At 72.3% G+C, this 112,447-nt stretch carries 110 protein-coding genes and 5 pseudogenes (1 of these 115 cut by a window edge); 64 read left to right on the forward strand and 51 right to left on the reverse strand.

The genetic code is table 11. The features are described from left to right. The first annotated feature begins 99 nt into the window (after positions 1-99). From R6Y94_RS33330 to R6Y94_RS33340, 3 genes are read left to right on the forward strand one after another with little or no spacing between them, the layout of a single operon-like run. A complete protein-coding gene (locus R6Y94_RS33330) occupies positions 100-1,623 on the forward strand; it encodes a hypothetical protein (protein ID WP_318400122.1) in 1,524 nt (507 codons plus the stop codon). A gap of 47 nt (positions 1,624-1,670) precedes the next feature. Beyond that, a complete protein-coding gene (locus R6Y94_RS33335; protein WP_412102944.1) occupies positions 1,671-2,987 on the forward strand; it encodes an AAA domain-containing protein in 1,317 nt (438 codons plus the stop codon). A gap of 1 nt (position 2,988) precedes the next feature. Then, positions 2,989-3,858 (forward strand): GIY-YIG nuclease family protein, encoded by an 870-nt coding sequence (locus R6Y94_RS33340; RefSeq protein ID WP_318400124.1) that lies wholly within the window; start codon positions 2,989-2,991, stop codon positions 3,856-3,858. 2 nt (positions 3,859-3,860) lie between these two features. Here the strand turns inward: R6Y94_RS33340 and R6Y94_RS33345 are convergent, their stop codons facing one another. The 4 genes from R6Y94_RS33345 to R6Y94_RS33360 form a co-directional block, all read right to left on the reverse strand. Then, on the reverse strand, positions 3,861-4,580 hold the full coding sequence (locus R6Y94_RS33345) for a very short patch repair endonuclease (RefSeq protein ID WP_318400126.1): 720 nt from the start codon (positions 4,578-4,580) through the stop codon (positions 3,861-3,863). A gap of 65 nt (positions 4,581-4,645) precedes the next feature. Next, the gene (locus R6Y94_RS33350) at positions 4,646-5,932 is read right to left on the reverse strand and encodes a DNA (cytosine-5-)-methyltransferase (protein ID WP_318400128.1); all 1,287 of its coding nucleotides are present in this window, start codon (positions 5,930-5,932) and stop codon (positions 4,646-4,648) included. A 101-nt stretch (positions 5,933-6,033) separates the two neighbouring features. Beyond that, positions 6,034-6,822 (reverse strand): alpha/beta hydrolase, encoded by a 789-nt coding sequence (locus R6Y94_RS33355; RefSeq protein WP_318400129.1) that lies wholly within the window; start codon positions 6,820-6,822, stop codon positions 6,034-6,036. A gap of 104 nt (positions 6,823-6,926) precedes the next feature. Next, a complete protein-coding gene (locus R6Y94_RS33360) occupies positions 6,927-7,172 on the reverse strand; it encodes a GntR family transcriptional regulator (protein ID WP_318400131.1) in 246 nt (81 codons plus the stop codon). Between the two features lie 321 nt (positions 7,173-7,493). On the opposite strand from R6Y94_RS33360, the gene R6Y94_RS33365 reads away from it, so the two are divergent. From R6Y94_RS33365 to R6Y94_RS33395, 7 genes are all read left to right on the forward strand, one after another. After that, on the forward strand, positions 7,494-7,754 hold the full coding sequence (locus R6Y94_RS33365) for a hypothetical protein (protein ID WP_318400133.1): 261 nt from the start codon (positions 7,494-7,496) through the stop codon (positions 7,752-7,754). Beyond that, positions 7,751-8,104, forward strand: coding sequence for a DivIVA domain-containing protein (locus R6Y94_RS33370; RefSeq protein ID WP_318400135.1), 354 nt, complete (start codon positions 7,751-7,753; stop codon positions 8,102-8,104). The genes R6Y94_RS33365 and R6Y94_RS33370 overlap by 4 nt, the downstream gene beginning before the upstream one ends. Beyond that, positions 8,101-8,361, forward strand: a complete 261-nt coding sequence (locus R6Y94_RS33375; RefSeq protein ID WP_318400137.1) for a hypothetical protein — start codon at positions 8,101-8,103, stop codon at positions 8,359-8,361. The genes R6Y94_RS33370 and R6Y94_RS33375 overlap by 4 nt, the downstream gene beginning before the upstream one ends. Before the next feature lie 219 nt (positions 8,362-8,580). Beyond that, positions 8,581-9,306 (forward strand): hypothetical protein, encoded by a 726-nt coding sequence (locus R6Y94_RS33380; protein ID WP_318400138.1) that lies wholly within the window; start codon positions 8,581-8,583, stop codon positions 9,304-9,306. 268 nt (positions 9,307-9,574) lie between these two features. Then, positions 9,575-10,780 carry a DUF418 domain-containing protein gene (locus R6Y94_RS33385; protein ID WP_318400140.1) on the forward strand — a complete coding sequence of 402 codons (1,206 nt, stop codon included), beginning with the start codon at positions 9,575-9,577 and terminating at the stop codon, positions 10,778-10,780. Between the two features lie 284 nt (positions 10,781-11,064). Beyond that, positions 11,065-11,691, forward strand: coding sequence for a hypothetical protein (locus tag R6Y94_RS33390; RefSeq protein WP_318400141.1), 627 nt, complete (start codon positions 11,065-11,067; stop codon positions 11,689-11,691). Positions 11,692-11,889: 198 nt separating this feature from the next. Beyond that, positions 11,890-13,749, forward strand: coding sequence for a LamG-like jellyroll fold domain-containing protein (locus R6Y94_RS33395; protein ID WP_318400143.1), 1,860 nt, complete (start codon positions 11,890-11,892; stop codon positions 13,747-13,749). A 107-nt stretch (positions 13,750-13,856) separates the two neighbouring features. Here the strand turns inward: R6Y94_RS33395 and R6Y94_RS33400 are convergent, their stop codons facing one another. Then, the gene (locus R6Y94_RS33400) at positions 13,857-14,735 is read right to left on the reverse strand and encodes a serine hydrolase (RefSeq protein WP_318400145.1); all 879 of its coding nucleotides are present in this window, start codon (positions 14,733-14,735) and stop codon (positions 13,857-13,859) included. Positions 14,736-14,794: 59 nt separating this feature from the next. Between R6Y94_RS33400 and R6Y94_RS33405 the strand changes: the two genes are divergently transcribed. Next, positions 14,795-15,769, forward strand: coding sequence for a LysR family transcriptional regulator (locus R6Y94_RS33405; protein ID WP_318400147.1), 975 nt, complete (start codon positions 14,795-14,797; stop codon positions 15,767-15,769). Between the two features lie 33 nt (positions 15,770-15,802). On the opposite strand, the gene R6Y94_RS33410 is transcribed toward R6Y94_RS33405, so the two are convergent. Beyond that, entirely contained in the window at positions 15,803-16,045 is a 243-nt protein-coding gene (locus R6Y94_RS33410; protein ID WP_318400148.1) for a hypothetical protein, read from the reverse strand. A gap of 65 nt (positions 16,046-16,110) precedes the next feature. Beyond that, on the reverse strand, positions 16,111-16,239 hold the full coding sequence (locus R6Y94_RS33415) for a hypothetical protein (protein ID WP_318400150.1): 129 nt from the start codon (positions 16,237-16,239) through the stop codon (positions 16,111-16,113). Between the two features lie 90 nt (positions 16,240-16,329). Here R6Y94_RS33415 and R6Y94_RS33420 point away from each other — a divergent pair, with 90 nt between their 5' ends. Next, positions 16,330-16,857: a GNAT family N-acetyltransferase gene (locus R6Y94_RS33420; RefSeq protein ID WP_318400152.1), complete on the forward strand. Its 528-nt coding sequence runs from the start codon at positions 16,330-16,332 to the stop codon at positions 16,855-16,857. 129 nt (positions 16,858-16,986) lie between these two features. Here the strand turns inward: R6Y94_RS33420 and R6Y94_RS33425 are convergent, their stop codons facing one another. Then, complete coding sequence (locus R6Y94_RS33425) at positions 16,987-18,264, reverse strand: CobW family GTP-binding protein (RefSeq protein ID WP_318400153.1); 1,278 nt, start codon at positions 18,262-18,264, stop codon at positions 16,987-16,989. Between the two features lie 247 nt (positions 18,265-18,511). Between R6Y94_RS33425 and rpmG the strand changes: the two genes are divergently transcribed. Next, positions 18,512-18,679 carry a 50S ribosomal protein L33 gene (gene rpmG, locus R6Y94_RS33430; protein WP_318400155.1) on the forward strand — a complete coding sequence of 56 codons (168 nt, stop codon included), beginning with the start codon at positions 18,512-18,514 and terminating at the stop codon, positions 18,677-18,679. 62 nt (positions 18,680-18,741) lie between these two features. Here rpmG and R6Y94_RS33435 read toward each other — a convergent pair whose 3' ends face one another. The 3 genes from R6Y94_RS33435 to R6Y94_RS33445 are packed head-to-tail and all read right to left on the reverse strand — an operon-like array spanning position 18,742 to position 20,834. Continuing rightward, positions 18,742-19,323, reverse strand: coding sequence for a CGNR zinc finger domain-containing protein (locus R6Y94_RS33435; RefSeq protein WP_318400157.1), 582 nt, complete (start codon positions 19,321-19,323; stop codon positions 18,742-18,744). Between the two features lie 18 nt (positions 19,324-19,341). Continuing rightward, positions 19,342-20,523, reverse strand: a complete 1,182-nt coding sequence (locus R6Y94_RS33440) for a glutathionylspermidine synthase family protein (RefSeq protein WP_318400158.1) — start codon at positions 20,521-20,523, stop codon at positions 19,342-19,344. 2 nt (positions 20,524-20,525) lie between these two features. After that, positions 20,526-20,834 carry a hypothetical protein gene (locus R6Y94_RS33445; protein WP_318400160.1) on the reverse strand — a complete coding sequence of 103 codons (309 nt, stop codon included), beginning with the start codon at positions 20,832-20,834 and terminating at the stop codon, positions 20,526-20,528. 117 nt (positions 20,835-20,951) lie between these two features. Here R6Y94_RS33445 and R6Y94_RS33450 point away from each other — a divergent pair, with 117 nt between their 5' ends. Together R6Y94_RS33450 and R6Y94_RS33455 are read left to right on the forward strand one after the other, a co-directional pair. Further along, complete coding sequence (locus R6Y94_RS33450) at positions 20,952-21,872, forward strand: proline dehydrogenase family protein (protein ID WP_318400162.1); 921 nt, start codon at positions 20,952-20,954, stop codon at positions 21,870-21,872. Between the two features lie 129 nt (positions 21,873-22,001). After that, a complete protein-coding gene (locus R6Y94_RS33455) occupies positions 22,002-22,772 on the forward strand; it encodes a DUF1963 domain-containing protein (RefSeq protein ID WP_318400164.1) in 771 nt (256 codons plus the stop codon). A gap of 165 nt (positions 22,773-22,937) precedes the next feature. Here R6Y94_RS33455 and R6Y94_RS33460 read toward each other — a convergent pair whose 3' ends face one another. Then, positions 22,938-25,418: a hypothetical protein gene (locus R6Y94_RS33460; RefSeq protein ID WP_318400166.1), complete on the reverse strand. Its 2,481-nt coding sequence runs from the start codon at positions 25,416-25,418 to the stop codon at positions 22,938-22,940. A gap of 329 nt (positions 25,419-25,747) precedes the next feature. Here R6Y94_RS33460 and R6Y94_RS33465 point away from each other — a divergent pair, with 329 nt between their 5' ends. The 9 genes from R6Y94_RS33465 to R6Y94_RS33505 all read left to right on the forward strand — a co-directional run bounded on the left by R6Y94_RS33465 (position 25,748) and on the right by R6Y94_RS33505 (position 35,114). Continuing rightward, the gene (locus R6Y94_RS33465; RefSeq protein ID WP_318400168.1) at positions 25,748-26,485 is read left to right on the forward strand and encodes a permease prefix domain 1-containing protein; all 738 of its coding nucleotides are present in this window, start codon (positions 25,748-25,750) and stop codon (positions 26,483-26,485) included. Positions 26,486-26,528: 43 nt separating this feature from the next. Then, complete coding sequence (locus R6Y94_RS33470; RefSeq protein WP_318400170.1) at positions 26,529-28,295, forward strand: hypothetical protein; 1,767 nt, start codon at positions 26,529-26,531, stop codon at positions 28,293-28,295. 36 nt (positions 28,296-28,331) lie between these two features. Then, positions 28,332-29,789: an efflux RND transporter periplasmic adaptor subunit gene (locus R6Y94_RS33475; protein ID WP_412102945.1), complete on the forward strand. Its 1,458-nt coding sequence runs from the start codon at positions 28,332-28,334 to the stop codon at positions 29,787-29,789. A gap of 62 nt (positions 29,790-29,851) precedes the next feature. Then, complete coding sequence (locus tag R6Y94_RS33480; RefSeq protein ID WP_318400173.1) at positions 29,852-30,874, forward strand: ABC transporter ATP-binding protein; 1,023 nt, start codon at positions 29,852-29,854, stop codon at positions 30,872-30,874. Continuing rightward, positions 30,871-32,055 carry an ABC transporter permease gene (locus tag R6Y94_RS33485; RefSeq protein ID WP_318400175.1) on the forward strand — a complete coding sequence of 395 codons (1,185 nt, stop codon included), beginning with the start codon at positions 30,871-30,873 and terminating at the stop codon, positions 32,053-32,055. The genes R6Y94_RS33480 and R6Y94_RS33485 overlap by 4 nt, the downstream gene beginning before the upstream one ends. 244 nt (positions 32,056-32,299) lie before the next feature. Then, entirely contained in the window at positions 32,300-32,512 is a 213-nt protein-coding gene (locus R6Y94_RS33490; protein WP_101369425.1) for a helix-turn-helix domain-containing protein, read from the forward strand. Positions 32,513-32,739: 227 nt separating this feature from the next. Further along, entirely contained in the window at positions 32,740-32,841 is a 102-nt protein-coding gene (locus R6Y94_RS33495; protein ID WP_007465623.1) for a 30S ribosomal protein bS22, read from the forward strand. Between the two features lie 120 nt (positions 32,842-32,961). Continuing rightward, the gene (locus R6Y94_RS33500) at positions 32,962-34,086 is read left to right on the forward strand and encodes an NAD-dependent epimerase/dehydratase family protein (protein WP_318400177.1); all 1,125 of its coding nucleotides are present in this window, start codon (positions 32,962-32,964) and stop codon (positions 34,084-34,086) included. Further along, a complete protein-coding gene (locus tag R6Y94_RS33505; protein WP_318400179.1) occupies positions 34,083-35,114 on the forward strand; it encodes a lysophospholipid acyltransferase family protein in 1,032 nt (343 codons plus the stop codon). Before R6Y94_RS33500 ends, R6Y94_RS33505 begins: the two co-directional genes overlap by 4 nt. A 22-nt stretch (positions 35,115-35,136) precedes the next feature. Here the strand turns inward: R6Y94_RS33505 and R6Y94_RS33510 are convergent, their stop codons facing one another. From R6Y94_RS33510 to R6Y94_RS33520, 3 genes and pseudogenes are all read right to left on the reverse strand, one after another. Further along, positions 35,137-36,015 (reverse strand): HAD-IB family hydrolase, encoded by an 879-nt coding sequence (locus R6Y94_RS33510; protein ID WP_318400181.1) that lies wholly within the window; start codon positions 36,013-36,015, stop codon positions 35,137-35,139. A 293-nt stretch (positions 36,016-36,308) separates the two neighbouring features. Beyond that, positions 36,309-37,199 (reverse strand): annotated as a pseudogene (locus R6Y94_RS33515) (DUF5667 domain-containing protein); the annotation flags it as partial. 254 nt (positions 37,200-37,453) lie between these two features. Then, positions 37,454-38,320, reverse strand: a complete 867-nt coding sequence (locus R6Y94_RS33520; protein WP_318400342.1) for an ECF subfamily RNA polymerase sigma factor, BldN family — start codon at positions 38,318-38,320, stop codon at positions 37,454-37,456. Between the two features lie 757 nt (positions 38,321-39,077). Here R6Y94_RS33520 and R6Y94_RS33525 point away from each other — a divergent pair. The 3 genes from R6Y94_RS33525 (at position 39,078) to R6Y94_RS33535 (ending at position 41,759) form a co-directional block, all read left to right on the forward strand. Continuing rightward, the gene (locus R6Y94_RS33525; RefSeq protein WP_318400183.1) at positions 39,078-40,745 is read left to right on the forward strand and encodes an AMP-binding protein; all 1,668 of its coding nucleotides are present in this window, start codon (positions 39,078-39,080) and stop codon (positions 40,743-40,745) included. Continuing rightward, on the forward strand, positions 40,732-40,989 hold the full coding sequence (locus R6Y94_RS33530) for a glutaredoxin family protein (protein WP_318400184.1): 258 nt from the start codon (positions 40,732-40,734) through the stop codon (positions 40,987-40,989). Before R6Y94_RS33525 ends, R6Y94_RS33530 begins: the two co-directional genes overlap by 14 nt. Positions 40,990-41,117: 128 nt before the next feature. Next, entirely contained in the window at positions 41,118-41,759 is a 642-nt protein-coding gene (locus R6Y94_RS33535) for an HAD family hydrolase (protein WP_318400187.1), read from the forward strand. A 130-nt stretch (positions 41,760-41,889) separates the two neighbouring features. On the opposite strand, the gene R6Y94_RS33540 is transcribed toward R6Y94_RS33535, so the two are convergent. Together R6Y94_RS33540 and R6Y94_RS33545 are read right to left on the reverse strand one after the other, a co-directional pair. Further along, on the reverse strand, positions 41,890-42,552 hold the full coding sequence (locus tag R6Y94_RS33540) for a response regulator transcription factor (RefSeq protein WP_318400344.1): 663 nt from the start codon (positions 42,550-42,552) through the stop codon (positions 41,890-41,892). Between the two features lie 104 nt (positions 42,553-42,656). Continuing rightward, positions 42,657-43,967: a sensor histidine kinase gene (locus R6Y94_RS33545; RefSeq protein ID WP_318400189.1), complete on the reverse strand. Its 1,311-nt coding sequence runs from the start codon at positions 43,965-43,967 to the stop codon at positions 42,657-42,659. Positions 43,968-44,571: 604 nt separating this feature from the next. Here R6Y94_RS33545 and R6Y94_RS33550 point away from each other — a divergent pair. The 5 genes and pseudogenes from R6Y94_RS33550 (at position 44,572) to hemB (ending at position 50,663) form a co-directional block, all read left to right on the forward strand. Next, the gene (locus R6Y94_RS33550; protein ID WP_318400191.1) at positions 44,572-45,435 is read left to right on the forward strand and encodes a redox-sensing transcriptional repressor Rex; all 864 of its coding nucleotides are present in this window, start codon (positions 44,572-44,574) and stop codon (positions 45,433-45,435) included. Then, a pseudogene (locus R6Y94_RS33555) lies at positions 45,432-46,757 on the forward strand (glutamyl-tRNA reductase); the annotation flags it as partial. The gene R6Y94_RS33550 and the pseudogene R6Y94_RS33555, both read left to right, overlap by 4 nt. 220 nt (positions 46,758-46,977) lie before the next feature. Beyond that, positions 46,978-47,943 carry a hydroxymethylbilane synthase gene (gene hemC / locus R6Y94_RS33560; RefSeq protein WP_318400193.1) on the forward strand — a complete coding sequence of 322 codons (966 nt, stop codon included), beginning with the start codon at positions 46,978-46,980 and terminating at the stop codon, positions 47,941-47,943. Then, positions 47,940-49,520 (forward strand): uroporphyrinogen-III synthase, encoded by a 1,581-nt coding sequence (locus R6Y94_RS33565; RefSeq protein WP_318400195.1) that lies wholly within the window; start codon positions 47,940-47,942, stop codon positions 49,518-49,520. Before hemC ends, R6Y94_RS33565 begins: the two co-directional genes overlap by 4 nt. Positions 49,521-49,679: 159 nt before the next feature. Then, positions 49,680-50,663 (forward strand): porphobilinogen synthase, encoded by a 984-nt coding sequence (gene hemB / locus R6Y94_RS33570; protein ID WP_318400197.1) that lies wholly within the window; start codon positions 49,680-49,682, stop codon positions 50,661-50,663. Positions 50,664-50,681: 18 nt separating this feature from the next. Here hemB and R6Y94_RS33575 read toward each other — a convergent pair whose 3' ends face one another. The 4 genes and pseudogenes from R6Y94_RS33575 to R6Y94_RS33590 form a co-directional block, all read right to left on the reverse strand. Continuing rightward, the gene (locus R6Y94_RS33575; RefSeq protein WP_318400199.1) at positions 50,682-51,770 is read right to left on the reverse strand and encodes a hypothetical protein; all 1,089 of its coding nucleotides are present in this window, start codon (positions 51,768-51,770) and stop codon (positions 50,682-50,684) included. Continuing rightward, entirely contained in the window at positions 51,767-52,285 is a 519-nt protein-coding gene (locus R6Y94_RS33580) for a sigma-70 family RNA polymerase sigma factor (protein ID WP_318400200.1), read from the reverse strand. Before R6Y94_RS33580 ends, R6Y94_RS33575 begins: the two co-directional genes overlap by 4 nt. A gap of 61 nt (positions 52,286-52,346) precedes the next feature. Then, positions 52,347-53,369: a GNAT family N-acetyltransferase gene (locus R6Y94_RS33585; protein ID WP_318400346.1), complete on the reverse strand. Its 1,023-nt coding sequence runs from the start codon at positions 53,367-53,369 to the stop codon at positions 52,347-52,349. 72 nt (positions 53,370-53,441) lie between these two features. Further along, positions 53,442-54,709: pseudogene (locus R6Y94_RS33590) on the reverse strand (lytic murein transglycosylase). Positions 54,710-55,144: 435 nt separating this feature from the next. Here R6Y94_RS33590 and R6Y94_RS33595 point away from each other — a divergent pair. Next, positions 55,145-55,363, forward strand: a complete 219-nt coding sequence (locus tag R6Y94_RS33595; protein WP_318400204.1) for a zinc ribbon domain-containing protein — start codon at positions 55,145-55,147, stop codon at positions 55,361-55,363. A gap of 289 nt (positions 55,364-55,652) precedes the next feature. Then, on the forward strand, positions 55,653-58,487 hold the full coding sequence (locus R6Y94_RS33600) for an ATP-binding protein (RefSeq protein ID WP_412102937.1): 2,835 nt from the start codon (positions 55,653-55,655) through the stop codon (positions 58,485-58,487). A 160-nt stretch (positions 58,488-58,647) separates the two neighbouring features. On the opposite strand, the gene R6Y94_RS33605 is transcribed toward R6Y94_RS33600, so the two are convergent. From R6Y94_RS33605 to R6Y94_RS33625, 5 genes are all read right to left on the reverse strand, one after another. Next, positions 58,648-58,836, reverse strand: a complete 189-nt coding sequence (locus R6Y94_RS33605; RefSeq protein ID WP_318400206.1) for a DUF397 domain-containing protein — start codon at positions 58,834-58,836, stop codon at positions 58,648-58,650. After that, positions 58,827-59,624 (reverse strand): helix-turn-helix transcriptional regulator, encoded by a 798-nt coding sequence (locus tag R6Y94_RS33610; protein WP_318400208.1) that lies wholly within the window; start codon positions 59,622-59,624, stop codon positions 58,827-58,829. Before R6Y94_RS33610 ends, R6Y94_RS33605 begins: the two co-directional genes overlap by 10 nt. A gap of 1,015 nt (positions 59,625-60,639) precedes the next feature. Beyond that, a complete protein-coding gene (locus R6Y94_RS33615; protein WP_318400210.1) occupies positions 60,640-61,191 on the reverse strand; it encodes a phospholipase in 552 nt (183 codons plus the stop codon). A gap of 245 nt (positions 61,192-61,436) precedes the next feature. Beyond that, positions 61,437-63,098 (reverse strand): glycoside hydrolase family 10 protein, encoded by a 1,662-nt coding sequence (locus R6Y94_RS33620; protein WP_318400212.1) that lies wholly within the window; start codon positions 63,096-63,098, stop codon positions 61,437-61,439. Positions 63,099-63,313: 215 nt separating this feature from the next. Further along, complete coding sequence (locus R6Y94_RS33625) at positions 63,314-63,571, reverse strand: hypothetical protein (RefSeq protein WP_318400213.1); 258 nt, start codon at positions 63,569-63,571, stop codon at positions 63,314-63,316. A gap of 252 nt (positions 63,572-63,823) precedes the next feature. Between R6Y94_RS33625 and R6Y94_RS33630 the strand changes: the two genes are divergently transcribed. Beyond that, on the forward strand, positions 63,824-64,852 hold the full coding sequence (locus R6Y94_RS33630) for a potassium channel family protein (RefSeq protein WP_318400215.1): 1,029 nt from the start codon (positions 63,824-63,826) through the stop codon (positions 64,850-64,852). A 73-nt stretch (positions 64,853-64,925) separates the two neighbouring features. On the opposite strand, the gene R6Y94_RS33635 is transcribed toward R6Y94_RS33630, so the two are convergent. Together R6Y94_RS33635 and R6Y94_RS33640 are read right to left on the reverse strand one after the other, a co-directional pair. Continuing rightward, positions 64,926-65,960 (reverse strand): 2-oxoacid:ferredoxin oxidoreductase subunit beta, encoded by a 1,035-nt coding sequence (locus tag R6Y94_RS33635; RefSeq protein WP_318400217.1) that lies wholly within the window; start codon positions 65,958-65,960, stop codon positions 64,926-64,928. Beyond that, complete coding sequence (locus R6Y94_RS33640) at positions 65,953-67,734, reverse strand: 2-oxoacid:acceptor oxidoreductase subunit alpha (RefSeq protein WP_412102946.1); 1,782 nt, start codon at positions 67,732-67,734, stop codon at positions 65,953-65,955. Before R6Y94_RS33640 ends, R6Y94_RS33635 begins: the two co-directional genes overlap by 8 nt. Positions 67,735-68,118: 384 nt before the next feature. Between R6Y94_RS33640 and ndhC the strand changes: the two genes are divergently transcribed. Next, on the forward strand, positions 68,119-68,499 hold the full coding sequence (ndhC, locus tag R6Y94_RS33645) for an NADH-quinone oxidoreductase subunit A (RefSeq protein ID WP_318400221.1): 381 nt from the start codon (positions 68,119-68,121) through the stop codon (positions 68,497-68,499). Positions 68,500-68,597: 98 nt separating this feature from the next. Here the strand turns inward: ndhC and folP are convergent, their stop codons facing one another. Further along, a complete protein-coding gene (folP, locus tag R6Y94_RS33650) occupies positions 68,598-69,467 on the reverse strand; it encodes a dihydropteroate synthase (RefSeq protein WP_318400348.1) in 870 nt (289 codons plus the stop codon). Positions 69,468-69,751: 284 nt separating this feature from the next. On the opposite strand from folP, the gene R6Y94_RS45400 reads away from it, so the two are divergent. From R6Y94_RS45400 to R6Y94_RS33670, 5 genes and pseudogenes are all read left to right on the forward strand, one after another. Beyond that, positions 69,752-70,036 carry a zinc ribbon domain-containing protein gene (locus R6Y94_RS45400; RefSeq protein ID WP_412102938.1) on the forward strand — a complete coding sequence of 95 codons (285 nt, stop codon included), beginning with the start codon at positions 69,752-69,754 and terminating at the stop codon, positions 70,034-70,036. 49 nt (positions 70,037-70,085) lie between these two features. Continuing rightward, positions 70,086-70,634, forward strand: a pseudogene (locus tag R6Y94_RS45405) (DivIVA domain-containing protein); the annotation flags it as partial. A gap of 458 nt (positions 70,635-71,092) precedes the next feature. Beyond that, positions 71,093-71,611, forward strand: a complete 519-nt coding sequence (locus R6Y94_RS33660) for an SRPBCC family protein (RefSeq protein WP_318400223.1) — start codon at positions 71,093-71,095, stop codon at positions 71,609-71,611. Positions 71,612-71,698: 87 nt separating this feature from the next. Continuing rightward, positions 71,699-72,289 (forward strand): DNA-3-methyladenine glycosylase I, encoded by a 591-nt coding sequence (locus R6Y94_RS33665; protein WP_318400225.1) that lies wholly within the window; start codon positions 71,699-71,701, stop codon positions 72,287-72,289. Between the two features lie 4 nt (positions 72,290-72,293). Beyond that, entirely contained in the window at positions 72,294-72,893 is a 600-nt protein-coding gene (locus R6Y94_RS33670) for a hypothetical protein (protein ID WP_318400226.1), read from the forward strand. A 23-nt stretch (positions 72,894-72,916) separates the two neighbouring features. Here the strand turns inward: R6Y94_RS33670 and R6Y94_RS33675 are convergent, their stop codons facing one another. From R6Y94_RS33675 to R6Y94_RS33690, 4 genes are all read right to left on the reverse strand, one after another. After that, a complete protein-coding gene (locus R6Y94_RS33675) occupies positions 72,917-74,167 on the reverse strand; it encodes a DUF1501 domain-containing protein (RefSeq protein WP_318400228.1) in 1,251 nt (416 codons plus the stop codon). Positions 74,168-74,185: 18 nt separating this feature from the next. Continuing rightward, entirely contained in the window at positions 74,186-75,490 is a 1,305-nt protein-coding gene (locus R6Y94_RS33680; RefSeq protein WP_318400230.1) for a DUF1800 domain-containing protein, read from the reverse strand. Positions 75,491-75,591: 101 nt separating this feature from the next. Continuing rightward, the gene (locus R6Y94_RS33685) at positions 75,592-76,380 is read right to left on the reverse strand and encodes an enoyl-CoA hydratase-related protein (RefSeq protein WP_318400232.1); all 789 of its coding nucleotides are present in this window, start codon (positions 76,378-76,380) and stop codon (positions 75,592-75,594) included. Further along, positions 76,377-77,201 carry a PaaX family transcriptional regulator C-terminal domain-containing protein gene (locus tag R6Y94_RS33690; RefSeq protein ID WP_318400234.1) on the reverse strand — a complete coding sequence of 275 codons (825 nt, stop codon included), beginning with the start codon at positions 77,199-77,201 and terminating at the stop codon, positions 76,377-76,379. The genes R6Y94_RS33685 and R6Y94_RS33690 overlap by 4 nt, the downstream gene beginning before the upstream one ends. A 187-nt stretch (positions 77,202-77,388) precedes the next feature. On the opposite strand from R6Y94_RS33690, the gene R6Y94_RS33695 reads away from it, so the two are divergent. Continuing rightward, a complete protein-coding gene (locus R6Y94_RS33695; protein ID WP_007455245.1) occupies positions 77,389-77,556 on the forward strand; it encodes a DUF3117 domain-containing protein in 168 nt (55 codons plus the stop codon). A 150-nt stretch (positions 77,557-77,706) separates the two neighbouring features. Further along, the gene (locus tag R6Y94_RS33700; RefSeq protein WP_318400236.1) at positions 77,707-79,215 is read left to right on the forward strand and encodes a leucyl aminopeptidase; all 1,509 of its coding nucleotides are present in this window, start codon (positions 77,707-77,709) and stop codon (positions 79,213-79,215) included. A gap of 45 nt (positions 79,216-79,260) precedes the next feature. Here R6Y94_RS33700 and R6Y94_RS33705 read toward each other — a convergent pair whose 3' ends face one another. Then, a complete protein-coding gene (locus R6Y94_RS33705; protein ID WP_239312401.1) occupies positions 79,261-79,836 on the reverse strand; it encodes an O-methyltransferase in 576 nt (191 codons plus the stop codon). Between the two features lie 431 nt (positions 79,837-80,267). Here R6Y94_RS33705 and R6Y94_RS33710 point away from each other — a divergent pair, with 431 nt between their 5' ends. Next, the gene (locus R6Y94_RS33710) at positions 80,268-81,596 is read left to right on the forward strand and encodes a S1C family serine protease (RefSeq protein WP_318400238.1); all 1,329 of its coding nucleotides are present in this window, start codon (positions 80,268-80,270) and stop codon (positions 81,594-81,596) included. A gap of 72 nt (positions 81,597-81,668) precedes the next feature. Continuing rightward, positions 81,669-82,100, forward strand: a complete 432-nt coding sequence (locus R6Y94_RS33715) for a preprotein translocase subunit TatB (protein WP_318400240.1) — start codon at positions 81,669-81,671, stop codon at positions 82,098-82,100. A gap of 89 nt (positions 82,101-82,189) precedes the next feature. Here the strand turns inward: R6Y94_RS33715 and R6Y94_RS33720 are convergent, their stop codons facing one another. The 3 genes from R6Y94_RS33720 to R6Y94_RS33730 form a co-directional block, all read right to left on the reverse strand. Beyond that, entirely contained in the window at positions 82,190-83,392 is a 1,203-nt protein-coding gene (locus tag R6Y94_RS33720; protein WP_318400242.1) for an Mrp/NBP35 family ATP-binding protein, read from the reverse strand. Positions 83,393-83,664: 272 nt separating this feature from the next. Continuing rightward, a complete protein-coding gene (locus R6Y94_RS33725) occupies positions 83,665-84,186 on the reverse strand; it encodes a hypothetical protein (protein ID WP_318400244.1) in 522 nt (173 codons plus the stop codon). Further along, positions 84,174-84,908 (reverse strand): HAD family hydrolase, encoded by a 735-nt coding sequence (locus R6Y94_RS33730; protein ID WP_318400246.1) that lies wholly within the window; start codon positions 84,906-84,908, stop codon positions 84,174-84,176. Before R6Y94_RS33730 ends, R6Y94_RS33725 begins: the two co-directional genes overlap by 13 nt. Positions 84,909-85,125: 217 nt before the next feature. Between R6Y94_RS33730 and R6Y94_RS33735 the strand changes: the two genes are divergently transcribed. After that, positions 85,126-86,142: a DMT family transporter gene (locus R6Y94_RS33735; protein WP_318400248.1), complete on the forward strand. Its 1,017-nt coding sequence runs from the start codon at positions 85,126-85,128 to the stop codon at positions 86,140-86,142. Between the two features lie 134 nt (positions 86,143-86,276). On the opposite strand, the gene R6Y94_RS33740 is transcribed toward R6Y94_RS33735, so the two are convergent. Both R6Y94_RS33740 and R6Y94_RS33745 read right to left on the reverse strand, forming a co-directional pair. Then, positions 86,277-86,717: a DUF4190 domain-containing protein gene (locus R6Y94_RS33740; protein ID WP_318400250.1), complete on the reverse strand. Its 441-nt coding sequence runs from the start codon at positions 86,715-86,717 to the stop codon at positions 86,277-86,279. A 44-nt stretch (positions 86,718-86,761) separates the two neighbouring features. Then, on the reverse strand, positions 86,762-87,325 hold the full coding sequence (locus R6Y94_RS33745; protein ID WP_318400252.1) for a DUF4190 domain-containing protein: 564 nt from the start codon (positions 87,323-87,325) through the stop codon (positions 86,762-86,764). A gap of 336 nt (positions 87,326-87,661) precedes the next feature. Here R6Y94_RS33745 and R6Y94_RS33750 point away from each other — a divergent pair, with 336 nt between their 5' ends. Then, a complete protein-coding gene (locus R6Y94_RS33750) occupies positions 87,662-88,516 on the forward strand; it encodes an SDR family NAD(P)-dependent oxidoreductase (RefSeq protein WP_412102947.1) in 855 nt (284 codons plus the stop codon). Between the two features lie 70 nt (positions 88,517-88,586). Here R6Y94_RS33750 and R6Y94_RS33755 read toward each other — a convergent pair whose 3' ends face one another. The 4 genes from R6Y94_RS33755 to R6Y94_RS33770 all read right to left on the reverse strand — a co-directional run bounded on the left by R6Y94_RS33755 (position 88,587) and on the right by R6Y94_RS33770 (position 92,503). After that, positions 88,587-89,138 (reverse strand): DUF4190 domain-containing protein, encoded by a 552-nt coding sequence (locus tag R6Y94_RS33755; protein WP_318400256.1) that lies wholly within the window; start codon positions 89,136-89,138, stop codon positions 88,587-88,589. 198 nt (positions 89,139-89,336) lie between these two features. Then, positions 89,337-89,744 (reverse strand): CoA-binding protein, encoded by a 408-nt coding sequence (locus R6Y94_RS33760; RefSeq protein WP_318400258.1) that lies wholly within the window; start codon positions 89,742-89,744, stop codon positions 89,337-89,339. A 98-nt stretch (positions 89,745-89,842) separates the two neighbouring features. Further along, a complete protein-coding gene (locus tag R6Y94_RS33765; protein WP_318400260.1) occupies positions 89,843-91,381 on the reverse strand; it encodes an Rv2578c family radical SAM protein in 1,539 nt (512 codons plus the stop codon). Between the two features lie 93 nt (positions 91,382-91,474). Continuing rightward, positions 91,475-92,503 (reverse strand): LacI family DNA-binding transcriptional regulator, encoded by a 1,029-nt coding sequence (locus tag R6Y94_RS33770; protein WP_318400262.1) that lies wholly within the window; start codon positions 92,501-92,503, stop codon positions 91,475-91,477. Positions 92,504-92,805: 302 nt separating this feature from the next. On the opposite strand from R6Y94_RS33770, the gene R6Y94_RS33775 reads away from it, so the two are divergent. The 3 genes from R6Y94_RS33775 to R6Y94_RS33785 all read left to right on the forward strand — a co-directional run bounded on the left by R6Y94_RS33775 (position 92,806) and on the right by R6Y94_RS33785 (position 95,396). Beyond that, on the forward strand, positions 92,806-93,984 hold the full coding sequence (locus R6Y94_RS33775; RefSeq protein WP_318400264.1) for a Gfo/Idh/MocA family oxidoreductase: 1,179 nt from the start codon (positions 92,806-92,808) through the stop codon (positions 93,982-93,984). 119 nt (positions 93,985-94,103) lie between these two features. Next, complete coding sequence (locus tag R6Y94_RS33780; RefSeq protein ID WP_318400266.1) at positions 94,104-94,919, forward strand: sugar phosphate isomerase/epimerase family protein; 816 nt, start codon at positions 94,104-94,106, stop codon at positions 94,917-94,919. A 33-nt stretch (positions 94,920-94,952) separates the two neighbouring features. Then, positions 94,953-95,396: a DUF393 domain-containing protein gene (locus R6Y94_RS33785; RefSeq protein ID WP_318400268.1), complete on the forward strand. Its 444-nt coding sequence runs from the start codon at positions 94,953-94,955 to the stop codon at positions 95,394-95,396. Here the strand turns inward: R6Y94_RS33785 and R6Y94_RS33790 are convergent. The 3 genes from R6Y94_RS33790 to trxA form a co-directional block, all read right to left on the reverse strand. Beyond that, on the reverse strand, positions 95,336-96,253 hold the full coding sequence (locus tag R6Y94_RS33790) for an MFS transporter permease (RefSeq protein ID WP_318400269.1): 918 nt from the start codon (positions 96,251-96,253) through the stop codon (positions 95,336-95,338). The genes R6Y94_RS33785 and R6Y94_RS33790 overlap by 61 nt on opposite strands. Next, positions 96,250-96,687 (reverse strand): hypothetical protein, encoded by a 438-nt coding sequence (locus R6Y94_RS33795; protein ID WP_318400271.1) that lies wholly within the window; start codon positions 96,685-96,687, stop codon positions 96,250-96,252. Before R6Y94_RS33795 ends, R6Y94_RS33790 begins: the two co-directional genes overlap by 4 nt. Positions 96,688-96,821: 134 nt before the next feature. Beyond that, positions 96,822-97,184, reverse strand: coding sequence for a thioredoxin (gene trxA, locus R6Y94_RS33800; protein ID WP_318400272.1), 363 nt, complete (start codon positions 97,182-97,184; stop codon positions 96,822-96,824). A 631-nt stretch (positions 97,185-97,815) separates the two neighbouring features. On the opposite strand from trxA, the gene R6Y94_RS33805 reads away from it, so the two are divergent. The 10 genes from R6Y94_RS33805 (at position 97,816) to R6Y94_RS33850 (ending at position 105,811) form a co-directional block, all read left to right on the forward strand. Continuing rightward, the gene (locus R6Y94_RS33805; RefSeq protein WP_318400274.1) at positions 97,816-98,355 is read left to right on the forward strand and encodes a hypothetical protein; all 540 of its coding nucleotides are present in this window, start codon (positions 97,816-97,818) and stop codon (positions 98,353-98,355) included. Between the two features lie 26 nt (positions 98,356-98,381). Next, a complete protein-coding gene (locus tag R6Y94_RS33810; protein ID WP_318400276.1) occupies positions 98,382-99,020 on the forward strand; it encodes an RNA methyltransferase in 639 nt (212 codons plus the stop codon). A gap of 147 nt (positions 99,021-99,167) precedes the next feature. Next, entirely contained in the window at positions 99,168-99,839 is a 672-nt protein-coding gene (locus R6Y94_RS33815; protein WP_412102939.1) for a DUF6758 family protein, read from the forward strand. Between the two features lie 119 nt (positions 99,840-99,958). Next, the gene (locus R6Y94_RS33820; protein ID WP_165436875.1) at positions 99,959-100,117 is read left to right on the forward strand and encodes a hypothetical protein; all 159 of its coding nucleotides are present in this window, start codon (positions 99,959-99,961) and stop codon (positions 100,115-100,117) included. Between the two features lie 6 nt (positions 100,118-100,123). Continuing rightward, entirely contained in the window at positions 100,124-100,999 is an 876-nt protein-coding gene (locus tag R6Y94_RS33825) for a PH domain-containing protein (RefSeq protein WP_318400279.1), read from the forward strand. Positions 101,000-101,175: 176 nt separating this feature from the next. After that, complete coding sequence (locus R6Y94_RS33830; protein ID WP_318400281.1) at positions 101,176-101,886, forward strand: SigE family RNA polymerase sigma factor; 711 nt, start codon at positions 101,176-101,178, stop codon at positions 101,884-101,886. Further along, entirely contained in the window at positions 101,883-103,058 is a 1,176-nt protein-coding gene (locus tag R6Y94_RS33835; RefSeq protein WP_318400284.1) for a hypothetical protein, read from the forward strand. Before R6Y94_RS33830 ends, R6Y94_RS33835 begins: the two co-directional genes overlap by 4 nt. Before the next feature lie 59 nt (positions 103,059-103,117). Further along, a complete protein-coding gene (locus R6Y94_RS33840) occupies positions 103,118-104,017 on the forward strand; it encodes a PHP domain-containing protein (protein WP_318400286.1) in 900 nt (299 codons plus the stop codon). A gap of 40 nt (positions 104,018-104,057) precedes the next feature. Then, positions 104,058-104,672 (forward strand): MarC family protein, encoded by a 615-nt coding sequence (locus R6Y94_RS33845; RefSeq protein WP_318400288.1) that lies wholly within the window; start codon positions 104,058-104,060, stop codon positions 104,670-104,672. Between the two features lie 197 nt (positions 104,673-104,869). Then, a complete protein-coding gene (locus R6Y94_RS33850) occupies positions 104,870-105,811 on the forward strand; it encodes a RecB family exonuclease (RefSeq protein ID WP_412102940.1) in 942 nt (313 codons plus the stop codon). 129 nt (positions 105,812-105,940) lie between these two features. On the opposite strand, the gene R6Y94_RS33855 is transcribed toward R6Y94_RS33850, so the two are convergent. Further along, positions 105,941-106,366 carry a Fur family transcriptional regulator gene (locus R6Y94_RS33855; protein WP_318400290.1) on the reverse strand — a complete coding sequence of 142 codons (426 nt, stop codon included), beginning with the start codon at positions 106,364-106,366 and terminating at the stop codon, positions 105,941-105,943. A gap of 214 nt (positions 106,367-106,580) precedes the next feature. Here R6Y94_RS33855 and R6Y94_RS33860 point away from each other — a divergent pair, with 214 nt between their 5' ends. Further along, the gene (locus R6Y94_RS33860; RefSeq protein ID WP_318400291.1) at positions 106,581-107,072 is read left to right on the forward strand and encodes a DUF2231 domain-containing protein; all 492 of its coding nucleotides are present in this window, start codon (positions 106,581-106,583) and stop codon (positions 107,070-107,072) included. Between the two features lie 45 nt (positions 107,073-107,117). Here R6Y94_RS33860 and R6Y94_RS33865 read toward each other — a convergent pair whose 3' ends face one another. Further along, positions 107,118-107,459, reverse strand: coding sequence for a hypothetical protein (locus tag R6Y94_RS33865; RefSeq protein WP_318400293.1), 342 nt, complete (start codon positions 107,457-107,459; stop codon positions 107,118-107,120). Positions 107,460-107,551: 92 nt separating this feature from the next. Here R6Y94_RS33865 and R6Y94_RS33870 point away from each other — a divergent pair, with 92 nt between their 5' ends. Continuing rightward, the gene (locus R6Y94_RS33870) at positions 107,552-107,737 is read left to right on the forward strand and encodes a hypothetical protein (RefSeq protein WP_318400295.1); all 186 of its coding nucleotides are present in this window, start codon (positions 107,552-107,554) and stop codon (positions 107,735-107,737) included. A gap of 202 nt (positions 107,738-107,939) precedes the next feature. Here R6Y94_RS33870 and R6Y94_RS33875 read toward each other — a convergent pair whose 3' ends face one another. Continuing rightward, a complete protein-coding gene (locus R6Y94_RS33875) occupies positions 107,940-108,578 on the reverse strand; it encodes a flagellar biosynthesis protein FlgA (protein ID WP_318400296.1) in 639 nt (212 codons plus the stop codon). A 323-nt stretch (positions 108,579-108,901) separates the two neighbouring features. On the opposite strand from R6Y94_RS33875, the gene R6Y94_RS33880 reads away from it, so the two are divergent. Continuing rightward, positions 108,902-109,162: a hypothetical protein gene (locus R6Y94_RS33880; RefSeq protein ID WP_318400355.1), complete on the forward strand. Its 261-nt coding sequence runs from the start codon at positions 108,902-108,904 to the stop codon at positions 109,160-109,162. Between the two features lie 62 nt (positions 109,163-109,224). On the opposite strand, the pseudogene R6Y94_RS33885 reads toward R6Y94_RS33880, so the two are convergent. Beyond that, positions 109,225-109,473 (reverse strand): annotated as a pseudogene (locus R6Y94_RS33885) (FmdB family zinc ribbon protein); the annotation flags it as partial. Further along, entirely contained in the window at positions 109,445-110,059 is a 615-nt protein-coding gene (locus tag R6Y94_RS33890; protein ID WP_412102941.1) for a 5-formyltetrahydrofolate cyclo-ligase, read from the reverse strand. The pseudogene R6Y94_RS33885 and the gene R6Y94_RS33890, both read right to left, overlap by 29 nt. Before the next feature lie 101 nt (positions 110,060-110,160). On the opposite strand from R6Y94_RS33890, the gene R6Y94_RS33895 reads away from it, so the two are divergent. Then, positions 110,161-112,447 carry the 5' portion of a diguanylate cyclase gene (locus R6Y94_RS33895; RefSeq protein WP_412102942.1) on the forward strand. It continues 476 nt past the right edge of the window, so the window shows 2,287 of its 2,763 coding nt (coding positions 1-2,287); it begins with the start codon at positions 110,161-110,163; its stop codon lies off the right edge, out of view.

Below are 112,447 nucleotides of genomic sequence, written 5' to 3' on the forward strand. Positions count from 1 at the left end.
CCTGGTCGCGGGCGCTCGGGCGGCGGCGGGCGCTCGGGCGGCGGCGGGCGCTCGGGTGACAGCGGTTGCCGGGCCGGTGACGGGTGCCGGGGCCGTGGCGTGAGCACGTTGACCGCGCTGGCTCGGGCCGAGGCGGTGGCGGCCGGGCACGCGCAGCGGATCACGACGGTACGTCACCTGCACGTCGCGGACCGGCCGCTGGTCTTCATCCCGCTGAGCATGGCTGGCGAGGCGAACGCGCCACTGGGTGCGCTGGTCGGCACCGACCCGGCCGTGCCGAGGCTGCTGGTGGTGCCGCAGCCGCGCAACCGGGACCAGCGGTTCGGCTTCGCCGCCGACCTGGCCGAGGTGCTGTTGCCCTATCTGGACAGCTTCCGGGGTGTCGCGGAGCCGGTCCCGGTGAATCGGGGCAAGGAGATCCGCTACCGGTTCGTGGACGCGCCGCAGGTGCTGGTGCCGAACTCGGCGGGGATCGGGTTCGTTCGGTTGTTCGGGCGGTCGACGCGGTTCCGGCGTACCGACGGGGACTATCCGGTGCACCCGTCGGTACCGCTACTCGGGCAGTGGCTGACCTTCCTGGCGGACCGGGCCGAACATCCGGGCTCGGGGATGCTGCTGGCGATGACCGAGGCGCTCGGGCTGCACTGGGCGACCGGGCAGTCCGCGTTGGAGGATGCGCATCTGGCGGCGCTACTGGCCTGGATCGACCCCGAGGATGGGCGCAGCGGGGCGGAAGCGGCGGTGGTGGCCGAGGATCCGTTGCACTGGCCGCCGGCCGGGCCGGCCACGGATCCGACCTTCGACAACGAGATCCTGGCGCCGGCGATGGCCGCGTACGAGGAGGCGGCGGCGAGTGGTGACGAGGTGCGGCGGTCGCGGGCTCGGGGCGTACTCGAAGAAGCTTTGCGGTCCCAGCTCACGCCGACCTGGGAGCTGATGTGGCGGGGCGTCTCGCTGCTCCGGGGACTGCCGGTCGGGTCGCGGGTGGCCGCGCGCTGGGCCGAGGACCGGGACGTGTTCAGCAACTTCGCGCTCTACGTCGACGGGGGCGGCTATCCGCAGCCGCGCCGGGACGGGGCGGTGAACGCGGCGCAACGGCTGCACCGGCTGGAACGGGCGTTGCAGTCGTACGCGGTCCAGCGCGCCTACGACGACCCGCTGGTGATGGCCGACTACCGGCTGACCGGGGAGGCGTTCGTGGGTGAGGTGACGCTGACGGACCCGCACCGGATCGACGACAGCGGGAAGCGGCGGGTGCTGCGACCCCGGATCCAGGTGACGACCGCCGATCCGGTGCAGGTGACGGTGGGGGCGGTGCTGCACTCGCCGAGCCGGCCGGGGCAGAAGGCCCGGGTGGTGTTCGTGACCCCGGACCCGTCGACTGGCCGGACGGACGTGGTGTTGGAGCTGTCGGGCGGGTTGGGGCGATCGCTGACCCCGGCGCCGGGGAGCGTGCCGGAGCTGGGGGACCGGCTCTGCTACACCTCGCTGTCGGACTCGTTCATGCCGCCGGGCGAGTTCCCGAGCCGGGAGGAGACGCCGTGGACGCACGGCGGGCCGCCGCAGGCGTACGAGGAGCCGGTCGAGCCGAGTGTTGACGACGCGCGGGAGGAGTGGTCGTGAGTTCTTCCCCTGGCCTGTTCGTGCCCGGTGGTGGACCTGGACAGTTGGTGTTGCCGCCGGGTGAGGCGGCGCGGCGGGTGATCGGGGAGGTGCTGGCCGACCTGCACAGCGGCGATCATCGCGGGGTGGTGGTCGACTCGCCGCCCGGGGCGGGAAAGTCGACGCTGGTGGTGCGGGCGGCGGGGGAGCTGGCCGAGGCGGGCGAGCCGTTGATCGTGATCGCGCAGACGAATGAGCAGGTCGACGACCTGATCGACCGGTTGGCGCAGGCCAAGCCGGAGCTGCCGATCGGGCGGTTGTCGGCGAACGACTACACGGCGACGGACCGGATCAAGAACTATTCGACGGTCCGGGTCGCGGCGAAGGTCGCGGACCTGGGCGGGTCGTCCGTCATCATCGGTACGGCCGCCAAGTGGGCCCTGGTGCCGGAGGGGCGCTGGCCGTGGGCGATCGTGGACGAGGCGTACCAGATGCGCTCGGATGCGCTGCTGCGGGTGGCGGGGCGGTTCGACCGGGCATTGTTCGTGGGTGATCCGGGGCAGTTGGATCCGTTCTCGACGGTGGAGACGGAGCGGTGGACCGGGCTGACCTGGGATCCGATGCAGTCGGCGGTGGCGGCGCTGCTACGGCACAACCCGGATCTGCCGGTACACCGGTTGCCGGTGTCGTGGCGGCTGCCGGCGTCGGCGGCCCCGGTGGTGGCGGAGGCGTTCTATCCGTTCACGGGCTTCTCGGCGGGGACGACGGCTGGTGAGCGGTCGCTGTCCTTTGCGACCGCTGGTTTTGGTGGCGGGGCGGTGGACGAGGCGTTGGAGATGGCGGCGTCGACCGGGTGGGCGTTGTACGAGCTGCCGGCGCGGCACACGTTGCGGACCGACGGGGAGGCGGCGGCGGCTTGTGCGCGGCTGGCGTTGCGGGTGTTGGAGCGGGGAGCGGTGGCGGTGTCGGAGCGTTCTCCCGGGGGCGCTCCCGTGACCGCCGATCGGATCGCGGTGGGGGCGGCGCATCGGGACCAGGTGGCGGCGATCCGGGCGCAGTTGGGGGCGGCCGGGGCCGGCATCACGGTGGACACGGCCAACCGGTTGCAGGGGCGCGAGTACGACGTGGTGATCGTGCTGCATCCGCTGTCGGGTCGGCGGGACGCGACCGCGTTCCACCTGGAGGCGGGGCGGTTGTGTGTGCTGGTGTCGCGGCACCGGCACGCTTGTGTGGTGGTGGCTCGGGCGGGGATCGGGGAGTTGCTGGACGCCCATCCGTCGACCGAGCCGGTGCACCTGAACGTACCGGTCAAGTTCCCGGACGGCTGGGAAGCCAACCAGTCGGTGCTATCGCGGTTACAGGGTGTTCGAGGCTACGCTCGCTGACGTGCCTGACGCGAAGCATCACGATGAATTCAAGCTGTCTATCACCAAGGCCCTGGCGGACCAACTCTCGGCCGCCCTTCAAAAGCTGACTCCGAAGTCTTTGACAGGTGAGGCGCTTGACGCGCTTCCCAAGGGGCCGGGTATATATCAGTTGTATGTGGATGATCAACGCGTGTACGTCGGCAAGGCGAGCAAGTCGCTTCCCGCGAGGCTCCGCAAGCACCATAAGAAGCTGTCGGGACGCCCTATCGCTGGTGGCGTGTCCTTCGTCTGTCTCTACCTAGACGAAGATCTGGAGGCGTCAGCCCCAGAAAAGATGTTGCTCGGTAAGTATGAGGGCAAATATGAGCGGACCGCTGGTGAGCAACCAGAGAAACTTCAATGGAACAACAATGGCTTCGGCAACAACGATCCAGGCCGAAGGCGGGATGGTAGTGCCGTCGAGGCGAATCACTTCGACGCTCTCTACCCGGTCAATCTTGATCTGCTGGTCAATTGGCTCACGCCCGGCCCGAGGACCGTTGCCAAGGTTCTGGCCGAACTGAAGAGGGGGCTGCCCTATAACCTCCGCTTTGAGAAGGACACCCCTCGGGCGCGACAGGATTACAATCAGGTTGTCCAAATACCTGATCAAGGTATCTCTGTGCGCACGGCTCTTAAACTAATCGTCGGCACACTAACAGAGGGTTGGCAAGCGACCGCGCTCCCCGGTTACCTGATCCTCTACTACGAGAGCACTAGCTACGATAGTGCCCAGTGTTGGTGGTCTCGTGCCGGCGCCAGCGTTGTCGAGACCCCAGGACCTGGCAAGTTCGCTCCAGCCACGGAAATCGCCGAGAAGTCAGAGGACGGGGAGAATGAAGAGGACTAACCCTAAGTTCGGCCAGCCTGCAAAGCGCTGAGAACGCGGCGAGTGGCGTCCTCGATCGGCTCATGCTCCCAGACACGGATAACGATCCATCCTGCCCTGGTCAACAGCTCCGTTGTTTCGGCGTCCCGGGCGCGGTTACCGTCGATTTTGGTCTTCCAGAACTCTTTGTTCTTCGTGGCCGGCCTGTGATGGTCCGGGCAGCCGTGCCAGTAACAGCCGTCAACAAAGACGGCGACCTTGGCGCGCGAGAAGACGATATCTGCGGTACGCCGTAACCCGGGCAGAGGAGGGTGGGAAGTTCGGTACCGCAGTCCCATCGCGTGCAGTCGCGCTCTCAAGAGGATCTCAGGTTTGGTGTCGCGGCCTCGGTTCGCTCGCATGATGTTCCGCGTTGCCTCGGATGAAGCCCACGAGCCATAGCCCCTTTGGTCGGTGCCCTTTCGCGCGGCAGGAGCTTCGCTGATACCACCAGGAGGTCGAGCCATGGCCCAAGCCGCGCGAAGGTTCTCGGCTCGTGTGGGCTGGCCCACCTCGCCAATGTATTTTTCTCTAGTAACCCCACCCTCAGACCAGCGAAGGTAGGCCCTGATCCGACGAGTCCGACGGTAAAGACGCAGCGCCATGGATGCCCGAGCGATCCGTCCATCTGGAAGGGTTAGTTCGCGTACTCTCCGTCCGCCCGCCGCCGCGTCCTGCTCGTCCGTCCTCGCAGCCGGCGTCATACCGGGGGCGCAACGCCAGGCGGTCTCGGGTGGCAGCGTCTCGTTCCAGGGGGAAGGCACTGGTCTCAGTACCCCGACTTCCGGCCCTTGTCCTGATGAAGCGCTCGCGCGATCCCATCGGCGAATACCCGCCCGAGGGTGACCGGCACGGCGTTACCGAGCTGCCTCATCTGTTCGCCTCGTGGCCCAGAAATCTGCCAATCGTCGGGAAAGGTCATGACACGGGCAGTCTCGCGTACGGTCATATAGCGATGTTCGCCGTTGTCAAGGAGCATGACCGATTCGCCTCCCGGAACGCCATGTACGCCGGCTTTGACTGTCTTCGCGGGCTTATCTAGCAAATTGGGAGTGTGCCCAGGGTAGATACGGGCTCCCGGCCAACCCTTGTGGTGGAACCACCCGGGGTAATCCTCCCCATCTACCAAGTCCTGCGGCAGTGGCAGCTCGTGCGGGCGATCTGGGTTGCCGTACAGTGCGTCGCGGAGGGTTCTCCAGGGCTTGATTCTTTCGTCTTCGATCGGCAATTGCTGAGGCAGCGCCTTCGTCACCGTGTCACGCACGCCCGAAGGGACGCCAACGTGGCGCTTCCAGTAGGAGCCATCGAGTTGCCCCCTAATCAGAGCAGTTTGTGAGTGACTCTGAGGGGGCTTGAAGTGCTCTTCCCAGTCTTTCCTTGTTATGCCGAGATCTGCGCGGAAGGCCACAATTATGATCCGCTTTCGGATTTGCGGCACCCCGTAGTCCGCCGCGTTAACCTCCATTGGGATGACCACGTAACGACGCTTCGATTTGCGCGAGATCTTCGCGTCTCGATCAAGCAGCTGTGCGTAATGCTCTTCCCAGGTGGCGTTCTTTCTGCGTTTCTCGAACGGTAGTTCCAGTTCGCTAAGGATGTAATCGAAATATGGCTTGAAGGAAGGTCGTAATAAGCCTCGGACGTTCTCGCATATCACCGCCTTCGGTTCAGTCTCCCGCACTACCCGGAAAAGCTCGGGAAACATGTTCCGTTGATCCTCGTATCCCTTGTGTGCTCCTCCAAGGCTAAAGGGCTGGCATGGCGGGCCACCTGCCACTACGTCTACTCCGTGTTCGCGGAGGTAGTCAAAGTGGAAGTCCCTTACGTCGCCCCTCAGTAGGGGCCACTTGTCGTCAATCCCGATGGGTATATGGTCCTCGTTCTTGCGCTCCTCGGCCTTGTTCATGAGGAGCGTGTCGCAGGCGTGTCGGACGAACTCGTTCATGACCAGGTGGCGGAACCCGGCCTGATGCATCGCCATTGCGAGACCGCCGCCGCCGGAGAACAACTCGATGCTCGTCCCTACCTCGGTCAACGGTTCGTCCTGGTTCTCCACCCCAAAACCATACCGCGGCCGGTGCGATCTTGAAAGTCCCTGTGACGACTGCTGTACCTGTCGTAGCTCGTGGTACCGCGAGGCGCCCCGGTGTCGTCAGGCTAGGACCGCTTGGCGTGGAGCCGAGTGAGCCACTCAACTGTCGCGTCTAGCGCTTCGTCTTCGTGGCGTCTGGCGTCAAAGCCGTGGTCGGCTCCTCGTACTGAGTGCAACTGGCAATCTTGGCGAGCCGTTGCGGCCGCGACGGAGGTCCCGTGGGAAACGTGCGTGTCGCTGTCGCCATGAACGATCAGCGTCGGCACACGGCTCGCGGCGAGTGACCTCCCGGGCTCGTGGCGATCCATCTCATTAAGTAGAGCCCAACCGAGTTCGAACTCGCCATCGACGAGCAGGTAATCGTCTCGGTCTGGCGTGGACCGCGCCGTGGGTCCAAAGTTAGCTTGGCCCCACGGGAGCGTGGGCTCCAGGAAGGTTTCACGGAGATCGAGTACCGGTTGCCACAGGACGAGACCGCAGAGCCGATCTTCGAGGCTTGGTAGTGAGAGGAGGGTAGGTACGGCGCCGAACCCTGTGGCCACCAGGTACAAGCTGCCCGGGCAGTCGGACTCGGCCGCTTCGATGGCAGCGGCCAGGTCGAGTACCTGATCGGCGATCGTGACACTCCGCTGGGTGCCCTCGCTGCCGCCATGGCCCCGGAAGGAGAAGCGCAACGTTGTTATCCCGGCATGCGGTAGTCGTTCGGCCAAACGCAGGTACATGCCCCCTTCGTCCATGTCCATCCCTAGGCCGTGGACGGCTACCAAGGTGCCTGGATTGTCAGAGCGGCGGGCGGGATGGAGGGCTGCTTCTAGGCGCGTTCCATCCACTGACTCCAGATCGAGCGTGTGCATCCACCCTCCTTCTGCCGCTTCATCACCGCGATCATCGAAATCTGGCCGCACTCCGTCAGCCGGCGTCTCTGCTCGACGGCGCGGCCCCTGCCGACTCGACTCGGCTAACTCGTCTCGGCTCGGTCCGCTACGAAGACACCCAACCCCTGGTGTCCGTAGAGTTCGCCGGTCTCAATCAAGATCGTAATCGCGGAGCGCACGGTGGACTGGCTGCGGACGTCATAAATCTCGGCGAGAGTCTTGGTCGACGGCAGCTTGTGGCCAGAGGGCCATTCACCGGATGCGATGCGCCGCCGGATGTCGGCGATTATCCGGCGGTAGTGCGGCTCGAACGGTCGTGATGCGGGCATGCGAAGGACTCCCAGCTAGGCCCCCACATCTGATCACGGCTGCTGGGAGTACTTCAAGAGCAACGTTGACTTTACCAACAATGACGGTAAAGTGCCGAGACGAGGATACGCCCAGCTAGGCACTGCGGTGACTCCTCGGGTCGGGGCGGTGCAAGCGCCAACCCATCGAATAACTCGGGCTGGCACGAGCGCTGCTCCGGCAACTAACGGGACTGGCCCGGGGCGGGTGCTGGGCTCCGGTCGGTACGTCTCGCGCGGTCGTACCGGTCGTCCCCGCCCGCCTCGGCGCCAACCCAGCAACCGGTCAACCGAGGGAGGGTCATGAGTCAGGCCGGTGAACTGTTGGACGAGCTGCCGTTGCCGCCGTACGTGACGGTCGAGGATGTCGACTTCGCGGTGCGGACGATCACGGTCCACGCCCCCGAGCAGTGGCCCCGCGGGCTGCGCTGCCGCAACGACCACCACCCGCACCCGTGCCGGCTGCACCGCTGGGGCCAACGGGTCCTCGCCCGACGCGGCCTCACCACCACCGAGATAACCGCCCTGGTCACCCACTACCAGGCATCGGCGGTACGGCGATGATCTACCGACGAACCGGTGAACGCCTTCGCCCCGCCGTCATCCGCGTCGCGTCCAGCGTGATGCGCCGCCGCTGGCGCGGTCTCGACCCCGACGAGGTCTACGAATTCCTCCGCCTGGTCGCCAAGGAGGTCGAACGCCTCGAACGCGAGGCCACCACCGCCCGCACCCAGGCGGAACGCGTGCGCCAGGGTCTACGCCAGTGGCAGGCCCGACACATCGGCTGCACGTTCGCCGATCCATCCGCCGCCGACTTTCAACCCTCATCACACCCTCGGCCCGGCACCGGCCGGCGACTCGCCGACAGCGGCGAGCAGGACCAGCGGCAGCCCCGCAACGGCGGCCACTGGTGAGCGCCCCACACTGGGTGATCCACCTACCCACCACTCTCACCAGCCACCAGGCGGCCGTCGACCTGCTCGCCGCCCTGCGCGCGTCCCTCGCACACATCCCCGTACTCGACTTCGGCGAGGCGACCATCTCGGCGGAGGACGAGCAGTCGACGCGTACCCGGATCTGGTGTGACGCCCCGATCGGCGAACCCCGCGCCGGCCCCGGCAGCCGGCGCTGCCACCGGTTCGTCAACCACCCCGGAGCCTGCGCCAACTGACCAGCCCGACCCGGACGACGGCCCTACGACTGCACCGGGCCACGATGGTCAAGGTTCCGTCCGCCCGTTGATCCGGCCGGGCACGGTCACCCGGCATCACTGCCCCCGTCGCGTCCGCTGCCTGCACTAGGGTGCCCCTTCGGAGGATCCAGTCGAGGCGTGCACCGCCGGCCACCACGAGGGCCGACGTCACCGAGCGGACGGGGCAAGGGAAGCACGATGTCGTACGTGCCCAGCGGTACCTGGCACCCACCGGCACAGCCGGCACCGCCCTTCTCACCTCCCGGGCCGAGCCTGTGGTGGCGGATCGGCCACAGTTGGTGGCTGCTGCTGCCGGTACTCGGCTTCAGTTGCCTGGCCGGCTTCGGTTTTCTCTACATCGGACTGCGCGCCCAGCGGCCGGCCTGGTGGCTGCCCGGCGTCGGCTACCTGGTGGTCTCCTGGACCTGCTTCATGCTGGTCGGCGGCACGGACCAGGGCACCGCCATCTCCGACTGGGCCGCCGGCATCTTCCTGCTGAGCTGGATGGCCAGCATCACCCACGCCGGCATCCTCAACGTCTCCTGGCTGCGCTGGCGGGCCGGCCACCGCCCCTGGTACGCCGCACCGCCGCACGCGCCGGTCTGGTCCACGCCGGGAGCGGGGCAGCCGACCGGCCACTTTCCCGGGGCGCCACCCGTCTCGCCCGGCTACCCGCCGGTCGCACCCGCCTCCCCGGCCTACGGTCCGGGTAGCCCCGCCGTGCTCAGTCCGGCGCCGGTGTCCTACCAGCCGACCTCCGGCCCACCCACCGGCTACCACCCGAACACCCCCACCCACCCGTACCTGCCTCCGCCGGTCGACCCGTACGCCAGCCTGCCGCTCGACCCGGACCTGCCGACGCCGGTCGATCCGTACTCCGGGCCGCTCCCCGGTCAGGAGTCGTCGTCTCCGCCTCACGGCTGAGCTAAAACCTGGCGGTCGCACATGATCTTGATGTCGGATTCTTGCTGACCGGGCACGCCGCCGTCGCCGCCGGTCGAGTACAGCCCTGCGAATGAGATTGGCGCAGCCGCGCACCCGGTTCGGCGGGGCCGATCGCAGGGTGTCGTACGTCGGTGGGGCTTGCCCTACCGACGACCTTCCCGCTCACCGGCTGTCATCCGGACAGGCCGCTTCATAGGGTCGCAGGACAGTCATCGAACACTATTTCTGTCCGTTCGGAGGAAGTCACGTGAACCGCTCCACCCAGGCCCCGCTTGCCGGGGATCGCGCGTCGTCCGGGACGGTGCCCCGGATCGTCGACGTCGACGCGTTGCGTTCCGTGGCGCTGCTCCTCATCCTGGTCGTCAACATCGCCTTCTTCGCCTCCGGCTATTCCTTCCACCTGGTTCCGGATCCCGCGCACGACTCGTGGGGCGACCAGGTGGTCCTGTGGCTGGTCGAGCTGCTCTTCGCGATGAAGGCGTACCTGCTCTTCTCCTTTCTGTTCGGCTACAGCTTCACGCTCCAGCTCGATTCCGCCGCGCGGCGCGGCGTCGACGTCGCCCCACGGTTCCGGCGACGGCTGGCCGGACTCTTCGTGCTCGGCATCCTGCACGCGGTGCTGCTGTTCCAGGGTGACATCCTGACCACGTACGCGTTGCTCGGCCTGGTCCTGCTCGCCATGCGGAAAGTCGGCGTCGGGACCGCGCTGCGGGTCGCCGTACTGCTGACCGCCGGGATCGGCTTCGTCCTCGCGCTCGCCGCCACGGGCGGGACCCAACTGGTCACCGATCCGGCGACGGCACTGGCGGCGGGGCAGCGGTCCACCGAGGCACTACAGGGCGGGCTCGGCTCGGTGATCAGCGAGCACGTACGCCAGCTGCCGGGAATGTTCGGCGCACTCCTCGTGCAGGGGCCGCTCGCCCTCTCGGCCTTCCTCTTCGGGTACGCGGCCGGGCGGCGCCGGCTGCTCACCGACGTCGTCGGGAACCGGCAGCTCCTGCGCCGGGTGCAGCGGGTGGGCTATCCGGTCGGCCTGGCCGGTGGGGTGATCTTCGCATCGGGCGGGGGCACCGCCAACCTGACCGGGCTGACGGCGGGCGTGCTCACCGCGCCGCTGCTCGCGGCCGCGTACGCCGCCACCCTGCTCCAGTTCTTCCAGACCGACCGGGGACGGCGGGTCGTCGCCGTACTCGCGCCGGCCGGCCGGATGTCCCTGACGAACTACCTGGGTCAGTCGCTGCTCTGCGTGCTGGTCTTCACCGGCGTCGGGCTGGGCCTCGCCGGTGCCGTCGCACCCCCGGTCGTCGTGCTCATCGCGGTCGCGATCTACTGTGTGCAGCTCGCCGCCAGCGCGGCGTGGATGGCCCGGTTCCGGTACGGGCCGATGGAGTGGCTGTTGCGGGCCTGGACCGAGCAACGGTGGCCACGGCTGCGGGCCGCGGACCTGGCATGACGGGGCCGGGTGCGGCGTCAACCGGATTGCCGCCCCACCTCCGGTGCCGGCTCCGCCCGGTATCCGCTGGCCTGCTCCATGCTCGGCCCCGGCCCGTGCGTCAACTCGCTGAGACAGCCGCGCCACCATCCCGGCGAGAACGGGCAGCCGCCCGCAGGTCAACGCGCTGACCGCCGGCAACTCGGCTGAGAAGCCACAGAACCGACCCGAGCCGTGTGGATCCCGTCGAGTTACGCATCCCAGGTCATCGATGGCGAAATGTGCCAGGATAGCCGTACATCTGGATGGCGGAGCTGCGGGAGGCATCGGTGGCGTTCTGGGTCGTCCGGGATCGGGTACGCCTCGAAGCCGGGCACCTCCTCGACCGGTCGTCCGCGCCCGGCACCCACACCATCGAGTACTGCGAGACGGCCCGTACCGCCACCCGCCCGGCACACGGCAAGACCGAGCAGGTCATCCACTGCGGGCACTGTGGGCACCCGGTTCCGTTCACCGTCTTCTCGGTCGCGCTGACCCGCCGTCGTCGCCTCTACGCGTACGGCCTCGGGGCGATCCTGCTGGTTGCCGCGGCCATGCTCTACGGCGTCGGCATCGATGTCGTGGTGGCGGCCGACAGTGCACTGTGGCCACTGCTCCTCGCCGGGGCGGAGATCGTGCTGATCGCGCTGGCCGTCATGATCCTGAGCTGCGCCGCGGCGTTCGAGCACGGCGTCCGGTCACCCGCGCTCTGGCGAGGCGGGCAGGTGCCGTACGGCGGACACCTCGCGATGATCGACCCGCATCTCGGCCGCAAGCCGCTGGCCCGCAACGCCAGCCGCGTGATCTCCTCGGTCCACCACCACCCCCCGGACGACAACCCTTCGGATGGTGAGCCTTCGGGCGGCGAGCCCACCGGATCCGGCCCGGTCTGACCCACGTCCGACCCCAGCGGCCCGGCTGTTCCGCCTTCGGCAGGCTCGCTCTGCCCGGCGGCGCTCGGCGATCCAGCACGCCGTCGACGACAGCAGCCGGTCACGGTGCACGCCGCCGGGCCGGCCGGCCTCACCGCTATGCGCCCGGCCGGCACGTACTGTCGGGCGGACCGTCCGCGATCCGGGGAGGGACGATCCATGGCAGAGGGTCCGAGTCGGCGCGGCTTCCTGCGGGGCGCCGGACTTGTCGGGGCCGGACTCGTCGGCACCGGCGCCGCCGCCGGGGTGCTGCTGCCGGCCGCCACGCGCGCTTGGCAACGGGTCGGCGACGACCGCTACCGTCCCGACTCCGCGTCGCCCCGGTTCACCCTCGCCGTCATCCCGGACACCCAGTACCTCTTCGACGGCGACCGGGGCGACAGCGGGCCGCTGGCCGCGACGCTGCGCTGGATCGTGGCGCACCAGGCGGAGCGGAACATCGTGCTCACCGCCCACCTCGGCGACATCGTCGAGAACGGGGCCGCCGCCGAGCTGGCCGAGGCCGGCCGGATCTTCGAGATCCTCGACCGGCGCGGGGTGCCGTACAGCGTGCTGGCCGGCAACCACGACATCGACCAGTCCACCACCGACCAGCGTGGACCGAGCCACTACCTGGAGGTCTTCGGGCCGCACCGGGTACGCGGGCTGCCGACGTACGGCGGCGCCACGCCGGACGGCTACAACACGTACCACGTCTTCCCCGCCGCCGGGCGCGAGTGGCTGCTGCTGGCGCTGGACTGGCGGCCGTCGGACGGCACGCTCGACTGGGCCCGGTCGGTGCTGGCGGCGCATCCGACCAGCCCGGTCATCCTGACCACCCACGACCTGGCCGACGCAGACCACACCGGGGCGACCTGGCTCTCCGAGCACGGCCAGCGGCTCTGGGACCGGCTGGTCAGCGGCAGCGACCAGATCTTCCTCACCCTCAACGGGCACTACTGGCCGCCCGGCCGGCTGGTGCTGCGCAACGCCGCCGGCCGGGACGTGCACGTGCACATCACCAACTACCAGAACCGCTACTACGGCGGCGGCGGGATGGTCCGGCTGTACTCGTTCGACCTGGCCCGGAACACAATCGACGTCGAGACGCTGTCGCCGTGGATCCTCGGTCAGCCCGCGGAGCGGCGCAACGCGCTGGCCCGACGGGAGGTCGAGCTGACCGACCCGGCCAACCGGTTCAGCCTGGCGGTCGACTTCGCCGACCGGTTCGCCGGCTTCGCCCCGGCCACCGGCCGCCCGCCGCGCGGCCCGGCCGCCGTGGTCGGCGACGGCACCGTCGCGTATTGGCGGTTCGACCAGGGGCGCCCGGACGGCACGGCGATGCCGGACGGGTTCCGGGTCGAGGATCTCTCCGGCCGGGGCAACCACCTGACCCGGCTCAGCCTGCCGGGCAGCCCGCCGGAGGCGCTGCGCTGGTCGGCCGAACACCACGACGACCAGCCGGCCCGCGCGAGCCTCTTCTTCTCCGGCGGCCGGCGACCGGCCCGGGGCGGCTACCTGCGTACCGTCGACGGCGCGCCGTTGAACGCGGCGACGTTCGCGCACGGTTACACGCTCGAGGCGTTCGTGAAGTTGCCGGCCGACGTCCGGGAGACCGGCTCGGACGGGATGGGCATCCTGAGCCGGTACGGCACCGGGCGGGATGCCGGCAAGACCGGTGCAGACCCGGCGCAGCCGATCGCGTTGCTGGGGCTCTCCGCCGGGATGATGCTGAAGTGGGCCGTCTTCCCGGTCGAGCTGGACGGCATCGTCGCCAACTGGGGCCACGAACTGCCGGCCGGGGAGTGGTGCCACGTCGCGGTGGTCAACGACGGCCGGCTCAGCACGCTCTACGTCGAGGGCGCGCGGCTGCTCCGCAACCCTTCCGTCGCGGCGTCCGGGCTGGCCACCTCCGGCGAGCCGTGGCTGGTCGGGGCGTACCACCACGACCGGATCGTCCAACCCGGCTTCTACGGGTGGATCGGCGACATCCGGATCACCGACCGGCCGCTGCCGGTGGACCGCTTCCTCCTCGCCTGATCCTCTCCGCACCGCGCCCGGTCCGAGCCGGCGGGGCGGCCGATATCCGTTCGGATATCAGCCCAGCTCGAAGCGGTCGGCCGGGGGCCGTCACGGCGGCGGAGGGGTCAGCGGGCGCGCAGGGCATCCACGGCGGTCCGGGCCGCCTCGCCGATCGCCAGGTCGACGTCGATCCGCCGGGTGGCCAGCCGCCGGGTTCGGGCGAAGACCGCGATCGCGTACCGGCCGCCGTCCGGATACTCGGCGACCCCGGCCTCGGCGTGGAGGCCGGGCAGCGTGCCGGTCTTCGCCGCCACCCGTACGCCGGGCGGGAAGCCGGAGGCGATCCGGGTCCAGAAGAGTTGCCGACCCATCAGTTCCCGCAGCAGCGCACCCGCCGGGGCGGGCCCCGCCTCGTCCCGCCAGATCAGTCCGAGCAGCCGGGTGACGTCCCGGGCCGTGCTGGAGGTGGTCCGCTCCGGATCCTGTACCCGCATCGCCCGGATCCGCTCCTCCGGCAGCAGCGGGAAGATCTGTGCGAACTCGGCGTCGTCCCGCGCGCCGACGTCGGCGTACATGGACTCCAGCAGTTGCCGGGGCCCGCCGAGGATCCGGGTACGGGTCAGCCCCAGCTCGGCGGCGAGCAGCGGCAGCACGTCCGGACCGACCCGGCGCAGCAGCAGGTCGGCGGCGCTGTTGTCGGTGACCGTGATGGCGAAGTACGCCAGGTCCCGCAGCGACACCTCGACGTCGTCGGCGCAGCCCGCCGTACCCCAGCCACCCAACCGGTCCTCGGCGCGCACGACCACCCGCTCGGTCGGGTCGAGCTGCCCGGCGGCGGCCTGCCGGGCGAACTCCAGGACCAGCAGGATCTTGAAGATCGAGGCGAGCACCACCTGGTCGTCGGCGCCGATGCCCAGCTCGGCCCCGCTGTCGATGTCGGTGACGTGCAGCCGGGCGTCGACCCCTACATCGTCGAATATCCGGGTGATACGTCCGGTTGGCACCTGGCGACGATAGCCGGCCGGCGGGCGGCTCCGATATGCGAACTCATATCATCGGCCGGGTGGACCTGGCCCGGCACCTGCGGCAGTTCGTGGTGGTGGCCGAGGAGCTGCACTTCGGCCGGGCCGCCGAGATCCTCGGCATCGCCCAGCCGCCGCTGAGCCAGTCGATCCAGCGGCTGGAACGGGACCTCGGTGTCCAGCTCTTCGACCGCTCCCGGCGCCAGATCAGCCTGACCACCGCCGGGCAGCTCCTGCTGGCCGAGGCCCCGACCCTGCTCGCCGCCGAGGAACGCATCCGGATCGTGATGCGCAAGGCCCGGGATGGCGAGATCGGGACGTTGCGGGCAGGCGTACCGCCGGAGACCCCGGCCGTCACACTCCAGGCGCTGCTGCACGGGATGGCGGCGCGGGCGCCCGGCCTGGACGTCGACCTCCAGGAGCTGACCAGCGCGGAGCAGCTCCGGATGCTCGCCGAGGCCCGGCTCGACGTCGGGCTGGTGCACCACCCGGTCCGGGCCGAGGCGCTGCGGGCCGGGCCGGCCGTCGAGGTCCGGTTGGGGGTACTGCTGCCGCGCGCCTCGCCGCTGGCCCAGTTGCCGGAGGTCGCGCTCGCCGACCTCGCCGGGCACGATCTGGCGATCTTTCCTCGGGCCACCGCGCCGGACTGGCACGACCGGGTCCTCGACGTGTGCCGCCGGCACGGTTTCACACCCCGGCGGGTCCGGCACGCCGGCAACCCGGAGTTCCTGCTCGGTCTGGTGCTCGCCCGCGGGTGCGTGGCGTTCGAGCCGGAGTCGGCGGCCCGCCGGGAGCCCCGGGTCGCCTGGCGGCCGCTGACCGAGCCGGTGCTGCGCCGCCGCACCTCGGCGGTCTGGCCGGACCGGTCGGCGCATCCGGCCGCGTCGACCTTCGCCCAGGTTGCCGCCGAGATCCTGGCGGGCCCGGCCCCGGCCGCCCCGATCGTGCTGGGTACGGGCCAGCCGCGCCCGTGGTCGGTGGTCTATCCGCCGGACGACTTCCCCGGACCCGGCTGAGCCCGAGCATCCGCGGAGTTGACCGCCGGGCGTTCAGCTCCGGTCGGCCGACGGCAGGGTCGACAACCCGGCGACCGTTACGAGCAACTCGATCGGGTACTCGTTGTCGGCCTGGCCGATCGCGAGTCCCACCCACCGGTCGACCTCCGGCCGCCGCCGGACGTGGACCTCGCCGGTCAGCATGCCGAGCCGGGAGACCGGTTCCGGCGCCGACCCGTCGTCCCAGTCGATCCGGACGGGGAGCGCCGAGGAGGACCGCCTCGGGACTTCGCTCAAACCCCGCCCCGGCGCCGCAGGTACTGGTATCAGCTACCGGCTGGCGAGTGGTCAACGGCACGGCGTCACCGGTCGAGCCCGCGGAGCAGTTCGCCGAGCTGTGCCGGGAACAGGCCGGTACGGCTTCCGGCCGGGGCGCCCGGCAGTTGCCGGAACGGGCCGCGTTCTACGAGCGGCTCCGCGAGGCGTGGCACCCGGTAGCCGGGTATCGGCGGGAAATTCGGGCTCGATTGTCGGCCCGGCCAGCTTGAATGGCAGGGGCAGACGGACGGAAGGTGGGTGGCGTGGTCGGAGGATCGGACCGGGTCCGGATCGAGCCGTGGAGCGAGGGCGACCTCGACCTGCTGCGCCGGATCAACGCTCCCGAGATGAAGCGGCACCTGGGCGGCCCGGAGACCGAGGAGCAGGTCCTTGCCCGGCACGAGCGTTACGTCCGGTTCGGCGGCGGCGGGCAGGGGTGCATGTTCCGGGTGGTCGCCCTGCCGGACGGGGTGCCGGTCGGCAGCGTCGGCTACTGGGAGCGGAACTGGCACGACCAGACGGTCTACGAGATGGGCTGGAGCATCCTGCCGGCGTACCAGGGCAGGGGGCTGGCCACCGCCGCGCTGCTGGCGGTGGTCGACGCGGCCCGGGTCCGGCGGACGCACCGGTACGCCCATGCCTATCCCTCGGTCGACAACGCCGCCTCCAACGCGGTCTGCCGAAAGGCCGGCTTCGAGCTGCTCGGCGAGACCGAGTTCGAGTTTCCGAAGGGGCGGCTGATGCGTTCCAACGACTGGCGGCTCGACCTGACCGCAACCGACCGTCCCTGACGCGCGGCGCCACCGAGGGCACGACCTGGCCGGCGTGTGCCACCTGCTCCGGGGCACCCGGCGGTCACCTGGGCCGGGTGATCCTGGTGGCCGGCGAGCCCGGGCGCGTCGAGACGCATACCCGCCGGATCAGGCGTCCGGTGTGGACGGTGTGGATCCGGGGGTGGGGAAGCAGCCGGCGAACGGGTCGGGATAGTTCCGCCAGCCGGTCTCGCCGTCGGCCAGTTCGGCGTCGGTGAGCAGGCAGCGGGCGAGCGTGCGGTGGATGTCGACCGGGTCGAGGTCGAAGCCGACGAAGACCAGGTAGTTGTGCCGGTCGCCGTAGTACGGGTCCCAGTCCAGTGCGGCGGCGAGCCGGCGCTGGTCGCTCGCTGCCGCCCAGTCCTCGTCGGGCGCGTCGACCAGCCATCGGCCGAGGGTGCCCAGCGTCAGGCCGCCGCCGGCGAACTCCCAGCCGACCGCGATCTCCGGCTGGCTGGCCAGCCAACACACGCCCCGGGAGCGCAGCACCGGCGCGTTGACCGCCGTCAGCACCTCGTGCAGCCGTCCGGGGTGGAACGGCCGGCGGGCCCGGAACACCGCCGACACCACCCCGTGGTCCGGCTGCGGTTCCGGTACCCCGAGCAGGTAGCCCTCGATCCCCCGGGCCAGTACGCCGGGCGTCTCCGGCCGGTGCCGGTCGGTGTGCCGCAGCCGCCGGGTCAGCGCCCCGGCGTCGACGTACGGCTCGGTGACGGGGAGCTGCACGGCCCACGGGGCCAGCCGGTGCAGCAGTACCGACAGTTGACCGCTGTCGGTGCTGTCGCCGGGGGTACCCCACAGCACGAGCGTGTCGGCGTACTCGATCTGCCGGGCGATCACGTCGGCGAGGGCCCGGTGGTCGTCGTCGGCGGCGGCCTGGATACCGAGCGTGGTCAGGGCGTCCGGGCTGGCCAGCCCGTCGAGCAGGTGCTCGGCGTCGACCACCGTCGCGTACGAGTCGAAGTGCAGCCGGTCGGTGACCGGGGCGCCGTCCACGAGGTGGTGGGCGCAGACCTCGGCGACCGCCTCCGGCTCGACGGTCTCTGGCAGTAGCAGCACCAGGTCCCGCCCGGGCCGGGTCCGGGCCAGCCGGGTGAGAGTGGGCAGCACGTCCTCGCGCAGTGTGTGGGAGAGGCAGCCGTGCGCCAGCGCGATCGTCTCGTCCTCGACGATTCCGGCCCCGTCCCGGACGATCCGGCGGAGCACCCTGGCGCGCAGGTCGGTCAGCTCGTGCCGGACCAGCAGCAGGCTCGGGTCGTCGGCGAGCAGCGCCCTCGCCACCGCGTAGCTGGCAGCGGGCCAGAACCCGGCGAGCACGGTGACCGAGGCGCGGCCGTCGGTGCGGGCAGCGGTGCCGAGGTGGTCGGGGGCGAGGGGTGACGACATGGCGGGCCTTCCGAGGTAGTTGAAAATGATTGTCAGTATAAGCGCTCCGATCGTCCGGGTTAGAGTCGCCCGCTGCGTGGAACACGGTGCGCAGGGGGCGGGAGAAGCCCTGGTCGGGATGGGAAACGGTCGCCGCGGCAGTATGCGGCCGAGGAGGAAGCAGGATGTCCAGACGACGCGCCCACACCAGCGCACGGCGGAGCGACGGCAGCGTGAGGATTCCGGCGCGGAGGGAGGTGACGCTCTGATGGCCCGGCGCAACGACGTACGCCCGATCGTCAAGCTGCGCAGCACCGGCGGCAGCGGCTACACGTACGTGACCAGGAAGAACCGCCGCAACGACCCGGACCGGCTGGTGGTGCGCAAGTACGACCCGGTGCTCCGCCGGCACGTCGACTTCCGCGAGGAGCGCTGACGGCATCCGGGTGGGGTGGTCGGCGACGCCCTGCCGGGACCGGGGCGCTGTCGCGAGGCCGGTCAGCCGACCGGGGCCGGAGTCTTCTCCTCGATCTCGGCCGCGACCGGTGCCTTCGCCTCCACCGCGGCCCGCTTGCGGGCCCGGTGCGCCGCGACGTGCGACCGGGTGGCGCAGCGCTCCGAGCAGAACCGGCGGCAGCAGTTGGACGAGGTGTCCAGATAGACGTTGCCGCAGCGGTCGTCGGCACAGACACCGAACCGGGAACTGCCGTACTCGCAGAGCCAGACCGACAGCCCCCAGACCGCACCGGCCAGGAACTCGGCGCTCACCGAGGCTCCCCGGCTGGTCACGTGCATGTGCCAGTCCTTGGCGTCGTGCCCGGAGATGCGCGGTTGGACGGGATAGCTCTCCAAAAGCGAATTCAGCTCGTCCACCGCGTCGGCGTCCCGTCCCGAGGAGCCGAATTCGAAGACGTCCCGCAGGCGTTTCTGCGCCCGGCGGAAGGCGGCGACGTCCCGTTCGGTCACCTCGTCGCGCATCCAGCCGTGCTCGTCGGTGAAAACGGCCCGCAGGTCGTCGAGGTCGTCGAGTCGCGCGTTGACGAGGTCGACCCCGGTCCGGGCGTACGCGTCGAAGTTCACCCGACAACCGTAGACGACTTATGGCTCCCGTGGCGCGTCCACGTAGTGGGGAAGGAACCGCGCGTAGCCGTCGGTGATCAGGCTCCGGCTCTCCCGCAGGCCGGCACCGGCCGCCTCGCCGGCCACCACCCAACTGCCGAGGACCAGGTGATTATCCGAAAACGACGGTAGTGCGCGGAATTGTTGGTAACACCATCCTTCGTCACCGTAAATCCCTGGATTGTTGATCTCCCCGGCGCCGGTGACGATTCGCACCGAACCGCCCTCCCGACCCAACAGCGGCTTGACCACGTATTCGGTCATTCCCCGGGGCGAGTCGAGGTACGCCGGCAGCAGGTAGGGATGGCCGGGATAGAGCTCCCAGAGCACGGCCAGCAGCGCCTTGTTGGAGAGCAGCAGCTTCCAGGCAGGCTCGATCCAGGTGGTCGGGGTGCCCGGGTGCAGCGCCGGCCGGCCGTACGGCTCGGCGAGCATCCACTCCCAGGGATAGAGCTTGAAGCAGGTGAGGATCGGCGTGCTCACCCCGTCCGGGCCGGGCGGGCCGGTGAACCGGCGGCCGTCCCAGCCGATCTGGAGCATCGGCAGCAGTTCGGTCTCCAGCCCCGCCTGTCGGGCGGTCTCGGCGAGGTAGCCGGCGGTCATCTGGTCCTCGCCGGTCTCCTCCTCGTCCGACCAGGCGACGTGCACCAGCGGGTCGTGCAGGCCGGCGCCGATCCGCTGCCAGGCCGCGACCAGCCGCTCGTGCACGCTGTTCCACTGGTCCAGCTTGGGACGGGTGTCCTCCAGCCAGTACCACTGGATCACCGCCGCCTCGACCAGCGCGGTCGGGGTGTCCGCGTTGTACTCCAGCAGCTTCGGCGGCCAAGAGCCGTCGTACCAGAGGTCGAACCGGCCGTACAGGGTGGGCGGCTGTTCGCGCAGCGACCGGGTGACCGCCTCGGCGGCCCAGGCCGGGATGCCGAACTCGGCGAACCGGTTCCGCGCCACCACGTGCTCGGCGGCGGCCACCGACATCCGGTGCAACTCCTCGGTCGCCTCCTCCAGCCGGAGCACCTCGTCGAGGTCGAAGGCGTAGCAGGCGCTCTCGTCCCAGTACGACATGAGGCCGCCGCCCGGCAGTTCGGTGTCGGCGTAGACCAGGCCCTGGGCGCGGACCGTCGCCGACCAGTCCGGCCGGGGCGGGCAGCTCTCCCGGCGCACCGTCAGCCGCCGCAGGAGGCGAGGTGGGTGCCGAAGCCGCCCCGCTCGGGGAGTACGTCCGGGGCGGTCGAGCCGGCGGTCGAGCCGGCGGTCGTGGCGGCCGGCACGGTGGCCGGGGCGTACGCCGCCAACGCCAGCGAACGGGGCCGCGGCGTGCTCGGCCGCGAGTCGCAGTCGTCGTCGTCACCCACCTGGTTGCACCCGGAGAGGGTGACGGCGAGGGCGGTGAGCGCGCCCAGTTGCACGCTCGCGGACCGGAGACGGCGTCGCGAAACTTTTTCCACGAGATCGTTGTAACCGATCCGCGCCACCGCGGACACCCCAACCGGCGTCGCACCGGCCGCGACCATCGTGCGGGTCCGGCACCCGGTCGCCCGGGAGGCTCCGGTCCCCGCGTACCGGTGACCGGCTGGCGTTACGCTCGGCTCATGCTCCGATCGGTCATCCTCGCCGCCTCCCGGTCATCCCGGATCGAGCGGCTCGTCGAGACGGCCCCGCTCACCCGGGACGTCGTACGCCGGTTCGTCGCCGGCACCACCACCGACGACGCGCTGCGCGCCACCCGCCAGCTCGTCGCCGACGGTCTCGCGGTCTCCATCGACCACCTGGGCGAGGACACCGTCAGCCCAGACCAGGCCATCGCCGTCCGGGACGAATACCTGGCCCTGCTCGGCGGGCTCGCCGAGGCCGGGCTCACCCCGCCGGCCGAGGTCAGCGTCAAGCTCTCGGCGTTGGGCCAGAAGTTCGACGAGCGGCTGGCCCGGGAGCACGCACACGCGATCTGCGCCGCCGCGGCGGCGGCAGGCACCACGGTCACCCTGGACATGGAGGACCACACCACCACCGACTCGACCCTGGACATCCTGGTCGAACTGCGCAAGGACTTTCCGGGTACGGGGGCGGTGCTCCAGGCGTACCTGCGGCGCACCGAGGCGGACTGTCGGGAGCTGGCCACCCCGGGGTCGCGGGTGCGGCTCTGCAAGGGGGCCTACTCCGAGCCCGAGTCGGTGGCGTACCAGTCGGCCCGGGAAGTGGACAAGTCATATGTCCGGTGCCTGAACGTCCTGCTCGCCGGCCAGGGGTACCCGATGATCGCCACCCACGACCCCCGGCTGATCGCGATCGCCGAGGACCGGTCCCGGTGGTTCGACCGTACGCCGGACCAGTTCGAGTTCCAGCTCCTCTACGGCGTACGCCCGGACGAGCAGGCCCGGCTCGCCGAGGCAGGCCACACCGTACGCGTCTACCTGCCGTACGGCACCGACTGGTACGGCTACCTGATGCGCCGGCTCGCCGAGCGCCCGGCCAACCTGGCGTTCTTCGCCCGCGCCGTGGCGACCCGGAGGTAACGCGCGGCGCCGGCCCCGAGGTGACCGGTCCGGCCACGCTGGTCGGCCCGCTGCCCAGCCGGCGCTCTCTGGGCCGGCTGGGCTCTGGTCCGGCTGGGATCCAACCGCCTCGCCTGGCATCCTCGCGCCATGGACTTCTCCCGCGCGGTGGCGGCGTTGCGTGCCGTCCTCGCCGACTCGCCCCGGGCACGGGCCGATCCCGACCTGCTCGAACAGGTCCTCGGCCTGGTCCGCCCCTCGATCGGACTCGCCGTACCGGCCCGGTGCCGCGACGGCGAGCCCGCCGGCCCGGTCGCCGGCTGGTACGGCGGACTGCCCGGACTGCCGGACGGGGTGCGGTGGCCGGAGCACCAGGGGCGGCCGATGGCGCTGCTGGCCCGGCTCGACTGTGCCGCGCTGGCGCCGATGCTCGGTCCGGAGTGGATGCTGCCCCGGGACGGGACGCTGCTCTTCTTCTCCGGCGAGTGGTTCCGCGCCGACTTCGGGGCGGGCCCGGGTGACGACGGCTGCGCCGTGCTGCACGTACCCGTCGGGCTGCCGGACCGGGCCGCCCCGCCGGAGGCGGAGGTGATTCCGGCACTGCCGCTCGTCGCCGCCCCGGTCCTGGCCGCACCCGACTACGCCGAGCCGGAACTCGCGGCGGCCTTCTCGACCGATCCGATCAGGGTGATGGACCTGGTCACCGAGATCCGCGACCGGCTGCCGACGGTGCGGCACCGGCTGCTGGGCTGGCCGGACAGCCCGGTGGTGGGACCGGCCGGCCACCGGCCGCTGCTGGCGCTGGAGGCCGAGCCGGGGACCGCCTGGGGCGAACTGGTCGGAATCTCGTTCTGGATCGACGGCCCGGACCTGGCGGCGGGTCGGTTCTCCCGGGTACGCCGGGTCCTCGACGTCGCCTGAGACGCCCGCCCCGCCCCGGTACGCGGAAAAGCGCATCCGGCCCGCCGAGGGTCCGATCTGCTGATCGTTGCCCCCGACGGACCGGATGCGTCCGCTCCGTCACCGGCCGTGGTCTCCGTTACCGGCTACCCGCCACCGGTCACCCGCGCCTCGGTTGCCCGAGGATCAGGCGAAGCAGTTGTCGATCTTTTCCTTGCCTGCGCAGTTGTCAGGCCGGTTCTTGCTGATCACGGTGTCGTCGTCCACCTTGACCTTGGCGTGCTCGGCGAAGAGCCCGCCGCCCTTCTTGGTGGCGTCGTTCTCGACGATCTTGCTCTTCTTCAGTTCGAGCGAACCGCCCTCGACCGCGATGCCGCCACCGACCGAACGCGCGCCGACGGCGCTGTTCTTGCTGACCTCGGTGTCCCGCACGATCACCTCGGACTTCTCGGCGAAGATGCCGCCGCCGTCGCCCCGCGTGGTGTTCTTGGTGATCTTGCTTTCGTCCACCGTGAGCAGACCCTTGATGGTGGCGATGCCGCCGCCGTCCTTGGTGCCGAGGTTCTTGCTGACGTGCAGCCCCCGGACCGTGAGGGTGGCGTCCTTGTTGAACAGGCCGCCGCCGACCTTCGCGGTGTTGCCGTTGACCTCGCCGTCCCAGACCTTGGTCCGGGCCGAGACGCTGGCGATGCCGCCGCCCTCTGCCGCGTTGTTGTGCTCGAAGGCGCTCTTGTTGATGTCGGCCGCCCCCTGGTAGTTGGCGAGCCCACCGCCGGCCTTGTAGGCGCTGTTGCTGAAGAACTCGGACTTCTCCACGGTGAGGACACCACCGTTGAGGATCCCGCCACCGTTGCCGGCCGAGTTGTTCTCCTCGAACTTGCTCTCGGTAACCTCGAGGTGGCCGTCGTTGAAGATCGCGCCGCCGCCGCCGTCCTTGGCGAGTGCGGTGCTGTCCGAGATCGTGACCCGCTTGACCTTGGCGGTGGCGCCGTGGTCGACCGAGATCGCGCCACCCTCGTCCGCCCGCCCGTTCTCCAGGAAGACGTCACTCAACTCCAGGTCGCCACCGTCACGGACGGTGAAGAAGCGGAAGTCCTTGGCGTACGTGTCCCGGGTGATGGTCGCGCCCTCACCCTTGATCTTGATCGGCGCCTTGATCACGGGCAGGCCGGACTTGTCGTGCTTCTTGTCGTCCTTCTTGTCGTCCTTCTTGCCCTTCGCCCCCGGCACGCCCATGGTGTCGTTGGTGGAGGCGGCGTCGGTCGACGGCTTGCCGTAGTCCTTCTCGCCCTTCTCACCCTTGCCGTTGTGCTTCTCGCCGCTGTCGTCGTGCGCGGTGAGCGTGTAGGTGCACTTCGGCGCGAGCTTGAGGCTGCCGCCACCCTCGGCGTTGGCGTGTACCAGCGCGGCGATGAGCTTGTCGGGGTCGCACGGTACGGACGTCACCTTCTCGTCCGCGTGCTTGTCCTCGTCCTTGCGCTTGTCCTCGTCCTCGCGCTTGTCCGAGCCACAGCCCTCGCGGCCACTCTGGGACCCGCCGTTCCAGCCCGAGCCCTCCGAGCCTGAGCCGTTCTCGCCGCCGCCCTGGGACCCGCCGTTCCAGCCCGAGCCCTCCGAGCCTGAGCCGTTCTCGCCGCCGCCCTGGGACCCGCCGTGCCAGCGAGAGCTGTCGGAGCCGGGAGTCTCCCCGGACGAGCCGCTCTCGCCGCCGCCCTGTGAGCCGCCCTGCCAGCCGGATCCGCCTTGCGATCCGCCTTGCGATCCGCCTTGCGATCCGCCCTGCCAGCCGGATCCGCCTTGCGATCCGCCTTGCGATCCGCCCTGCCAGCCGGATCCGCCTTGCGATCCGCCTTGCGATCCGCCCTGCCAGCCGGATCCGTTGGAGTCCTTGGCGTCCTTGGAGTCCTCAGGCTTCTCCTTGGCGTCCTTGGACTCGGTGGCCGGTCCGGCCTTCGGGTCCTTGGTCGCGGTGGGTCCGGCCTTCGGGTCCTTGGTGGCGGTGGGTCCGGCCTTCGGGTCCTTGGTCGCGGTCGGCCCCGCCTTCGGATCCTTGGACTCGGTGGCCGGTCCGGCCTTCGGGTCCTTCGACTCGTCGGGCTTCGCCTTCGGGTCCTTCGACTCGTCGGGCTTCGCCTTCGGGTCCTTCGACTCCTCGGGCTTCGCCTTCGGGTCCTTCGACTCCTCGGGCTTCGCCTTCAGGTCCTCGGCCTTCTTGTCGCCGTCCTCGGCCTTCTTGTCGCCGTCCTCGGCCTTCTTGTCGCCGTGGCCCTGCCAGCCGCCGGGCTTGCAGTAGTCCTGCCAGTTGCCGCCCTGGGAGTCCTCGCCACCCTCGTGCTTGCCGTTCACGTCCTTGGGATCTTCGTGCTTGCCCTGGTCTTTGCCGTTGTCGCCCTTGTCGTTCTCGGCGGCGATGACGGACAACTGTCCCAGGTCCACGTCTGCCAGACCCTTGTCGCCGGCCAACGTGGCCACCCCGGCCAGGCCAGCCGCGCCGGCTACCAGGCTGCCAGCGACGATGCCCCCGGCTAAGAACCACCGGGACCGCCGCCTTTTCGGCCGCGTCGTGGGCTGACCGGGATCCACGTGGCTCCCTTGGAATTCGGACATCAAGCTCCCTGCCTTTCGAATACAAGACACGGCCGCACCATCTGGGGCGCGGAGGGCCACAAATAGGTTGTAGCCACTTAACGTCACCGTACGGCGCCCTTCAGTGCATTGCGGGCCGATATGAAGAAAACCCACGAACAAGTGGAATTAGGGCCAGTCCACGCTTGAAAAGCGCTAACCGGATAGATGCGGGCCTGACGTGGCAATCCAATTTCGGGCAGAAAAAAGCAGACGGTTACTCGGCGGACGTACCGCTCTTCCTGCCTGAGCCGGCCGGTCCGGGCACAATTCGTACATCGAGCTCATCGCGCCCATCCAGCGCGTTCCGGTAGTGACGACCGTAAAGACGCCCTATCCGGGTCAGGGTTCCTCCGGCAGGGTTGCTCCGGATGGCCTTCCACGGGTACGGCAGCGAGACTGGGGCGGTGACCGCCCCGATCGACGACTACGTCTCCGCGGTTGGTGACCGGTTGCGCGGCTCCGCCCGGTTGCGGGCCGACATGCTGGCCGAGATCCGGGACGCGCTGGTCGACGCCGCCGAGTGGCACCGGCGCGACGGGCTGACCGACCCGGAGGCGCAACGGGCAGCCGTCCGGGAGTTCGGTTCGGCCGAGCGGATCGCGACGGGACTCCAGGACGTGCTGGCGGTGGCACAGGGACGGCGTACGGCGCTGCTGCTCGTCGGAGTGCTCGGCGCCCAGTACGGCGCGTCGGAACTGCTGGCCCGGATCGGCGGCTGGCAGCAGTTCTGGGATGGCGTCGAGCCGGGGGCGGCGTACCTGTGGTTGGCCCGGGCGACGGACACCTTCGCTGGGCTCGCCCTCGGTGCCGCCCTCGTCGCGGCAATCCTGCTGCGCTGGGGACCACGGCACTTCGACATCCGTCCGGCGGCGATCCGGCTGACCGCCGTACTCGCCTCGGTGGTGGTCGGGGTGACCATGGTCTGCGGCGTGCTGCTGGCCGTACTGCCGCCCGGGGACGGGGGCGCGCAGGCGCTGGTCGGCGGGGTGGGCTGGGCGGTCTCGTCGGGCCTGCTGCTCGGATCGGCCCGGCACTGCTGGCGGGTTGCGGAGCGGCCGGGCTGCCGGCCGGCGGCACAACCGGCCGGGTCGTGGGCGGCTCGGTGAGGGCAGGATCGCGCGGCTGGACGATTGGTCGTACTCTCCGGCGGTGACCGACGGGGAGTACCGCGACCGCCCACCGGCCGACCACCAGCCGCAGACCGGCTACCCACCGGCCGACCACCAGCCCTCCGGGTACCCGCCGTCAGGCGGTTACCAGCCGTCCGCGCCGGAGCCGGCCATGCACGGTCTCCCGCCGGTCTCCCGCTATCCCGTGGTGCCCACCGGCTACCAGCCGAATCCCTACCACCACCAGCCCACCCCCGCCTGCTACGGCGCTGCTGCAGAGCCTCCCGCCGGTGCGGGGACGGGCGCAGAGCTGCCGCCTGCCGGTCACCAGCCTGCCGGCTACGGCGCTGCTGCAGAGCGTCCCGCCGGTTACCAGCCTGCCGACTACCAGCCCGGTCGGTACCCACCGGGGCCGGTCGGTCATCCGGCGCGGCCCGGCTATCCGGCGCCGGCCGGGTACCCGATGCCGGGCGGCTATCCGACGCCCGGTGGCTACCCGCCACCGGGCGGGCTGGTTCCGCCGCCGCGCCGCCGACGGTGGCCGCTCTGGGTGGGGCTCGGGACCGTCGTGGCCCTGCTGCTCTGCGCGGCCCCGGTCGCGATCGGTGCGGTGCTGCTCGACCGGGCGTCCGGGCCGACCGGCCCGGCCGCCGGTGCCGGGGCGGCTGCCAGCCCGAAGGCGGGCGACCCGCCCTCGGTCACCGGCGACTGGCTCAGCGAGCAGATCCGCGGCCTGCTCGACGGGCAGGCGAAGGCGTTGCTCGGCGGCGACGAGAACGGCTACGTCGGGCTCGCCGAGCCGAACACGCCTATCGCCCGGCAACTCCGGCGCGACTTCCGGACGCTGCGGGCGATGCGGGTGAGCAAGTGGGAGCCCAAGCTGCTGGGCCGGGTGAGCGAGCTCAACACGGCCGGCGAGTGGCGGGCGAACCTCACCCTGTCGCACTGCTTCGTCAGCCCGGCCTGCGAGCCCAACGAGATCACCATGGTCACCCGGTGGAAGGACGCCGCCGGCCAGCCGCGACTGACCGCGATCGACACCGACAGAACCGGCGGGCCGGGCCGGCCGCGGCCCTGGGAGAGCGACGAACTGGTCGCCTCGATCGGCGAACGCACCCTGGTCGCCGCGCCCCGGGCGTTCCGGGACCGGCTGCCCGACCTGCTGCGCGAGGGGGAGCGGGCGGCCAGGGTCGCCGACCGGTACGCCGTGGACGGCTCGCCGCCGGAGCGCTACCTGATCTTCTACGCCGGGCCGAACGAGTGGAGCCGCTGGTACGGCGGCAACCGTCCGGAGTGGACCGCCGGATACGCCGTACCGGTCGGCGGTGACCAGTACGACCTGGTGCTCAACTCCAAGGCCGTGGTGCCGGGCCAGTACGCCGACCTGATGCGGCACGAGCTGACCCACGCCTCCTCGCTGGCCGGCGCCGGCCGGATCCCCGACGACGCCTGGTGGCTGGTGGAGGGGATCGCCGAACAGGCGGCGGCGGGTGGCCGGGCGGCGAGCCGGTACGGCAGCCTCGACGATGTCGACCGGCTGGTCAACTCGGGCTGGAACGGCGAACTGGCGGACGTGGCGCCCAGCGACCGCTCCGAGGACTGGCACGTCGCCGGCAGCTACGGCGTCGGCTATCTCGCCGTCCGGCATCTCGTCGACCGGTTCGGCGAGAAGGACGTACTCACCTTCTTCAAACTGGTGGTGCACGACGGCCGGTCGGAGGACGAGGCGTCCCAGGAGGCGTTCGGCCAGGACTGGTCGAAGCTGCACGACGAGTGCGTGGCGTACGTGAAGAGGACCGCCTCCTGATCAGGTGCAGCTCAGCGGGCTAGTGGCCCGCGCGTCCTGCCGGCCGGTGCGGGTGGCACCTCGTACCATGGCGGCGTGCGTCGCGCCTCTCCGCCGCGCCTGTCCGCAGCACCGCGGCCCCGTCGCCCCGTGATACCCGCCGCCCTCCTCGCCCTCACCGTCCTGTTCGGCCTCTCCGCGGCCTCCTGTGAGTCCGACGATCAGGTCGGGCTGGCCAGCGTGGAGCGGGCCGACGTGGCCGAACTGGTCGACGCGCCGGCCAGCGTGACGGCGAGGGCGGCGGCCACCCTGAGCGCACCCGCCGACGGCACCCTGGCCGAGCTGCGGGTCAGGCCGGGTGCCCTGGTCAGGCCGGGCCGGGTGCTCGCGGTCGTCGACTCGCCCTCGGCCCGGGACCGGCTGGCCAAGGCCCGCCGGGCCCTCGATGCGGCCCGGAGCGCCGGGCGGGGGGTCGGCGGCGGCACCGACCTGTCCCGGTTGCGCCGTGGCACCGACCGGGCGGCGGCGCAGGCGTTCCAGGCCGCCCGGGACGCCGCCGGCAAGCTCACCGACCCGGCCGCCCGGGCCGCGCTGCTCGCCCAGGTCCGGATCGCGGAGCGGCAGTACCAGGCGGCGGCCGAGACCGCCGGTGCCACGTTACGCGCCGTCCAGCGCGGCGTCGCCGGGCTGAATTCCGCGGTACGGGCCCTCTCCGCCGCCCAGCGTCTCCAGGCCGAGCAGGCGTACGACCTGGCGAAGGCGACCGTCGACGCGCTCGTGCTGCGGGCACCGATCGGCGGGGTGGTGCAGCTCGGCGGCCCCGCCTCGCCGGCTCCCGGTGCCGGTACGGCCGACGTGCTGGCCGGACTGCTCGGCGCGACCGGTGGGCTGGGTGCCCCGGGCGGGGTCGATCCGGCCGGGGCGCTCGGCGGGGGCAACACGACCGCACCGGTGGCCGGCGTCGACGGCGCGGTGCCGGTCGGCGGCCGGGTGAGCGCGGGCACCCCGATCCTGACCGTGGTGGACCTGTCCGACCTCGGGCTGGTCGCCGAGGTGGACGAGACCGATGTGCTGCTGGTCAACCAGGGTGTGCCGGCGAGCGTGGAGCTGGACGCCGCCACCGGCGCGGAATATTCGGCCCGGGTCCGCTCGGTCGACGTACTGCCGACCGCGTCGGCCCGGGGTGGTGTCTCGTACCGGGTGCGGCTCGCGCTCGGCTCCGGGCGCTTCGCCGACGGGCGGGCCGCCCCGGCACCGCGCCCCGGGATGAGCGCGGTGGTCCGGCTGCGGGTCCGGGAGGCGGCCGGCGCGGTGACCGTACCGGCCGCGGCGGTGCACTCGGCGCAGGGGCGGGACGCGGTCTGGGTGGTCGAGGACGGGATCGCCGAGCAGGTGCCGGTGACGGTCGGGGTGCAGGGCCAGGACCTGGTGCAGATCGTCAGCGGGGTGCAGCCGGGCCAGCAGGTGGTGGTCAGCGGCGGCGACCAGGTGCGCTCCGGAGAGCGGGTACGTTGACCGCCGCGCCGGTGGGCAGCTCCGCCGACGTTGCGACCGGGGGACCGACCCGGCGGTCCGGGGTGGCCGATGGACTCACCCGGCGGTCCGGGGTGGCGGTCGAGGCGGTCGAGCTGGTCCGGACGTACGACCTGGGCGGGGTGTCGGTGACCGCGCTGCGCGGCGTCTCGCTGACCATCGCCGCCGGTGACTACGTGGCGGTCGTCGGCCCGTCCGGGTCGGGTAAGTCGACCCTGATGCACCTGCTCGGCGGGCTGGACCGGCCCACCGCCGGCCGGCTGGTGATCGGCGGTCGGGACGTCGCCACGCTGGACGCCGGCGAACTCGCCACGCTGCGCAACGAGACCATCGGCTTCGTCTTCCAGTCGTTCCACCTGCTGCCCCGGACCTCCGCCCTCGACAACGTCGCGCTGCCGCTGGTCTACCGGGGGATCGCCGGTCGGCGCCGGCGGGAGCTGGCGGCGGCGATGCTGGGCCGGGTCGGCCTCGGGCACCGGCTGGACCACCGGCCCAACCAGCTCTCCGGTGGTGAGCAGCAGCGGGTGGCGATCGCCCGGGCCCTGGTCACCGATCCGGTACTGCTGCTCGCCGACGAGCCGACCGGCAACCTGGACACCGCGACCGGCGAGTCCGTGCTGTCCCTGCTGGAGGAGCTGAACGCCTCCGACGGGGTGGCGCTGGTGCTGGTCACCCACGACCGGGAGGTCGCCGAGCGGGCGCGCCGGCAGGTCACGATGCGCGACGGCGTCCTGGTCGCACCGGCGCTGGAGCCGGAACCGGCGGCCGTACCACCTGCGCCCGGGCCGGAGGCGGGCCCACCATCGGCGGTCGGGCCGGAGGCGGGCCCACCATCGGCGGTCGGGCCGGATTCGGCGACGGTCGTGCCGGCGGCGCGGCGGGCGCCTGAGATAGTAGATCCCGCTCCCAGCGCGGAGCCCCGACGAGCGTCCGGAAGCGACTCGGGGCACCCGTGCGGGGGGGGGGGGGGGGGGGCCCCCCCCCCCCCCCCCGCACGCCGCGGGTCGAGCGGAGCCGGCCCCGGGCAGGCGGATGGCCCGGCCGCCGGGGCGGGGAGCGGCTCGTGAGGATCGCCGAGGCGTGGCGGGTCGCGCTGGACGCCCTGGCGGCGAACCGGCTGCGCAGCATGCTCACCATGCTCGGGGTGGTGATCGGGGTGGCCGCCGTGGTGGTGCTGGTCGCGATCGGCACCGGCGCCAAGCGGGAGGTGGAGCAACAGGTCGAGGGCCTCGGCTCCAACCTGCTCGTCGTGGTGCCCGGCCGGCTCGACTTCGGCGCGGCACCGGCGGTCTCCCGGCTCTCCCTGGCCGACGTCGAGGCGGTCAACCGGGTCGTCGGCGATCCGCGCCGGGTGGCGGTCACGGTCACCTCCGGCGAGACGGTACGCGCCGGCACCCGCTCGGCGTTCACCACCGTGCAGGGCGTACTGGAGAACACGCCCGAGGTCTTCGTCCGGGAACTGGACCGGGGCAGCTACCTGACCTCGTCCGATGTGGACACGAGTCGCCGGGTGGCGGTGCTCGGCGCCACGGTCGCCGGTACCCTCTTCGGCGACCGCGAACCGGTCGGGCAGCAGGTCGCGATCGCCGGCGTACGGTTCCGGGTGGTCGGGGTCTTCGCCCCGCTCGGCCAGAGCCTCGGGGTGGACCGGGACGACGAGGTGCACATCCCGGTCACCGCCGCGCACCGGCTCTACGGCACCCAGCGGATCGACGGGATCGCGATCAAGGCGCCGGACCGGGAGGAGATCGACGACCTCGGGGCCCGGGTCGTCGCCGAGCTGACCCGACGGCACCCGGACACCGAGTTCAGCGCGGTGACCCAGGAGCAGATTCTCGGCGTACTCGGGGACATCCTCGGGGTGCTCACCGGGGTACTGGCCGCGATCGCCGGCATCTCGCTGCTGGTCGGCGGCGTCGGGGTCTCCAACATCATGCTGGTCTCGGTACGCGAACGGACCCGGGAGATCGGCCTGCGCAAGGCGGTCGGCGCCCGCCCCCGGGACATCGGGATCCAGTTCCTGCTGGAGGCGGTGCTGCTGACCGCGCTCGGCGGGGTGCTCGGGATGGGGCTCGGGGTGGGCGCCGCGCTGCTGGTGGCCGCCCTCTCCCCGGTACCGGCGGTGGTCACCTGGTGGTCGCTGGCGCTCTCGTTCGGGGTCTCGGCGGCGGTCGGGATCATCTTCGGGGTGGTACCGGCGCAGCGGGCCGGGCGGTTGGACCCGGTGATCGCGCTGCGCGCCGAATGATCCTTCTCGACCTTCCTTGCGGTCCGGCGCACCGCACGCACGGACGCGGTGCGCGGTTCAGGTGGGAAAAGGCTCGATGACGGATTCCCACGGGCCGACGGACGAGCCAGTGATGATCAATTGCCCGAAGGGATCGCGCCGGTCACAGCCGCCCCGTTACCGTACTGGTAACACGCGCGTAGCTGCGGCGCGGAAGCATCCCGCCGGGCGGCACGCGCCGGGGATTGGGATGGGTTGGTGAGCCATGGCAGGATCACCACAGCCGGACAGCCGAATGCCGGAGGTCAGGTTTCTGACCGTCGCCGAGGTGGCGACGCTGATGCGGGTCTCGAAGATGACGGTCTACCGGCTGGTGCACTCCGGCGAGCTGACCGCGGTGCGGGTCGGCCGGTCGTTCCGAGTGCCGGAGCACGCCGTGCACGACTATCTGCGCGGTGCCTTTCAGGAGACCGCCTGACGGCGCAGCGATGGCGTCGCGACGTCCCGGAGCGCTCCGGGCGGTTCCTCGTGGGGGCGCTTTGGCCCGGCTGATGGCCGAGGGCTAGTCTGGACCGCGACCGTGGCCACGTGCCGATATGGGTGCGAGCCCGTTGTGCCGGCCCGGTCCGTTGTCCAGCTCGGTAGCCGGCCGCACCCGCGGGTGAGGCCGGTCCGATCAGCACGTCGCATCAGAAGGGCTGTCGTATGGGCTCGGTGGTCAAGAAGCGCCGCAAGCGCATGGCCAAGAAGAAGCACCGCAAGCTGCTGCGCAAGACCCGCGTCCAGCGTCGCCGTCTCGGTAAGTGACCCCGGCCGGGCGCCTGCCCGGCCGGTGGTGAGCCGGTCAGACTGTCGACCTTCGGAGGCCCACGTGACGACGTCGCGGCGGTCCGGGCCCGGCCCGGGTCGTCCCGTGCGGAGCGCGAGGTGACCCCCGGTAGCACTCCCAATGCGCCGGGGGTCGTCGTGGTGACCGGAGTCAGCCGGTTCCTCGGCGCGCACGTCGCGGCGCGGCTCGTCGCCGACGCCCGGATCGCCCGGGTCGTCGGTCTCGACGTGCACGAACCGGCGGACGAGATCGCGGAACTACTCGACGGCGTCGAGCGGGTCCGGGCCGACGCCGGCGCGGTGAGCACCATCATCGACGAGCTGGGTGCCGATGCCGTCGTGCACCTGGCGCTGGTCACCGCGGCTGATCCGCAGCACGGCGGCCGGGCGGCGATGAAGGAGCAGAACGTCATCGGCACGATGCAGTTGCTCGCCGCCGCCCAGCGGGCGCCCCGGCTGCGCAAGCTGGTCGTCCGGTCGTCGACCGCCGCCTACGGGGCGTCGTTCCGGGACCCGGCCGTCTTCACCGAGGACACCGAGCCCCGGGCCGTGCCGCGTGGCGGCTTCGCCCGGGACATCCTCGACATCGAGGGGTACGTCCGCGGCTTCCGGCGGCGCCGCCCCGACGTCACCGCCACGGTGCTGCGCTTCGCGCCCTTCGTCGGCTCGATGGCCAACACCACGCTGACCAGGTATTTCGCTCAGCCCGTGGTGCCGACCGTGCTCGGTCGTGACCCCCGGCTCCAGTTCGTGCACTTCGACGACGTGCTGGAGGTGCTGCACCGGTCGGTGGTGGAGGAGCACCCCGGGACGTACAACGTCGCCGGGCCGGGAGTGTTGGCGCTCTCCCAAGCGATCCGCCGGGCCGGCCGGGTCGCCCTGCCGGTGGTGGAGCCGGGGCTCTCCGGCGCGGCCGGGCTCGCCCGGGTGCTGGGCTTCGCCCGCTACGGGCTCGACCAGGTCGACCTGTTCGTGCACGGCCGGGTGGTCGACACCACCAGGCTGACCACGGAGTACGGCTTCACTCCGCGCTCCACCGCCGCCGCCTTCGACGAGTTCATCGCCAGTCACCGCGACGGTACGGTGCTCGGGCCGGAGCAGCTCCGCCGGGCCGAGCAGGTGATCATGGATGGCATCCGGCACACCCGGGCCACGGTCCGGGACCGGATCACCCAGCTCGGCGCAGTCGACGGTGCCGGGCCTGCGGAGCGGGGCGGACGATGACCGGCGACGACCGGCGGCCCACCGGCACCGGAAACGGCGAGGACGCAGGGGCGCGGCACGATCCGGGAAACCCCCCGGACCGATACTCCGCGCCCGCGGAGCAGGACGGCACGGAGCTGGAGCGGTCGGCGCGGCGCAACGGGCACCGGTCCGGCCCGGCCGGGCCGTCGGTGCCCGACCGGCCGGGCGACGTCTGGGACCGGCGGGTCGCCGCCGGGCTGGCCTTCCTGCGCCGGCGCCTCTCCGGGCAGTACGAGGTCGACGAGTTCGGCTTCGACCCCGAGCTGACCGACCAGGTCTTCCATCCGGTGCTGCGCCGGCTCTACCGCGACTGGTTCCGCACCGAGGTCTACGGCGTGCACCGCCTGCCGGTGGACGGTGCCGGGCTGGTGGTCGGCAACCACTCCGGCACGGTCGCGATGGACGCGCTGGTGCTGGCGGCCGTGCTGCACGACCGGCACCCGAAGCACCGCTACCTGCGGCTGCTCGGGGCCGACCTGGTCTTCCGGATGCCGGTCGTCTCCGAGCTGGTCCGCAAGACCGGCGGCACCGTGGCCTGCAACCCGGACGCGGAGCGGCTGCTCGGCCGGGGTGAACTGGTCGGCGTCTTCCCCGAGGGCTTCAAAGGTGTCGGCAAGCTCTACGCGGACCGCTACAAGCTGCAACGGTTCGGTCGGGGCGGCTTCGTCTCCGCCGCGCTCCGCACCGGGACGCCGATCATCCCGGTGGCGATTGTCGGCGCGGAGGAGACGTACCCGATGCTTGCCGACATCAAGCCGCTGGCCCGGCTGCTCAAGCTGCCGTACTTTCCGGTGACGCCGACCTTCCCGTGGCTCGGCCCGCTCGGCGCGGTGCCACTGCCCAGCAAGTGGCTGATCGAGTTCTGCCCGCCGATCCCCACCGATCACCTGGTCGACTCCGCCGACGATCCACTGGTGGTCTTCAACCTCGCCGACCAGGTCCGGGAGACCATCCAGCAGACCCTGCACCAGTTGCTGGAGAGGCGGCCCGACCCGTTCGGCCCCTGAGCGGCAGCCCGACCGGGGGCGGTTACCGGGTCAGCCGGCGACGCATCGCCAACCCCGCCGTCACCGCGCCGGCCACCAGCCCGGCGGCCACGGTCGAGGGTACGGCGATCCGGGCCGCCTTCCGCCCGGTCCGGAAGTCGTGTACCGCCCAACCGCGTTCCCGGGCGTGCCGGAGCAGCGTGCCGTCCGGGTTGATCGCCACCGCCCGGCCGACGGTGGAGAGCATCGGCAGGTCGTTGGCGGAGTCGCTGTAGGCGGCGCACCGGTCCAGGTCCAGCCCCTCCACCGTGGCGAGCTGGACCACCGCGTCCGCCTTCGCCGGCCCGTGCATCAGGTCGCCGACCAGCCGCCCGGTGTACGCCCCGTCGCGGATCTCGGCGACGGTGCCGAGCGCACCGGTCAGGCCGAGCCGGGCCGCGATGATCCGGCCGATCTCCACCGGGGCGGCGGTGACCAGCCAGACCCGCTGGCCGGCGTCCAGGTGCTGCTGGGCCAGGGCTCGGGTGCCGGCCCAGATCCGGGGTGCCATCAGCTCGTCGAAGATCTCCTCGGTGAGCCGTTCGACGTCCTCGACCCGCCAACCGGCGACGAAGGCCAGCGCCGCCTCCTTGACCCGGGACATGCTGCCGGGGTGTTCGACGGCGAGCACCCGGAACCGGAGCTGCTGCCAGCCGAACCGGACCAGGTCACCGGTGGTGAGGTAGTTGCGGGCCGCCAGACCGCGGGCGAACCAGTAGATGGAGGCGCCCTGCATCACCGTGTTGTCCACGTCGAAGAAGGCGGCGGCCCGGGGGTCGGTCCGGGCCGAATCCGCGGGTGGGGCGTCCGGCCCCGCGTCGGCCCAGCCGGCGGTGTGACCGTGGTCGTCGGTGCTGACCGTCACCTTGCGGGCTCGGGCCACGCGGGAACCTCCTCGCTACGGGTACACAGCGAGGGTAGCCGGATCCACCGAGGCGCACCCGGAGTCCCGGACAGCCGGGCCGGTGCGGGCGATGGTCAGCCGCCGACCCGGTGCACGGGCTCGGTGGTGCTGGGGTCCCGTACCGCCGGTGGCTGGTCCTGGCTGGGCGTCGGAGCCGGTGGCCTGGGCGCCGAGGTACGGTCCGGGGCACTCGGCGGCTCCTCCGGGGTACGGCTGCCGCCGTCCCCCTCGGCGGCCGGTGGCAGCCCGTCCGGCGGCGTACCGGCCGGGCCACGGCTGACCGGGCAGGTCCGGGGAAGCGGGCCGATCGAGTCCTGCCGACCGATCGCGCCGACTCCGCAGGCGAGCGCGGCCCGGAGGCTCTCGGACCGGTGCTGCACGTCGTCGAGGAGTTCCAGCGAGTCGTTGGCGCGACTGCGGGTGGCCCGGGTGGTGTCCTCGAAGAGGCGGGCGACCTGCGGGCGCTGCTGGCGCAGGAAGCTGTCCACGGCGTCGAGCGCGGCCGGGTCCTGGCGCTGCACCGCCGCGCTGGTCAGCAGCTTGATGCCCTGCCGGGTGTCGGCGTCCATGTCCTCCAGGACGGCGGAGAAGCCGAAGTTCTGCCCGCCGACCGCGACCGCCTCGGCGAGCCGGGTACGCGCGAAGTCGAGGAAGAGCTGCCCGCGACTCAGGTCGGAGCTGGCCAGGGCGAGCTGGGCGCGTTCGGTGTGCCGCTTCATGCCGTACAGCGCGTCGCCGGGTACGGCGTTCTCACTGGCGGCGGACATCCCGGAGACCGCGATCGCGCCGACCGCGACCCCGATGACGACAGCGCCGCGGGCCCGGGCCCGGGTGCGTGGACCCCGGAACGCGGGTTGACCGGCCCGGCGGGTGGCGGGTTGGCCGCCGCCGTCGACGATGGCGTCGTCGCTGGCGGTCGCGCCGATCCCTTCCCGCTCGGCGGTGGCGACGAGCATGGCGCGCAGACCGGCCCGGAAGTCGGGGTCGACCTCGACGGTGGACTGCACGTCCCTGAGGCGTTGCCCGACAGCCAGCGGCTGTGCCAGGTCGTCGTCGACCCGGGACCGGACGTGGTGGCGACGGCCTCCGTTGGCCTCGTCGAGCAGCTGCGCGAAGCGCTCGGCGCGTTGGCGGTAGAAGGTCTTCCAACTCACCGCCGACACCTCCCTTCGCTGGTCGCGATGCTGCGGTCGGCCCGTCTCGCCGTCCGGGTACGACGGTGGCTGACTTCAGGACCAGGCCACGGTGCCCGAGGCCGGATCCGCTCTCCGACCGACCGGTCGGAGGGATGTCAGGCCAACCGCCGGTCGCACCCGGACAAACGGTCGGCGGGGTCGACCGGTTACGGGCCGGCGGCGGGAAATACTACGAAGAGTGAGCGGAGTCACGGAGCGCCGACGGCGGCCGTGACAGCGCCTCACGGCTGGAATCCGTCCGGCAGCAACCTGGCCAGTGCCCGGACCGCGCGGTACTGCAGAGCCTTGATCGCGCCCTCGTTCTTGCCCATCGCCTGGGCCGTCTCCGCCACCGAGAAACCCTGTAGAAATCGCAGAACGATGCATTCCTGCTGCTCGGGGTTGAGCTGCTTGACTGCGGTCAGCAGGGCGACGTTGGTGATGTGCTCGACGACGGCCGCCTCCGGGCTTCCCTCCGGCCCCCGATCCTCGCGGTCCGCATCCAGAACGTCACCCGTAGTAACTTCCAGGCGGTATCGGCCGGACTTGAAGTGGTCCGCGACGAGGTTCCGGGCGATCGTCACCAGCCAGGCACCCAGGTCACGGCCCTGCCAGGTGAAGCTGCCGATCCGTTTCAGCGCCCGTAGGAAGGTGTCCGAGGTGAGGTCCTCGGCGAGCTGCCGGTTGCCGACCCGGAAGTAGACGAACCGGAAGACGGTGTCGACGTACCGGTCGTAGATCAGGCCGAACGCCTCGGGTTCGCCGGCCTGGGCCCGTTCCACCAGTGCCCAGACCTCCCGGGCCGGATCCGAGGGGTCCGGCCGGTCCGGGTAGCCGGTCGGCGAGCTGCCGCCCGAACCCGTCGACTTCTCGGTCGCCGGCACCACCGGCAGTACCGCGGTCTCGGTCTCCGACATTGCGGGCTGGGCGGGCGGTGCCGCGGCGCCCGGCTGGGCGGGCATGGCCGGCCGGGTCGGACTGGCCACCCGGCCCCCGACCGGACGGGCGTTTCCGCCCGGCGTGTTGTGCCGGGGCGGGGTCTCGTTCGGATGCGGGCGGTTCCGGGTCCGCTTCGAGCCGCCGTCGCCGCGTACCGCGAGGCTCAGCATGTCGTCCATGGACACCCGGAGCCGGTCGAGGCCCTCGGTCAGGGCGAGGCGGGTGTTCCGGGGGGCGCCGCCGGTCGCTCCGCCGACGTATCCGTATGTGCTCACTGGACCTCCCCGGCCGGCCGAGGCCGCGGGACCGGTCGCCGGGATCCGGCCGCGATGGGGGCCGTACCCGCGCCGGGGTCGGCGCGATCCGGCACGGCAGTTCCGGGGTGCGCCGTACGACGGCACACGCCCCACAGCTGCTGGTGCAGTGCTCTCACAGGCACGGCGGCCTCCTCGGGCTGAGGGGTGTCGACTCACGGCAAAAGGGGTGAGCCGACCCGAGTGATGATAGGGCCAACGTCACCCATGTGCGGCAAGTCCGTTACACAGAGCCAAAGTATTTCCAGAAGCCACCCGAACGGGGCGCACAGCTTGTGCGCTGTCAGATGCCTGACAGTGCGGTAGTGAGGGCTCTGAACAGGGAAAACGTGGAAACACGCCAATGCGCGGCGGGCCTTGGGCGCGCCGCCGCGAACGTGTTAGGAGAAGTCCACCGTGCTGGGGCACCGATATCCGAAACCCGTTACGGTCTGCTGGACCGTACCCCGGGTAAGCGGAGAAGTCGAGGGAAGTTCCACGTCGAGAGAACTTCCACCGACGTCGTCGGCGTGTGGCGTACCGGCGGGTCCGGGATGGCCGGTCGGGCGACCGCTGGGCACCGGCGACGGTCGGAGTACGCGTCGCTTCCGGCACTGTGCCAGACTCAGCGACCGTGCAGGATGGACCGGACACCCCCGCCGAGCCAGCCGCGGTCACCCTGGCCGACCGGGTACGCCTGGCCGCCGCCAGTCGACCCGACCGACCCGCACTGCTCTGGCCGGACGGCGTACTGAGCTGGGCCGAACTGGACAGTGCGGTGGACCGGGTCGCCGCCGCGCTGCGCGGCCGGGTCGCGGGGCCGGCCGACAGCCATCCGGCCCGGGTCGCCATCGCACTGCCCAACTCGCCCGACTTCGCGGTGGCGTTCTTCGGTGCCCAGCGGGCCGGGCTGGTCGCGGTGCCGGTGAACCCGGCGCTGACCGGTCCGGAGCTGCGGCACATCCTGGCCGACTCGGCGGCGGCCGTCCTGATCTGCACCGGACAGGTCCGGGCGGCGGTCGACGCGGTACGGGCCGAGCTGCCGGCACTGACCGAACTGCACACCGCACTGCCGGAACCGGGCCCGGGGGTGGTGCCGGGCGGCGGCGACCCGGCCGGCCGGCCGGTCCGGACAGACCCGGAGGCGGTCGCGGTGCTGCTCTACACCTCCGGCACCACCGGCGAGCCGAAGGGGGCGATGCTGTCCCACCGGGCGCTGCTCGCCAACCACGAGCAGATCGACCGGATCTCCCCGTCGGTGGTCGGGCCGGACGACCGGGTGCTGCTGGCTCTTCCGCTCTTCCACGCGTACGGGCTGAACGCCGGGCTGGGCGCGGTGGCGTACCACGGGGCGTGCGGGGTGCTGGTCGACCGGTTCGACGCGGCAGCCGTACTGGAGGTGGTCGCCCGGCGCCGGGTGAGCGTGCTGGTCGGCGTACCGTCGATGTTTCTCGGTTGGACGATGCTGCCGGACGCCCCGGCGGCGGCCGGGGTGCCGGCCGGCCCGGCGCTGCGCACCGCGATGGCCTCGGTGCGGGTCGCGATCTGTGGCGCCGCCCCGCTGGCCGTCAGCGGCGCGGCCCGGTTCGCCGAGGCGACCGGCCGGCGGATCCAGGTCGGATACGGCCTCACCGAGACCGCTCCGGTGCTCACCACCACGCTCTCCGGCCCGACGGCGAAGCCGAACTCGATCGGCCGGCCGATCCCCGGCGTCGAACTGCGGCTCGTCGCCGCCGACGGCGAGGAGCTGTGGCGGGACGGCTCCACCGTCGAGCCGGCCGACGACGGCGACGGCGCGGACGAGCCCGACCTGGAGTTCTCCTCGCCCGGCACCGACCCCGGCGAGATCGTGGTCCGGGGCGCCAACCTCTTCTCCGGCTACTGGCCGGACGGGCACGGCGGGCCGGACCCGGACGGCTGGTGGCGGACCGGCGACGTGGCGTACGCCGACGCCGGGGGCGACCTCTTTCTGGTGGACCGGCTCGGCGAACTGATCCTGGTCAACGGCTTCAACGTCTATCCGCAGGAGGTCGAACGGGTGCTCGGCGCCCATCCGGAGGTGGTCGAGTCGGTGGTGTTCGGGGTACCGCACCCGGTGGCCGGGGAGGCGGTCACCGCGTACGTCGTACGGGCCCCGCAGAGCAGCGTCTCGGCCGCCGAGCTGGCCGCGTACTGCGCCGGCAGCCTGGCCCGGTTCAAGTGCCCGAGCAGGATAGAGTTCGTCGGGTCCCTGCCGCTCTCCGCGATCGGCCGGGTACGCAGATCGGTGATCCGGCAAAGGGGCGCGAGTGACGACGAGTGAGCCACGGCTGACCCTGATCACCCGGCCCGGCTGCCACCTCTGCGAGGTGGCGAAGGAGGCCGTGGACCGGGTGGTGGCGGTGACCGGCGACCGGTGGACCGAGCTGGACGTCACCGGCGACCTGGAGCTGGAGCGGGAGTACGGCGACCGGCTGCCGGTGGTGCTGCTCGACGGTCTGGAGCACGGCTATTGGCGGGTCGAGGAGGAGCGCCTGCTCCGCGACCTGACCACCCCCCGCGCCTGACCGCCTTTCCCGCAACCGGCCGCCCCCGCACGACGGTCCCGGCGCGGGCGTGTGACGTCGGTGACTTCCCGTCCCGCCGTCCGGCCGCGGCCGTGGGCCCGGTCGGGGTCTCCGCGTATCGTGCTCGGATGCGTGAGCACCTCGTCTGGGACTGGAACGGCACCCTGCTCGACGACCTGACCCTGGTGGTCGCCGCCACCAACGTGGCCCTGGCCGGTGCCGGCGGGCCCGAGGTGACCGCCGAGGAACACCGTACGCAGTTCCGCCGGCCGATCGCGGACTACTACGCCGAGGTACTGGGCCGGGCCGTGGACGCCGAGGAGTTCAGCCGGCTGGACCAGCTCTTCCACGAGGCGTACCGGGTCGGGCTGGCCAGCTGTGAGCTGGCCGCCGACGCCACCAAGGCCATCCAGACCTGGACCGGTACCCAGTCGCTGTTGTCGATGTGGTTCCACGAGGAGCTGGTGCCGGCGGTCGACCGGTACGGGTTGACCGCCGTGTTCCGTCGGGTCGACGGCCTGCGCGGCAGCGTCGGCGGCGAGCGCAAGGCCAGCCACCTGGCCCGGCACCTGGCGGCGTTCGGTATCGAGGGAACGTCGGCGGTGCTGATCGGCGACTCGATCGACGACGCCGAGGCGGCCGACTCGGTGGGCGCCCGCTGTGTCCTCTACACCGGTGGGTTCACCGACGCGGCCCGGCTGCGTGCCGGCGGCTGGCCGGTGGCCGACTCGCTCACCGAGGCCGTCGAACTGGCCGCCAAACTGGACTGACCTCTGGGCTTGCGCCTCTGGCCGACGCCGGGGAACTGCGCCCGGTCGCCGGCCCGGTTACGCCGTCCGGGCTGGCGCGCGGGCGGGCCGGGTCACCTCTCCCGGTGCGGGTCCCGCCGGGCAGGCCGGGTCAGCCGCGCAGGTAGGCGAGGACGGCGAGGACCCGGCGGTGCTGCTCCTCGTCCGGCGGCAGTTGCAGCTTGGTGAAAATGTTCCGCACGTGCTTCTCCACCGCGCCGTCGCTGACCACCAGGGCCCGGGCGATGGCGGTGTTCGACCGGCCCTCGGCCATCAGCCCGAGCACCTCCCGCTCGCGCGGGGTGAGCTGCCGCAGCGGGTCGTCCCGGCGACGCCGGACGAGTAGCTGGCCGACCACCTCCGGGTCGAGCACGGTGCCGCCGCCGGCCACCCGGCGTACCGCGTCGAGGAACTCGTCGATCGCCGCCACCCGGTCCTTGAGCAGGTAACCGATCCCACCCCCACCGACGCCGCCGGGCTTGACGGTGGCGAGCAGGTCGTCGGCGTACGACACCTCGACGTACTGGGAGAGGACCAGGATCGGGGTCCGGGGTACCCGCTGTCGGGCCTCCACCGCCGCCCGCAGCCCCTCGTCGGTGTGCGAGGGCGGCATCCGGACGTCCACGATCGAGACGTCCGGGCGGTGCGTGACGATGGCCTCGACCAGGGTCGTACCGTCACCGACCGCGGCCACCACATCGTGGCCGTGCTCGGTCAGCAGGCGGATCAGACCCTCCCGGAGGAGGACCGCGTCATCGGCGATCACTACGCGCATGATGTTGTTGTCTACCACCGCCGGCCCGTCCGGCGGGCATTCGCGGCCGTCGGGCGTGGCCCCGGCCGGTGCCGGTGCGGTGCCGGAGGGGGCGCCGGAGGGGCTCAGCACGGCAGCTCGGCCCGGATCTCGGTCGGCCCGCCGACCGGGCTGAGCACGGTCAGGGTGCCGTCGTTGGCGCGTACCCGGTCGGCGAGCCCGGCCAGACCGTGTCCCTTGGAGAGGTGCGCGCCGCCCTCGCCGTCGTCGATCACCACTATCCGCAGCGACCGCTCCTCGCGGGTCACCGTCAACCAGCACTCGGTGGCCCGGCTGTGCTTGGCGACGTTGGTCAGCGCCTCGGCCACCACGAAGTACGCCGTCGACTCGATCGCCGGGTCGGGCCGGCCGTCCGCGGTGCCGAGCCGGGGGTCGACGGCGAGCTCGACCGGGATCAGACCGCGCCCGGCGAGCGCCGCCAGGGCGCTGGGCAGGCCCCGGTCGACCAGGATCGGCGGGGCGATGCCCCGGGACAGTGCGCGCAGCTCGGCGAGGGTGTCCCGGGTCTGCGCGAGCGCCTCGCCGAGGGTCTGCCGGGCAGCCTCCGGGTCGGAGTTGAGCTGCTGCTGCGCCCGGCTCAGGTCCATGGCCAGCCGGACCAGCCGTTGCTGCGGCCCGTCGTGGATGTCCCGTTCCAGCTTGCGCAGCGCGGTGGCCTCCGCCGAGACCGCGGCCCGCTTCTGCTCCTCCAGTACGGTGATCCGGTTGCGCATCTCCGCCACCCCGGTCAGCAGCGCGCGACCGAGCCCGGCCTGCATCAGGGCACAGCCCCGGACCACCAGCGGCAGGGTGATCAGGAAGAACACTCCGAGCGCGGTGTTCAGCCCGATCCGGGCGGCGGCGCTGTCACCCAGTCCGAGCAGCTCGGGCAGGCCCTCGTCGCCCGGGCTCTGCGGGATCGCCCAGTCGTACGCCCAGTAGAGCGAGCCGCCGATCGCACCGGCCCACCAGACCACGGTGATCACGAAGGTGCCGAGCGCCACCACCAGCCGTACCCAGCCGTGCGCGAGGTCGAGCCAGGACTGCGCGTCGGCGATGGGTACGAAGATCCGCCGCCACGCGCTGGCCCCGGGCTCGGCGGTGCGGTAGTTGGGGCGTACCCGGGGCTGCCGGAGCACCGCCGGCATCCGCAGCCGTTCGATGTCGGCGAACCCCCGGGCCGCGTAGAGGGTGCCGGCCAGGATCGGCAGCCCGGTCACCGTCACTGCCAGCCCGGCGCTGAGTGCGACCCCGGTGACGAGCACGACGAAGCTCGCCAGTGCGAGGGGGAGGCCGAGGAACACATAGCCGGAGTCGATGGCGAGTTGGCGTAGCACGGTGCGGCCGGCGCCGGGTTCGGCGCCGGCGGCCACGCTGGTGGCGGTGGTCGTGGTCATGTTCTCGACGCTAGGCATCGGCGCGGTCGGTCCCCATCCCATCGGCTGGCCTCTTCACGGTAGGGCTGTCCCCACCCGGGACGAAATCCGCGCGCCCCCGGCCCCTCGTCGGCGCGGGCGAGCGCCGGAAGGGACGACGGCGGCGGGCCCCTCGGCCGTCACCACCGGCTCTGCCCGTCCGGTCGGGCTCCCCGGGTGCCGTTCGGATCGGAAGTCCGGCAGCCGGCAATCCGCTGAGCGCCAAGGGTTTGTCGTCGAATGTAATGGTGGTTTCAGGAAATCCGCGGCGCGTCGTGATTGCTGGCTCGGCGGAAAGAGCTGGCCGATCGGCCGGCGCGATAGCGGCGAGTTGGTCAGATAAGTCGGACTTAGGTAATAATCGCCGTGGCGGCTCCGGTTGGGTCGCGAACTGATCTTGTAAGTGGAGGCCCGGGTGGGGCGTTATCGCGGTCTATCAAGATCGCGATTTGTGCGTGTCTTCACAAGCGCCTACTCTGTTACTCCGACGAGCCCTGCTAGCACAGCCGGTCATGGCGGCCGCCAGCGGGTCCACCGGAACGACCCGCCGGTCCGGCTGGTCGAAGATCGCACGGCACGGAGTCGCATGAGTCAGCACCGCCCCGTAGGCACGCCCGGCCGCGCCGGTGCCGTGCCGGCGCTTCCGGATCTCCCTGAGGCGACGGTCGCCCGGCTCCCCGAATACCTACGTGCCCTGCACAATCTCGCGGAAACCGGCAACGACACGGTCTCCAGCGAGGAACTGGCGGCGGCGGCCGGGGTCAACTCGGCGAAGCTGCGCAAGGACCTCTCGCAGCTCGGGTCGTACGGCACCCGGGGCGTGGGCTACGACGTCGCCCTCTTGATCGACCAGATCGAGTTCGTGCTCGGGCTCACCCAGTGCCGGGCGGTGGCCCTGGTCGGTGTGGGTAATCTCGGTCACGCCCTCGCCGGGTACGCGGGCTTCGCCGGCCGCGGCTTCCGGATCGCGGCGCTCTTCGACGCCGACCCGGCCCGGCTCGGCGAGATGATCAACGGACTGGTCGTCCGGCACATCGACGAGCTGCCGCAGGTGGCCGCCGAGGAGAGCATCGCGATCGGCGTGATCGCCACCCCGGCCACCGCCGCGCAGAGCGTCGCCGACCAACTGGTCGCGGCCGGGGTGACCAGCATCCTCAACTTCGCGCCGTGCGTGCTGGCGGTGCCGGACGGGGTCGACGTCCGCAAGGTCGACCTTGCGATCGAGCTGCAGATCCTCTCCTTCCACGAGCACCGCAAGGCGGCGCTGACCGGGCTGCCGGCGACCGCCGGACCGGGCACCGCGCTGGGCACACCGAACGGCACCACGCGGGGCGGCGCCGCCCCGGCAGGGCTGACCGCCCTGCCCGGCGGGCTCGCCGCCACCGGCACCACCGAGGCAGCGCCCGCCGGGACACTCCGGTCGACGAACGCGGAGGCGGTCGGTTCATGAATCTACTTGTCGTCGGTGCGTCGCACCGCACCGCGCCGGTCGCCATCCTGGAGCGGTTGGCCGTCGCCGGCACCGAGCTGCCGGAGATCCTCGCCCGGCTGCTCGCCCAGCCGTACGTCGGCGAGGCGGTCGTCGTCTCGACCTGCAACCGGGTCGAGGTCTACGCCGCCGTCACCGGCTTCCACGGCGGGCTGGGAGACATCTGCGCGGTACTGGCCGGGCACGCCGGGGCCGCCCCGGCCGAGCTGGCCAACCACCTCTACGTGCACTACGACGGCGCGGCGGTGGAGCACGCCTTCCGGGTCGCCGCCGGGCTGGACTCGATGGTCGTCGGCGAGGCGCAGATCCTCGGCCAGCTCCGGGACGCCTACCATGCCGCGAGCGAGGCCGAGGCGCCCGGCCGGCTGCTGCACGAGCTGATGCAGCAGGCGCTCCGGGTCGGGAAGCGGGCGCACGCCGAGACCGACATCGACCGGGCCGGGCAGAACGTGGTCAGCGCCGCTCTCGACCTGGCCGGCACGCACCTCGGCGGCGACATCGAGGGCCGCCCGGTGCTGGTGGTCGGGGCCGGCTCGATGGGCGCGCTGGCCGTGGCCACGCTCTCCCGGCTGGGCGCCGGCCCGGTGGAGATCAGCAACCGGGGTCACGACCGGGCGCTCCGGCTGGCCGAGGCGTACGGCGCGACGGCGGTGCCGATCGCCGAACTCCCGACCGCCCTTTCCACAGTGGACATAGTAGTCGCCGCCACCGCATCGATCGAGCCGGTCCTCACCCGGGAGACGGTGGACCGGGCACTGCGGGAGCGCGCGGCCGACCGGCCGGACCCGCTGGTGCTGCTCGACCTCGCCGTACCCCGGGACATCGAGCCGGCGGTCGCCGAACTCCCCGGCGCGATGGTGATCGACATCGACGGGCTGGCCGCGGCCCAGCCGATCGGACCGGCCGCCGCCGACACCGCGGCCGTCACCCGAATCGTCGGCTCCGAGGTCGAGGCGTTCCTCACCTGGCTGCGCGGCGCGGACGTCGCGCCGACCGTGGCCGCGCTGCGGGCCCGGGCCGACGAGGTGGTCACTGCCGAGCTGCGCCGGTTGGCCCAGCGCCGGCCGGACCTCACCGACGACCAGCGTGCCGAGGTGAGCCACACGGTGCACCGGGTGGTGCAGCGGCTGCTGCACTCGCCGACGGTACGGGTCCGGCAACTCGCCGCGGAGCCCGGCGGTGACCAGTACGCCGCCCTGCTCCGGGAACTCTTCGACCTGGAGGTGCCGGTCACCTCACAGGCGGACACCGTGCCGGAACTGGCCGCCGCCGAGCTGGCCGGAGTACCGGCCGGCAGCCGGTTGACCGGTCTCGCCGGCCTGCCCGGCCTCGGCGGCCCGCCGGAGATCGGCGGTCAGGCCGGCCTCGGTGCCGGTCCCGCCCTGCGTGCGCCGGTGCCCCGACAGCAATCCGGAGGAGAACGATGACCGAGGTTCAGGCTCCCGCCGGCCGGACCGGTGGCACCGGGTGGGCGGACCTCACCGGGCGGATCGGGGTGCTGGCATGACCGCGCTGCGGCTCGGCACCCGGGGCAGCGCCCTCGCCCTCGCCCAGTCCCGGGCGGTCGCCGATGCGATGACGGCGGCGACCGGCCGCCAGGTCGAGCTGGTCGAGGTCGTCACGGCCGGCGACCGGTCCAGCGCCCCGGTGCACCGGCTGGGCGTCGGGGTCTTCGTCTCCGCGCTGCGGGACGCCCTGGCCGCCAACGAGATCGACTTCGCCGTCCACTCTTACAAGGACCTGCCGACGGCCGGTCAGGCCGGGTTGCACATCGCGGCGGTACCCCCCCGGGAGGACCCGCGCGACGCGCTGGTCGCCAAGGACGGCCGTACCCTCGCCGAGCTGCCGCCCGGTGCCACGGTCGGCACCGGTGCACTGCGCCGGATCGCCCAGTTGCACGCGCTCGGGCTCCAGCTCACGGTGGTGCCGATCCGCGGCAACGTGGACACCCGGGTGGGCCGGGTGCGGGGCCCGAAGGCGGATCTCGACGCGGTGGTGCTGGCCCGGGCCGGGCTGGTCCGGCTGGGCCGCACCGAGGAGATCAGCGAGACCCTCGACCCGATGCTGATGCTGCCGGCACCCGCACAGGGGGCGCTGGCCGTGGAGTGCCGGGTCGACGACGCGGAACTGGTCGAGCTGCTCGGCGTACTCGATCATGCACCGACCCGGGCCGCGGTCACCGCGGAGCGGGCATTTCTGGCCACCCTGGAGGCCGGGTGCAGTGCGCCGGTCGCCGGGTACGCCGAAGTCGCCGAGGGCGACGACGGCGATGAGATCTACCTGCGCGGGGCGGTGATCAGCCCGGACGGTACCCGTGACATCCGGCTGTCCCGCACCGGTACGCCCGCCGAGGCGACGGAGATCGGTAAGGCGCTCGCCGCCGAACTCCTCGACCTCGGCGCCGACTCGATCCTCGGGGCGCCCAAGGAATCCGGCGCGAGGACCCAGCATCTTGGAGCTACAGAATGATCGGCACCCGTAAGCCCGCAGGCCGCATCGCGTTCGTCGGGGCCGGCCCCGGTGACCCCGGCCTGCTGACCCGCCGGGCGCACGGCGCGTTGATCGACGCCGACCAGGTGGTGTACGACCGCAGCGTCCCGGAGGCCCTGCTCACGGCGGTCAAGGCCGAGGCCAAGGAGGACGCCCAGTTCACCCCGGCCGAGGGGGCGCCGGGCGACGTGGCCAAGGTGCTGCTGTCGGCGGCCCGGTCCGGGTTGACCGCCGTGCACCTGGTCGCCGGTGACCCGTTCGGGCACGACTCCGTGGTCAAGGAGGTGCAGGCGGTGGCGCGTACCGCCGTGCACTTCGAGGTGGTGCCGGGGGTCGGCCAGGCCGAGGGGGTGGCCACCTACGCCGGGGTACCGCTGTCCGGGGTACGCACCGCCGCCGACGTGGACGACGTCACCGCGATGGACTTCGAGGCGCTGGCGGCGGCGGTCGGCCGTGGTTCGCTCGCGCTGGCGGTGGACGCCGGTGACCTGGCCGCGGTCCGGGACGGACTGCTCGCGGTCGGGGTGGACGGCTCCACCGCGGTCGCGGTGACCGGGGACGGCACCGGGGAGACGCAGTACACCACCACCTCGACGGTGGACAGCTTCGTCGCCGCCGCGCTCGGCTTCACCGGCCGGGTGGTGCTCACCCTGGGCGTCGGTGTCCCGCACCGGGACAAGCTGAGCTGGTGGGAGAACCGCCCGCTGTACGGCTGGAAGGTGCTGGTGCCGCGCACCAAGGAGCAGGCCGGGGTGATGAGTGCCCGACTTCGTGAATACGGCGCCATCCCGTGCGAGGTGCCGACCATCGCGGTCGAGCCGCCGCGTACCCCGGCCCAGATGGAGCGGGCGGTCAAGGGCCTGGTCGACGGCAGGTACGCCTGGGTGATCTTCACCTCGGTGAACGCCGTCCGGGCGGTCTGGGAGAAGTTCGCCGAGCACGGTCTGGACGCCCGGCACTTCGGCGGCGTCAAGATCGCCTGTATCGGTGAGGCGACCGCCGACGCGGTACGCGCCTTCGGCATCCAGCCCGAGCTGATCCCGTCCGGGGAGCAGTCGTCCGAGGGGCTGCTCGCCGAGTTCTCGCCGCACGACGAGATCCTCGACCCGGTCGGCCGGGTGCTGCTGCCCCGCGCCGACATCGCCACCGAGACCCTGGCGGCCGGGCTGACCGAGCGCGGCTGGGAGGTCGACGACGTCACCGCCTACCGGACCGTGCGGGCGGCGCCGCCGCCGGCCGAGATCCGCGACGCGATCAAGTCGGGCGGCTTCGACGCGGTGCTCTTCACCTCCTCCTCGACCGTGCGCAACCTGGTCGGCATCGCCGGCAAGCCGCACGCCCGGACGGTGGTCGCGGTGATCGGCCCGAAGACGGCGGAGACCGCCACCGAGTTCGGCCTGCGGGTGGACGCCCAGCCGGCGCACGCCTCGGTGCCGGACCTGGTCGAGGCGCTCGCGTCCTACGCGGTGGAGTTGCGGGAGAAACTGGCCGCGATGCCGGCGAAGCAGCGCCGGGGCTCGAAGGTCCAGGGCCCGACCGCGCTGCGGTTCCGGTAATCTCTGTCGGATTTGTATAGCGCCATCTGTTGTGAAGCACGCTCGGTTCTGAGGCACCATCGGTCCTAGGACGCCATCGACGGCACAGGGCCGTCGGCGGTCCCAGCGGCCCGGCAGACGCCGGATCGGGTGCCGGCCGGTCGGCCGTGAGGAGTGGTCATGTCGTACCCAGAGATCCGCCCGCGTCGGTTGCGGCGGTCCCCGGCGATCCGCCGGCTGGTCGAGGAGACCCGGCTCGCCCCGGCGGAGCTGGTGCTGCCGATGTTCGTCAAGGAGGGGCTGGCCGAGCCGAGGCCGATCGCCTCGATGCCGGGAGTGCTGCAGCACTCCCGGGAGTCGCTGCGCAAGGCGGCGGCCGAGGCGGTACACGCCGGCGTCGGCGGGATCATGCTCTTCGGGGTGCCGCTCGAGAAGGACGAGACCGGTTCCGGCGGCATCGACCCGGACGGCATCCTCAACGTGGCGATCCGGGACGTGATCGCCGAGGTCGGCGACGCCACGGTGGTGATGAGCGACCTCTGCCTCGACGAGTTCACCTCGCACGGGCACTGCGGGCTGGTCGCCCCGGACGGCACCGTCGACAACGACGCCACCCTGGCCGCGTACGCCGAGATGGGGGTGGCGCAGGCCGAGGCGGGGGCGCACGTCGTCGGGCCGTCCGGGATGATGGACGGCCAGGTCGGAGTGGTGCGGCGGGCGCTGGACGCCGCCGGGCACACCGACACCGGCATCCTGGCGTACGCGGTGAAGTACGCCTCCTCGTTCTACGGCCCGTTCCGGGACGCGGTGGAGTCGTCGTTGCAGGGCGACCGCCGCACCTACCAGCAGGACCCGGCCAACCTGCGGGAGTCGCTCCGGGAGGTACGCCTCGACGTCGCCGAGGGCGCCGACCTGGTGATGGTCAAGCCGGCCCTGCCCTATCTCGACGTGCTCGCCGCGATCCGGGCCGAGGTGGACGTACCGGTCGCCGCCTACCAGATCTCCGGTGAGTACGCGATGGTCGAGGCCGCCGCGGCCAACGGCTGGATCGACCGCGAACGGGCGGTGCTGGAGACGTTGACCTCGATCCGCCGGGCCGGTGCCCAGATCATCCTCACCTACTGGGCCGTCGAGGCGGCCCGGATGCTCCGCGACCGCTACTGAGCGCGGCTCCGCGCGGCGCTACCGGGCGGTGACGGTGGTGATGCTGAACCCGCCGTCGACCGGTGTCGCACGGGGCTGGCCGGTCGCGACCCGGATCGTCGCGGCGTCGTTCCAGGCCATACCGACCAGCGGGACGAGACTGCCCGGCCCCACCGGCGACACGCCGAGGTCCAGCGGCTGGTCGGCCCGGACCGCCCCGGTCGGCACGTCGAGGATCGTCACCCGGTGGTCGAGGCCCGCCCCCGTCTCCGCCGGGCGTGCGTAGACCGCCGCCAGCAGCCGGCCGTCCGACGACAACCGGACGGTGGCGGCGCAGGCCCGATCGATCCGCAGGTGCGCCCGGAGCCGCCGGTCGGCCAGGTCGATCACCTGGATCGCGCAGTCCGGCCCGTCCGCGTCCGGCACGGCGAGCAGCCCGGCCCGCAGGTCCCCGCGGACCGCCCAAGGCGGGTGGACGACCTCCCCCGCCGGTGCCAACACCTGAGACTCCCGCCCGGTGCCGAGTTCGTGGCCGAGGATCGCCCCACCCCGGAGCAGGTACGCCGTCCGGCCGGTGGCGCCCACCAACACGGTGTCCGGCCTGGCCGGCAGCGGTCGGTCGGCCTGGACAGCACCGTCCGCGCCGAGTACCACCAGCCTGATCGACAGTCGCTCGCCCGGCCGCAGGCCCTCCCGCGCGTCGGAGCGCAGCAGGCCGACGATTCGGCCGTCGGGCAGCCCGATGCCCTGGCTCCAGTCCGCCGGCACCGCGTGGCGGCTGAACCGGCCGTCGGAGCCGATCTCGCCGATTTCTCCCGGTCCCCTCGGGTTGGCCTGGACGAAGCCCGTCGCGTACCAGTCGGCCGATCCGACCAGTAGCCGCTGGAACGGCGTCGACCGTCCGTCATCGGTGACCGCCGTGGGTCCACCGGCGTTGCCGAGCAACTGACCGGCCAGCACCGGCACGCCGGCCACCCCGGCCGCGACCAGGCAGGCCGCCACGGCGAGCCGGCGCCGCCGCCGGCCCCGCCAGCGCCGCCGGACGAGATCCGGGCTCCCGTCGTACGCCGTCGCGGCCGTCGCGGCCCGGTGGACCGCCCTCGCCAGCTCGTCAGGTACGACGTTCATCGCTGGTCTTCCTCCTCGGTCAGCGCCGTCCGCAGCGCGGCCAATGCCCGGGCCAACCGGCTCTTCACGGTCCCCTCGCTGACTCCCAGCACGGCCGCGGTCTCCGCCGTCGACAGGTCCAGCAGCACCCGGCAGACCACGACGGTGCGCTGGGCCAACGGCAGCTCGTCGAGGGCGTCCCGGGCCGCCAGCGCCGCCGGATCGGGCGGCACAGCCACCGGATGCCGATCCTCGCTGACCGGCGGCCGCTCCCGGCGCAACTTCCGCCACCAGGAGGTCGCCCAGTTGAGACCGACCCGGTACGTCCAGCCGGCTGGGTTGTCCAGCGTGCGGACCCGGTCCCACCGGGCGTAGGCGCGGGTCATCGCCTCGTCGGTCGCCTCCCGGGCCAGACCGTCGTCGCGGAGGCTCAGCGCCAGCGCGCGGTAGACCCGGTCGCTGTGCGCCCGGTAGAACGTGTCGAACGGCTCGGCCGCGACATGCCCGGCCGGGCCGGCGACCGGCTCGCTGGCCACTGCCTCCATGTCCGGTACACGCGGGGGCGGGGTCGGGCGTTCCCGCCCTGTCCCGCCGCGCTCAGTTGCCGCCGTCCAGCCGGTGCACCAGCTCGGCCACCTCGACGCCGTACTCGTACCACTCCCGGTCGGCCTGGAACCCGAGGTCGGCGTTGACGGCCCGCATCGCCTCGTTGGTCCGGGCGTTCCAGGTCTGCACCTCGGAGAGCTTGGGCTCGGCCGAACGCAGCTCGAAGAGCATCCGGGCCTTCATCGCCCGGTCGATGCCGTAGCCCTGGTGCTCCTGGCCGACGATGGTGTCCCACTGGTCGGCCCGGGTCGGGTGCTGGGCCGGTACGACGACCTCGGTGAGCCCGGCGACCACCCCGGTCTTCTCCTCGATCGCGAGCACGATGTACGGCTTCATCCCGCGCCGGTGCAGGCAGTTCAGGCTGTCCCGGAGGCGCTGCGGATCATGTGAACTCGGCCGTAGGTCCAGGTCGCCGTCGTCAATGTCGCGCGACTCGGCCTTCGCCATGGCGTACGGCTCGATCAAGTCGTCCGGCGGCCCGCCCGGGCAGAACTCCAGACGATATCCGGTGCCGATTCCCTGGGCCATGTCGCCGAGCGCGCCCCAGTCGACCGAGCCGAGCCGCAGCACGCTGCGGTCCTCCTCGTATTCCCGGGCGAAGCCGAGAGCCTCGTAGAACCCGACCGCGGGCGTGTCGCCGATGACCTCGACACCCATCGAACGGAAGCCCTCCTGGTAGGTCCGCCGGGCCGCCGTGGCGATCAGTTTGCGGCCGAGCCCGCGACGCCGGGCCGCCGGGTGCACCATCACCTCGAGTACGCCGATGTCACCCAGCAGGAGTACGTGGGTGTGCCCGAGGATGCGTCCCGGCTGCCCGTCGGCCGAGGGCTCGTCCTGGATGACCCAGGAGATCCGGCGTTCGCCGGGCATCACCTCGCAGAGGTACTCCCGGAGCATGCCGTTCTCCCACAGGGGGTCCTCCGGTAGGTCGGCCGCGAAAACCGCGTTGATCGCGTCCAGGAAGGACTCGATCTCGGCGGCCGGGGCGGTCCGGGGATCCCACTCGCGCACCATCACCCGTCTAGCTTGCCGTCAACCGCAGCCTGGCGAAAGTGCCCAGTTCTTCAATGTGTCGAGGACATTACGCTAAGTCCGACTGTCCGTGCCGTACTTGTTGGCCGCGTTGAACACCGATTGGGCATATGGCCGCACGTCATTGTAGGAAAGGATGGCGCTCCACCAGTCCGAGGCGACCGACAGGTTGCGGCCTCCCTTGCACAGATAGTTACCGGCCGCCAGAGCCGCGTCGTCGATGCTGTGCGGGTTCTCCACCCCGTCGCCGTCGGCGTCGGCCCCGATCTCCTCCCAGGTGGTCGGGATGAACTGCATCGGGCCGACCGCGCGGTCGTAGGTGGCGTCCCGGTCGAGCCGGCCGTCCTCGGTGTCCAGGATCCGCATGCGGCCGCCGTCGCCGTCCAGCGGCAGGCCGATGATCTCGGGAGCGGCTATCCCGTTCGCGCCGAGGATCGCCCCGTTCGCCCGCCCGTGCGCGGATTCCACCTGGCCGATCGCGGCCAGCGTGGTCCAGCGGAGCTGGCAGCCGGGCGCCGTCTGGCCGACCTGCAGTTCGGCGTAGCCGTACGCCTGCATCGCCGTCGTGGAGATCCCGACCCGGGGCCCGATCTGGGCGGCCCAGCCGGCGAGTACGTCCGAGGGGCGCCCGCCGGTCGCGTTCCAGGGCGGCGCCGGAACGCTGGGCGTGCCGAACGCCGGCGGGCTCGGCAGCCCCGAGGGCAGCCCGCCCGGATCGACGGGGAACTCGGGAGCGGCCGGCGAAGGCGCCGGGCTCGTCGCGGCACCCGGCTGGACCGGCCCGGCCTGGCGCGCGGTGGCCGGGAGTAGGAACGCGCCAGCGGCGCCGGTCGCCGCGACCAGGGCGAAGAGCAGGAGCGCCGGCAGCGTGACCCGGCCGCTCGGCCGCTTGGACCAGGCGCGTACCGCCCCGGGTGACGGCCAGCGGGCGACCGCGTGCGCGAACCGGACCCGGATCCGCCGGTTCGGCCCGGCCGGTGCGGTCGCCGGTACGTCGAGGTCGATCACCGTCTCGGCCGGCTTGCCCGTCGCCGGCGGTGTGCTCGCTGGCGTGGGTGTGCCGGCGTTCCCACCGGCGGGCCCGGCGGCGCTCTCGGCCCCGGCCCCGGTGGCCGGCTGCGCGGTCGGTCCGGCGGTGGCGGTCGGTCCGGCGGTGGCGGTCGGTCCGGCGGTGGCGGTCGGTCCGGCCCCGGCGGCCGGCTGCGCCGCGGGTCCGGCGGCGCCCTCGGTCCCGGCACCGGCGGTCGGCCCGGCGGCGGTCGGCCGCTCGGTGGTCGGGCCGGGTTCGGCGGCGGCCTCACCTTCCGACGTGACAGTCGAATCCGCCTCGGAACCGCTGAGCGGATCGGGCCCGGAGTCGACACCCGGATCCGACCCGGAGGCGGCGACCGGGACCGGCGCGGTCTCGGTGACCGGGTCCAACTCGGATTCGGCTGTCGCGCGGTCGGCGGCCGGGCCGGGTTCGGACGCGGTCGGCGAGACCGACCCGGCGACGGTGGCCTTCGGCTCGGCGGGTGTGGCGACCGGCTCCGGCTCGGTGGGCCGGACGGGCTCGGCCTCCGCGCGCGGGCGCGGCACGGTCACCGGCGGTGGATCGAAGTCCGGATCCGGGGCCGCACCCGAGCTGGCCAGCGGCCCGTCGAAGACCGGCGCCGCAGGCCGCAGTGGTCGAGTCGTAGAAATCTCGTCGGGCTCCGCCACCCGTCGAGTATTACCCATCGACCGTCGAACGTCAGGTCTGGCCGTACGCTGTTGGTATGCCCCGGTACGAGTTCCGTTGCCGCGCCTGCGGCGACACCTTCGAAATAAACCGGCCGATGGCCGAGGCCACGGCTCCGGCGTCCTGCCCGCAGGGGCACGACGACACGGTCAAGCTACTGTCGACGGTCGCGTTCACCGGTCGCGGTGGGGCCGGTGCCGCGCCGGCACCGGCCGCCCCCAGCGGCGGCTGCTGCGGCGGGAGTTGCGGCTGCTGAGGCCGTAACCGGCTGTCCGGGCCCGGCCCCCTCCCGTCCCGGAGAGTGAACCTTTTCGACCTCAAACAGCGCGACGCCTCCGCCCCGACTCTCACCTGCGGGCACGGCCGACCGCAGGGGGAGGTGGAAAAGGTTCAGTGAGGACAGTTCGCGACCGTGATGTCGGTTTCGTGGCACAGTCCCCGGTTAGCACCTTGGTACGGGGTCGCGCCGTCCGTTCCTACGATGGGCCAACCCGTAAATATGCGGCAGCATGAACGCGACTTCCAGGGGGCGGGAGGTTCCAGGCATGTCAGCACGGATCCACCTGCCGAGCGGGTTGGTGACGTTCATGTTCACCGACATCGAGGGCTCCACGCGGCTGGCCCAGATGCTCGGTCCGGGCTACCGGCCGGTGCTGAGCGAGCACCGGCGCCTGCTGCGGGCGACGCTGGCCGCCAGTGACGGCACCGAACTCTTCACCGAGGGCGACTCGTTCTTCGTCGCGTTCGCCGACGCCTCGTCCGCGCTGGACGCCTCGCTGGCCGCGCAGCGCGCGCTGAACAACCACGAGTGGCCGACACCGGAGGCCACCCCCCGGGTCCGGATGGGGCTGCACACCGGGCAGGCCGAGCCGCGCGACGGCGAGTACGCCAGCGCCGAGGTGCACCGGGCCGCCCGGATCGCCGCCGCCGCGCACGGCGGCCAGGTGCTCTGCTCCGGCGCGACCGCCAGGCACGCCGCGCCGCTGCCGCCGGGCGCCTCCCTGCTCGACCTCGGCCTGCACCGGCTGCGCGGCTTCGACGACCGGGAGCGGCTCTTCCAGCTCGTCGCCCCCGGACTGGAGCGCCAGTTCCCCCGACCGCGCACCGCCGACGCGATCCCGCACAACCTGCCGACCCAGGTCACCTCGTTCGTGGGCCGCAAGGCGGAGCGGGAGGAGCTGGACCAGCTCATCGACGCACACCGGCTGGTGACGGTGGTCGGCGCCGGCGGGGCCGGCAAGACCCGGCTGGCGGTCGAGCTGGCCGGCGGCGTGGTCGAGTCGTACCCGGACGGGGTCTGGTTCGTCGACATCGCCACCGTGACCGATCCCGGGCTGGTCGCCTTCGCGGTCGCCGCGGTCCTCGGGCTGCGGCCGGAGCCGGGCCGGCCGATGCTGGAGACGCTGGTCGAGTTCGCCGCGTCCCGGCGGATGCTGGTCGTGCTCGACACCTGCGACGCCCAGCCGGCCGCCTGCGCCGAGGTGATCTCGCGACTGCTCGCCGGCGGCAGCGGCGTACGCGTGCTCGCCACCAGCCGGGAGTCGCTCGGGCTGCCCGGCGAGGTGATCTGGCGCATCCCACCGCTCTCCGTCGACCCGGCACCCGGTGGTGGTCCGAGCGAGGCGGTGACCCTGCTGCTCGACCGGACGGCGGCGGCTCGGGGCGGGCGCCGGTCCGGTCCGGCCGAGTCGGCCGACCTGCAACGGGTGGTGACCCGGCTGGACGGGCTGCCGCTGGCGATCGAGCTGGCCGCCGCCCGGCTGCGGGTACTCTCCGCCAGCCAGCTCGCCGAACGGCTGGACGACGTACTCGGTGCCCTGGACGCGGGCCGGGACGACGTGGAACCAGCCCCGGTGCCGGCCCGGGGCTGGGTCGCCAACCAGCAGGACACCGTGGACCTGGCGGCGGCGGCCCGGGGGGTGGCGCCACCCGTCGGCGTCCGCGCGGTCCAGCGCTCGGCCACCCAGCGGCACGTCACCATGCAGGCCACGGTCACCTGGTCATACCGGACGCTCGGCCCCCGGGCCGCCCGGCTGCTGCGCTGGCTGGCGGTCTTCTCCGGCCCCGTCGACCTGGCCACCGTCGAGTGGCTGCTCAACGACGACCCGCTCGACCCGCTGTCGGTGCTGGTCGACAAGTCGATGATCCAGGCCGAGCCGAACGTCTCCGGCAGCACCTACCGGATGCTGGACCCGATCCGGGCGTACGCGGCGCGCCGGCTGGTCGACGCGGGGGAGGAGCAGACCGCCCGGGACCGGCACGTGGCCTGGTCGCTGCACGCGTTGCAGCGGGCCTACCTGGGCCCGGACGACCGGCCGGTCACCCTCTCCCTCTACGCGCTCGACCCGCTCGCCGACGAGCTGCGGGCCGCGCTGCACTGGACCGTCACCGGCGGCAGCGCCCGACAGGGGTTGCAACTGGCCAGTGGGCTGGACGAGTGGTGGCGGGAGCGGGGGCTGGCCCGAGAGGGACGGTTGTGGCTGTTCCGGCTCTACGGCCGGATCGCCGAGACCGGCGAGCAGATTCCCGAGGCAGAGCTGGCGGCGGCGTACCACATGCACTCGCAGCATGCCGGCGCGGACGGTGAGTTCGCCGAGGAGCTGCGCTTCTCGCAGCGGGCCGAGTCGGCCGCCCGGCAGGCCGGAGACGCGGGCCTGCTGATCCGGGTACTTGCCGGCCGGGCCGCGCCGCTGATCGACATGGGACGGTTCGCCGAGGCCGAGCGGGTGTGCCGGGAGGTGATCGCCGAGGCCGAGACGGAGGGCGTGGCCGGCGAGGCGCTGCTCGCCGTCTACAGCCTGGCAGAGCTGTTCTGGCGCCGGGGTTCCCTGGACGAGGCGGCCGAGTTGCTCGGCGCGGCCCGGCCGGTGGAGGCGGGCCGGCCGACCGAGCGCGGCAAGCGCTCCGTCGACATGCTGCTCGGCATGGTGGCGCTGGCCCGGGGCGACCTGGTCGCCGCGCACGACCACCTGGTCGTCGCGCTGCGGTCCCGGATGAGCTATGGCTATCTGGCCAGGGCCTGCGACACGGTGAACGCGATCGCGGTGCGCTGCGCCGGCGGCGGGGACCCGAGATCGGCGGCGCGACTCTTCGGCGCGGCCCAGCTCACCCGCTCGGCGATGCGCTGTACCCCGGGCACCTTCGGGGCGTACTGGCTCCAGGAGCAGGCCTCGCTGCGGAACCTGATGGGTGACACGGCCTTCGACACCGCATACGCGGCCGGCGCCGAACTGACCCTGGAGGAGGCGGCGGCGGTGGCCCTGGAGGTCGACCATCCCGACCTGGCTGCCGGCTCGATCAGGTTCTCCCACGTCGAGACCCCGGCACAGCGCCCACGGCCCCGGGAGAGCGTCGACGCGCCCCGTGAGGTCGAGCACTGAGGCACGCCCACCGATCCGGCCCGCCGAGCGGGGTTGTCGCGGTGGCCGCCGCGCGTGTTCGTCCGAGACGTCGGGACACCCGGAACGGTCGGGCACGATGCCGGAGACGACGATGCTCCCGTACCCCCGAGGGGGCGGGAGCATCGAGGCAGGGTGGTGGTCAGAGGTCCTTGGCGAGGTCGACGAATATCCGCCAGGAGTCGGGGCGGAACGCCAGGACCGGGCCGGTCGGGTCCTTGCTGTCCCGGACGGCGACCACCCCAGGCAGGTTGTCCGCCACCTCCACGCAGGCACCACCGTTACCACCGGACCGGGTCGACGTGCGCCAAACGGCCCCAGTTAAGTCCATATCTTCGACACTTCCTTGATCAGTTCGAGCGATTGTCTGACGGGAAGAGCATAGTTACGCACTACTTCCCACATTCGCACCAGTCTAGCAATTTCGCCCGGTTGATCGACTATTTGCGCCTTGAGCTGATTGTCGGCATACCCCACCCTGCTGTCGTCCGACATCTCGGCGATGATGAACTGTCCGGCCAGCCCCAGATAGATCCCGGTGCTGGCCGGGACGACCTGCACCTGGACGTGGTCCAGTTCCGCGAGCGCGACGATCCGCTCCACCTGTTCACCCATCAGCCCAGGCTGCTCCGGGGCCGGCCGGCGCAGTACCGCCTCGTCGATCACCGCGATGAGCTGCGGCGGGACGTCCCGGTTGAGGATCGCCTGCCGGGCCAGCCGGGAGGCGACGTGCCGGTCGATCTCCTCGGCGGTGAACCGGCCGCCGGCCAGGGTCGCCCGAGCATACGCCTCGGTCTGCAACAACCCCGGCACGTACGCCGGCTCGAACCAGCGGAGCAGCACCGCCTCCCGCTCGATCTCGATCCAGTCCCGCAGCCAGATCGGCGCGCTGTCGAAACTGGCGAGCTTGACCAGGAGCCGGGTGTAGGCGCCTCCGGTCTGGAACGCCCGGTCCACGGCGGCCACGTAGTCGCCGGTCGGTGGCCGGTGCCGCGTCTCCACCGAGCTGACGTGCGTCGGAGAGAACTTGACCGTGCGGGCCCACTCCTCCTGGGTCATGGCCCGGGACGTTCGTGCTTCTATCAACTCCTCGACCAGGAGGTCCACCGCTGCGCCCATCACGCACCCTCCACTCGGAATGTGTCGGTATCTACGCGGCCCACTCATGACTACGCGTACGCCGTGGCTCAACTGCGCAAAGAGGCCGGATCGCCGTCCACAGTAGTTACCTCTGCACCAGACTGTCACCGACGGGACCGCTCCGGGATCGTTTCTGGGGGGAGAGCGGTACCCGCGCGGGGACCGCTCGGAGCCGGCACCGCACGAGCGGTCCCCGCCTCCAGACCGGACGCGGAGGGGGTCGCGAGATGAGCTGGTTACGCCGTACGCCCGATCGGCATCGAAGGGACTGGCGCCGACTCTGGCGGTACTGCCGGTGTGGCCACCGATGGAGATGTCCCGGCTCGACCGCTGCGGCATGGTCGGCCCGGCCGCCGTCGCCGCCGTGCCGGATCTCCGAGCCCGCCGACCCGCCGCCGGCGCCGATCCGGGGCCGGCCGACGAACCAGCGGCTCACCTGGGAACGGCCCGTCGGCAGTCGGGCCGGTCGGGGCGGTCAGCCGGATCGGGCTGGTCAGCCAACGCGGGCAGGGCAGCCGGGGGCGGTCCGCACCGGGCAGCCGACAGCCGCCGGGGGCGGGTTCGGCCGGAACGCCGGACGGCGGCGACGTGCCGTGACCGGCGACCCGGGCCGGCCGGCCGAACCGGACTCCAATTCCGGCGCGGGGATCCTCGATGGCGCGGGGATCCTCGATCCGGGCGCACAACCGGGGCAGCTCGACAGTGCGCGCCGGACGGCCCCGACGCCGGGCGGGTCGCGGCGGCGACCGTTGGCGCGACGCTCGATCTGAGCCGGCCGGTCCCGCCCCGGGGGGGGATCCGGGCCGGGGCGGGACCGGCATCGGGACCGGCGCCGACGGCAATCGGCGCCGGTCCCGACCGGATCAGTGAACCTCTTCCGACCTGGACGGCGTGGCCAGTGCGCCCCGACTTTCACCTTTGGGTACCACGGAGGGACCGCGCGGGGAGGTTGGCAGGGTTCACCTTGGCGACGAGTGGCCTGCGGATGTGGAGGTCAGCGGGCCGCGGCCGCGGCGGCGGCCGCCCGGCGCTCACCGTCGGCCTTCAGCTTCGCCGCCTTGTCCAGGTCGGACTGGCTGATGACCAGCGAGCCGAATGCGCGTACGGCCTGGTAGTAGGTCCAGGCCAGGCTGTAGCAGGCCGGGCGGACGAACGCGTTGTACGTCGCGCAGACCCGTCGCAGGTCCTCGTAGAAGGCGCTGTCCAGCCGGGCCTTGTTCGGGTCGAACTGGCCGACCGCCTTGTAGTTGCGGTAGCCGAAGTCGTGCCGATGGCAGGAGAGCTCGAAGTTGAACCCGAGCGGGTTGTCCGGGCTCGACGAGCAGTAGTCGGTGCTCCAGTTGAAGGCGTAGTCGGCCCAGGCGGCCTGGTTGGTGCGGGCGGAGTTCCAGGCGTTGTAGCTGCTGGCGCTGGTCTGGGTCCAGCTCGACAGCACCGATAGCTTCTGTTCGGGGGTCACCGCGGCGGCAGCGGGTGCGGCGAACCCGAGGAGCGCCAGCACCGCGAACATGCTGGCGGTCAGGGTGGTGAGCAGGCGACGGGACAAGGCAGGTACCTCCGGATAGGAAGGGCTCCCTCGTGGGGAGGCCCGGGCGGGGCGGAGCTGTCACCGGTAGGTGATCTACGTGGTGACAGTCTCAGGGCATCGTCGCCCGCCGATCTCTATCCGACCTTTATTTTCGTTGACAGGCGCCAGAACAGGCGAATGCTCCGAGGTGTTGTACCCCGGAGCATTCGCGCGCCAGTGCCGGTCGGTACCGGTGGCGGTGGATCTTCGTCGACGAGGTCCGATCAGCGGAGCACGAACCACGGCGGGCTGGGCTGGCTCTCGTTGGCCAGCCGGTCCAGCGCGGTCACGTAGTAGCTGTACCGTCGGCCGGGTTCGGCGGTGCTGTCCAGCCAGGACTGCACCCCTGCGCCGCCGGCCCGGACGGTGCCGACCAGGTTGCCCGCGTCGGCGAAGCCGCAGGAGCCGGGCAGGTCGATCCCGTCGAACCGGTAGATCGCGTACGAGGTGGCTCGACCGAACGGCCCCAGCCCGTCGGCCGGCTGCCGCCAGCGCAGCCGCACCCCGTCGGCCTGCCGGGACGCGCCGGTCAGCACCGGGAACATCAGCGGCTTGGCGGCCAGGTGCGGCATGGTCGGGATCAGCGCCGGCCGGGAGTAGTGTTCGGCGGCGTAGCGGTCGGTGGCGCCGAGCCGGTTGGCCCGGACCTGCACCGCGCTGAAGTGGATGTTGCCCGCGACCTGCGGATAGTCCCGGTTGAAGGTCAGGTGGTTCGACATCTCGGCCGGGTCCTGCCAGGGCGCCGGCTGCGCCGGGTCGGCGATCTTGTAGTCCGCCTGCCCGATGTAGAGCTGCACCCGGGTGCCGGCGACCACCTCCGACCACCAGGGCACCAGCTTGGCGTAGTCGGCCACCGCGAGGCCGATGTTCCAGTAGACCTGCGGCACGATGTAGTCGATCCACTCCTCCTTGACCCACCTGCGGGTGTCGGCGAAGTTGGCGTCGTACGACTGGGTGCCGTTGGTTTCCGAGCCGAGCGGGTCGACCGCCTTGTTACGCCAGATGCCGAACGGGCTGACCCCGAACTTCACCCACGGCTTGGTCGCCTTGATCCGTCGACCCATCTCCTGGACCAGCAGGTCGATGTTGTGCCGCCGCCAGTCCGCCTTGCTGGCGAAGCCGGCACCGTACCGCTCGAAGGTGGCCTGGTCGGCGAAGTCCTGCCCGGCCGCCGGGTAGGGGTAGAAGTAGTCGTCGAAGTGCACGCCGTCGATGTCGTACCGCTTGACCGCGTCGAGCATGGCGGTCTGGACGAACTGGCGTACCTCCGGGATGCCGGGGTTGTAGTAGAGGCGGGAGCCGGCCGCGTTCTGCGGGTAGGCGACCGCCCACTCCGGGTTCTCCCGGGCTGGATGTCCCGGCGCGAGCTTGTTGACGTCGGCGCCGGCACCGTCCGGCATGGAGATCCGGTACGGGTTGAACCAGGCGTGGAACTCCAGGTTCCGCTTGTGCGACTCGGCGACCAGGTACGCCAGCGGGTCCCAGCCGGGGTCCTGGCCGCGCACCCCGGTCAGGTACTCCGACCACGGCTCGTACGGCGAGGGCCAGAACGCGTCGGCGGTCGGCCGGACCTGCACGACCACGGCGTTGTGGTTCAGTCGCTGGGCCAGGTCGAGCCAGCCGGTGTATTCCGCCTGCTGGGCGGCGATCCGGTCCGGCGCGGTGTAGGACGCCTTGGTCGGCCAGTCGATGTTCACGACGCTCGCGATCCACATCGCCCGGAACTGCCGTTTCGGGGTGGCGGGATCGGTCGCGCAGCCGGTGCTGCCGGCGCGGGTGGGTGCGGTGGTGGTGATCGCGGGTGTGGCGTTCACGGGCGTGGCGGCGACGAGCGAACCGAGCAGCGCTGCGGCCAGCCCGGCGGCTACGAGCCGATATGGCTTCATGCGGTGTGTCCCTTCGTTGGGCTCCCCCGGGGGCGGGGAGGGGCACGGCGGCGCCCGTCGGTGGTTTATACCGACACGCTTATGCCGCTGGAAGGAAATTTTCACACGTGGCCACCGGGCGCAAGCCTTCGATCGACCATGGACTCTCCGCCGTACGGTCCGCCGCCCGCGATCCGCCGTGCCGCCCGGACACCCCCGCACCCGGCCCGCTCCGCTCAGCCGCGCTCCTCTCGGTCGCGCTCGCCCAGGGCGGCCACCCTGACCAGCGCCTCGATCCGGCCCTGTGCCCGGCCGTCCCGGTCGAGCCGCTCGCCGACGATCCAAACCCATTCGTCCTGGTAATAGTGTGAGATGTCGTGCCGGACCTGTTCGACCCGGAGCCGGAGCGGGTAGCCGCCGTACCGCCAGTCCTCCTGACGGAGCTGGAGTACGGTCCCGGCGGCCAGGTCGGGAACTGCGGGCAGCGTGGTCACGGCACCTCCAGGCGACGGGAGAGAGTTGCACAGCGCGGCGTTTGGGGGCGGATGACCGCACTTGACGTCACAGCGTGCTAATTCAGCCGTACCCAGCGCAATGTATCTAACCAAAATTTCAGCTCGATGCGTGGCTGGACGCCCGACCACAACCCGGCCTGTCGGCCCCGATCCGGGCACCCGGGCAACCCGGTGCGAAGATCCCCGCTATGTTGTGGGCGTGCGGGCGGCGGCGATGAGGCGGGGTTGGCGATGATCCACTTTCCCGCCATCCGCAGGGGGCCACTGCGGGCGCTGAGCCAGCGGCTCGCCGCCGCGATCGGCCTCGTGCTGCTGATCGTTACGGTGGTCTACCTCGACCGGGACGGCTACCGTGACTCCAACGAGGACGGGATCACCCTTCTCGACTCCTTCTACTACGCGGTGGTCTCCCTCTCCACCACCGGATACGGCGACATCACGCCGGTCACCCGGGGGGCCCGGCTGATCAACGTCCTGGTGATCACCCCGGCCCGGGTACTGTTCCTGATCATCCTGGTCGGCACCACCCTGGAAGTCCTGACCGAGCAGTACCGCACCAACCTCCGCTTGACGCGGTGGAGGAGGAAAGTGAAGGACCACGTCATCATCTGCGGCTACGGCACCAAGGGCCGTAGCGCGATCTCCGCACTGCTCGAAACCGGCTTCGACAAGCAACGGATCCTCGTCGTCGAGCGTAATCCGGCCGCGATCCGACAGGCCACCTCGGCCGGACTGGTGGTGATCGAGGGGAACGCCACCCGGTCGGCGACGCTGAACGAGGCGCACGTCCGGCACGCGAAATCCGTGATCATCGCGACCGACAGCGACGAGGTCTCCGTACTGGTCACGCTGACCGTACGGCAGCTCACCGCCGGACAGGTCCGGATCATCGCCGCTGCCCGGGAGGCGGAGAACGCTCCGCTGCTGCGGCAGAGCGGGGCGCACCACGTCATCGTCTCGTCGGCGACCGCCGGCCGGCTGCTCGGCGTCTCCACCTCGGCCCCGCCGCTGATCGACGTCGTCGAGGACCTGCTCACCCCCGGCCAGGGCATGGCGCTGGCCATGCGCTCGGCCACCCGGGACGAGGTCGGCGTGTCGCCGCGCCAACTGGAGGCGCTGGTCATCGCGCTGGTCCGGCGGGGCAAGGTGGTCTCGCTCGCCGACCAGGCCGCCACCGCCATCGAGACCGGCGACATGCTGGTGTACGTCCGCGACGACCGGTCCAGCAGCGGCAGCGCCCCTGCCGACCAGTCCCGCTGACGGTCGCCCGCGCTGCCGGCCCAGGCCCGCCGACCGGCGCTCACCGGTCGACGGGTCCGCGATCCTCGACGACCTAGAGGATCGTCCAGGTGTCGCCGCTGTTCAGCAGGCCGGCGAGCTGCTCCTCCGGGGTGCCCGTGCTCTTCGCCCGGGCCGCGTCGAGTTGCCCCTGGACCACTCCGTCGTAGCTGGGCCGGTCGACGTTGCGGAAGATCCCGATCGGGGTGTTGCGCAGGGCGAAGCCGGGCAGCCGGGAGAGCGCGAAGGCGTACGCCGGCTCGGTCACCGTGGCGTCGTGCACCACGATCTCGCTCGCGGGTACCGAGGCGGTCTCCCGGACCTCCAGGCCGAACCCGCCCGGCGGGTGTACGACGCAGAACTGGCCGTCGGAGCCGAAGGTGATCGGCTGGCCGTGCTCCAGCCGGATCAGGTAGTCGTCCCGGGTGGCCGGCTCCTTCAACTGGTCGAAGGCGCCGTCGTTGAAGATGTTGCAGTTCTGGTAGATCTCCACGAACGCCGAGCCCTGGTGCTCGGCGGCGGCGCGCAGCACCGACTGGAGGTGCTTGCGGTCCGAGTCGATGGTCCGGGCCACGAAGGTCGCCTCGGCACCGAGGGCCAGCGAGAGCGGGTTGAACGGCGCGTCCGCCGAGCCGACCGGTGTCGACTTGGTGATCTTGCCGACCTCGGAGGTGGGAGAATACTGCCCCTTCGTCAGCCCGTAGATCCGGTTGTTGAAGAGCAGGATCTTGAGGTTGACGTTCCGGCGTAGCGCGTGGATCAGGTGGTTGCCGCCGATCGACAGCGCGTCGCCGTCACCGGTGACCACCCAGACCGACAGGTCCGGCCGGGAGACCGAGAGCCCGGTGGCGATCGCCGGGGCCCGGCCGTGGATCGAGTGCATTCCGTACGTGTTCATGTAGTACGGGAAGCGCGACGAGCAGCCGATGCCGGAGACGAAGACGATCCGCTCCCGGGGAATCTGCAACTCGGGCATGAACGACTGGACCGCGGCGAGGATCGCGTAGTCACCGCAGCCGGGGCACCAGCGCACCTCCTGGTCGGACTTGAAGTCCTTGGTGGTGAGCTTGAGGGCGACGGGCTCAGGCATTCTTCACGACCTCTTCCAGCATGGTCTCCAGCTCGACGGCGGTGAACGGCAGCCCCCGGACCTGGTTGTATCCAATCGCGTCGACCAGGTACCGGGCCCGGATCACGTGGGCGAGCTGGCCGAGGTTCATCTCCGGGATCACCACCTTCTCGTAGCGGGCCAGCACCTCGGCGAGGTTGGCCGGCAGCGGCGAGAGGTGCCGCAGGTGTGCCTGGGCCACCGGCAGGCCGCGCTGGCGCAGCCCACGGCAGGCCGCGCCGATCGGCCCGTACGTCGAGCCCCAGCCGAGCACCAGCACCCGGGCGTCCGAGTCCGGGTCCTCGACCTCGACGTCCGGCACCTGGATCGCCTCGATCCGGGCCGCCCTGGTCCGCACCATGAAGTCGTGGTTCGCCGGGTCGTACGAGATGTCGCCGGTCTTGTCGGCCTTCTCCAGACCGCCGATCCGGTGCTCCAGCCCCGGCGTGCCGGGGATCGCCCACGGCCGGGCCAGCGTGGCCGGGTCGCGCAGGTAGGGCAGGAACGTCTTGCCGTCCTCGCCGTTCGGCGCGGTGGCGAACTCGACCCGCAGGTCCGGCAGCGACTCGACGTCCGGCAGCAGCCACGGCTCGGAGCCGTTCGCCACGTAGTTGTCCGACAGCAGGATCACCGGGGTGCGGTGGGTCAGCGCGATCCGGGCGGCTTCGAGCGCGGCGAAGAAGCAGTCGGACGGCGAGCGCGGGGCGATCACCGCGACCGGCGCCTCGCCGTGCCGGCCGAACAGCGCCATGTTGAGGTCGGCCTGCTCGGTCTTGGTCGGCATGCCGGTGGACGGGCCGGCCCGCTGTACGTCGACGATGACCAGCGGCAGCTCCAGGGCCACCGCCAGGGAGATCGTCTCGCCCTTCAGCGCCACGCCCGGACCCGAGGTGGTGGTGACGCCGAGCGCACCGCCGTACGAGGCGCCGAGCGCTGCCCCGATCGCCGCGATCTCGTCCTCGGCCTGCATCGTGGTGACGCCGAACCGCTTGTGCTTGCTCAGCTCGTGCAGGATGTCCGAGGCCGGGGTGATCGGGTACGCCCCGAGGAAGACCGGCAGCCCGGACCGGACACCGGCGGCGACCAGGCCCAGCGAGAGCGCGGCGTTGCCGGTGATGTTCCGGTATGTCCCCGGGTCCATCTTCGCCGGCTTGACCTCGTAGCGGACCCCGAAGTCCTCGGTGGTCTCGCCGAAGTTCCAGCCGGCCTTGAAGGCGGCGGTGTTCGCCGCGACCAGCTCCGGCCGGGCCGCGAACTTCCGCTCCAGGAACCGGATCGTCGACTCGTACGGCCGGGAGTACATCCAGGAGAGCAGGCCGAGCGCGAACATGTTCTTGGCCCGCTCGGCGTCCTTCTTCGAGACGTCGTGCTCGGCCAGCGCGCCGACGGTCATCGAGGTCAGCGCCACCGGGTGCAGCACGTAGCCGTCCAGCGAGCCGTCGTCGAGCGGGCTGACCTGGTAGCCCACCTTGGCCAGGTTCCGCTTGGTGAACTCGTCGGTGTTGACGATGATGTCGGCCCCGCGCGGCAGGTCGGCCAGGTTGGCCTTCAGCGCGGCGGGGTTCATCGCGACCAGGACGTTGGGGGCGTCGCCCGGGGTGAGGATGTCGTAGTCCGCGAAGTGCACCTGGAAGCTCGACACTCCGGGTAGGGTGCCGGCGGGGGCGCGGATCTCCGCGGGGAAGTTCGGCAGCGTCGAGATGTCGTTGCCCAGTTGAGCGGTTTCCGAGGTGAATCGGTCGCCGGTGAGCTGCATGCCGTCGCCGGAGTCGCCGGCAAACCGGATGACCACCCGATCCAGTTGTTGGACCTGCTTGCTCACTGCTGCACCTCGCTTCGCTCGGCCCGGTCGGACGGGCTGAGCTCAGGGGTGACCTCGCCTTGCTCGGCCACATGTCCTCCTTGAGCGCCGGTGGCGGGTTGGCGGTGGTGAGGCCGGGCCCGCTCCAGTCCTTCATTGCAGAGCCTACGTCGATGGTTAGGTGATCCTTGCCCAAGGTCCGTCACATGGGACGCTGTAATGGCAGCATTAGCGTGCTTTCGCCCCACCCGGAAAGCAGTGTCGTTATCCAGATCACCGAACTCCGGACGTCGAATTCTGCGGGGTAGAAACCCGACACCGGGCGGTAGGCTGCCGCACATGACCGGATACCTGGGGTCGTACGCGACGCTGGGGCTGCTGCTGCTCGCCAGCGTACTGGTCTTCGTCGGGGCGTTCGCCGCCAATCGGGTGCTCAGGCCGGCCCGCCCCGCGGACCCGCCCGGCAAGCGGACCAGTTACGAGTGCGGGCTGGACCCGGTCGGCAGCGACTGGGCGCAGATGCAGATCCGCTACTACGTCTACGCCTATCTCTACGTCCTGTTCGCCGTCGAGGCGGTCTTCCTCTTTCCCTGGGCGGTGGTCTTCGACCGGCCCGGGTTCGGCCTCGTCACGGTGATCGAGATGGCCATCTTCGTCGCCGTGCTCGCTCTCGGCATCCTCTACGCCTGGCGGAAGAACATCCTCCGCTGGACGCAGTGAGCCGGGCGGGCCGGGCGTGACCGGGGGTCCGCAGGGTCTGACGAGCGCGGTCCGGCAGGTCTGACCGGTACTGCCAGGCAGGTCTGACCGGAGCCGGGTCAGGCCAGTCCGCGCCGGGAGACCGCCGGGGGGCGGTCGCCCCGGATCGAGGCGACCATGTCCAGCAGCCGCCGGGTCGGGCGTACCTGGTGCGCCCGGAACACCCGGGCACCCAGCCAGGCCGAGATCGCGGTGGCCGCGAGGGTGCCCTCCAGCCGCTGGTCCACCGGCAGGTCGAGGGTCTCTCCGACGAAGTCCTTGTTGGACAGGGCCACCAGCACCGGCCAGCCGGTGCCGGTCAACTCGCCGAGCCGTCGGGTGATCTCCAGCGAGTGCCGGGTGTTCTTGCCGAAGTCGTGCGCCGGGTCGATCAGGATGCCGTCCCGGCGTACCCCGAGCCGGACCGCCCGGTCGGCGAGCCCGGTGACGGTGTCGAGCACGTCGCCCAGCAGGTCGGGAAAGGCCGCCCGGTGCGGCCGGGTACGCGGAGCCAACCCGCCCGCGTGCGAGCAGACCAGTCCCACCCCGGTCGCGGCGGCCACCTCGGCGAGCGCCGGGTCGGCTCCGGACCAGGTGTCGTTGAGCAGGTCGGCGCCGGCCGCGATCGCCTCGACGGCCACCTCCGCCCGCCAGGTGTCGATCGAGATGACCACGTCCGGGAAGGCGGCCCGGACGGCGGCGATGGTGCCGACGGTACGACGGATCTCCTCGGCCACATCCACCTCGGCACCGGGCCCGGCCTTCACCCCGCCGATGTCGATGATCTCCGCACCCTCGGTCACCGCCCGCTCCACGGCCCGTAGCGCGCTCTCCGCGGCGAAGGTCACGCCCCGGTCGAAGAACGAGTCCGGGGTACGGTTCACGATCGCCATCACGGCGAGGTCGCCGGGCGCGAACGTGCGCCGCCCCAGTCGAAGCGCGTCCGCCATCCACTCCTCCTCCACCGTCTTGGCGCTGATCACGCTAGTCGGCCGCGGACCGCCGTACCCGTGCGGGCGCCGGCACGGGTCGGCGGCCCGCAGCCGGGGTGCCGTGAGCGCCGACAGGCAGGGTTTCACCGGGTCCTCCGGAGGATGCCCCGTCCTTCAGTGCGGGGAGGAATCCGGACTGCGCCAGGAGCGGCCCGGCGGAGCCGGGACGGTCCGAGGGCGAAGCCCGCTGGCCTGCGGCGTGTCGCGTTACTCAACTCGCCCCCTCGGATGGACTTTCGAACATGCGTACGGCGTACAAGTGTCGGGTCTACCCGAGCCCCCTGGTCGTCGTCGACCGCCGGCACCCCAGCTCGAAGACCTGCTCGGTGTGCGGGCACCTGCTCGCCACGCTCTCCCTCGGGACACGCCACTGGACGTGTCCCGACTGCGGCACCCCGGCACGACCGGGACGTCAACGCGGCCAAGAACATCGTTGCGGCTGGTCGAGTCGTAGCCGGGAGCGATGCCGGCGATGCCTGCCTCCCGTCCTTTCGGGCGGGGAGGAAGTCAAGCCTGTCGAAGAATGACCGGGGTGGCGGGGTCGCCCGGCCCGGCTCGCCATGCCACCATCGGCGGATGGGTCAGGTTCTGCTCCTCTTGGTCGTGGCGCTGACCGTCGCGGCGGTGGTCTTCGGGGTGACGGTGCTGGTGACCGGCTCCGATCCTGGGCTGGGCACCGCCGAGCCGGACGGTCGGGCGGTGCCGCTGCCCGGCAACCGGCCGCTGCTGGAGACCGACGTCGGGCAGGTCCGGTTCGACCTGGCGCTGCGGGGTTACCGGATGGCCCAGGTCGACCAGGCGCTGCGCCGCACCGCGTACGACATCGGCTACAAGGACGAGTTGATCGGGGTGCTCCAGGCGGAGGTCACCGCACTGCGGGAGGGACGGCTGGACGACGCCGAGGTGCTCCGCCGGGCCCGGGAGGCGGCTCTCGTACCGGCCGGGTCGGCCGGGGCCGCGCCGGACGCCGTGGTCGACAACTCCTCGGCCCGTACGCTGGCCGCCGCGGCGACGACCGGCGGGATCGGGGTTCACTCGTCGCCGGTGCCGCCGGTCAGCGGCCCGGCTGACGCCGCCGGCGGTGTCCCGAGCGGCTCCGAGCACCGGTCCGGGCTGGCCGAGCCGGCGCCGCTCGAGTTCCAGCCGGTCGAGTTCGGGTCCGAGCCGTCCAGCCGGCCCGAGCCCGCTCCGGCGGAGCCTGCCGCGCCCGCGACGGACGACCGGGCGGACGGCGACGAACCGGCCCCGACCCGGCCGGTCCGGGCGGGGGGTTCCGTGATCGAGGCCGAGGACGGCGACCTGGCCGAGGCCACCGCACCGATCGGGTCGGCCGCCAGCAACGGATCGAGCGATTCGACCGGCGACGGCGAGGACGACCGGCCGGTGCCGGCGGACAGCGCCGTCGAGTCGGCCGAACCGGTGGACGGGAGCCCGTCCGGGACGGTCGGGCGGCCGGTGCGGGCGGACGCCGCCGACGAGTCGGACGAACCGGCCGACGGGGCGCCGACCACCCGGGTCGGGCGGCCGGTGCAGGCGGACGGGGCAGCCGGGCCGAGTGGACCGGCGGAGCAACCGGAGCGGGCGTGAGCGCCGCCGACCCGGGCGGTGTGGATCCGGACGGCACCGAGGGGCTCCGGGCAGCGGCCCAGCCCGGCGCCGGAGAGGTCACCGCGACGGTCATCGTCGCGGCCCCCGCACCCCGGGTCTTCGCCGCGCTGACCGCCTGGGAACGGCAGGGCGACTGGATCCCCTTCACCCGGGTCCGGCTGGTGGAGGGGGACGGGGGCGAGGGCAGCCTGGTGGAGGCGGTCACCGCGGTCGGGCCGGCCGTGCTCCGCGACGAGATGCGGGTGGTCCGGGTGGACCCGCCGTACGAGGTGCGGGTGGTGCACTGCGGCGGTCTGCTGCGCGGCCCCGGGGTGTTGCGCTGCACCCAGATGGCCGAGGACCGGACCCAGGTGGTCTGGCACGAGTGGTTCCACCTGCCCGGTGGCTCGGCCGGGCGGGTGGCCTGGCCGGTGCTCTGGCCCGGCTCCAAGTTCGGCCTCACCCAGGCGCTGAAGCGGTTCGCCCGGCTGGTGGAGCGCGGCCAACTGCCCTGACCCCGGCACCATCCGGCCAGTGCTGGGACGGCGGCGGTGGTGCTGGTCACCGGCAGGTTGTCGGCCGGTTGGCCTACCGTTGGCGCCGTGACTGATCTGGTGACCGGCGACGACGGGCTGGCCCGCTGCCGCTGGGGCGCGAGTACCCCGGACTATGCCGTCTACCACGACGAGGAGTGGGGCCGGCCACTGCACGGCGACGACGCGCTCTACGAGCGGCTGACGCTGGAGGCGTTCCAGTCCGGGCTCTCCTGGCTGACCATCCTGCGGAAGCGGCCGGCGTTCCGGCTCGCCTTCGACGGGTTCCACCTGGAGACCGTGGCCGGTTACGGCGACGCGGAGGTGGCCCGGTTGATGGCGGACGCCGGCATCGTACGGAACCGGGCGAAGATCGACGCGGCGATCGCCAACGCGCGGGCCGCGCTCGACCTGCCGGACGGGCTGGCGGCACTGCTCTGGTCGTTCGCCCCGGCCGCCCGGGCGGCCCGGCCCCGGTCCTTCGCGGAGGTGCCCGCGATCACCGCGGAGTCGACCGCGATGGCCAAGGCACTCCGGAAGCGGGGCTTCCGGTTCGTCGGCCCCACCACGGCGTACGCGCTGATGCAGGCGACCGGCATGGTCGACGACCATCTCGACGGTTGCCACGTGAAGCGGCCGCCCGCCGCCGTGATGGGATAGCGGCATGAGTGCAGCGGGTTCGGCCCGGACGTGGGCCGTCGTCATCCCCGGTGAGCGCTACGAGGCCGAGCGGCTCTTCCACCACGACACCCTGGAGCTGACCGGCCACAACGGCGGGCCCCGGCCCGGCCCCGGCGACCCCGTCCTGGTGGTCCGCGACGAGCGGCCGCCGCTGGTGGTCGCGTTCGGCCGGGTGATCGCCGCCGATGGCGTCGAGGAGCGGGATCCGGACGATCCGCAGTCCGGACCGGGCGAGACCGCGGCGCTCGCGGTGACGTACACCCGGCAGGTCTTCGACGCGCCGGTCCCGGCCGACCGGCTCGCCCTCGACGGCCCGGTCACCCCGGTCGACCCGGCGGTCTACCAGGAGCTGGTTGGGCGGGTCGGCCCGGCACCGGAGCGCCGGAACTACCTGGTCAGCCTGGACCTGCCGATCGAGGCGGGGTCACCGGCCGAGGCGGTCCGGCTGTTCTGGGCGTACGTCCAGGAGCTGGGCCCCCGCGAGCTGCCGGCGTTCGTCGCGCCGTCGGACGACGAGCTGGCGATGCAGGCGTTCGTGCTCGGCGTCGAGGCCAACCAGGACCCGGAGGAGGACGAGGACTGACCCGGCCCCCGCCCCGGCGGCGGTCAGGTCAGCACCCCGGGGAGCCGGCCCCGCCAGCCGGCCAGCACCTGCTCCGGCTCGGTGTCGAGGACCCGCTCCAGCAGACTGCCGTAGACGTCCCGGAAGTCGGTGGTGAACCGCAGGTCTCCGTCGTCGAGCTGGGTCAGGCTGGGCGGTTCGCCGTGCAGGCCGCCGCGTACCCCGGCGCCGAGCAGGAAGACGTCGGAGGCGGTGCCGTGGTCGGTGCCGTCCGAGGCGTTGGCCCGGACCCGGCGGCCGAACTCCGAGTACACCGCCACCACCACCCTGCGCCCGGCCTCGGTGCCGGCCATCCGGTCGACGAAGGCGGTCAGCGCCTTGTCGACCTGGCCGAGCAGCACCGCCTGGAGTTGCTTCTCGTCGGCGTGCGTGTCGAAGCCGCCCAGCGAGACCGAGAAGACCCGGCTCGACACCCCGGCCTCGACACACTGCGCCACCAGGTCGAGTTGGGCGGCGAGCGAACTGCGCGCCCCGCCGGTCGCGGTCGCGGCCGGCCGGTCGTCGTCACCGCCGTCGTCGGCCTCCTCGGTCGCGGCGGCGTCGCGTACCTCGGTGATCATCGCGTCGACGGCGCGCAGGTCGGCGAAGCAGGCGGCGGCCCGAGCCTGACCGGCCGGTTCGCCGGGCTCCGCCACCGCGAGCTTGGCCAGCGTCGGGTCGCCGACCGGGCGGCGGGCCTTCCGCTCGGTGACCGGTACGGCGGCACCCGCGCTGCGGGCACCGGCGAGCAGCGGCGGCAGGGTCGGCTCGAAGGAGACCGCGAGCCGGGGGTCGCCGCCCGCCCCGTCCAGCCAGCGGCCCAGCCAGCCGGTGTGCTCGGGGCGGTCGGGGTGGGCGGTCTGCCAGATGTCCATCGAGCGGAAGTGGCTGCGGTCGGGTGTCGGATATCCGACACCGCGTACGATGGCCAGCCTGCCCTCGCCATACAGCCGGTGCAGCCCGGCCAGCGCCGGGTTCAGCCCCACCCGGTCGTCCAGCCGCTTCACCTCGTCGGCCGAGTACGCCAGCTCGGGGCGGGCGTCCTGGTAGGCCGGGTCTGCGTACGGGACGACGGTGTTCAGGCCGTCGTTGCCGCCGTACAGGGTGACCAGAACCAGGGTACGGGCCTGCGGGTCCCGGTCACCGGCCGTGTCGAACAGGTCCGACAGGCCGTACGCGCCTGCGCCGGCCGCGAGCGCTCCCGCCCCGGCCACGCCACTGGCGAGCAGGAACCTGCGTCGGGTGAGGATGTCCATCCGCTCGTCTCCTCCTCGTCAACTGACGGTGTACTCGGGGCTGACCAGCCCGGCGACCAGCAGCCGGCGCGGGTCGTCGGCCAGCGGGGCCAGGGCGGCCAGGGTGCGCGGCGTCCACCGGTCCACCACCAGCAGCCGGGCCAGCGCCTCCGGCCGGTCGTCCCGGGCGGTGCCGGCGAGCCGCCGGGTCACCTCGGGGGCCGCCGCTGCGGCCAGCAGCGCGGCCAGCCGCATCCGGGCCTGCAACGACGAGGTGGTCAGCCAGGCCGGACCGGCCGGCCAGCCGCCGACGCTCGGCGGTCGCAGCGGCACCTGGTCCATCCCGGCCAACCGGTTGGCAAGCTCCCGACGCTGCTGGTCAGGGAGATTGCCGGGGCGGATGCCGAGCTGGCGCATCGCCCCGACCGCCCACTCCACCGGCTGCTTCACCAACCCGCCCCGGGCCTGCCCGAACTCCGGCGCGGTGAAGAGCGCCCGGAGCACCTCGGTGGTGGTGCCGGCGGTTCCGGCCAGCGCCTCCGGCGGCGGCACGTCGGCGCCGGCGAACCGGGCCCAGAGCCGGGCCGCGACGAAGGCGGCGGCCTCGGGGCGGGCGGCCAGCAGCCGGGCGTACGAGTCGGCGTCGAACGCCGCCGTCCGGCCGAGGATCGTCTTCCCGGCCGGATCGTGCCGGCGCCGGACGAACCGCGCCTCGCCGGTACGCCGGTCGACCTGCCAGCCGGTCAGCGCCCGTGCCCCGGCCCTGACGTCCGCCTCGGTGTAGTGCCCGATGCCGAGGGTGAACAGCTCCATCAGCTCCCGGGCCAGGTTCTCGTTCGGGGCGGTACGGGTGTTCTTCTGCCCGTCCAGCCAGAGGATCAGGGCCGGATCCCGCACCATCTCCCGGACCAGTGCCTCGAACGGCCCCCGACCGTACCGCCGGAAGGTGTCGAGCTGCCCGAGCATGAGCTGGGCGGACTTGACCTTGCGTACGCTGGTCGCCCAGTGCCCGTGCCAGAAGAAGACCAGCTTCTCGGTGAGCTGGTGCTCGGCGGCGACCATCCGGTCCAGCCACCAGTCGACCAGCCCGCGCGCCTGTTCCGCCCGCTTCTTCTGGGCCTGCTGCCGCTGCTCCCGGCCGGACTCCTTGGTGATCCCGGCGTACGGGTCGGCGCCGAGTTCGGGCGCCGTTGTGGCCGCCGCGCCGGGGTCGGTGCCGACCGGGCTGAGTAACCGGTCCAGCGTGGCCGCCAGCCCGGCGCGTCCGGCCGCCTCCACCTCGGCGGCTGTCGGCCCGAAGGTGGCGCGGCGCAGCAGATGTACGACGGCGTCCCGATCGACCATGCGGCCGACCCTAGGCCGGTTGTGTACGAGCCCGGTAAGGCCGGCGATCGAGATCGGTCTGCGTCAGCGGTGATTCCGGCGATGCCGGCGCCCGGGGACGGTCAGCGGCCCTCGAACGTCGGCCGGCGCTTCTCCACGAAGGCGGCGGTGGCGGCCCGGTGGTCGGTGGTGGCGCCGCAGATCGCCTGCGCCTGGGCCTCGGCGGCCAGCGCCTCGGAGAGGGTGCCGGCGTCGCCGACCGAGAGCTGCCGCTTGATCGCCCCGTACGCCACCGTCGGTCCGGCGGCCAGCCGGACGGCCAGCTCCTGCGCGGTCTCCAGCACCTGCTCGTCGTCGACCAGCCGGTTCAGCAGCCCGAGCCGGTGCGCCTCGTCGGCCGGTACCGGCTCGGCGAGCATCAGCAGCTCGACCGCCTTGGCGTGGCCGACCAGCCGGGGCAGCGACCAGGAGGCGCCGGTGTCGCCGGCCAGGCCGACCTTGGCGAAGGCCAGCAGGAAGCTCGTGCCGGGGCCGCCGATCCGGAAGTCGGCGAGGAAGGCGAGCGAGGCTCCGGCGCCGGCCGCCATGCCGCGTACCGCCGCGATCACCGGCTTGGGCAGGCTGGCCAGCCGGGCGGCGATCGGGTTGTAGTGGGTCCGGACCGTGCCGAGCGGGTCGGTGCCGCCACCGGCCAGCGTGGCGGCATGTTCCCGCAGGTCCTGGCCGGCACAGAAGGCCGATCCGGCACCGGCGAGCACCACCGCGCGGCAGGAGCGGTCGTGCTCCAACTCGGCCAGGGTGTCTCGCAGGGCCTCCTTCAGTGCCACGTCCAGCGCGTTCATCGCGGTCGGCCGGTTCAGGGTCAGCGTGACCACGGAGTCGGAGCGGTCGATGAGCAACGGCTCGGTCACGGCTGTTGACCCTTCTGTCGGGCGATCCGGTGGGAACCGTCGAGGCACTGCTCGACAAAGCGGTCGGCGGCCGGGCGCAGCCGCGCGGCGTGCCGGTCGAAAAAGGCTGCCGCGCTCGTCCCCGGCCACCGCTCGGGCAGTAGCGCGGGAGGCAGTTGCGGGTCCCGGAAGAGGAAGGTACGCCATGCGTGCACGAGCCGGAACCGGGCGGCGTACGCGTCCTCGTCGCAGCTACGTACGGTCACCGCGGCGAGCAGTGGCCGCTGCTCGGAGACGAACTCCTGGTACGCGTTGGCGATCTCGTCGAGGTCCCAGGCCCGCCGGACCACCCCCATCGCCCCGGGCGTGCCGGCGGTGTGCGCGGCGGTGAACCGCTCGTAGCGCACCCCGGCCTCGGTCAGCAGGGCGTCCACGTCCTCGCCCGGCCGGGTGGCGACCCAGGTCTGCTCGTCGAGCATGCCGTAGCCCAGATAGCTCAGGTTGGCGGCGAGGCGTTGCCGGTCCCGGCGGTTCGTGCCGGTTTCAAGCACGATCAGGTCGAATCGGCCGTCCCATCCGATCTTGCCGGTCCGGTAGATCCGGGCCGCCGCCTCGTCGAGTCGTCGGGCCGCTCTCGGGGTGAGCAGATAGCCCGGTCCGGCGGCCAGTCGGAGCGGGTGCAGCCAGCCCTGCCGGACCATCCGGGAGACTGCGGTACGGACCGCGGGTGCGGCGATGCCGAGCGGGGATAGTAGTTTGACCAGCGCGGACACCGGTGCGCGTCCACCCCGGGAGCGGAGGTAGTCGCCGTACAGGTCGAAGAGTGCCGACCGTGCCTGCATGACCGCACATTGTGACACCCCTTCTCAAGATAAGCTAGATGCTGTTACATCAACGCTGGTTCGGTTTGGGTCCGGCGGTGTTCATCAGGGAAAATCGTTGGTCGGCACCGCGGCCTTGGGCGGTGATGCTGACCAAATGGATGTGGGGTAACCCACCGACCCTGATGAAGGTCTGAGGGGAGACAACATGGCGGCGATGAAGCCGCGGACGGGCGACGGTCCGCTGGAAGTCACCAAGGAGGGCCGGGGCATCGTCATGCGGGTTCCGCTGGAGGGTGGTGGCCGGCTCGTCGTCGAGATGACTCCCGACGAGGCCAACGCGCTCGGTGACGCGCTGAAGGCCGCCGCCGGCTAAGTGAACGCCGACTCCTCCGGGCGGTACGTCTCGTCCGGCGGGGTTTCTCACCCTGGGCCACCGGCGGTGTCGCCGGTGGCCCAGGGTCGTAGATGCCCGGGCGGGTACGTTCTTTCCGCTCACACAAGATCGTCTGGAGGTAACGCCGGCGTGCTGTCGATCCGTCTGGTAGTCGACCCGAGCGGGTTCGAGACCCTGGCCCTGCCGGTCGCGCCTGCGGAGCCGCCGGGTGCGCCCGCCGACGGGGCGGCGCGGGTCGACCCGGGCGGTCGAGTGCTGCCCACCTTCCTCGCCCTGCCTGCCGAACTGGCAGCCGAGGCGACCGCGCTGCTGCCGTACCTCGACCAGCCCGGTGCCGCGGGCGCGCTGCACCGGTCGATCCGGCCGCAGGGCACCCCGACCCGGCTGCTGCTGGCCGGTGTGGGCGGCGGCGACGAGGCCGGCTGGCGGTCCGCCGGGGCGGCGGTGGTCCGGGCGGCCACGCGTGAGAGTTCGATCACTATAGCGATCCCGGCCGATGCCACCCCGGAGGCGGTGCGCGGTCTCGCCGAAGGGATCTGGCTGGCGTCGTACCGGTTCCGGATGACCGACACCGACGGAGCCGCCGGCGACCCGCCCGCGCTGACCGAGGTACTGCTCGCGGTCGCCGCCCCGGAGCCCTACCGGGCGGCTCTGGACACCGCCCGGGTGGTCGCCGAGGCGACCCGGTTCGCCCGGGACCTGACCAACACCCCCTCCTCGGTGAAGAGCCCGGCCTGGTTCGCCGACCGAGTGGCCGAGGCGGCCGCCGGCCGCGACGGGCTGACCGTCGAGGTCCGGGAGCCGGACCGGCTCGCCGCCGAGGGGTTCGGCGGCATCCTCGCCGTCGGCGGGGGATCGGCGCAGGGACCCCGGCTGGTCGAGCTGAGCTGGCGACCCGAGGGTGCGGACCGGCACGTGGTACTCGTCGGCAAGGGCATCACCTTCGACACCGGCGGCGTGTCGATCAAGCCCCGGGACGGCATGAAACTGATGCGCAAGGACATGGGCGGTGCCGCGGCCGTGGTCGCCGCCGCACTCGGTGCCGCCGCGCTCCGGCTGCCGGTCCGGGTCACCGCGCTCGCCCCGCTCGCCGAGAACATGGTCAGCGGCTCGGCGTACCGGCCGGGCGACGTGGTGCGGCACTACAACGGGCTGACCAGCGAGAGCACCAACACCGACGCCGAGGGCCGGCTGGTGCTGGCCGACGCACTCGGCTACGCCGTGGCGCGGCTCGCGCCGGACCTGCTGGTCGACCTCGCCACCCTCACCGGGGCGAACGCGGTCGCGCTCGGCAAGCGGACCGCCGCCCTCTACAGCGACACCGACGAGCTGGCCGAGGCGGTACTGGCGGCGGCCGAGGCGGCCGGCGAGCGGGCCTGGCGGATGCCGCTCCCCACCGACTACGCCGAATACCTCGGCAGCGAGATCGCCGACCTCTACAGTGCCCCGAACCACGGCGCCGGATCGGTCACCGCCGCGCTCTACCTCCGCGAGTTCGCCGGTGACCTGCGGGACCGCTGGGTGCACCTGGACATGTCGGCGCCGTCCTGGTCCGACGGCAACGACGGCGAACTGGTCAAGGGCGCGACCGGCTGGGGCGTACGCACCCTGCTGCGCTGGCTGGCGACCCAGCCGTAGCCGATGCCGATGCCGGTGCTCCGGTCGGTGTGCGGCCGGGGCCGGTCAGCGTTTGACCGCGACGAGCAGGCCCTCGCCGGTGGGCAGCAGCGCCGGGGTCCACTCCTCCGACTCGCGGACCGCCTTGACCACCTCCCGGACGGTCACCGTCTCCACGTCCCGGGCGGCCGGGTCGCCGATCCGGCCGGCGGCCAGCGCGCCGTGCAGCGCGAGTACCCCGCCGGGGCGCAGCAGCCGCAGCGCCGCCTCGACACAGGCGCTGTACTCCGCCACCTCCGAGTCGACGAAGATCAGGTCGTAGACCCCGTCGGCGAGCCGGGGCAGCACGTCCAGCGCCCGGCCGGTGATGATCCGGGTACGCCCGGAGGCGAAGCCCGCCTCCTGGAAGATCCGCCGGGCGATCCGCTGGTGTTCCGTCTCCACGTCGATCGTGGTCAGGATGCCGTCGGGGCGCATGCCGCGGAGCAGCCAGAGCCCGCTGACCCCGGTACCGGTACCGATCTCCACGACGGCTCGCGCACTGCCGGCCGCGGCCAGCAGTCGGAGCGTGGCACCGGTCCCCGGCGTGACGGCGTCGAGCCCGACCTCCCTGGCCAGGCTGCGGGCGGTACGCAGGACCAGGTCCTCGGCGACGTACGCTTCGGCGAACTGGAGTGCTTGGGCGGTCGTCGTACTGACTGACCGGGCGACCGTGGCGATGGGGCACCTCCGGGCGGCGAGGGACTCGGCTGGGGATGGAACTCGGTCTCGGTGCGTCTCGGGGGTGCCGGGATTTCCGGCGGGCGGAGCTTGCGGACGGCGGGTTCGCGGGGTGACGGTGGAACGGCGGCGGTGGGACGGCGGACGGGGCGGGTTGCGGGTATGAGCCTAAGGGTGGCGTCACGTGATCGGCAGGCGCGTACCTCGGACGGCGCCGCCGCCTCGGACCAACCGATGACCGGTAATCGGCCATCCGTGCGATCCTGGATGCGGAACCCGGACGCCGCGGCCGGAACCGGTCGCCCCGGCCCGCGCGGCGCCCGGCTTCAGGGACGGACTGGGAGGCAGCGAACGTGACGGACGGCTGGAACTGGCGCCAGCCCGACGGGACGGCGACGCCGGGGAATCCCCCGCCGCCGACGCCCTCGACGGTAGGCACGCCCGCGGTGCCCGGGTCGGCCGCCACCCCGGGATCGTCCCCGTGGTGGTCCGACGCGCTGCACGACCCGTGGCGGAACCCGGCCACTCCGGCGGCCGTGGTGGTGCACGCGGCGCCGGCCTCGGGCGCGGGCGCCGAACCCGAGCCGGTGACCGACCCGGCCACCGCCGGGCGGCGGGGGCTGGCTCCGGTCTTCCTGGTCTCGCTGATCACCGCGTTGCTGGCCGGGGCGCTGGGCGGCTCACTCGGGTACGCCTTCGCGGTGCGCGGCGGTGCCGGCGGTACGACCACGCTCGGCTCGACCGCCGCAGAGCCGCCCGTCACGGCCCGCCGGCCACCCGACTCGCTGGCCGGTGTCGCGGAGCGGCTGCTGCCCAGCGTCGTCACGGTACGGGTCAGCGGCAACGGCGGCATCGGTCTCGGCTCCGGCTTCGTGGTCAGCCAGGACGGCTACGTGATCACCAACGACCACGTGGTCGGTGCCGGCGCCGACACCGCGACGGTGGTGTTCAACGACGGCTCCACCGCACCGGCCGAGGTGGTCGGCAAGGATCCCGAGGCGGACATCGCCGTGATCAAGGTGTCCCGGAACGGCCTCAAGCCGGTGGAGTTCGGCGACTCGGACGCCGTGGCGGTCGGCGACCCGGTGCTCGCCTTCGGTACCCCGCTGTCGCTGGCCAACACCGTCACCGCCGGCATCGTCAGCGCGCTGGACCGGACGTTCCGGCAGGGTGAGGCGGGTGGGCAGGTGCGCTACTACGCCGCCATCCAGACCGACGCCGCGGTGAACCGGGGCAACTCCGGCGGGCCGCTGGTCGACGGTGGCGGGCGGGTGATCGGGGTGAACTCGGTGATCCAGACGCCGGCCGCCGACGAGGAGACCGCCGGCAACGTCGGCCTGGCCTTCGCGATCCCGATCAACCAGGCCAAGCGGTTGGCCCAGGAGATCATCGACACCGGAAAGGCCCGCCGGACCGTGATCGGCGCGACGGTCGGCGGCACCCGCTCCGGCGGGTCGGGCGGGGTGCGGATCTCCGCCGTCGAGCCGACCGGGCCGGCCGCCGCCGCCGGGCTGCGCGCCGGTGACGTGGTGCTCAAAATCGACGGCAAGCCGCTGGAGGACCCGAGCGACCTGATCGCGCTGGTCCGCAAGTACGCACCCGGCTCGGTGGTGAACGTCGAGTACCGGCGTGGGCCGGAGCGGCAGGCCGCCTCGGTGACCCTGGCCGCCGATGTGAAGTAGCGCCCCGCTCCCCCTCCCACCGCCCGCCATGACGTGCGTACTCTTGCCGGGGGCGGGGATGAGGAGGCAGGCGTGTTCGAGAACCTGAACTGGTGGGAGATCGGTGCGCTGCTGCTGGTGGCGCTGCTGATCTTCGGCGACCGGCTGCCGGCCGTGATCAGCGACGGCCTCCGGATGCTGCGCAACCTGCGCAACATGGCCCGTAACGCCACCGGCGACCTGAGCCGCGAGTTGGGCACCGACATCCAGCTTGAGGATCTGCACCCGAAGGCGTTCATCCGCAAGCACCTGCTGAGCGAGGAAGACGAGCAGGCGATCCGGAAGCCGCTGGAGGGGACGTTCGAGAAGCTCCGCTCCGACCTGACCGACGTACGCCGGGAGGTCGACGACGTCGCGGCCTCGGCGGACATCCGCTCGTCCAGCGGCTCGACCGCCTCGACCTCGGGTACCGGCAGCGACGTGACGCCGGCCGGACGCCGCGTCTTCGACGCCGACGCCACCTGACCCGGCGTCCCTGATCCGAGGCGCTGATGCCACGTTGGTCCGGTGTCGGGCGCGGACGTGGACGCCCGAGCGTCGGCCGTCGCGGGTGGTCAGCGACCGGTGGGGCGGAGCCCGAGGGGCTTGCCGAGCAGCGACTCGCGGCGTACGGCGAGCCGGTCCGCGACCGCGGCCAGCGCCTTGGCGGCCGGCGCCTCCGGCTCGGCGAGTACGACGGGGTCACCGGCGTCGCCGGCCTCGCGTACCCGGGTGTCCAGCGGGATCTGACCCAGCAGCGGCACCTGGGCGCCGATCACCCTGGTCAGCGACTCGGCGACCATGGCGCCGCCGCCGGAGCCGAAGACCTCCATCCGGGAGCCGTCCGGCAGATCCAGCCACGACATGTTCTCCACCACCCCGACCAGCCGCTGGTGGGTCTGCAGGGCGATCCCGCCGGCCCGCTCGGCCACCTCGGCCGCCGCCGTCTGCGGCGTGGTCACCACCAGGATCTCCGCGTTGGGCAGTAACTGGGCCAGCGAGATGGCCACGTCGCCGGTGCCCGGCGGCAGGTCCAGCAGCAGGACGTCGAGGTCGCCCCAGTAGACGTCGGCGAGGAACTGCTGCAACGCGCGGTGCAGCATCGGGCCCCGCCAGACCACCGCCGCGTTGCCGTCGGTGAACATGCCGATCGAGATCACCTTCACCCCGTGCGACTGGGGCGGCATGATCATGTCTTCGACCCGGGTCGGCCGGCCTTCGACGCCGAGCATCCGGGGTACGGAGTGGCCGTAGATGTCCGCGTCGACGACGCCCACCGCGAGCCCCTTGGCGGCGAGGGCGGCGGCCAGGTTGACCGTGACGCTCGACTTGCCGACCCCGCCCTTGCCGCTGGCCACGGCGTAGACCCGGGTCCGGGAGCCGGGCTGGGCGAACGGGATCACCGGCTCCTGGCTCTGCCCGCCGCCGCGCAGCCGGGCTTGGAGCGCCTGCCGCTGCTCCGGACTCATCACGCCGAAGTCGATGGTGACTCCGGTCACGCCCGGTACCGCGCCGACCGCCGCGGTGATGTCGGTACGCAGCTTGTCCCGCAGCGGGCAGCCGGCGACGGTGAGCAGCAGTTCCACCCGTACCGTGCCGTCGGCGGCGACCACGGCGGAGCGCACCATGCCGAGTTCGGTGATCGGCCGGCGGATCTCCGGATCGTCGACGGTGGCGAGCGCGGCGTGCACCGCCTCCTCGATGGCGTTCGTGGGCCGGACGGCGGAGTCGGTGCCGGAGGCGACGGCCTCCTGGCCGGGAACGGCTGGAGCAGACATGTTCGCCATGCTACGTCGCCGGCCGGTCCGACTGGCCGGCCGCACCGGGACAGACGGGCGTTGAGCAGCATTCGACAGACGAAGCGAACGAGTACGGCGGGGGCGGCAAGTCGGGCGTTCAGCCATGGGTCGGGAAATTGGCGATTTGACGGTAGACGCCGTACCCGTCGGGGTGCGACGATCGTTGAAGTTCGCCGCGCGCCTAGCCCCTTGAGGCGCGCGGCGCTTTTTGTGCCGCTGGGCGGTTCGCTGGTCCGCCGACAGCGGCCCGGTCAGCGGCGCCGGACCCGGTGCAACCGGAACGGCCGGCGGGTCTGCCGCACCGGGATGGCCTCGCGCGGCGGGGCGGCGAGCGAGTCGTCCGGCAGGGTCTGCCCGGCGGCCAGCGGCGGGCCGGCCGGGGCCAGCCGGCTGAGCACGCAGCCAGCCCTCCACCGCTCGGCCAGGTCGGTCGGACTGCCCGAGGCGTTGAGCCGCTTGGCCGCCACCTGGGGGGCCACCGTCGCCCACTGCTCGCTCTCCGGTGCGACCCGGGACACCTCGGCCGGCCAGGTGACGATCCGCCCGCCGTGGTCGCCGCGCAGGGTCACCGTCGCGGTGTGCGTCTCGGCGAGCCCCGGCGCGGACTGCTCGCCGGGGCCGCTCACCACGTACAGCCCGCCGTCGAGTGGGACGCACCACAGCGCCACCGGCGGCCGGTCGCCGACCGCCACCCAGGCCACGGCCGCCTTCTTCACCGCCTCCGTCACCAGCGGCGAGACCGGGGCCACCTGCTCGTCCGTCACACCCCGCATCCTGCCTCACCCGGGATCGGCACGGAACCCGCCGGCTCCGACCCGGGCCGGTTTGGAGGTACGTCGAGCAGCCCGGGGAGCTCGGTCAGCGAGCTGAGTGCCGGACCGGTCCAGCCAAGGTCCCGGTTGAAGACGAGGTGACCGCCGAGGTCGGCGGCGGCCAGCCGGATCGCGGTCATCCCGGCCCGGGTGGCGCCGGTGAGTTCCTGGCTGCCACCGTCGCCGACGTAGAGGCAGTCTGGCGGGGCGACACCCAGCCGGTGGCAGGCGGCGAGATAGATCGCCGGATCGGGCTTGCAGCGGCCGACCTGCACCGAGAAGACCCGCGCGTCGAGCAGGGGCGCGACCGGCAGTTGCGGCAGGAATGCGGGAAGCTCGTGGGTACAGTCACTGACCAGCGCGGTGTGGACGCCACGACGCCGAACGGCGCGCAGCACGGTCACCGCCTCGGGGCGGAGTCGGGTGTCGGCGCGTACCGCCTCGACCCGGGCCTCGACAGCGGCGCGCAGGTCGGCGGCGGAGGGTCGGGCACCGGCCTGCGCGCAGATCCAGCGCATGGTGTCGGTGGCGTCGCCGAGCGCGCCGCTGGCGCGCAGGTAGAAGGACCGGTCGAGCACCTCGACCAGCGCCTCCACGGCACAGCCGAGCAGTGCGGCGACCACCGCGTGCTGCTGTCCCCGCCGGTTGGCGCAGGTGAGGGTGCCGAAAAAGTCGAACAGCACGGCCCGGTACGCGGGTAATCGCCGCTCCCCGCCCTGTTCCGACCGGTCCGGTCGGGGTTGGTAGTCGGGGGCGGAGCAGCGGTCTGTCGGGAGGGGGTACCGGTATGTGGGCATGGGGGAGCAGGCCTCCGGAACCGGGTGGAGCCAGGCGCGATCGGACGATCGTAACGATTTGTCGACCAGATGGTGGCCCGCAGTGACATGTGAGGATTTTTCCGTGCCTGTCGCCGTACCACCGCCCGGGACCTCGATCGATCCGCTGAGCATCGGCGCGGTCGCGGTCGCCATCGCGGCGGTGTCCTCGTCGGCGCCGTTGATCGCGTTCGCCGCCGCGCCCGCGCTGGCCATCGCGTTCTGGCGGAACTTCCTCGCGGTCGGCGTGCTCGGGCCGGTCGCGCTCTTCCGGCGCCGGGCCGAGTTCCGGGCGCTGGCCAGCGACACCGGCCGCCGGGACGCCGGCTACTGCGTGCTCGCCGGTCTCGCCCTCGCGGTGCACTTCGCCACCTGGATGCCGAGCGCCCAGTTGACCTCGGTGGCCGCCGCCACCGCGCTGGTGGTCACCCAGCCGGTCTGGCAGGGGCTGATCGCGCTCGGCCAGGGCCGACGGCTCTCCACGGTCGCCTGGCTCGGCATCGGGCTCGCGGTGGTCGGCGCGATCTGGGCGGTCGGCGCGGACTTCGGGGTCTCCGGCCGGGCCGTCGCCGGTGACCTGCTCGCGGTCGCCGGTGGCATGGCGGCGGCGGTCTACACCGCCCTCGGCGAACGGGTCCGGAGCACCATCAGCACCCTCGGCTACACCACCATCTGCTACGGGGTCTGCGCGGCGGCGCTGCTGGTGGTCTGCCTGGCCGGCGGCGTACGCCTCGGTGGCTATGACGCCGGCACCTGGCTCGCCGTACTGGGGCTGGTGGTGGGAGCCCAACTGCTCGGGCACTCGATGTTCAACTACGCGTTGCGCCGGATCTCGGCGACCACGATCAGCGTGCTCTTCCTGCTCGAAGCGCCCGGCGCCGCGCTGCTCGCCTGGGTCTGGCTGGGCCAGGTACCCCGGACGGCCGCCCTGCCCGGGCTGGTCCTGCTACTGGCCGGCGTCGCCGTCGTGCTGCACGGCGAGGCGCGGGCCGCCCGGCGCCCCGGCACCGGGGTCCACCCGGAGCCGCTGCCCGCCCCGCCGGAGGCCGGCCCCCTGTCGGACGGCGAGCCGCGCTCAGGAGGAGCGCACCAGAACCGCTGACCTGACATCCCGCCGGCCGCGAAGGCCGCCCGGCCGGACGTCCGCCGGTCGAAAGGTTACCGGCCGGAGCGTGGCCGCGATCCCGGCCGGCCGGGGGTCTCGGGTCTACCGGGGATTCTCGGGCCGGCCGAGGGTCAGCCCGAGGTGCTCGCCGTGGTGGCGAAAAGCACGCCCATGAAGCCCAGGTAGGCGAGGAAGAAGAGCAGGCCCAGCGCGGCCAGCCCGAGCGAGACCCAGCCGAGCACGAGGCCGGCGGTGGCGAAGCCGCTGCCCTCCTCGCCGCTCGCCTGGATCTCGGTACGTGCCCTCTTCGCCAGATAGACCGCGACCCCGCCCACGAGCTGGCAACTGAACAGGGCGACGATCCCGGTGACCATGGCCGCGATCGCCATCCCGTTCGTCGGCCGGCGCACCACGTACGGGTAGCCGGGGTAGCCGGGGTGGCCCGGCGTCCAACCCGGGTGCGGCGCTTCGCCGGCCGGTCCCGGGTACTGCCCCGCGTCGAGGGCCGGCTGTGCGACGACACCCGGGTCGCTGGTGGGCTCGGGCGGGTTACCGGTGCTGCCGGGGTTCACGGCGCCTCCTGCTGGTCCGGATGCTCAGTAGCCGGTGTCGATGCTCAGTAGCCGCTGTCGTACGACGACGGTTGGTTGGCCAACCAGACGAAGAAGATGACGATGGCGATGGTGGCGAGGACCGCGATGGCGGTGGAGATCCAGCCGACGATGATGCCGGCCTTGGCGAATCCCGCGCCGCCCTCGCCGCGCTCGCGGATCTGCTTGCTGGCGACGTGTCCCATGATCGCCCCGACGGCACCGAGGTAGCCGCCCAGTCCGTACCCGCAGAGCCCGAGCGCGCCCACGATGGCGACCACCATCGCGGCGATCGACAGGCCGTTGGTCGACGGACCCGGGGTGACGACCGGGTAACCGGCCGGCGGATAGCCCGGAGCCATCACCGGTTGACCGCTGATCGGATCCGTGCCGGCCGGGTACGCCTGGGTCGGGTAGCCGGCGTCGGCCGGATATCCCGGCTGGTAGGGCTGGGCAGGGCCGGCCGCCTGCACCGTCGGGTCCTGGTACATGGGCTGGTAGCCCGGATCCTGGTAGCCCCCGGGGTGGGCCGGTGGTTGTGCCTGCCAGGACGGATCGCTGGAGTAGCCGCTCTGCTGGGGGTCGGTCATTCGAGGTCTCTCACTTCGTCCGTTCGGATGCGTCGCCAGGGTAGTCGGCGTTCGCCAGATCGGTGTCCCCATATCCGGCCGGCGGCCGTCGCCCGGCGTGCCGGGCCGGCTTCGGCTGACGTGCCGGGCCGATCTCGCCCGGCGTGCCGGGCCGGTCTCGGCTCACGCGCGCTCGGCGTGCCGGGCCGGTCTCGGCTCACGCGCGGTCGGCGGTGCCACGGCGCTGCGGCGTTGCCCGTATCGCCTGGACCGGGCAGGATCGCGGGCATGGTATTCGACGCGCGCGCCGGGGACAGATCCGGTAATCGGCCTCGTCGGGACGCCACGCGCCCCGCGCTGGCCCGCCGACCCCGTACCGGCTCGCAGGGCACCGTCTCGCAGAGCATCGACCCGGGCCGGACGGGAGCGCCGGCCGAGGACGCCGAACCGGTGACGATGCGGCTGGACGGGCGGGTGGCGCTGGTCACCGGCGCCGGCAGTCCGGACGGGATCGGATACGCGACCGCCCGCCGGCTCTGCGTGCTCGGTGCCCGGGTGGCGATCGTCTCGACCACCCGACGCATCCACGACCGGGCCACCGAACTGGGCGCGACGGGCTTCGTCGCGGACCTCACCGACGAGGCCGAGGTCGGCGCGCTGGCGGACGCCATCGTCGAGCAGCTCGGCGAGGTGGAGGTACTGGTCAACAACGCCGGCCTGGCGAGCCGGGCGAGTCCCGAGGTGCTCCGGCCGGTCGCCCAGTTGAGCTACGACGAGTGGCACCGGGAGATCGAACGCAACCTGAGTACGGCGTTCCTGTGCAGTCGGGCGTTCAGCGGCGGCATGGCCGAACGGGGCTGGGGGCGGATCGTCAACCTCGCCGCCACCGCCGGCCCGGTCAACGCCCTGCCGACCGAGGCGGCGTACGCGGCCGCGAAGGCCGGTGTCGTCGGGCTGACCCGGGCGCTCGCGATGGAGATGATCGCCGACGGGGTCACCGTCAACGCGGTGGCGCCCGGGACCATCTACACCGCGGCGTCCACCATGGCCGAACTGAAGCAGGGGCTCGGCACCCCGGTCGGCCGCCCCGGTACCCCGGACGAGGTCGCCGCCGCGATCGCCTTCCTCTGCTCGCCGGCCGCCTCGTACATCACCGGCCAGATGCTGGTGGTGGACGGCGGCAACAGCGTGCGGGAGGCGGAGTACCGGTAGCCGGAAAGCCGTCCGTCACCGGTCGGTCGGGCGGTCCCGGCGCACCGCCGCGACGCACCGCCCGACCGGGTCAGTACGCGCCACCGTCGCCCTCCGCGCCGGCCCAGCTCACCAGCGCCAGCCAGCCGCAGCAGCCGATCAGGTAGAGCGCGGTGAAGACATAGCTGAGTATCAGCCCCCAGGTGGCCAACTGGCCGCCCTGTTCGCCGGTGCGGCGGATCTGGCGTCGGGCCAGGTGCCCGAGCACGATGCCGGCCGGCGCGAAGACGAAGGCGAAGACCAGGGAGAGGATCGCCAGCAGGTTGACGCCGGACTGCCGGCCGGGCTGACCGTAGTAGCCGGGCTCGCCCTGGGCACCGGGCTGGCCCGGCTGTCCGTAGTAACCGGGCTGGTCCTGGTAGCCGTACTGGCCGGGTTGGCCGTAGTAGCCGGGCTGCTCGGGTTGGCCCGGATAGCCGTACTGGCCGGGCTGCTCGGGGCGGTCGTACTGGCCGGGTTGGTCGTACTGGCCGGGGTAGCCGCCGTACTGGGCGGGCCGGTCGGGGCGTTCGCCGGAGCCGGACGGGGGCTGCACCGGGGATCCCTGCGGATCCTGCGGCTCACCCGGCCCTGGGTTGCTCATAGCGCGGCCTCCTCACCGAGAACGCTACCCGTCAGCGCCGACTTTCATGGCAAATGTCCGGGATGGCGCGCCCTGCGGTGGAGAAGTTCACCGCCAGCGCCGGCAGGTGCTGAGGAGCCGTGGCGCGGGGGTGGGTGCTGAGGAGCCGTGACGCCAGGGGTGGGTGCTGAGGAGCCGTGGCGCGAGAGATCGTGCTGGTCAGCCTCGGCGGGACAGGCCGGCCGTGGCGCGTTCCACCGCCAGGCAGCGGTCCTCGACGTAGTCGATACCGGCCTCCTCGGCGATTCGCCTCGCTTCGGTGGAGACGATGCCGAGTTGCAGCCAGACCGCCGGGGCGCCGATCGCGACCGCCTCCCGGACCACCTCCACGGCGTCCTCGGCCGGCCGGAACACGTCGACCAGGTCGACAGGATGCGGGATCTCGGCGAGAGAGCGGTAGACCCGCTCCCCGAAGAGTTCGTCCGCCTTCGGGTTGACCGGGATGATCCGCCAGCCGTACCGCTGCATCAGCGCCGGGACGCTGTGAGCCGGCTTGCCCGGGTCACGGGACGCCCCGACCACGGCTATCACCCGGGCCTCGGCCAGGATCTGCTCAGGACTACGCACCCCGCGACAGTAGCTCGGTCCCGTACCGTCAGCCCCGTTCGACCCCGAGGCGGATCTGGGGAGGCCGCGACGGTGGCGCCGGCCGGCAGGGAAGCCGGTCAGAGCAGGGTGAGCTGTTCGACGACGGGTGCCGGGGCCGGCACCGGCACCTGGCGGGCTTCACCCGGCTCGGAGCGGTGCAGACCGTGGCGGCGGGCCGCCATCCGCACCCGGGCGGTCAGCTCGCGCTGGTATGCCTGCGGCAGGTAGGAGCCTCGGCTGAAGAGGGCTCGGTAGCGCGTCACCAGGTGCGGGAACTCCCGGGCCAGCCAGCTCGCGTACCACTCCCGGGCGCCGGGACGCAGGTGCAGTGGCAGCGGGGTGATGCTCGCCGCGCCGGCCGCCGCGATCGCGGCCACCGTCTCCTCGATCGACTCGTCGCCGTCGGTCAGCCCGGGCAGGATCGGGGCCATCAGCACCCCGACCGCAAAGCCGGCGTCGGTCAGCCGGCGTACCGCGTCGAGCCGGCGTCGCGGGCTGGGCGTGCCCGACTCTACGGACCGCCACATCCGCTCGTCGACGAAGCCGATCGACATCGAGACACCGACCTGGGTGACCGTGGCCGCCTGCTGGAGCAGTGGCAGGTCGCGCAGGATCAGGGTGCCCTTGGTCAGGATCGAGAACGGGTTGGCGAAGTCGCGCAGCGCCGTCAGGATCGGCGGCATCAGCCGGTAGCGCCCCTCGGCGCGCTGGTAGCAGTCGACGTTGGTGCCCATCGCGATGTGCGCGCCTGCCCACTTCGGCGTCGCCAGCTCGCGGCGGACCAGCTCGCCCGCGTTGACCTTGACGACCACTTTGCTGTCGAAGTCGCGGCCGGCGTCGAGGTCGAGATAGGTGTGCGTGCCCCGGGCGAAGCAGTTGTGGCTGACCACCCCGTTGGCGACGAAGTCGCCGGTGCCGGTGGTGATGTCGTAGAGCTGGAACTCCTGGTCGAGCGGCTCGATGCTGCGGATCCGCAGCACCGCCCGGCCGCCGAGGATCGTTCCGTCGAGCCCGCCGGCGGGTAGGTCGGCGGGACCGGGAGTGGCCCGTCCGGTGCCGACCAGGCTGTCGGTGATCGCCAGATATGGCCGGGGCGGCTCGCCGGGCAGCGCGCCGACGACGTGCTTCCAGCCGCGCGGGGTGAGGAACCGGTGGTCGCCGCTGGCGGTCAGCTCGGTGCCGTCCGCCAGGACGATCCGGTACGCCGGCTTCACCGTCGACCAGTGCGCCAGCACCTCCGTCCGGACGTAGCGCCGGTGGTTGCCCTGCGTGACGGTGCCGTAGATCTGGTCGCCGATCCGCAGCTCGGCCAACGGTCGGGTGCGCCCGTCGGCGAGCAGGATCGCGGTGTCACCGGCCAGGCAGTAGGCGCAGGCGTGGCTGCACCCCCGGTAGGGGTTGATCGTCCACTGGAACGGCACTCGCGAGGCGCCCGGCACCCTGTTGATGATCGACTTGGCGCGTATCTCGTAGAAGGTCATGCCGGCGAAGCCGGGGGTGTCGAAGGTGCGGACGGTCGCGCCGGGCAGCGCCAGCGGCAGGGGTGGAGCCGCCGGCGCCGCCCCCGGAGGGGTCCCGCTGTCGGGGGGAGCCGACGTCAGGTTTTCCCAGCGCATGGCCACTATTCGAACATGCGTACGAGACTCCGCGCAACTCGCCACGCCGGGCGTGACCCGGCGGCGACCGCAGAATCGAAGGCGGGACCGCGGCTACCGGTCGTCGGCCGGCGGGCCGCTGCTCTCCCGGCGGACCAGCTCCGCGGCGACGTGCTCGATCTGCGGGGTGTTCAGCGGCTCGGGAGGTTGCAGCGCGAGGGTCATCGCCCGGGCTCCCATGTCGGCCAGGGGCAGCCGGATCGTGGTGAGCGCGGGCGTCACGTCCTGGGCGATCGGCATGTCGTCGAAGCCGACCACACTGATCTGACCCGGTACGTCGATGCCCCGGGACCGCAGCAGCGCGAGCGCGCCGATCGCCATCGAGTCGTTCAACGCGACGATCGCGGTGACCCCCGGATAGCTGTCCAGCAGGGTGGCGGTGGCGGTGGCGCCGCCCGAGCGGTCGAAGTCGGCGTAGACGATCTGCCGGGTGGTGAGCTTCTGGCCGTGTTCCCGCGCGGCCCGGCGCAGCCCGGCGAGCCGGTCGGTGGTGGTGGTGAGATGGCGCGGCCCGGCGACGACCCCGATCCGGGTATGCCCGAGGCCGTACAGTTCTGCGCCGATCAGGTGCCCGCCGGATTCGTTCGCCGGGATGACGGCATGCCCGCTGTGCTCGTGCCGGCCGATCACCGCCACGTGCCCCCCGGTGGACTGGTAGACCCGCAGTTTGGCGTCGAGGGTGTTGGTGAACTGCTCGTCGTGGTAACCGGAGCCGGCCAGGATGATCGCGGCGGCCTGGTTGGCCCGGAGTAGCTCGACGTACTCCAGTTCCTTGTCCGGGTCCCGGTAGGTGTTGCAGATGATGACCAGTCGGCCATGCTCGGTGGCCACCCGTTGCAGTCCTCGGGTGATCTCCGCGAAGTACGGGTCGGAGACGTCGTGCACGATCACGCCGACCGCGCTGCGGTGGTTGCGGGCGAGCTGCTGGGCGTGCGCGTTCGGCACGTACTGCAACTCTTCGACCGCCGCCAGCACCCGCTCGCGGAGCGCGTCGGTCACCGGCTTGGGGCTGCCGTTGATGATCCTTGACGCGGTGGCGGGTGACACGCCGGCCCGCCGCGCGACATCCGCCAGAGTGGCCATCGAGGTGCGTCCTTCCCCGGCCGCCCGGTGGCCGGTTGCAGGTGAGGATAGCGCGGCGCCGTCCAGGCCATTCACGGCCGTCGCGGGCTGGGTGACCGGCGACGGCTGGAGATCACCGGGGTGCCGGCAGGCTCTTGCCCGAATCGGAACGGAGTCGGTAGCGTAATCGGGAAAGCGCTTACCGACGTACGGCGTGCTCCACCGCGACCATCGCGCGCCAGGACGACCCCCACCGCACCACGTACCCCCGCGCGCTCGACGAGTGGCACCCGCGGATCAGCCAGCCTGAGGAGGCGACGTACATGGGCCGCACCACGATCGGCATCGTGCTCAACGGCGTGACCGGCCGGATGGGCTACCGGCAGCACCTGGTCCGCTCACTTCTCGCCATCCGGGAGCAGGGCGGGCTGGCGCTGCCCGACGGCCGCCGGCTCTGGCCCGAACCGATCCTGGTCGGCCGCAGCGAGGCCAAGCTCCAGGAGATCGCCCAGCGGCACGGGCTCACCGAGTGGACCACCGACCTGCCCGCCGCGCTGGCCCGCCCGGACGTGCAGATCTACTTCGACTCGCAGGTCACCGCCCAGCGGGAGAAGGCACTGAAGCTGGCGATCGAGGCCGGCAAGCACATCTACACCGAGAAGCCGACCGCCGAGGACCTTTCCGGCGCGATCGAGCTGGCCCGGCTCGCAGACACCGCCGGCATCAAGCACGGCGTGGTGCAGGACAAGCTCTTCCTGCCCGGCCTGCGCAAGCTTGACCGGCTGGTCAAGGGCGGCTTCTTCGGCCGCATCCTCTCGGTACGCGGCGAGTTCGGCTACTGGGTCTTCGAGGGTGACTGGCAGGCGGCCCAGCGGCCCTCCTGGAACTACCGGGCCGCCGACGGCGGCGGCATCACGGTCGACATGTTCCCGCACTGGCACTACGTGCTGGAGCAGATCTTCGGCCGGGTCGCGGCGGTGACCGCGCACGTCACCACGCACATCCCCGAACGCTGGGATGAGGCCGGCGAGCGCTACGACGCCACGGCAGACGACGCCGCGTACGGCATCTTCGAGATCGAGCGGCCGGGGCAGTCGGGCCGGATCGTCGCCCAGATCAACTCCTCCTGGTCGGTCCGGGTCTACCGGGACGAGCTGGTGGAGTTCCAGGTCGACGGCACCGAGGGCAGCGCGGTGGCCGGGCTGCGCAACTGCCGGATCCAGCACCGGGCCAGCACGCCCAAGCCGGTGTGGAACCCCGACCTGCCGGCGACCGAGGACTTCCGGTCGCAGTGGCAGGTCGTACCGGACAACGAGGAGTTCGACAACGGCTTCAAGGCGCAGTGGGAGCTGTTCCTGCGGCACGTGGTCGCCGACGAGCCGTACAGCTGGGACCTGTGGGCGGGCGCCCGGGGCGTACAGCTCGCCGAGCTGGGGCTCGCCTCCGCCCGGGACGGCCGGCGCATCGAGATCCCGGACCTCGACGGCGAGCCGGTCCGGTGAGTGCGAGGAGTGAGCCGGGTTTGCGAGCCCCGCAGTCACGAACGGAGGGCGGCACGGGTGAGTGCGAGGAGTGAGCCGGGTTTGCGAGCCCCGCAGTCACGAACGGAGGGCACGATCCGATGACCACCGTCCGGGAGCGGTTCTCGTTCAACCAGGCCACCGCCAAGTACTGGCCGATTCCCGAGCTGGTCGCCGGCTGCCTGTCGACCGGGGTCACCCAGGTCGGGCTGTGGCGGGAGGAGACCCTCGAACACGGCCTGGACAAGACCGCCACGCTGATGCGCGAGTCCGGGCTCGCGGTCACCTCACTCTGTCGGGGTGGTTTCTTCCAGACCCCCGACTGGTACGACGAGAACCGCCGGGCGATCGACGAGGCCGCCACGCTCGGGGCGCCGGTGCTGGTGCTGGTCTCCGGCGGACTACCGGAGGGCAGCCGGGACGTGGACGCGGCCCGCGCGCACGTCGGCGAGGCGATCGGCGAGCTGGTGCCGCACGCCAGCGCCGCCGGGGTACGGCTGGCGATCGAGCCGCTGCACCCGATGTACTGCTCCGACCGCTGCGTCGTGTCCAGCCTCGGGCAGGCGCTGGACCTGGCCGCGCCGCATTCCGCCGAGACGGTCGGGGTGGTGGTGGACACCTACCACATCTGGTGGGACGACCAGGTCTGGGCGCAGATCGCCCGGGCCGGCCGGGAGGAAAGGATCGCTTGCTTCCAGGTCGCCGACTGGGTCACCCCGCTGCCCGAAGGGGTGCTGCTCGGCCGGGCGCTGCCGGGCGACGGCTGCGTGGAGTTGCGCCGGTTCCGGGAGGCGGTGGACGCCGCCGGCTACCGGGGGCCGATCGAGGTGGAGGTCTTCAACGCCGAGGTGTGGGCCCGGCCCGGCCCGGAGATCCTGGACCGTACCCTCTCGGGTTATCTCGCCCACGTGGATTAGTTGGCACCGTCGCCGGAGGGGGAAACTGGTGACATGGACCAGCCCACCTTCGTGTACGACGGCGACTGCGCCTTCTGCACCACCTGCGCCGAGTTCATCGGCCGGCGGATCCCGACCGGGGCCAGGGTGGTGCCCTGGCAGTTCGCCGACCTCGACGCGCTCGGGCTGACCGTAGCCGAGTGCGAGGAGGCGGTCTGGTGGGTCGGCACGGACGGTGTACGCGCGGCCGGGCCGGACGCGATCGCCCGGCTGCTCGGCGCGAGCCGCCCCGGCTGGCGGCTGCTCGGCGCCGGCCTGCGACTGCCTCCGGTACGCCTGCTGGCCTGGCCGGCGTACCGCTGGGTGGCCCGGAACCGACACCGCCTGCCGGGTGGTACGGCCGCCTGCTCGCTGCCGCAGGCGACCCGGGACCGGCTCTACGGCACGGCCGGCGACGGCGCGGCCGGCGGCTCCGTCGGGACCGGTCCGGCGTCCTGACCGCGTCGGCGGGTCAGCCGGCGTAGGCGTTCGACCGGGCGTAGCCGCTCCAGCGGCAGGAAGCTGGTCATCGCCACCAGGTGCGGGGCGAACGAGATCGTGATGGTGGCGACGGTGACCAGGTGGAACGAGTAGAAGAACGCCACCACGGCCTGCCGCCAGCGCGGCGGCACCACGAACACCAACGGGCTGAGCAGCTCGAACGCGATGATGCCGAACTGTGCCGCGATCAGCAGGTACGGCACCTGGGCGATCAGGTCGGCCAGCTCGGTGCCGCGCCGGATGATCGCCCGGGCCAGTACCGAGCCGGTCATCCACTCCAGTCCGCCGAACCGGAGCTTGGCCCAGGCGGCCAGGAAGTAGGTGCAGACCACGGCGATCTGGGTGATCCGCAGCGCCCAGCCGGCCGCCTCGCTCTCGGTGCGGTCGCCGTGCCGGGCCCGTCCCACGGTCGGCAGCACGGCCAGCGCCACCAGGAAGCCGAACCGGTCGTGGTCCACCTTCCCGTAGCTCATCGCGATGACCATCCACTCGAAATAGAGCACGAAGACGGCCCAGCCGAGTGCCCGGGGCGCCCGCCCGGTGGCGGCGGCGAGGGCGAGCAGCAGCAGCGCCCAGAAGATGAGGTTGACCAGCAGCGGGGTCGGGGTGGGCAGCGGCAGCAGCCGGCCGACGAAGAGCGGCTGGTACAGCTCGCCGGGGATGCCGGCCTTGTCGCGGATCCAGGGCGTGAAGACCAGCAGGTCCGCCACGACGAAGAGGTAGACCAGGGTACGGAAGGCGGCGACCCGGCCCAGCGGCACCGGCTCGGTCAGCCAGCCCGACACGGCGGCGCCGATCCGTCTCGACGTGCTCACGAGGCCTGCCACCGGACCACCGTCTCGTCGACCGTGTTGCCGGTCGGCCGGCCGTCCGTGATGCCGTACCAGCGGATCACGATGCGTACCTCGACGATCGGCGGTGCGCCGGGGTGCCGTTGCGCGTACGCGTCGGCGACCTGGCGCAGCAGGGTCGGGTCGGCCTCGTACCGGCCCTGCTGGCCCTCGATCTCGGCCCGGCGGATCCCGGTGCTCTCCTCGCCGAGCCCGACCACCGCGCCGGTGGCGTCGATCCCCTCGACCCGGGTGTCCGGGGCGGGGTCGTCCGGCGGGTTGGAGCCGGCGTACATCCGGAACGGGCCGAACGGGAAGTGGTCGTCCTGGCCCCAGAGAGTGCCGGCGAGCAGCACCGCGCCGGCCAGCAGGGTGAGGCCCACCCGGAGATTCCGGCCCCGCCTCGGCAACGCGTCCATCGGTTCGAGACCTTACGCGGTACCCGCAAGCTCCGGGCACCGTCGGTCCGAGGCCGCCGGGCCGGGACGACTCCGACCGGACACCGATGCGTGGTGTCCGGCCGGAGCGTCGTCGTTACCTGGCCAGTTGGCCGTCAGTGGCTGTGCTCGGCGAGCTGCTTGCGTACGTCGTCCATGTCCAGCGCCTGCACCTGCTCGATCAGCGACTCCAGCGCCGACTCCGGCAGGGCGCCGGGCTGGGCGAAGACGATCACGCCATCTCGGATGGCCATGATCGTGGGGATGGAGCGGATGTCGAACTTCGCGGCGATATCCTGCTGCGCCTCGGTGTCCACCTTGCCGAAGACGATGTCCTGATGCTTGTCCGAAGACCGCTCGTAGACCGGCGCGAACCGCTTACACGGGCCACACCAGTCCGCCCAGAAGTCCACCAGCACGATGCCCGGCTGCTCGGTCACCTCGTCGAAGTTGGCTGTGGTCAGCTCAACGGTCGCCATTGATCTCTCCGATCACCGCAATTTGGCCCTACGACTGGGAAACCCACCCGGCCTCCTTGGAATTCCCCGGCACGACGGGTTGAAACGGTCATCGTGTGGCGGCTCACGTTCTGGCCGGGCATCGATGCGGATCGGTCATTGAGCCGGCCTGGAAGTGAAACACTGGTGACATAGTTTGGTGACTGATAGTTATGGGAGCGTTTCCAAGACTTCCGCTGGCCAGTCCGGGTGTGATCCGGAAACTTCCCGGTTGGCAAGCGGAAACAGGTGACATAACGGATGGCCGGGCGCGTACGCCTGTTCACGTTCAGTAACATTACAAAAAGGTAACTGTGACCCCGATCTCGTGGCGGACTCTTCTGTCGACCGGGTCGGGTCGGGCAGAATCTTTCCCATCAGAGCGTGGGCGGCGGGTGCCGGGGAGGGCCCCGCCGCTCATTGCGTCCGGGGTCGGTTTGTCCGCCCGGGCACACCCTTAAATCAGCGCTGAGGGCCCGGCGTGTCCGGCCGGTCGCGTCGGCGCACGCGATCACGCCCGCCGGGTCGACCAACGGCGACACCAGCACTACCGCTTTTCGGGCGGAACCGGGCTTTCCGCCTACCGGCGGCTTATGCTGAGCCGGGAGGCGCCATGAGTCACACCGGATCTCCAGACTCGCCCGGTGCCACGCACGGTGCCTGGCGGGCCACCACCACCGGCTACCCGCCCGACGACTGGCAGCTACTCGTCCGGCTGCCCGGCCGGGTGATCGTCGCGGCGTCGTCGGCCCGGCCGGACAACCCGGTCCGGGCGGTCACCGAAGGGCTGGCCGGCCTGGACGGCATCGCCGCCGGGCGGTCGTTCGACAGCGAGTTGGTCCGGGCGGTGGTCGCCGCCATCTACGCGGAGTCCGACGACGGGCACTCCGGACCCGTCCGCACCGGACGGGTCGACGGCGGACTCGCCGAGCTGCTCCGGTCCTGTCGAGCCGCGGTCGCGACGCTGGCCCGACACGCCGACCCGGCCGACTCGGCCGCTTACCGGCAGTGGGTGCAGTCGGTCGCGGCCCGGGTCTGCCGAGCGGCCGGTTCGGACGGACGGCCACGCCCGTTCGGCGATCCGGTGGATCCGGACCAGCGCCGGGTGCTGGACCAGCTCGGCGAGGCGCTGGGACTGCGCTCCGCCGGCTGATCGCCGGGTGCGTACCCTCGGCAACCGTGGAAGGTACCGAGGTCGAACTCGAGGTCGGGGTAGGGCCGTGGCCGGGCGAGCCGCCGACCGATCCCCGGTACGACCCGGAACTGCTGCGCCACGGCGACCGGCGCAACGTCGTCGACCGGTACCGCTACTGGCGGCGGGAGGCGATCGTCGCCGACCTGGACCTGCGCCGGCACGACTTCCACGTGGCGATCGAGAACTGGCAGCACGACTTCAACATCGGCACCGTGGTCCGGAACGCCAACGCCTTCCTCGCGGCCGAGGTGCACGTGGTCGGCCGGCGGCGGTGGAACCGGCGGGGCGCCATGGTCACCGACCGCTACCAGCACGTCCGGCACCACGAGACGATCGAGGCCTTCCTGGACTGGTGCCGCGCCGGCGACCTGTCGGTGATCGGCATCGACAACCTGCCCGGGTCGCGACCCCTGGAGAGCGTGGTGTTGCCGCGCCGCTGCGTACTGCTGTTCGGGCAGGAGGGCCCGGGGCTGTCCGAGCCGGCCCGGCTCGCCTGCTCGGCGGTCTTCTCGATCGCCCAGTACGGCTCGACCCGGTCGATCAACGCCGGGGTGGCCAGCGGCATCGCCATGCACGCCTGGATCCGCACGTACGGCGCGGAGCCGCCCGGCGAGACCGGCTGACCTGGGGCAAGGCGTCCCGACCGTACGCAGAACGACCGAAAAGGCCGGTTCGCCTTGACTCGGGGCACAGGTGCGGGGACTGTAGTTGTCGTGGGTGTCGCGGTCAGTTGTCCGCGTTGCGGCGGTCCGGTCAGAGCGCCGGACCTGATGCACACTGCCTGGCGGTGCCCGGACTGCGGCCCGGTCTGCCCGCTGCACGTCGCGGAGCACATCGGGCCGGAGATCGTGGCCAGCACCGTCGAGCGGATCATCGAGCAGCGCGACCCCGCCGACCAGGAGAACGGCAGCCCGGCAACCCGGGCCGGCTCCCCGCTGCCGCTCTGGTGCCCCTGGCCACTTCCGCAGGGCTGGACGATGACCGGGGTCGGCTGGGCCGGTGACGATCGTGGCGGCGTACGCGCGACCGCGGTGGCCTGCACCGGGCCGGACCCGCTCGGCGGCGGACCCGCCGACCTGGTGCTGGTCGCCGAGGAGCCGGGCGTCGGCCTGGGCACCCGACTGGCCGGTACCACCGGGGTCGACCCGGGGCCGCAGCTCGAGGAGGCGCTGACCGATCCCGGCTCGGGATCCGCCGAGCGGATCGGGCACGCCAAGGTCAGGGCCGCCGGGCATCCGACTCCACTATGGTCAGTCAAATCTCCGACAGACCGGAGTGCCTACGCCGGTGAAGCTCGGGGGATCTGGCTCTATGCGATAGCCTGGCCGGCGAGTGCGGGTTACCTCCTCGCGGAAGACGTCGAACTCCACGACCTGGCCGAGTGGACACCGCCCGAGCTCGTGTACGGTGCTCCGTCCCCCTACCTGCACGGGAGGGTCTGATATGGCCGGTCAGGCTGGGGCGGAGGGCGTATGTGGATTATTTCCCGCAGGACACCCGACTGATACTCTGGGTTTTGCCGGGGTTCGCAACCCGGTGCCGCACGGAGGGATGGCCCGCCATGGTTAAAAAGGTCCTCACCTGGGGCGGTATCGCCTTCCTGGTTTTCTTCATCGCCTACCAGCCCTCCTCCGCCGCCGACGTCTTCAAGTCGCTGGGCGGCAGTCTGCTGGACGTTGCCCAGGGCTTCGGCGACTTCTTCACCGACCTCGTCGCTTAATCGCCCATGGGCAATCCGTCGGGTGAACCCCCTGAGCCCGAGGACGACGACGAACGTCGACGGCGCGAGCGGGACACCGAGCCGATCCCCCGGGTCCGACCCGATGACGGGCCGGAGTTCGGCACCGGCCCGGACTACTCCGACGGGCCCTCCTATTCGGACGGGCCCGCCTACTCCGACGACATCGGCTACGGCGAGCGCCGGGCCGGCACCCGGGGCTGGGTCCGGGATCCGGACCAGGGCCCGGAGATCTCCGAGGAGGAGCTCGCCGGGCTCCGGGTCGACGCCTCCGGGATGCCGCTCGGCCCGCGCCGGGTCCTGCCGCTGGAGGACGAGCCGACCTCGCTGGTGGCCCGTTACCTCTTCCCGACGGAGCGCTACCGGGGTGAGTGGAAGCGGCACAAGATCTACCTGGCCACCCCGCTGCTGATCGGGCTGCTCGCCACCTTCGTGCTCGGCTACCTCTCCGGCTTCCTCGCCGGCCAGGAGGTCGGCGCGCTGACCACCGTCGCGGTGCTGATCTGGCTCGGCATCATGGGCTGGGTCGCCTGGAAGGTGGCGGACTGGTATTTCGACCGGTTCATCCTGACCAACAAGCGGGTGATGGTGGTCAACGGGATCATCACCCGGCAGGTCGCGATGATGCCGCTGCTGCGGGTCACCGACATGAAATACGAGCAGTCGCCGCTCGGCCGGGCCCTCAACTACGGCACCTTCGTGCTGGAGTCGGCCGGTCAGGAGCAGGCGCTTCGGGAGATCAAGTATCTTCCCAACCCCAACGAGCTCTACCTGCGTGTGGTCGAGGAGATGTACGAGCCGCAGGCGGTCGAGGCGCGGCTGGGCAAGGAGGCCGAGGAGGCCAAGGCCGAGGACGGCGCCTGACGACCGGCCCGGCGCGGGAGGGTGCGGGTGTGATGCTGGCGACGCCACGGGCGGCACCGGTGTGCAAACGGCGATCCCCTGCCCGAACATCGAGCTGAATCGCACCTTTCCGCCGTAGACCTGCGGGTCCGGCTTGTGGCAGCCTTCTGAATTGGCACCGGCGGGGGGAGGCGGGAGTGGCGCCGAAGCACTCGGTGGACGAGGAGTTCCGCGAATTCGTCGCGGCCCGCTCGGCAGCCCTGCTGCGTACGGCGTACCTGCTGGCCGGGGACTGGGCGACCGCCGAGGACCTGTTGCAGACCGCGTTGACCAAGACGTACCTGGCCTGGAAGCGGCTCGGTGAAATCGAAGCGGTCGAGCCGTACGCCCGACGGGTCCTGATCAACACGGCGACCAGTTGGTGGCGGCGGCGCTGGCACGGCGAGCGCCCCACCGAGGTGCTGCCCGAGCGGCCCGCCCCGGACCAGATCGAGGAGCAGCTCGAACGCGACCGGCTGTGGCGGCACGTCCGCACCCTGCCGGTAAGGCAGCGGGCCGTCCTGGTGCTGCGGTTCTACGAGGATCTCTCCGAGGCGCAGACGGCCGCGCTGCTCGACATCTCGCCCGGCACGGTGAAGAGCCAGACCTCCCGGGCCCTCTCCACGCTCCGTCGCCGGCTCGGCGCCGAGGCCGACAGTCGGGTGCCGCAGGGCGAGCAGGAGCTGGTCCCCGTACCCGCCGGAGAGGCCGACGGCGACGGTGGCCGGTTCGGGTCCGCGCAGCAGGTGTTCGGCCAACGCCCGGCCACCCCGCCGGAGCTGCCCAGACCGCGCCAGGTCGGGGCCCGGCGGCCGGCTGCCCTGGCGGTGCCGGCCCCGCCCGGTCCGGCGGTCGGAGCGGAAGCGTGACGACCATGCTGGAAGATTCGCTGCGCGACATGTTCGCCGCCCAGGTCGACACACCGCCGGTGGCCGACGATCCGGCCGGCACCGTGATCCGGCGGGGCCGGGTCGCCCGCCGGCGCCGGGCCGTCGGCTCGCTGGTGGCGGTGGCCGCCGCGCTGGTGCTGGTCACCGCCGGCGCCGCCTCTCTCGGCGGCGGGTGGCCGCCCGACCGGCCGACGGCCGGGCCCGCCGCCGGCTTCGACGTGGACTCGCTGGCCGAGGTCACGGTCGGGCCGGTGCCGCCGCCGGTCCCCGGCCGGGACACCGGGGTGGGACTCGACATCCGCAGTGGCGACCAGCTCTGGACCACCGACGGCCGGCGGCTGAGCCTGGCGGGTGTCGGCGAGGTGACCCGGGTCTACCGGGTGCCGGGCGGCTGGGTCTACTCCGGGGCCAAGCAGGTCCGGTTCCTCCGGCCCGACGGCAGCTCGGTGGCGCTCAGCGGCGAGGACGACCGGTGGGCGCTGAGCACCGACGGCGACCGGTTGGCCTTCCAGCTCGACACGACGCTGTACATCGCCCGGGTCGGCGCGACCGGACTGGCCCTGATGGACCACGTCGAGGTGCCCGCCGGCACCTGGCCGGTGGCGGTCACCGCCGACCGGGTGGTGGTCTCCGACGGATCCCGTGGCTACGGCTTCGTCGACCTGGCCCGCCCGGGCCGGCAGCCGACCCGCAACCCCGACGTGACGGCGATCTACGGGGTACGCGGCGACGGCCTCGTCGGGCTGGTCCGGGAGGAGAGCGGCACCCGGCGCTGCCTGGCCAGCCTTGCCCCGAGCAGCGGAAAACTGCAACCGGTGCGCAAGGGCGGTTGCGGGCTCGGCTTGCGTGCCGAGGCCTCCGACGGCGGGCTCGCCCCGGACGGCCACTGGCTCGCCGAGCGGCGCGGCACCGAGGTCGTGCTGATCGAGGTCGACCGGGCGCTGGGCGGCGGGAACGGGGTGGTCTCCTGCCCGGCCGCCGGTGCGGTGTCCCCGGTCTGGGCCGACGACCGGACGGTGGTGACCGGGGACGACGAGCAGGTCGTACGCTGCCGCACCGACGGCACCGAGGAGATCGTGCCGCTGCCCGACGGCGTCTCGGCGGACTGGCAGCTCGTGCCGAGGCTGACCGCACCGGCCGACGGGCGGTGACCTCCCACCGCTACCCGAGAGCTGCCGCAGCATCGACGGCTGCCGGTAACCTCGGCCCGGTGACGTCCCGTCAGCCCGAGGCACCCGAGCGCGGTAGCCGGCTCCGGATCGACCTGCATGCCCACTCGACCGCCAGCGACGGCACCCTCACCCCGGAGGAACTCGTCCGGGCCGCCTGGGCGGCCGGACTCGACGTACTGGCGATCACCGACCACGACACCACCGGAGGCTGGGAGCGGGCCGCCGCCGCGCGGCCGCCGGGACTCACCCTGGTCCGGGGTGCCGAACTCTCCTGCCGCTGGTACGGCACCGAGCCGTCGATCCCGCTGCACCTGCTTGGCTATCTCTTCGATCCCGAATCGCCGGAGCTGGTCGCCGAGCTGACCCGGGTACGCGCCGCCCGGGAGGTACGCGGCGAACGCATCGTCAAGCTGCTCCGGGCCGACGGGATCGACGTCGACTGGGCGGAAATCCGGGCCGCTGCCGGCGGCGGCTCGGTGGGCCGGCCGCACATCGCGCAGGCGCTGATCCGGGCCGGGCTGGTGGGAACGACCGCCGAGGCATTCACCCCGAACTGGCTCGGCGAGCGCTACCGGCTGCCCAAGGACGACATCGACGTGTTCCGGGCGGTCCGGCTGGTCCGGCAGGCCGGCGGGGTGCCGGTGATGGCCCATCCGAAGGCGACCAGGCGGGGGCGGACCGTGCCCGACTCGTTGATCGTCGAGTTGGCCGCGGCCGGGCTTGCCGGGCTGGAGGCGGAGCACGAGGACCACTCCCCGGCCGAACGGGACGCCGTACGGGTCCTCGCCGCCGAGCTGGGACTGCTGGTCACCGGCTCGTCCGACTTCCACGGTGCGCACAAGACGGTGCGGCTCGGCGCGTACACCACCGAGGTCGAGGCGTACGAGCGGATCCTCGCGGCGGGCAGCGGAGTCGGCGTACTGGCCGACCCGGGCTGACCTCGGCGGACGCCGTCGGGCGCCCGGTTAACGTGATCACGTGAACATGAAGCTGCTCGGCGAGGTCCTGCTGACCCTGCTGGTGATCACCGACCCACCGGGCATGGTGCCGATCTTCCTCGCCCTGACCGGCCAGATGCCGGCCCGGGACCGGGTACGCGCCGCCTGGCAGGCGGTGACGCTCGCCCTCGGGGTGATCGTCGTGTTCGCGGTCGCCGGGCAGACCCTGCTGGACTACCTGCACATCGACCTGCCGGCGTTGCAGGGCGCAGGTGGCCTGCTGCTGGTGCTGGTCGCGCTGGAACTGCTCACCGGCAAGGCCGACGACCCCGGACAGCAGAACACCTCGAACATCGCCCTGGTGCCCCTCGGTACGCCCCTGCTGGCCGGTCCCGGTGCGATCGTCGCCACCATGCTCTTCGTGCAGCGGGCTGACGGTACGGCGGACTACCTGGCGATCGCGGTCGGCATCGTCGCGGTGATGGCCGCGGTCTGGCTGATCCTGCGCTTCTCCGGGATCGTGGTCAGGGTGCTCCGGCCGGCCGGGATCGAGGTGCTGACCCGGATCGCCGGGCTGCTGCTCGCCGCGATCGCGGTGCAGTTGATCGCCGACTCGATCGCCGCCTTCGTCACCGCGCACCTCGCCGGCTCCTGACCGCCGGCTCCTGACCGCCGGCTCCTGACCGCCGGCTCCTGACCGCGGTTTCCGGTGCCCCTCGCGGTCGGGGATCTCCCGGCGACGGGTGACCGCGCCGTCTGCTGCCGATCCGGCCGACCCGACCGCTCTCGCCGTCCGGCGGGTGGGGGTGGCGGATCGACGGGGGTGTCGGACCGGCATGGCAGGATCGGTGCGTGCGAAGGCCATCGTCCGCCGGCAACCGGACTCCTCGACCGCGTGGCGCCCAGCCCGAGCAGTTGGGGTTCGAGGGGATGCCCGAGCGCCTCTTCGTCTGCACGCCGAGCAAGCTCGGCGCGTACACGGACTGCCCACGCCGCTACCGCTACTCCTACGTCGACCGGCCCGCGCCGCCCAAGGGGCCGCCCTGGGCACACAACTCGCTCGGCGCGAGCGTGCACACCGCACTTCGCAACTGGTATGCGTCGCCGCCCGACCGGCGCCGTCCGGAGGCGCTGCCGACCCTGCTCAAGGGCACCTGGGTCCGGGAGGGCTACCGCGACGAGGAACAGGAGAGGGCGGTGTTCCGCCGGGCTCTGGAGTGGCTGGAGTCCTACGTGGAGACGCTCGACCCCGGTGACGAGCCGCTGGGGGTGGAGCGGGTGGTGGCGGTCAAGACCGCCGTGTTGGCGTTCAACGGTCGCGCTGACCGGATCGACTCGCGGCCCGGCCCGGACGGCCCGGAGTTGGTGATCGTCGACTACAAGACCGGGCGGAGCGGGTTGGACTCCGACGACGCCCGCGGCTCCCAGGCGCTCGCGCTCTACGCCTACGCCGCCGAGCGGGTCTTCCGGAAGCCCTGCCGGCGGGTGGAGCTGCACCACCTGCCGACCCGGACGGTGGCCGGGCACGACCACACCGAGGAGTCGCTCGCCCGGCAACTCGCCCGGGCCGAGGACACCGCGCGGGACATCGTCGCCGCCGAGCGGGCGGTCGCCGACGGCACCGACCCGGACGAAGCATTTCCGGTCGCGCCCGGCATCCGGTGTGGCTGGTGCGACTACCGCCGCAGTTGCCCGGCCGGCGCGGCCGCCCCGGATCGCGAGCCCTGGTCAGCGGTGGAACGGGCACTCACACCCGCCGACCCGGGCGACGGCGGGCCCGCCGGGACGGCGTGACACGGCAGCCGGCATCGTGCACGACACCCGGCACCCCGACCCGGCAGCCCGGCATTCGGGGCGGACAAGCCGGGCGTGGGCGTCCGAGCGGTCGAGGGCGGGAGTCAGCCGAGCAGTCGAGGACGGGGGTCAGTCGTCGGTGGCTCGGCGCAACTGGCAGCTCGGGCAGAGACCCCAGTAGGTGACCTCGGCCTCGTCGACCTCGAAGCCGTACGCGGTCACCGGGTCGAGGCAGGGTGCGGAGCCGACCGCGCAGTCCACGTCGGCGATCTCGCCGCAGCCCCGGCAGACGACGTGGTGGTGGTTGTCGCCGACCCGCGCCTCGTAGCGGGCGGGCGATCCGGCCGGCTCGATCCGCCGGGAGAGCCCGGCCCGGGAGAGCGCGCCGAGCACGTCGTAGATCGCCTGGGTGGAGACCGAGTCGAGGCGTTCCCGGACCCGCTGAGTGATCTCTTCCACCTCCAGGTGCCCGCCACCGGCCAGCACATCGAGGACGGCGAGGCGCGGCCGGGTGACCCGAAGGCCCCTCGACCGGAGCAGTTCCTCGCCAGTCATCCCACTATCACAGCACGTCGATGGGGCCCCAACAAGGCGGATGCGGGCCGATCGTGGCCACCACCACACGGGTACCGGCAGGTCGCACCGGAGGTGGAACCTGAGTGAACCGGGACGGCTCGATGCTCGTGTACCGGTATAGGTCGCGGATGACGTGATCGAATTTTCGTACCGTCAGGGGCTCCCCGCCGGGAGCGTTAGCAAGGAGGCGTCGGTGTTCAGGGAAGTCATGGGTCTCCCCGCCCACGCGCTGCTGGTGCACGCGGCCGTCGTCTTCGTGCCACTGCTCGCGTTGGTCTCCACCGGGTACGCCGTGCTGGCCCGGTCCCGGTTCCGCAGCCGGCTCGACTGGGCGGCCGGAGTACTGGCGGTGGTCGCGCCGGTCGCCGCCTTCTTCGCGGTGCAGTCCGGCGAGGAGTTCCAGGAGGTGCTGATCGCCAAGAACTACGGCCCGGAGATCCTCCAGAAGGTGGAGGAGCATCAGGGGTACGGCGAACTGACGTTGTGGTGGAGTCTCGCCCTCGGTGTGGTGACGCTCGTGCTGCTCGTCGTGACCAGCCCGCGGGCAGCCCGGGCCCGGTCCGTGCCCGGTTGGCTCGGTTTGCTGCTCGGCGCGGTCGTGGTGGTACTCGCCGCGTTGAACGTCTGGTACGTCTATCTCACCGGCGACACCGGCGCCGAGGCGGTCTGGCAGGGCGTCATCTAACCCGCCGAGCGACAACCGCCGGCCGGCGCCCACCCGAGCGTCCGGTCAGAACAGGGCCCGGGAGCAGAGCAGGCACATCAACACCAGCACCACCGCACCGCCCACCAGGCCGACGCCGTAGGTCAGCGTCCGGGCGCCCCCCTCCTCGGCGTCCAGGGCGGCGTGGTCCTGGGCCGGCAGTGGCCGTGGCGGCGCCGGCTGTACGTGCAGCGGCGGACGCCAACCCGGCGGTGGGGTGGTACTCGGCGGCGGGCCGGGGTAGTGGATCCCGGGTCGTACCGGTGGCGGCGTCGCGGACTCTGCCGTGGACCCCGGGCTGTCGGCGGGCGGTCCGGTGGGTCGACGCCAGAAGGCGTCATCGGCGGAGTTCCCGCTCTGCGTCGTCACGCTGTCCGACGCTACCAACCCGAGCCGTTTCCGGCCCCTCGCCCGCTGTCACCGGCGGACTGTCGACCGGCGGCCCCGGGTACGCTAGCCGGGTGTCGGGGACGGAGCAGCAGCGCACCACCGGTGCCGGGCGGGATGACGACCGGCCGGTCAAGCTGACCGGTGACCACCGGGTGCTGCCGGAGCAGTCTGTGGACGATACCGATCGGGGCTGGGGCGAGCGGCCGGACTCCAACGACGAACGGCTGTTGGCCGAGCGCCCGCCGCACTGGGACTGATTCGTCCGCGCCGCCGCGCTGTGACTGAACCGTCCGCGCCGTACCGGCGACCGGCCACCGGCGTTGTGCCGGCGGCCGATCATCTGCCTCGTACCGGCGGGCGATGATCGGCGTCCTGTTGGCTGATCATCCGCATCGGCTCGGTGGCTGACCACGTGCGCCGTGCCGTCCGGCGGCCGCCGGCCGGCGGTTGTGCCGGTGGCTACGAACGAACGATGATTGCGAAGCGGGTGGATTCCGGCATCCCGACCGCGCGGTGGGCCTGATCCGGGCGGAGCGCCAGGTAGATGGCGCTGACGGCGCCATCGGTCTGACCGGGACCCAGCACGTCGAGGACCAGTACCCGGGTTGCCAGGACGATCGGCTTCGGTGCCCGGCCCGCCTGGTCGCCGCCGGGTGCCGCGAGGAGATCCACCCGGGCTCCCGGCCGGGCCACCGTCAGCGCGGCCGGCTCGGCGAGCCGGATCGGCACCCCCACGGTCCCCGCCGGCACCGGCACCCCCGAGTTGCCCGGGGCTGCCGAGCCACCGGGTCCGGCCGGCGACCCGTTGGGCCGACCCGCCGGCCCGCTCCCCACCGCCGGACTCGTGCCGGCCGGACCGGTGGAGCCCGTGCCGCCGACCGGTCCGTCGGACCCGGCGGGGTCGGCGTTGCTCCCACTGACACCGGCCGACGGCGTGGGGCAGGACGACGTCGGCTCGCGCAGGTAGAGCGCGCCGAGCGCGAGCGCCAACAGGGCGGCGACCAGCATCCAGCGGATTATCGAGCCGGCACCGGGGCGTGCCCAGCGGGTCGGGCTCAGCGTGCCATCGCGACGGTTGGGCGTCCGGTCGAGCGCCACGGCGAACCTCCCTCGGCCCGGCGGCGCCAGTGGGGTCGGCGTCGTCCGGTGCGCAGCAGGCTAGGCGAGGGCACCCGGGGGAGGCAGTCGACGATTCACACCCTGTGGATAACTCGGGGGGCTGTGGATAACTCGACTGACCCCGGTCAGGCGCATCCGCCCGGGCCGGCCCCGCCGGAAGGGGGAGTGGCAGGGCGAGGCAACTGCCGACCGCCGTGTCGACGGCGGACGGGACACCGCGCCCGCCAGGTGCCGGACGGCTTCCTGCCCGGCGCGTCGTTCCTGCAGAAGGACGGCACGTTGCCGGTCGTCTCCCAGACCTGGTGGATCCGCTGGTCGGAGGTCGTCAGGTCGTGCTGGTCGAGGAGGAGGACGTCGCCTTCGGCTTGCTGCCGGACCCGCTCGACGCGCCGTTGGACGAGCCGGATCCGCCGCCGCTGGTGGAGTCGGACGCGCCGCCACTGGTCGAGCTCGAGTCGCTGCCGGAGCCGGTCTTCGTGGAGTCGCTCTTCGACGAGTCGGACTTCGCCGTCGTGGAGCTGCCGGCACCCTCCGAGCCGTTGCTCCGGGAGTCGGTCCGATAGAAGCCGGAGCCCTTGAAGACGATGCCGACGGAGTTGAAGAGCTTGCGCAGGCGACCTTCGCACGCCGGGCACTCGGTCAACGGCTCATCGGTGAAGGACTGCACCGCCTCGAGCTGGTGGCCGCACTCGGTGCAGGCGTACTGGTAGGTGGGCACGTTCCCCTCCGGATCTTGCAAGTCTGTTGGCACTCGACGTATCCGAGTGCCAATGGTGCGGCATCGTACCCGTTTTCGTCCAGCCAAAGTGTCCGGGCCGACGCCGGGGACCCCTGACCCGCGACCGTCAGCCGGACCCCACCGGCCGGAGTCCACCGGAAGGGGTGATCACGGCCTGTACCGGACAATCATGATCCATCGCCGGCACCGAGTCGATCAATTCGCCGTCGTGCAACAGCGCCACGGTGAGGGCTCCGGGAGCGGCCCGGGCCAGGGCCCGGTCGTACGAGCCGCCGCCGCGACCGAGCCGGACGCCTCGCTGGTCGACCGCCACCGCCGGTACGACGACCAGCTCCGCCGACCCGATCGCGCCCCGACCGAGCCGGTCGGTGGCGGGCTCCCGCAGCCCTCGGCCGACCGCGACCAGGCAGCCCGGTCCGGCGTACGGCGCCCAGTCCAGGTCGAGGTCGGGGCGGAGTACCGGCAGCAGGAGCTGTGCACCCGGTCCCAGCGCGCCGGCCAGCTCGTCCGGCAACTCCGCTCCGCCCGGCTCGCTGCCGACCGGCACGTAGCCGGTGACCAGGCGTGGTCGTACCCGCTGGACCAGGGTGCGGAGTTCGGCCCGGACACGCTCGGCCGCGGCCAGTCGGGCCGGAGCCGACAGCGCCCGGCGCCGGGCCAGCATGGTGGCCCGGAGCGCGGTCTTGCGCGGGCCGACACCTTCATCCGAAAAATCCGGCACGTAACACTCCCGGGGGCAGGCCGGTTAACCATTGCGGTTGGGTCAGCATCGCAGCATCGGGTGCCGAGCTTCCGGGGGGATGAGTGACGCTGCGTGGACGCTTGACCACAGCTTTCCTCGCCGTCGTGCTCGGGCCGGTGCTGCTCGGTGCGCTCTCCGTCGCCGGTACGGCCGCCACGGCGAGTCGCCATCGGGCCGAGCACCGGCTCAACCTCGCCGCCGACGCCGTCCGTACCTCGATCGGCGCGCTCTGCCAACAGTTGCACGCCACGGCCGGCGCGCTGGCCGTACTCGGCGATCCGGCCAGCCGGACCAGCGCGGCGGCCGAGGCGGTGGCGCGAGGGCTGGCGGACGGCGTGCTGATCACCGGCCCGGCCGGTGCGGTCGACTTCGTCACCCCGACGGCACCGGCCCGGCCCTGGACGTTCTGCGCCGGGCCGGCCGGCACCGGCCCGGCGCCGCGTGCCCTGGCAGCCCGGATGGAACTCCGGGACCGTTCGGGGGCGGTGACCGGCGAGGTCTGGACCGCTCAGGCCCTCGACGCGGCGTTCGTCCGCCGGCTCGCCGCCGCCAGCGGAACCGCGGTGACCCTGCTGCGGGAGCTGCCCGGACCAGTGGCGACGTTCCCGAGTGCGCCGCCGCCAGGTCCCGTCGCGGCGCCAGGCTCCGCACGCCCGGATCCCGGAACCTCCGGTAGTCGTCCGACCGGCACCGTTTCCCCGGGTGTTGGTTCGTCCGTTGGTGGTGGTCCGGCTCGCAGCGCGGCGCCGGACGCGGGGCCGCAGGGGGCCGAGTCGCCGAGTACCGAGTCGAACGGTTCCCGGGCGGCCGTGCTCGCCGCCGCTCGGCGGATCTCCGGAGACAGGATCGTCCAGGCGAACGGGGGCCGGTACGTCCGCCGGGTCGGTCCGGCCCCCGGCCAGCCGCTGGCGCTGGTGCTGTCGGTGCCGCGCGACCCGCCGGTGGCCCGGTACGGACCCCTCGCGATCGTCGTACTGCTCGCCGGGGTGTTCGCGGTACTGGCCGCCGGCCGGCTGGCCCGGTCGACCACCCGGCCACTGGCCGAGCTGGCCCGGGCCGCCGACCGGGTCGCCGAGGGTGACCTGGCGACCCGGGTGCCGGTCCGGGCCCCGGACGAGGTCGGCCGGCTCGCCGACAGTTTCAACCGGATGACCCGGGAGGCGGAGTCCTACCTCCGGGCGCTGGTGATCAGCCGGCACCAGTTGCGTGAACAGCTTGCCGTACTCGGCGACACCCTGGCCAGCTCGCACGACCTGCACCGGATCTTCCAGTTGCTGCTCCGGGCCGCGATGGCGGCGACCGGGGCCCGGGCCGGGGTGGTACTGCTGCTCGACCCGAGGACCGGAGTCCTGGTCAGCCAGTGCGCCGAAGGTCTCGACCGGCGCGGCGTCGGACTCGGCCGTCCGGCGCCGACCCGCGCACCGGCCGCACCCGCCAGCTCCGGCGGCATCGACCCGGCCGGCGACGGGAGCACCGGCCCGGCGGGCGGTGGGCCCGCCGACCCTGGGGGCGGTGGCCCTGCCGAGCCTGCGGGTGGAGACACCGGGACGGCGGACGGTCGGGGGAGCGGTCCGGCGGGGGCGGGTCGGGATCGCCCGGCCGACGACCGGCAGCGGCGCGGCGATCGGCCGGCGCTGCGGGTACCGCTCGGCAAGGGGCTGCTCGGCACGGTCGTGGCGACGGGTGAGCCGCGCCGGGGCCGGCTGGACCGGGACGGGCCGCGCCTCTACGGCCGCGAGCCGCGCTGCCGGACATACGTGGCCGTGCCGTTCCCGTCCTCCGGTACGGCCGGTCAGGTGCCGTATCCGGGTGCGGAGCCGGGGACCGGTACGCCGCCGCCGCTGCGCCCGGCGACCGCCGGCGGCTGGCCGGGTACGGCCGCGGAGCCGGGTACCGGGCGTCCGGGGCTGACGTTCGGGGTGGGGCGGACGCCGGTCGGCGTACTTGCCCTCTACGACCGGCTCGGGGCGGACGAGTTCGACGACGTCGACCTGGTCACGCTGAGCACCTTCGCCGACCACGCGGCGGTGGCGCTGGAGAACGTCCGGATGCACGAGGAGGCGCAGCGGTTGTCGCTGACCGACCCGCTGACCGGACTCTGGAACTACCGCTATCTCAAGGAGTCGATCCGGCGGGAGATCGAACGGGCCAGCCGGTTCGGCCGGATGCTCAGCGTGCTCGCCCTCGACCTCGACCGGTTCAAGGAGGTCAACGACACGTACGGGCACGCGGCCGGGGACGCGGTGCTGGCCGAGTTCGCCCAGCGGATCCGGGGCGCGATGCGGGAGGTGGATCTCGCCTTCCGGCAGGGCGGCGAGGAGTTCGTGGTGCTGCTGCCGGAGACGGATGCCCGGGGCGCGGCAACGG

The sequence above is a fragment of the Plantactinospora sp. KLBMP9567 genome (assembly GCF_033446045.1).
GTDB lineage: Bacteria > Actinomycetota > Actinomycetes > Mycobacteriales > Micromonosporaceae > Plantactinospora.

Excerpts from the sequence above, each read along its gene's own strand:
- R6Y94_RS33610 (WP_318400208.1), bottom strand. The coding sequence starts at position 59,624 with ATGGGCGCAGCGGTGGACCTCCTGGTCGAGGAGTTGATAGAAGCACGA.
- R6Y94_RS33545 (WP_318400189.1), bottom strand. The coding sequence starts at position 43,967 with ATGACCACGACCACCGCCACCAGCGTGGCCGCCGGCGCCGAACCCGGC.
- R6Y94_RS33455 (WP_318400164.1), top strand. The coding sequence starts at position 22,002 with ATGGACTTCTCCCGCGCGGTGGCGGCGTTGCGTGCCGTCCTCGCCGAC.
- R6Y94_RS33495 (WP_007465623.1), top strand. The coding sequence starts at position 32,740 with ATGGGCTCGGTGGTCAAGAAGCGCCGCAAGCGCATGGCCAAGAAGAAG.
- R6Y94_RS33775 (WP_318400264.1), top strand. The coding sequence starts at position 92,806 with ATGGGCCGCACCACGATCGGCATCGTGCTCAACGGCGTGACCGGCCGG.
- hemB (WP_318400197.1), top strand. The coding sequence starts at position 49,680 with ATGTCGTACCCAGAGATCCGCCCGCGTCGGTTGCGGCGGTCCCCGGCG.
- R6Y94_RS33785 (WP_318400268.1), top strand. The coding sequence starts at position 94,953 with ATGGACCAGCCCACCTTCGTGTACGACGGCGACTGCGCCTTCTGCACC.
- R6Y94_RS33640 (WP_412102946.1), bottom strand. The coding sequence starts at position 67,734 with ATGCAGCTCACCGGCGACCGATTCACCTCGGAAACCGCTCAACTGGGC.
- R6Y94_RS33720 (WP_318400242.1), bottom strand. The coding sequence starts at position 83,392 with ATGTCTGCTCCAGCCGTTCCCGGCCAGGAGGCCGTCGCCTCCGGCACC.
- R6Y94_RS33345 (WP_318400126.1), bottom strand. The coding sequence starts at position 4,580 with ATGACGCCGGCTGCGAGGACGGACGAGCAGGACGCGGCGGCGGGCGGA.
- R6Y94_RS33600 (WP_412102937.1), top strand. The coding sequence starts at position 55,653 with ATGTCAGCACGGATCCACCTGCCGAGCGGGTTGGTGACGTTCATGTTC.
- R6Y94_RS33635 (WP_318400217.1), bottom strand. The coding sequence starts at position 65,960 with ATGCCTGAGCCCGTCGCCCTCAAGCTCACCACCAAGGACTTCAAGTCC.
- R6Y94_RS33395 (WP_318400143.1), top strand. The coding sequence starts at position 11,890 with ATGGCAGAGGGTCCGAGTCGGCGCGGCTTCCTGCGGGGCGCCGGACTT.
- R6Y94_RS45400 (WP_412102938.1), top strand. The coding sequence starts at position 69,752 with ATGCGTACGGCGTACAAGTGTCGGGTCTACCCGAGCCCCCTGGTCGTC.
- R6Y94_RS33725 (WP_318400244.1), bottom strand. The coding sequence starts at position 84,186 with ATGCGGGGTGTGACGGACGAGCAGGTGGCCCCGGTCTCGCCGCTGGTG.
- R6Y94_RS33390 (WP_318400141.1), top strand. The coding sequence starts at position 11,065 with ATGGCGGAGCTGCGGGAGGCATCGGTGGCGTTCTGGGTCGTCCGGGAT.
- R6Y94_RS33780 (WP_318400266.1), top strand. The coding sequence starts at position 94,104 with ATGACCACCGTCCGGGAGCGGTTCTCGTTCAACCAGGCCACCGCCAAG.
- R6Y94_RS33805 (WP_318400274.1), top strand. The coding sequence starts at position 97,816 with ATGAGTCACACCGGATCTCCAGACTCGCCCGGTGCCACGCACGGTGCC.
- R6Y94_RS33360 (WP_318400131.1), bottom strand. The coding sequence starts at position 7,172 with ATGCCCGCATCACGACCGTTCGAGCCGCACTACCGCCGGATAATCGCC.
- R6Y94_RS33565 (WP_318400195.1), top strand. The coding sequence starts at position 47,940 with ATGATCGGCACCCGTAAGCCCGCAGGCCGCATCGCGTTCGTCGGGGCC.
- R6Y94_RS33770 (WP_318400262.1), bottom strand. The coding sequence starts at position 92,503 with ATGGCCACTCTGGCGGATGTCGCGCGGCGGGCCGGCGTGTCACCCGCC.
- R6Y94_RS33670 (WP_318400226.1), top strand. The coding sequence starts at position 72,294 with ATGAGTGCAGCGGGTTCGGCCCGGACGTGGGCCGTCGTCATCCCCGGT.
- R6Y94_RS33425 (WP_318400153.1), bottom strand. The coding sequence starts at position 18,264 with ATGTCGTCACCCCTCGCCCCCGACCACCTCGGCACCGCTGCCCGCACC.
- R6Y94_RS33585 (WP_318400346.1), bottom strand. The coding sequence starts at position 53,369 with ATGGTGCGCGAGTGGGATCCCCGGACCGCCCCGGCCGCCGAGATCGAG.
- R6Y94_RS33575 (WP_318400199.1), bottom strand. The coding sequence starts at position 51,770 with ATGAACGTCGTACCTGACGAGCTGGCGAGGGCGGTCCACCGGGCCGCG.
- R6Y94_RS33820 (WP_165436875.1), top strand. The coding sequence starts at position 99,959 with ATGGTTAAAAAGGTCCTCACCTGGGGCGGTATCGCCTTCCTGGTTTTC.
- R6Y94_RS33755 (WP_318400256.1), bottom strand. The coding sequence starts at position 89,138 with ATGAGCAACCCAGGGCCGGGTGAGCCGCAGGATCCGCAGGGATCCCCG.
- R6Y94_RS33355 (WP_318400129.1), bottom strand. The coding sequence starts at position 6,822 with ATGCACACGCTCGATCTGGAGTCAGTGGATGGAACGCGCCTAGAAGCA.
- R6Y94_RS33505 (WP_318400179.1), top strand. The coding sequence starts at position 34,083 with ATGACCGGCGACGACCGGCGGCCCACCGGCACCGGAAACGGCGAGGAC.
- R6Y94_RS33765 (WP_318400260.1), bottom strand. The coding sequence starts at position 91,381 with ATGCGCTGGGAAAACCTGACGTCGGCTCCCCCCGACAGCGGGACCCCT.
- rpmG (WP_318400155.1), top strand. The coding sequence starts at position 18,512 with ATGGCCCGGCGCAACGACGTACGCCCGATCGTCAAGCTGCGCAGCACC.
- R6Y94_RS33815 (WP_412102939.1), top strand. The coding sequence starts at position 99,168 with ATGCACACTGCCTGGCGGTGCCCGGACTGCGGCCCGGTCTGCCCGCTG.
- R6Y94_RS33630 (WP_318400215.1), top strand. The coding sequence starts at position 63,824 with ATGATCCACTTTCCCGCCATCCGCAGGGGGCCACTGCGGGCGCTGAGC.
- R6Y94_RS33465 (WP_318400168.1), top strand. The coding sequence starts at position 25,748 with ATGGCCTTCCACGGGTACGGCAGCGAGACTGGGGCGGTGACCGCCCCG.
- R6Y94_RS33605 (WP_318400206.1), bottom strand. The coding sequence starts at position 58,836 with ATGGACTTAACTGGGGCCGTTTGGCGCACGTCGACCCGGTCCGGTGGT.
- hemC (WP_318400193.1), top strand. The coding sequence starts at position 46,978 with ATGACCGCGCTGCGGCTCGGCACCCGGGGCAGCGCCCTCGCCCTCGCC.
- R6Y94_RS33825 (WP_318400279.1), top strand. The coding sequence starts at position 100,124 with ATGGGCAATCCGTCGGGTGAACCCCCTGAGCCCGAGGACGACGACGAA.
- R6Y94_RS33695 (WP_007455245.1), top strand. The coding sequence starts at position 77,389 with ATGGCGGCGATGAAGCCGCGGACGGGCGACGGTCCGCTGGAAGTCACC.
- R6Y94_RS33675 (WP_318400228.1), bottom strand. The coding sequence starts at position 74,167 with ATGGACATCCTCACCCGACGCAGGTTCCTGCTCGCCAGTGGCGTGGCC.
- R6Y94_RS33370 (WP_318400135.1), top strand. The coding sequence starts at position 7,751 with ATGATCTACCGACGAACCGGTGAACGCCTTCGCCCCGCCGTCATCCGC.
- R6Y94_RS33520 (WP_318400342.1), bottom strand. The coding sequence starts at position 38,320 with ATGCTGAGCCTCGCGGTACGCGGCGACGGCGGCTCGAAGCGGACCCGG.
- trxA (WP_318400272.1), bottom strand. The coding sequence starts at position 97,184 with ATGGCGACCGTTGAGCTGACCACAGCCAACTTCGACGAGGTGACCGAG.
- R6Y94_RS33855 (WP_318400290.1), bottom strand. The coding sequence starts at position 106,366 with ATGACTGGCGAGGAACTGCTCCGGTCGAGGGGCCTTCGGGTCACCCGG.
- R6Y94_RS33365 (WP_318400133.1), top strand. The coding sequence starts at position 7,494 with ATGAGTCAGGCCGGTGAACTGTTGGACGAGCTGCCGTTGCCGCCGTAC.
- R6Y94_RS33535 (WP_318400187.1), top strand. The coding sequence starts at position 41,118 with ATGCGTGAGCACCTCGTCTGGGACTGGAACGGCACCCTGCTCGACGAC.
- folP (WP_318400348.1), bottom strand. The coding sequence starts at position 69,467 with ATGGCGGACGCGCTTCGACTGGGGCGGCGCACGTTCGCGCCCGGCGAC.
- R6Y94_RS33450 (WP_318400162.1), top strand. The coding sequence starts at position 20,952 with ATGCTCCGATCGGTCATCCTCGCCGCCTCCCGGTCATCCCGGATCGAG.
- R6Y94_RS33620 (WP_318400212.1), bottom strand. The coding sequence starts at position 63,098 with ATGAAGCCATATCGGCTCGTAGCCGCCGGGCTGGCCGCAGCGCTGCTC.
- R6Y94_RS33550 (WP_318400191.1), top strand. The coding sequence starts at position 44,572 with ATGAGTCAGCACCGCCCCGTAGGCACGCCCGGCCGCGCCGGTGCCGTG.
- ndhC (WP_318400221.1), top strand. The coding sequence starts at position 68,119 with ATGACCGGATACCTGGGGTCGTACGCGACGCTGGGGCTGCTGCTGCTC.
- R6Y94_RS33490 (WP_101369425.1), top strand. The coding sequence starts at position 32,300 with ATGGCAGGATCACCACAGCCGGACAGCCGAATGCCGGAGGTCAGGTTT.
- R6Y94_RS33595 (WP_318400204.1), top strand. The coding sequence starts at position 55,145 with ATGCCCCGGTACGAGTTCCGTTGCCGCGCCTGCGGCGACACCTTCGAA.
- R6Y94_RS33745 (WP_318400252.1), bottom strand. The coding sequence starts at position 87,325 with ATGACCGACCCCCAGCAGAGCGGCTACTCCAGCGATCCGTCCTGGCAG.
- R6Y94_RS33795 (WP_318400271.1), bottom strand. The coding sequence starts at position 96,687 with ATGGACGCGTTGCCGAGGCGGGGCCGGAATCTCCGGGTGGGCCTCACC.
- R6Y94_RS33690 (WP_318400234.1), bottom strand. The coding sequence starts at position 77,201 with ATGCAGGCACGGTCGGCACTCTTCGACCTGTACGGCGACTACCTCCGC.
- R6Y94_RS33380 (WP_318400138.1), top strand. The coding sequence starts at position 8,581 with ATGTCGTACGTGCCCAGCGGTACCTGGCACCCACCGGCACAGCCGGCA.
- R6Y94_RS33680 (WP_318400230.1), bottom strand. The coding sequence starts at position 75,490 with ATGGTCGATCGGGACGCCGTCGTACATCTGCTGCGCCGCGCCACCTTC.
- R6Y94_RS33540 (WP_318400344.1), bottom strand. The coding sequence starts at position 42,552 with ATGCGCGTAGTGATCGCCGATGACGCGGTCCTCCTCCGGGAGGGTCTG.